Genomic DNA, 115,343 nt, shown 5'->3' on the forward strand with positions numbered 1-115,343 from the left:
AATGGTGTTCAATCCGGGGTCAAAATCAACAAACTAGCTAATTTTTTCCCGTTTTACTTGTTGTTTGGTTCGTATACAATTGCTTGTATTTGTTCTGAATTGTTCTCATTCAAAGCCATCAAACATGGCTTGTTTTATTAGAATTTTCAGGGTTTTACATACTGTTCAATCTTCAGTTTTCAAGGTGCTTCGTGTTGTTTCTCTCTTAACAGCAACTCATTTATCATATCACAGCGCTTCTGTCTTGTCAACACTTTTTTTATTTATTTGTTTTCACTGTTTTTTCGGCAGCTGGTATATAGTATCACATCAGCATTGCTATGTCAACTACTTTTTTTCACTGTCTAAAAGTAAAAATCAATCATTTGGAAACGAGCGGAGAAAGAGGGATTTGAACCCTCGCGCCGGTTGCCCGACCTACACCCTTAGCAGGGGCGCCTCTTCGGCCTCTTGAGTATTTCTCCGTAGTTCATAATTTCCATATGAATCGTCTTTCAATGAAAATCTTTTCCAGACGCATTGACAATTATACAAGATATATTTCGACTTGTCAACCTATTTTTTGATTTATTTCTTCCTGTATTTTGTCGTGTACCATTCCCGCTATTTGGACGGTTTTCATATTCTGATAATCCTCTGCACAAATCGGTTTTAAGAAGCATACCTGTACGATCTGTTTTCTGGAAGAGTTCTCATCAAAGGGCTTAAAACAGTCGATTAGTGCCACCGGTACAATGGGACATTTGGCATTTACAGCGCTTTTAAAGGTTCCTCCCTTAAAGTCCAGAAGTTTATTTCCCTCACGGCTGCGGGTTCCCTCTGGAAAGATTACAAAATTCTTTCCCATTTTTACCTTTTCCGCCATCTTAGTTATGATTTCCATGGAGGCCCTAATGTCCTGGCGGTCTATGGAAAAGCCATCCAGGGCTTTGATTACCTGTTTTACTAAAATGAGTTTTGCGGCTTCTTTTTTCACCACTATGCTAAAGGGGTTGGGACAGGCATCCATCAGAGCCAGTACATCAAACAATCCCTGATGGTTGGGAAACAGGATAAAGCCATTTTCAGAGGGCAGATTCTCAACTCCCTGAACTTCTACCTTAATGCGCCCTGTTCTGTTTACTGTTTTCACTATATGGCGGATGTAATCATAACGCTGTTCATCGGTATGGGTATCTTTCGGAAGTCCCATCCTGCATATGCGGTAAAACCATAGGGGAACACGAAAGAAGTTTCTTATTATCATATAAGAGATACGATTCATATATTTCCTTTAAACCTCCCTGTATCTTTCTATGGCTGTTTCATATAAATTGTTTCCTTTGCTGTCTATGACAACCACCACGGGAAAATCTTTTATTTCCAGACGCCTTATGGCCTCTGTTCCCAAATCTTCATAAGCAATTACTTCAGAGGCAAGGATGCATTTTGAAAGAAGAGCTCCTGCTCCTCCCACCGCCGCAAAGTAAACGGACTGGTTTCTTACCATGGCATCAATGACTTCTTTGCTCCTTTTTCCTTTTCCTATCATTCCCCTCATTCCCATATCCAGAAGAAGTGGAGTGTACCGATCCATACGGCTGGCTGTGGTTGGTCCTGCAGAACCGATGGGCCGTCCTTCCCTGGCTGGGGATGGCCCCATATAATAAATCATGTTTCCTTCTATATCAAAGGGAAGTGTTCCCTTTTGGTCCAGGGTTTCCTTCATTCTTTTATGAGCGGCATCCCGGGCAGTGTAAATAATCCCTGTCAGGTAAACATAATCTCCTGCATTCAGGCTTTTTGCATCTTCCCTGCTGATGGGTACGTTTATGTGATGATCCATGCTTTCCTCCATTCTTTGCTTCAAGCATTATATAACCCTGTGTGCATGTCTGTTTACATGACAGCAGATATTGACTGCCACTGGCAGCCCGGCTATGTGGGTCGGATAGGTTTCAATGTTTACGGCCAAAGCGGTAATCCTTCCTCCCAGGCCTCCTGGACCGATTCCAAGCTTGTTGATCTTTTCAAGCATCTCTGATTCCAGTTCCTTTACATAGGAAATGGAGGACCGTTTCTCAATATCCCTGGTCAAAGCCTGCTTGGCTAACTGAGCGCATTTTTCAAAGGTTCCGCCGATTCCCACTCCAACCACCATTGGAGGACATGCATTAGGTCCGGCCTCCTTTACGGCTGACAATATAGAATCCTTGATCCCTTCCAGTCCATCTGCAGGTTTTAACATAAAAATTCGGCTCATGTTTTCACTGCCAAACCCTTTGGGCGCAACTGTAATATCAATCTTATCTCCGCTCACAACTTCATAATGAATAACTGCAGGGGTATTATCCTTTGTATTCACCCGCTCCACCGGCTCCACCACTGATTTTCTTAAATACCCTTCTCCATATCCTTCTCTTACTCCCTGATTGACTGCATCCGTAAGATTTCCGCCTTCTATATGTACATCCTGTCCTATTTTTACAAAAATCACTGCCATCCCTGTATCCTGACAGATGGGGATCATATCCTCTCCGGCAATTTTTAAGTTTTCCTTTAACTGGCAAAGCACCTGTCTGCCAAGGGGCGAGATTTCTTCATCCACTGCCTTAAGAAATACCCGTTCCATATCACTTGACAGCACATGGTTGGCTTCTATGCACATTTCTTTTACATTCTTCGTTATTTCTTCAATTCTAACCGTTCTGATCATATATTCCTCCAGATAAGCAGATCCCTTTGTTTTATTTCATCATAAATGATTCTTATTGTGAAATCAAGTTCAAACATAAAATAAGGCAGGGATGCTTTATTTATCATTCCCTGCCTTACTAAAAGGAAGTTCCAATCACCTTAAGGTTCATGGAACGGCTGATTTTTTAAGTAAAGCGAACATTTGCGTTCTGCTTGCTTTCATTAAAAAATCAGGCCTTAGAATCAAGACGATTCCTTATTAATTTTTCCTGAATATCTTTTATGGTGATTTCTTCCATTCTTCTTCTGCATAGCTCATTTAAATCCCCGTAAATTTCATCCATGACCCCGGACATTCCGGAAGCGATCATACAGGGGGTATCTACATTTCCTGATTTCCAGGAAGAAGATACAAAGGTAACATCCAAAGCATCACAAATGCTTTTTAAACTTACTTCAGAGGAATCTTTTGCAAAATGATAGCCGCCCTCCAGCCCTTCCTTTGTTGTGATAATTCCGGCCTTTTTTAATTTTGCCATCACTTTTCTTACCCGGGCAGGATTGGTGCATACATTGGAAGCCAGTTCTTCACTGGAAATGGTGATCTTCCTTTGGTTTAAATAAACTACTCCATGAACCGCTACTGCAAACTCACTTGTCATACGAATCCCCTATTTCATTGGCATAATTTTCTTGGTGAAGTCAAATACAGTGTCGACTGAACTTAGAAAATCAGCCGTTCGATGAGCCGCCTGGCGGATCGAACTTCCTTGATCTGTAATTGATATGGTTTCAGTTTATATTTTATCAATTTGCAAGATCATTGTCAAGGGGACTTCCTTTACTTCATGGAATTCAGCGGTTTGATGATAATCCGATTTTTTCAGCCAGCTCTTTCAACTGCTCAATGGCCTGGTTTTCATCTTCCCCTTCGGCTGTTATTGTTACCCGTTCTTCCGGTTTGACTGCTAATCTCATAATAGCAAGAGGATTTTTTAAATCAGCTTTCATTTCCTCCTTTTTTAATGTTATAAGAGAAGTAAACCTCTTGGCTGCTGCTGCCATATCTCCTGCTGACCTGGCATGAATCCCCATTGCATCCTGAACCACAAATTCAAACTGCTTCACAAAACACCTCCTGTTAAGCCAGATCCTCACCGCCCGATGCAATTACTTTTTTCATCCATGCATAACTGTCCTTTTTGATCCTCTTCCCTGTTCCCTTTCCATAATCATCATAATCTACATAAATAAAACCATAGCGCTTGCTCATTTCACAGGAAGAACAGGAAACAATATCAATGGGCCCCCATGCATAATAGCCCCTTAGATCTACTCCGTCCCGGATGGCTTCCTTCATCTGCTCAATATGCGCCCGAAGGTAATCCACCCTGTAGGAATCATGGATTTCTCCATTTTCTACCTCATCGTAGTATCCTACTCCGTTTTCCGTTATATAAATGGGCTTTTGATATCTGTCATAAAATTCATTTAATAAGATCCTTAAGCCAATGGGATCAATGCTCCAGCCCCAGGGATTTGCCGGCAGCTCTTTATTCCGGTATGCCTCATTCCCTTTTTCATAGCTTTCCTTTGAGCATATCTGAGTATAATAATATGAAAATGAGAAAAAGTCCGCCGTATGTTTCAAATCCTCTTCATCACCCTCTTCAAATGTAAGCTTAATATTCCAGTCCTCAAAAAAACGGAAGGCATAACCGGGATAATATCCCCGAAGCAAGACATCAGCAAAAAAATACTCCATTTGATTATGTTTCAAGGCAGCCAAAACATCTTTTGGTTTACATGTTGCTGCATATTCCGGCCCGCCGCAGAGCATCATTCCGATCTGCATTTCAGGATATTTTTCATGAGCATATTTTGTGGCCCTTGCGCATGCCACCATCTCATGATGGACTGCCTGATATTTTGCAGAGCAAAGATCATCAACCGTATCTTCTGCAACACCAAGGTGATTAAATGACTCATGACCGATCAAATTAATCTGATTGACTATAATCCAGTACTTCACCTTACCTGCATACCGGTCAAATACTGTTTTGCAATACTCTACGAAGAAATCAATGGTTTCTCTGGAATACCAGCCTTTGTATGCAGTGGTTAAATGAAGAGGCATCTCATAATGGGAAATGGTGATCATCGGCTCCATGCCGTTTTTAATGATCTCATCAAACAATTTATCATAAAATTCAAGCCCCTTCTCATTTGGCTGCCCATCGTCTCCCTTTGGATAAATTCTGGCCCAGTTAATGGAAGTTCTGAATGTTTTAAGTCCCAGATCAGCCAGCATTTTTAAATCCTCTGGATAGGTATGATAAAAATCAATGCCTCTCCTTTTAGGGAAATTCTTATTACTGCTTACCAGGGCTTCCTCTATATATGCTCTGGTTATTTCTCCGTTGGAACGCTTTTCAATGGGCAGGTCCTTTTGGAACTCATTGATATCAGCCAGGCAGAGACCTTTGCCATCCAGGTCATACGCTCCCTCCAACTGATTTGCCGCCACAGCGCCTCCCCACATGAAATCTGATGGAAAGCCTTTTGGTACTTTTTTCATGGTATTCTCCTTTCCTTCCTGATATTACCGGTTTAATCCTGATTCTCCAGACGCTTCAAACGCTTTTCCCAATTTTCAAAGATTTTGATCATTTGCTTTGCAATGTTGATTTCACTGTATATAGTCATCAACGTATCCTGGGCATGGGCGAAAATCAAAGAATACTCTGCCTTTTCCCCCCTGGTTTCTCCCTGAATGGCATCTGTCTGGGTGCGATGGGCTTCTGTGATCTTTTTCTGCGCTTCCTTCATCTTTTCATTTGCCAAAATAAAGTCCTGATCGGCAATGGCTGTCAATGCTTCTTTGCACAGCAAACGTGCATCACCCGCATTCATAATAATGCTCATTGCAGATTCTAGTGTTTTTTCATCCATGTTTCCTCTTTCCCGCCTATCTTTCTAAAGCATAATGGTATGCCCGTAAGGCGATTGATCACCCTTCTTATTACTTTATTTCTTTTCCTCTGCTTTTTTCTCTGCCTCTGATTCCTGATTGTCGTATATACGGAAAAATGGATACCATATTACGGTTGAAAGCAATGCACAGGCAGCCATTAAAATAATACCTTTGATGCTCCCCGTTGTCAGCCATGTGGAAATGGGGAAAGGACAATACCACATATCAAAAACTCTGGTAGGAATCGGTGCAAACGGAATTACCTTTGTAAAAATCCAAACCACCATTGGAAGTATGATGCCCATCAGCCACATGGGGATCATCATAATCGGATTCCATGCGATACAGCCGAACACGACTGGTTCGTTAATGTTGAAAATAGCTGGTACAAGGCTGGCACGCCCTAATGCTCTTAATTTATTGCTTTTTGCAAATATGAGCATAATGACCAGCGGCAATGTACATCCGATTCCTCCGATCCATAAATAAGCAGAGTATACCGTAGGGTCAGTGACCAGGTTCAGCGTCTCGTAAGTAGCTGTTCCAGCCGCGGCCATACTAACATTAGCGGTAATCGCCATAAGCATTGCCGGCTTATAGACCGGAGTTAGTACCCAGCTTGAAATTCCCAGGGAATATAAAAAGCAAACAAGCAAAAGAGAAAGGGCAAAGCCCCAGGGAGTCTGCATCACATTGGAAATGGGCATAAATAATGCCAGCAGAATATTATAAATATCGATCCCAAGCAGATCTACCAAAACCCATAGAGAGCAGACCACGATACCAGTCGGAAGCATGGAATCAAACCAGGCCCTTACAAAGTCAGGTATCACGGAAGTCTCTTTAAAAAATGAGAACTTCCCGAAAATTCCCATAATAAAACCTGAGAAGACACCAGCGGTAATTGCTACAAACATTCCTCCGGCTCCTAAAGATGCATGCTGAAACCCTGCCTGACCATCCTTTATCACCTGAGGAGATATAATAATCAAAAATGCCACCACACCGGAAAGGGCTGCAATGATCCTTTGTTTACGCAGACGCTTTTTTTCCATTAAGTTAAATGGTATTAAAAATGCTACAAACAATGACAGCAGACCCATTGTCCAGCCAAAGGGAGTCCAGAAATTTGGCCACCACTTCCAGCCAAACACATCTCCCGGAACAGTTAAAAAGCAAAAGATAGATCCCAATAATATAAACGGGAGTACCTGCATAATAGAATCTTTTAAGGTGGTAACCCATACATTGCTATTAATTTTGTTCATTTTCGGTGCAAAACTGTGCTCTAACCAATGAATTAACTGTTTCATCCTTCTCCTCCTTATTCCCTTAACTCATTTCACTTAATAAATGATCCAATGCCATATCCCCATTTAATGTTGAATAGTATTCCGGCTTCATCAAGATGACCTTCACATCCTTTCCCCCAGTATATTCCTCAATCTCATCCAGAATATAGGCCAGGTGAGGTCCTACCATAAGGGCCTCAATGTCATCAATATAGTTTTCGATTTCACTTTCTCCTCTGGCCTTTATCGTGATATCCATATTCCTTGCGGCCGCTGCCTTTCTTATGTTAGCCGCCATAAACCCGGAGCTTGCACCGGATCCGCAAACCAGTAAAACACTTAACATAAATAAAATCCTCCTTTATCTGTATAATATGGTTTATGAAAAGCTTTCTTTTTAACTTCTCATAAAAGGTGATGAAAACGTGGTTTGGTTTTCACAATATATTTGATGCATTCATTATTACTTTTTTCCACTTAAAATTCCACCAGAGATTTGCACATGCAGCGTGCAAATCTCTGGTGGAAAAATCCTTTCCACATTCTTATAATGAATAGAAGGAGGGTTTTACTATGGGGCCAAAATTATTAAAATTAATACGTATCCTGCTGATGCACACAAATGAAATGACCGCTTCTGCATTAGCTGCCGAAATGGGGGTTTCGGAACGCAGTATAAAAAATTATATTTCAGAAATCAATGATAACCATCCTCAGATGATCCGTTCTTCCAGGAAAGGGTATTCCATTCATGCAGAGGCCGGAAGAAAAATACTCAATGAATCCGGCACCCACATCCCCCAGTCCTCCCAGGAAAGACTGGTTTATATTATCAATCTTTTGATCAAGCAGGAAACCGGCATTGACGCATACGATTTATGCGATACCATATTTATCAGCTACTCCACTTTAAAAAATGAACTGGGTGCTGTAAAAAAGAAACTGGGCCAGTTTGATTTAAAGCTTTTAAATCAAAAGGACAATTTGTCCATTGAAGGGCTGGAAAAAAACAAACGCCGTCTCTTAAGCTCTATTTTATACGATGAATCCAACATTAACTTTGTAAGCCTGAAAACCATACAGCATGTTTTTCCTGATATTGAAATTGAATATATTAAAAATACATTGCTGAATATTTTTGATAAATACCAATATTTTGTCAATGACTATTCTCTGATCAATATTGTTCTGCACATCACCATCGCCATTGACAGGATCAAAAATCACAATATCAATACCCAGGATGTTCAGGAACTGGCTCAGCTCCGGCATCATGAATATGAGTTGGCAAGTCAGGTGACAAAAGAATTGGAAAATCATTTTCATATCACCTACAGTGAAGCTGAAATTTATGAACTTGCCCTGCTGTTGATTTCAAGAGCTACTACCATCGATTACAAAAGCATAACCACTGCCAACTTAGAGGACTTTATCGGAAAGGAATGCTTTGACCTGGTGGAGGAAATGATCCAGTCAGTTAATGCTTATTATTATATTGATCTGTCAGAACCTGAATTTCTGATCCGGTTTGCCATTCATATAAGAAATTTACTTCAAAGATCAAAAAACCAGCAATTTTCAAAAAATCCTTTAACGGAAGAAATTAAAACTTCCTGCCCATTAATTTATGATGTCTCCGTATATTTATCCGGAATTATCAAAGACCGTACGGGGATCATCATAAATGACGATGAAATTGCTTACATCACCTTTCACCTGGGAAGCACTTTGGAAGCACAAAAAAGCCTTAATAAAAAAGTAACTGCTGTTTTATACTGCCCCAACTATTATGATTTAAATGTACGTCTGACGGATACCATTAATCAGCATTTTTCCTGTGAAATGCTCATAACCAACATTTTAACGGAGGACTCTGTTCTGGAACAGGTTCCTAAATGCGATTTTATTATGTCTACGGTTCCTCTCCACGGTTTTTATGCCGTGGACATCGTTCATATCGGAATGTTTTTTACGGATAAGGATATTTCCGTCATCAGAAATAAAATTACATCCGTAAGGATCAATAAAAGGAAAGCCACCTTTAAAAGTTATCTGGAAATGCTTATCATCCCGGATTTTTTTGAAAGAAGGAATGATTTAAAGACTGAAAAGGATACCATCGAATATCTAACGGGGAAAATGCGCCGGATGGGTTATGTAGACGAAACATTCCGGGAAGATATCTACATGAGGGAAAAGCTTTCTTCCACTGCTTTTCATGATTTTTCCATCCCCCATGCGATGAAAATGCATGCAGAAAAAACAGGACTGAATATATTGATTTCTGATTCTCCTGTCTCATGGAACGGGAAACCTGTTTCCCTGATCATCATGATGTGTTTTAACAAGAATGACCGCTACATTTTTAATGAAATCTTTGAGCCTCTCACCATGATGCTTACGGACAGGGAATTTATTAAAAAACTGATCCAGGTCAAAGACCATGAGACCTTCATTCAAATGCTGACGGATAACTTAGAAGTCACTTTCTAGTACAAAACTCCATAGCTGCTCATAAAAAAAGTTGTCCTGGCTTTTTAAGCTGGACAACTTTTTTATGGGCAATTTAAATTATTTTTCCTTAATCCGGACAATGGCATTCTTTATTACTTTATCATCCATTTCCAAAATAGTATAAAGATTTTTTTCATCCTCCAGTTCCAAAGGAAGCTGAGATGTTTTAGGAATAAAGCCAAGTATTTCGATCAGATATCCTGACAGGGTATCACAGGAGCTTTCTATCTCTTCATGAAGCACTTCGTCTAAATCATACAGGGAAATGCTTCCTGCCGCTTTATATACATTAGGTTCCATCTCTACCAGCTCAGGTTCTGAATCTTCATATTCATCGGGAATATCTCCCACAATTTCTTCTATCAAGTCCTCCATGGTGATCAGACCGGAAACTCCTCCGTATTCATCCACCAGGATGGCCATTTTGGTCTTATTCTTCTGCATATCCAGAAATAAATCATCTGTCTTTTTATTTTCCGGTATAAAATAAGGCTTCTGCATAATGGTGCGGATATCAATACCCGCCATGTCTTTTTTATTCAATTCAATGTTAAAGTCCTTCATGGACAAAATACCGATAATATTATCAATTTCTTCTTCATAAACCGGAATCCTGGAATGCCGGCTGTCCAATATCTCATTGAGGACCAGCTCCATGGGTCTTTTGATATTAACAGCCACCATATCCTGTCTGGGGGTCATGATCTCTCTGGCTCTCTTATCATCAAAGAGAAAAATAGAAGTAATCATATCCTCCTCGATCTTATTGAACACACCGCTTTCACGCCCCATCTGAAGCATGGAACGGATCTCTTCCTCAGAAACCTCTTCCTCCAGGTGATCTGCCTTCATGCCAAAAAGCTTTAGGATTCCATTGGTTGACATGGAAAGAAACCTTATAAACGGAGCCATGATTCTTGATACAATGTAAATAGGCCGTACAGCAAATAAACTGAACCATTCCGCCTTTTGCAATGCGATCCGTTTAGGCACCAGTTCTCCCAATACCAGGTTAAAATATGACAGAATAATGGTTACTGTCACTATGGAAAGGCTTCCGCTGTATGGGATTCCCAAATCCCGCATCTTTCCTCCAAGTATCTGTGAAATTCCGGTTGCCGCCGATGCACTGGAAAAAAAACCGGCAAAGGTTATGGCTACCTGGATGGTTGAAAGAAAACCGGTAGAATCCTCTGAAAGCTTTTGAATCAGGGCCGCTTTTTTATTTCCGCTCTCAGCCAGCATCCTGATCCTGTTTTTGTTGACTGATACAACAGCCATTTCCGCTCCTGCGAAGAACGCGTTCATTAAGGTTAAAGCAATTAATAATAAAATCTGTGCGGCTATCTGCGCCGCGCCTGGGTCACTGTCCAAGCTGGTATTCCTCCTTTTTTTAGGACATAATCGTCCATGCAGGACTTCCTGCTGAATTTCAATAAAGAAAAAGACTTTGACTACAGTAAAGTTAATATTGCTGCATTCAAAGTCTTTTACTGCTTTTTATTGATGGGTTATATTATAATATAAAAACTAAAATATTACCATACCCTTTGTGTTAAGATTTTTATTCCTCTTCAGGGGCTTCATCCTTTTCCTCTATTTCCTCTGGAAGCACTTCATCCTCAATGTCCAGTTCTTCCAAACCTTCTCCATCGGACTTGCTTCCGTCATCCCGTACCTTAGCAATGCTGGCAACGCTGATATCAGAATCCTGGTCAATGTTCATCAGCTTCACTCCGGAAGTGTTTCTTCCGATGACGGAAATGTCATTGACGGAAATGCGGATGATGATTCCTTCGGTCGTGATCAAAAGGAGGTCATGGTCATCCTGGACCAGCTTGGCTCCTATGATATCTCCGGTTTTTTCCGTGATCTTATAGCACAGAACACCCTTTCCACCTCTTCTCTGGGGCGTGAATTCCTCAGTAGGAGTACGCTTGCCCATGCCATTGGCTGATACGATCAGAAGTTTCGGTCCCTGGGTTTCCTTTTGCATGCCTACCACATGGTCATCCTCATTGAGCTTCATGCCGATAACACCCATGGATACACGGCCTGTGATACGGACATCCTTTTCATGGAACCGGATACACTGGCCTTTTTTAGTGATCAGGAAAATATCCTTTGTATCATCGGTTGCCTTAACCTCAATGAGTTCATCATTTTCCCGAAGGACAATGGCCTGAAGGCCATTTCTACGGACATTGGCATATTCCATCATAGGAGTTTTCTTTACCATTCCATTTTTGGTTGCCATAAATAAGAACTTATCATCATCGTATTCCTTCATGGGGATGATGGCCGTAATGCTCTCGCCGGGAAGCATCTGCAGAAGGTTTATAATGGCAGTTCCTCTGGATGTTCTGCTTCCTTCCGGGATCATATAGGTCTTTAACCGGTAAACACGGCCCGTATTAGTAAAGAACATCAGGTAATGATGGGTGGTTGTCATCATCAGGTCCTCGATGTAATCCTGGTCAATGGTCTGCATTCCCTTGATTCCCCTGCCGCCCCGGTTCTGGTTCTTGAAGTTGTCAATAGACATCCTCTTAATATATCCCAGCTTTGTCATGGCAACAATGGTACTTTCATCAGGGATCAAGTCTTCCATGGACATATCGTACTCGTCAAAGCCGATGGAAGTCCTTCTGTCATCTCCGTACTTTGAGGAAATAATGGATATTTCCTCTCTGATTACTGCTAAAAGCTTTTTCTCATCAGCAAGGATGGCCTTTAATTCCGCGATCCTGGCTTCCAGCTCCCTGTATTCGTTCTCAAGCTTCTCCCGCTCCAGACCGGTAAGAGCTCTAAGACGCATATCCACGATAGCCTGAGACTGTACATCGCTTAAGCCAAAGCGGCTCATAAGTTCTGCCTTAGCAGCCTGGACATTTTCAGAACCCCTGATGATCCGGATGACTTCGTCTATATTATCTAAGGCAATAAGCAATCCCTGTAAAATATGGGCTCTCTCTTCCGCCTTATTCAAATCGTAACGGATCCTTCTGGTCACAACTTCCTTCTGGTGATCCAGATAATAATTCAGCATCTGAAGAATATTTAAGACCTTAGGCTCCAGAACGCCGGAACTATTTTTAACAAGGGCGATCATGATTACCCCAAAGGTATCCTGAAGCTGGGTATGCTTGATCAACTGGTTAAGTATTACATTGGCATTGGCATCCCGGCGAAGTTCAATGCAGATCCTCATGCCGGAACGGTCGGACTCATCTCTTAAGTCAGTAATGCCGTCTACTTTCTTATCCTTCACAAGCTCCGCAATCTTTTCAATAAGGCGGGCCTTATTGACCATGTAAGGAAGCTCGGTCACAATGATCCGGCTTTTTCCGTTTGCCATGGCTTCAATATCGCTGACAGCCCTGACACGGATCTTACCTCTTCCTGTGCGGTATGCTTCTTCAATTCCCCGTTTTCCCAGGATGGTTGCTCCTGTGGGGAAATCCGGTCCTTTGATGATATCCAGGATCTCCTCCATGGTGGTTTCCCTGTTTTCTTCCACCTGGTTGTCAATAATATGAATGACTGCGTTAATGACCTCCCTTAAGTTGTGGGGAGGAATATTGGTAGCCATACCAACGGCAATTCCGGAGGTACCATTTATCAGAAGATTGGGATAACGGGATGGAAGGACATCCGGCTCTCTCTCCGTCTCATCAAAATTGGGGCTGAAATCAACGGTATCTTTGCTGATATCTGCAAGCATTTCCATGGAAATCTTACTTAAGCGGGCTTCTGTATATCGCATGGCAGCCGCCCCGTCTCCATCCACGGAACCGAAGTTTCCGTGACCATCCACCAGGGGATATCTGGTAGACCATTCCTGTGCCATATTCACCAGGGCCCCGTAAATGGAGCTGTCACCGTGAGGATGGTATTTACCCATGGTATCACCCACGATACGGGCACATTTACGGTGTGGCTTATCCGGACCGTTGTTGAGCTCAATCATGGAATACAGGACTCTACGCTGAACCGGCTTTAAACCGTCTCTTACATCAGGCAGAGCTCTGGAAACAATGACGCTCATGGCATACTCGATATACGATTTTTCCATGGTCTTTTTTAAGTCCACATCATGAACTTTATCAAAGATATTTGGTTCCATTTTATTTCCTCCAATTAAACATCAAGATTCTGTACGTATTTGGCGTTGGCTTCGATAAATTCACGTCTTGGCTCTACCTGGTCTCCCATCAAAGTGGTAAAGGTTAAATCCATCTCGGATGTGGTATCCTCATTCATGGTGACGCGCAAAAGAACTCTTCGTTCCGGATCCATGGTGGTTTCCCAAAGCTGTTCTGCATCCATCTCTCCCAAACCTTTATAGCGCTGGATCTTATTGTTATTGTCACGGCCGATTTCCTTCAGGATGGAGTTAAGCTCCTCATCGCTGTAGGCATACCATACTTTTTTACTCTTCTCCACCTTGTATAATGGAGGCTGTGCCAGATACACATAGCCCTCCTTGATAAGCTCCGGCATGAAGCGGTATAAAAAGGTGAGGAGCAGGGTACTGATGTGGGCTCCATCCACATCGGCATCAGTCATGATGATAATTTTATGATATCTTAATCTGCCTAAGTCAAAGTCCTCATGAATTCCTGTTCCAAATGCGGTGATCATGGCTTTGATCTCCGCATTGGCATAGATCTTGTCAAGCCTTGCCTTTTCCACATTCAGTATCTTTCCACGGAGAGGAAGGATGGCCTGGGTATTCCTGGAACGGGCCGTCTTTGCAGAGCCGCCGGCACTGTCTCCCTCTACGATATAGATCTCACAGTTTTCCGGGTTTTTGTCGGAACAGTCTGCAAGCTTTCCAGGAAGGGCCATCCCCTCAAGGGCGGTCTTTCTCCTGGTTAAATCCCTGGCCTTTCTGGCTGCAGCTCTTGCCCTCTGAGCCATAATGGATTTGTCGCAAATATTTTTTGAAATGCTTGGATTCTGCTCTAAATAATAGGTCAACTGTTCCCTTAATAAGCTGTCAACCGCTCCCCTGGCCTCGCTGTTTCCCAGCTTCTGCTTTGTCTGGCCCTCAAACTGAGGTTCCTCAATTTTGACGCTGATGATGGCGGTCATACCTTCTCTGATGTCCTCACCGGATAGGTTGGTTTCGCTCTCTCTTAACAGTTTGCTCTTTCTGGCATAATCATTTAAGGTGGTTGTCAGGGCATTCTTAAAGCCTGCCAGATGGGTCCCTCCCTCAGGAGTGTTGATGTTATTGACAAAGCTGTAGATATTTTCCGTATAGGAATCATTGTGCTGCATGGCAATCTCAACATAGACACCATCCTTTGTTCCTTCGCAGTAAAACACCTGTTCATAAAGAGGGGTCTTCCCCTTGTTCAGATAGGTAATGAACTCCCTGATTCCGCCTTCGTAATGGAATACGTGCTCATGCTTATCCTCCCGCTCATCCTTAAGGACAATCTTTAAGTTTTTGGTTAAAAATGCAGTTTCACGGAGACGGATCTTTAAGGTATCGTAATCAAAGATTGTTTCTTCAAAAATTTCCCCGTCAGGAAGGAATGTAACCGTTGTTCCATGCTCAGCCGGGTCGCATTCTCCAATAACCTTTAAGGGATACATGGTCTTTCCCTTTTCATAACGCTGTTTATAGATCTTTCCCTCCTGGCGGATCTCTACCTCAAGCCACTGGGAAAGGGCATTGACTACAGAAGCACCCACGCCGTGAAGTCCTCCGGAGACCTTATATCCTCCGCCGCCGAATTTTCCGCCTGCATGCAGGATGGTAAAAGCCACCTCTACCGCCGGAATCCCGGCTTTCTTCTGGATTCCTACGGGGATCCCCCGTCCGTCATCCACGACTGTTATGGAATTGTCAGGATGGACAACCACCTCTATGCTGTCGCAATATCCTGCCAGAGCCTCATCCACCGCATTGTCCACGATCTCGTAAACCAGATGATGAAGTCCTCTTGTGGAAGTACTGCCGATATACATACCAGGTCTTTTTCTTACTGCTTCAAGACCTTCTAATATCTGGATTTGATCTGCACCATATTCTTGACTCATATTTGCACGCTTCCTCCTGAATCGTTAATTTGCGTTATGGTTTGGCCATTGAGAAACATTTGTTTAATTTATGCTTGCTCACCAAGCACAAATTATGAATAACATAGCCAAACTATAACTAGTTTTCACTGCCTACTGTACCGCTTACCACCCGGAATATCTTATCAACGGGAAACCGGTTTCTTACAAACTCTTCCAGCCCCGTACAGGTGATCACGGTTTGTATATGATTGATTCCTGCAAGTAAATGATTTTGTCTGCTGTTATCCAGCTCCGATAATACATCATCAAGCAAAAGAATGGGATAATCATATACTGTTTTTTCTACCAATTCTATTTCTGCAAGCTTTAAGGATAATGCTGCTGTCCTCTGCTGTCCCTGGGAGCCGAACCGGCGAATGTCGATTCCGTTGATGACAAAGCTTAAATCATCCCGGTGGGGACCGGTAAGGGTTGTTTTCTGCTTCATATCCTGCTGCCTGCTTCGCCTTATGGCATCTTCAAACTCATCAGCCTCTACATTGGGCTCATAAAGGATACGTAAGTGTTCCTTTTCCCCGGAAAGCTTCCCGTGGATGGATCCAATGATTCCATCCAGTTGTTCTATAAATTCTTTCCGGTAACCTATCATTTCCTTCCCGTATTGGACAAGCTGCATATCCCATACGTCCAGGGTTTCTTCATAATCCGGCCGGAAAGCCATATCTTTCAACAGTTTATTGCGCTGCGTCACGATCCGGTTATACTGCACAAGGGAATGGACGTAAAGCCTGTTTAGTTGACATAATTCCAAATCAACGAACCGGCGCCTTTCGGCCGGTCCGTTTTTTATGAGATTTAAGTCTTCCGGAGAAAAAAATACAACGTTGACAATTCCAAACAATTCACTGGCCTTCTTTATGGGAACACCGTTTACTGCCACGCCTTTGGCCTTATTCTTCTTCAAATGCATGTCAATCCTGTATGGAATATCGTTCTTTCTGATGTTTAGCTTGATATGCGACTCATCCCTGTCAAACTGTATAATTTCCTTATCCTTGCTCCCTCTGTGGGATTTTGTCGTAGCACAGACATAGATTGCTTCTAAGACATTTGTTTTTCCCTGGGCATTGTCCCCATAAAGTATATTGGTTCCCTGACTAAAATCCATATGTAATTCATCATAGTTGCGGTAATTCTTAAGCTCTATCGACTCAATTATCATGGATGGTTTTATTTCCTCTTTCCTGCCCATGCTTTTTGGGCATTAAGGTATGCCCGTAGGGCGTTCCTCTTTCCTGCCCATGCTTTTTGGGCACAGCGCGCCCCGCTTTATCGGGTGTCAAGGGATTCCCCGCAGGGGGTTCCTCGATTTTAATGGCATCGCCTCCAAATGTGACTACATCTCCGGCTCTTAATTTCTTTCCTCTCTGGTACTCTACCTGACCGTTGACCTGCACAAGGCCATCCTCAATGACAAACTTGGCGTCAACCCCTGATCCCACCAAACCTGCAGCTTTTAAGGCTTGTCCCAGCTTGATATATTCATCCCTTAACTTGATCGTTTCCATAATTTCCTCTTTCCTGCCCATGCTTTTTGGGCACAGCGCGCCCCGCTTTATCGGGTGTTAAGGTATGCCCGTAGGGCGTTCCTCTATTTATTGGGAAAGTTTAAACTGATGCCGCATTAAAGTTGACAGGAAGGATTAAGTAAATATATTTTCCTTCTTCATCCCTGATAAAGCAAGGGGATTTGGGATTCAGCATGTAAAGAGTCACTTCTTCATCATCAATGATCCTTAAGGCATCGATCAAAAACTTTGGATTAAAGCCGATCATGATCTCGCTTCCTGTTTTATGGATGGGAACCTGGGCATTCATGGAACCAAAGCTGGAATTCATCTTGAGCTGCATCTCCTGATCTTCAATGTTCATGATCAGGGGCTTTTTATCGTTCTCCCTTACCAGGATGGTAGCCCGGTCAAGACAGTCCAAAAGCTGTCTTTTGTTGACTGATGTCTTTGTCTCATAATCGCTGGAAAGCATCTGGTCGATCCGGAAATATTCTCCTTCGATCAAACGGGAAACAACGATGGTATCGTCAAATTCAAACAAAATGTGGTTGGTGCTGAAGAAAATAAGCACTTCTTTTTCATTGTCTCCGCCCAGGATCTTGCTGACTTCGTTTAAAGTCTTGCCAGGAACAATGACTTTTATATCATGATACGTATCTTTTAATTCAATATTCCGGATGGAAATCCTGTGACCATCCAGGGAAACCACCTTTAACTGATTTCCTGTCACCTGAAAAAGCTCTCCGGTCATCATCTTATTGCTGTCATTGGGTGCAATGGAAAAAATGGTCTGGCGGATCACTTCTTTTAAAGAGAACTGGGATAAGCAGATATAATGATCCCGTTCAATATACGGAAGATAAGCAAATTCCTCTCCATCCCGTCCCTGAATATGGAATACGGAGTTTTCACAGGAAATGGTGGTGGTAAGCTTTTCATCGCTTTCAATGGTAAGCAGGGAATCTCCTGCAGAAGAGAGTTTTCTTACGATCTCGGAAAGCAGCTTTGCTTCCAGGGCAATCTTACCTCTTTCCAGGATGGTTCCTTCTACCTTTGTTTCAATTCCAAGTTCCATGTCATTGGCAGTCAGTTTGATCTCTGACCCGCTGGCATCGATAAAGATGCATTCCAGGATGGACATGGTGGTTTTGCTGGGAACAGCTTTCAGTACAATATTAATGCCGTTTAAGATCTCATCTTGTTTAAATGTCAGTTTCATAATTGTTGATAACTCCTTTGCTCTAGAAATTGCAATAAATAGATGGATGATATAGTTAAATTCCGTCGTATTAGTAGTAGGGGCTGTGGGTTTGTGTAAAAGCCCTGATAACCGTTATAAAGGCTGAAGTTTCCGTGTTCATAAGGGTGTGAATAACGTCCACACAAACGAAGGAAAACTTCCAGGTTATCCACAAGAAGATGAGAAGCAGTTTAAGGCCCTTAATTATCCACAGAATATTAACAGCTAATACACACCTTATTGTGGACTAATCTTCTTTTTCAGAATTTCAATGGTATTACTTAAAGATTCGCTTTTGCTCATGTTTGTGGTGATTTTTTCTATTCCATGAATGACGGTGGTGTGATCTCTTCCTCCCAGGTATTTTCCGATCATCTGCAAGGGAGTTCCAACCATTTCGCGGCAGAGATACATGACAATCTGACGTGGATAAACGATTTCCTTATTCCGTTTCTGAGAACAGATATCAAGAGGAGTAATGCCGTAATGATCTGCAACTACCTGTATGACAAGCTCTGGCGTAACTTCCCGTTTGTCGTTGGGAGAGATGATGTCCTTTAATGCTTCTTCTGCCAGTTCTACGGTGATCTCCTTATTGTCAAGGCGGGAGAGGGCAACGATTTTTGTCAAGGCGCCTTCCAGTTCCCGGATGTTGGATTTGATGTTGGTGGCTATGTACTTGATGACTTCATTGTCAATGTTATAGCCTTCCATTTCCTCTTTTTTCCGGAGGATGGCCATCCTGGTCTCATAATCAGGAGACTGTATGTCCACTGTTAAACCCCATTCGAACCGGGATCGGAGACGTTCCTCCAGCGTTTCGATTTCCTTTGGAGGTTTGTCCGAGGAAATGATGATCTGCTTTTTGGCTTCATATAATGCGTTGAAGGTGTGGAAGAATTCTTCCTGAGTACTTTCCTTACCAATGATGAACTGGATATCGTCGATCAGAAGAACGTCATTGGTACGGTACTTCTCACGGAATTCCGTAGGAGAGAAATTGTTTTTATTACGGATGGCATCAATCAGCTCATTGGTGAACTTTTCGCTGGTCACGTAGAGGACCTTTGCAGACGAATTGTTTTTTAATATGAAATGGCCGATGGAATGCATCAAGTGGGTTTTTCCAAGACCCACGCCTCCATATATAAACAGAGGGTTATAAATTTCACCGGGAGATTCCGCAACAGCCAGGGATGCGGCATGGGCCAGGTTGTTGTTGGCTCCTACCACAAAGGTATCAAAAATGTATTTCGGATTTAAATTCGCGGTTATGCTGGCCGTCTGGCTGACCGAATTCGCGGCATTGTTAATAAGAGTATTGCTTGCAGAAGCCTGAGCAGCCTCTTTTTGAATCTGATTTTCCACAACGAAATCAACGCTGCATTCAAAGCCAGTTACTTCTTCTATGGTAATTTTGAGAAGAAACCCGTATTTTTTGCGGATGTATCCTAAGAATTCCACATCCGGCACCATGACAATGACTTTTTCGCCATTCACGGAATGAACCTTCAGGGGAAGAAGCCAAGTTTTAAAAGACACGTCCGTAATTTCGTGCTCTTCTTTTAAATTCAATAAGATTTCATCCCATTTTTCCTTTAACTTTTCTAACATCGTAAGTCTCCTACATTTATAAAAATGCAAATATGCGCATTTACCCAATCTACAGTTCATTCTATACTATTTTGAAATAATTATCAATGATAATAGTAAAAAATTGTGGATAAGTGTGTGTAGAGGATGTGTATTGCATGTGAGTCATTGTTGATAATCATCCAGGAAGGGAGTTGTCCACAAAAAGTGGGGATTTTAAAAGTTTTGTTATTCACATTCCGGGAAATATGAATTTATATGGACTTTCAGGACAGGCTTGTGAATAAAAAGGCAATTATCAAGATAATATCCATAGAGTTATCCCCAAGTTATCCCCATAATGTTGATAAGTTTATGTAAATTAACAAAATGGGCGTGAATTTCCTGACATGGATTGACGGATAAAAGCTTTCTATAATATAATGCACATGTAACCAGATGCATTGTATCTTATAAAAGAACAGTAGCACAGGAGGTAAAACATGAATATTGAAAGCAAAACCCGTAGCCTGGCATTGGCAGCCGTATTTATTGCCATTATGGTAATCATGGCGTTTACGCCCTTTGGGTATATTCCCCTGGGATTTATGAACGCCACCATCATCCATATTCCAGTCATAATTGGAGCCATTATTCTTGGCCCAAAATATGGCGGATTTTTGGGAATGGTGTTTGGATTTACCAGTTTGTGGAAGAATACCAATATGCCCAATCCCACGTCCTTTGTTTTTTCACCCTTTATCAAAGTGGGAGAGTATGGAGGGAATTTAGGCAGTCTGGTCATCTGCATGGTGCCCAGGATCCTGATTGGGATCGTTGCCTATTATGTATTCCGGGCGGTTTTAAAAGCTTTAGGCGGGAAAAAAGGAAAGAGAACCATTGCCCTGGCAGCGGCAGGAGTGGCCGGATCATTAACCAATACCCTTTTGGTAATGAATCTGATTTACTTATTTTTTGGAAAAGAATACGGTCTGGCGGCAAGGGGAGTGACGAAAGGTGTTTATTCTATAATAATAGGAATTATATGCATCAACGGCATTCCGGAGGCCATTGTGGCGGGAATTCTTACGGTGGCGGTGACACAGGCCTTATTGAAAGTCATGAAAGGATAATGATGAAAGCAAACATCTTTTAATATTGAATTTGTGAACAGCGCGCCCTGCTTCACCGGGCGTCAACTGGGTATGCAGGCGTATTCCTTTGATTCATTAGCAGACAAAAAATATTTTTCCCTTGACTAACCACCTTTTGTTCTATATAATTGAAACGATGTTTAATTAAAATAGTCTCAATATGTTTCATCATATTGCCTATGATAAGCTATTGTAACAAGAGGAGGTGTCCGTAGATTATGAAGATGACGTTTCAGCCAAAGAAGAGACAGAGATCCAAAGTTCATGGTTTCAGAGCCAGAATGAGCACTCCAGGCGGAAGAAAAATTTTAGCCGCAAGAAGAGCAAAAGGAAGAGCAAAATTATCAGCTTAATGGACCAGGCCGCAAGTAATTGTGGCCTTTTCTTTTCTCAAATTCCAGGAAAAGAAGAAAATACCTTTCAGGTATACTTTTTTGTCCAGAAGACGTGGACAGGAGATAGGAAAAAGTTTCATGAAACATTTTAATTCGATTAAGAAAAGCAGGGATTTTAAGGAAGTTTACCAAAGTGGAAAGTCCCTTGCCAACAAACTTCTTGTGATGTATATCAGAAAAACGGACAGGCCGGAAACCAGAATCGGCATATCCGTCAGCAGGAAGGTAGGGAACAGCGTTGTAAGGCATCACATAACCAGATTAATCAGAGAAAGCTTCAGGCTTCATGAGGACATGGTAGAGACAGGATTAGACATCGTAGTCGTTGTAAGAGCAGCGGCAAAGGAAGAAGATTACAAAACAATCGAAAGTGCATATCTGCACTTGTGCGGACTTCATAACATTTTAAAAAAAGAATCGAAGTGATCTTATGGTAAAAAAAATCATGATTTGGTTGATCAGAGGATATCAGAAGTATCTTTCCCCTCTGAAAATAAGAACTCACTGCATTTACACGCCTACGTGCTCTCAATACGCCATTGAGGCACTTACAAAGTATGGTGTGTTGAAAGGTACATTTTTGGCTTGTAAAAGGATACTTCGGTGTAATCCTTTTGCAAAAGGCGGTTATGATCCAGTTCCGTAACAGATGAGGAGGTAGTTCATTGGAATTCTTAGTACTGACTAAGGTAGGAGGCATCTTGGGGCCGTTTGCAACCGTTCTGGGGGTTATTATGGATTGGCTGTTTAAGCTGACCAGCACGTTTGGCATTCAGAATATTGGTTTGTGTATTATTTTATTTACTCTTGTAACAAAGCTTCTTATGTTTCCGCTGACGTTAAAGCAGCAGAAATCATCAAAACTTATGAGCGTTATGCAGCCGGAAATTTCGGCAATTCAGGCAAAGTATAAAGGAAAAACTGACCAGGAATCCATGAGAAAGCAGAATGTGGAGGTTCAGGCAGTTTATGAGAAATACGGAACTTCCATGACAGGAGGCTGTGTGCAGCTTGTCATCCAGATGCCAATTCTTTTTGCCCTGTATCAGGTTATTTATCATATTCCGGCCTATGTACAGAGTGTTAAGCTGGTATTTGAAAATGTGGTGACTGCCATAAATTCTCTTGGGGTGGACCATGTGGGACTGCTGACACAGTTTGCCACAGATAATAAAATTAATGTATCAAGAATCGGAAGTCTTACAAGCAGCAATGGGGTGGTGGATTTCCTTTATCAGTTAAATCCCAGCCAGTGGGGTTCTTTGCAGGAACTATTCCCTACTATTAAGGATACCATTGCTGTTAATGCAGCCCAGATCTCCCATATGAATTCTTTTCTGGGGATCAATCTGGCCTCTACGCCATCCAGCGTTATATTTCCGTCAGGAGGAGGCTTCCATTTCAGCCTTGCCATTCTCATCCCAATTCTGGCCGGTCTCAGCCAGTGGTTCAGTACCAAGCTGATGACAGTAAACCAGCCTCAGAATACAAATGATGATAGCAATGCCATGGCTCAGTCCATGAAGAGCATGAATACGGTCATGCCTCTGATGTCTGTATTTTTCTGTTTTACTTTTGCATCAGGTATCGGTATTTACTGGATCGCTTCCAGCGTGTTCCAGATCATCCAGCAGGTTGCGGTTAACCGCTATTTAAACCAGATTGATATGGATGAGATGATTAAAAAGAATGTGGAAAAGGCCAATAAAAAGCGTGCCAGGAAAGGGCTTCCTCCTCAGCGTGTTTCTCAGAATGCCACAGCGAATTTGAAGAATCTTCAGACTTCCAATGAAAAGGTGGAGGCTGAGATAAATGCCAAGGCTGAAAAGACAAAGGAGCAGGTTAAGGCTTCCAATGATTATTATAACAGCGGAGCATCAAATCCTGGCAGCATTGCATCAAAGGCGAGGATGGTTAATAAGTACAACGAAAAGCACAATAATAAATAGGAGGGGTGACCTATGGATATGATTACAGTTTCAGCAAAAACCGTTAATGACGCGATTACAAAGGCATTAATCGAATTAGGGACAACCAGTGATAAGCTGGAGTATGAAATTGTTGATAAGGGCAGTAATGGTATTCTGGGATTTATCGGTTCAAAACCGGCTGTCATCCGTGCAAAGAAGAAAGAAACCATAGAAGATAAGGCTGTGACCTTTCTTTCCGATGTGTTCGGCGCTATGGCTTTAGGGGTCCGATTGGAGACTTCTTATAGTGAAAAGGAAAAAGAACTTTCCATTAACATGTCAGGGGATGACATGGGAATTTTAATAGGCAAGAGAGGACAGACCCTGGATTCCCTGCAGTACCTGGTCAGCCTTGTTATAAATAAGGAAAACGAAGATTATATCAGGATAAAGCTTGATACGGAAAATTACAGGGAGCGGAGAAAGGAAACTCTGGAAACCCTGGCAAAAAACATTGCTTACAAGGTGAAGAGGACAAGACATTCCGTTTCTCTGGAACCAATGAATCCTTATGAAAGAAGGATCATTCATTCCGCACTTCAGAATGACAAGTTTGTTGTTACAAGAAGTGAGGGAGAGGAACCATTCAGGCATGTTGTCATTTCCTTAAAGAAGGATTATTCCAAAAAAGATCGGAATCAGGATAAAGATAAATAGACAAATTACAATGAGGGGTTGGGGCTGTCGGAAGGCACCCTCACCCCTCTTCTTTCGAAAGCGGCGATTTAGGTTGAAATAAAAACGTCTTTTAACCTTGAATTTGTGAACAGCGCGCCCCGCTTCACCGGGCGTCAACTGGATATGTTTGCATATCCCCTTGATTCATTAGGAGACAAAATATGAAAATGAATACAATAGCGGCTATTGCCACTGCCATGTCCAGTTCCGGTATCGGAATCGTCAGGATCAGCGGCGAAGAGTCATTTCAAATTATAGATAGGATTTTTAAGGCAAAGGGAAAAGGAGAGAAAAAGCTTTCCATGGAGCCGTCTCATACCGTTCATTACGGCTATATTTGTGATGGGGATGAGGTCATTGATGAGGTTCTGGTTCTGGTCATGAGGGGGCCTCGAAGCTATACGGCAGAAGACACGGTTGAGATCGATTGCCACGGAGGAATTCTTGTGACCAAAAGGATTCTGGAGACGGTGTTAAAATACGGGGCCAGACCTGCGGAGCCTGGAGAATTTACCAAAAGGGCATTTTTAAACGGCAGGATGGATCTTTCCCAGGCAGAGGCTGTCATTGATGTCATCCATGCCAAAAACAATTATGCCTTAAAATCCTCTGTGAGCCAGTTGGAGGGAGCTGTTTCCAGGAAAATAAGTGATATGAGGGATAAAATTATTTACCATATTGCTTTTATTGAATCCGCCCTTGATGATCCGGAGCACATTTCCCTGGATGGGTACCAGGAGCTTCTTTTACAGACATTGAAGCCTTTAAAAGAGGAGCTGAACCTTCTTATTAAATCCTCTGATAATGGAAGAGTTCTTTCGGAAGGAATTGAAACCGTTATTTTAGGAAAGCCCAATGCAGGAAAATCTTCTCTTTTAAATGTTCTTGTGGGAGAGGAACGGGCGATTGTAACAGATATTGCAGGAACCACCAGAGATACCTTAAAGGAGCAGATCAGGCTGGAGGACTTAAGCCTTAATATCATTGATACGGCAGGGATCCGGGATACGGAAGATGTGGTTGAAAAGATCGGTGTTGAGAAAGCAAGAAACGCAGCTCAGGAAGCGGATCTCATCATCTATGTGGTGGATGGTTCCTGTTCTCTTGATGAAAATGATGAGGAGATTTTAAGGTTCATTGAAAACAGGAAGGCAGTGGTTCTTTTAAATAAGACGGATCTTACTCCTGTGGTGACTGAGGATATGGTAAAAATGAGGACAGGACATAAAGTGATTCCCATTTCCGCAAAGGAACGGCTGGGTATCGGAAACTTAGAGGATGAGATTAAGGCCATGTTTTATCATGGTGAGATTGATTTTAATGATCAGGTTTATATCACCAATGTAAGACATAAAAATGCTCTTCTGGAGACCCTTAAAAGCCTTTCTATGGTGGAACAAAGTGTGAGAGAGGGAATGCCTGAGGATTTTTATTCCATTGATTTAATGGATGCCTATGAGCAGTTAGGAACCATCCTGGGAGAATCGGTGGGGGATGATCTGGTTAATGAAATATTCAGTAAGTTCTGTATGGGTAAGTAAATAGATGAGATTGGAATTCTTTTTAAGAGCAGATTATTATGCTGGGAAGAGATAGGAAAAAAGGATAGATAATTATCTTTAAGGTATCTTTTCATGTTCATAAAAAGGTGAGAAATGAATAGGAAGCATCTTTTAATCATATTAAAATGGAAAAAGTACTGACAATAAATGTTCTGTATCAGGAGAACATGGGTGATAAACAGGAGAGGAGAACGAAATGCAGCATTTAGAAGAATCTTATGATGTTGTCATAGTGGGTGCAGGCCATGCCGGTTGTGAGGCTGCCCTGGCCTGTGCAAGGCTGGGGCTTGAAACCATTATGTTTACAGTCAGCGTGGACAGCATTGCGCTGATGCCATGTAACCCTAATATCGGCGGAAGCTCCAAGGGCCATCTGGTAAGGGAGTTGGATGCTTTAGGAGGGGAAATGGGGAAAAATATAGATAAAACCTTTATCCAGTCCAAAATGTTAAACCAATCCAAGGGACCGGCGGTTCATTCCTTAAGGGCCCAGGCGGATAAGCAGGAGTATTCCAGAGCTATGAGAATGACCCTGGAAGATACGGAGCATCTGACCATAAGGCAGGCAGAGGTTTCCGAAATCATGGCAGAGGATGGAACCCTTACAGGAGTCAAGACATTTTCCGGGGCTGTTTACCGCTGTAAGGCAGCCGTATTGGCTACGGGAACTTATTTAAGGGCAAGGTGTATCTATGGCGATGTAAGCGAGTATACAGGGCCTAACGGCCTTAAGGCGGCCAATCATCTGACGGATTCCCTAAAGGAACATGGAATCGAAATGCTGCGTTTTAAGACGGGTACACCTGCCAGGGTGGACAAGAGGAGCATTGATTTTTCCAGGATGGAAGAGCAGTTCGGTGATGAAAAGGTGGTTCCCTTTTCCTTTTCCACAGACAGGGAGGCTCTTGAAAAGGAGCAGATTTCCTGCTGGCTTACTTATACCAATGAAAAGACCCATGACATCATTCGGGAAAATATAGACCGTTCTCCCTTATATTCCGGAGCTATTGAAGGCACCGGGCCAAGATACTGTCCATCCATTGAGGACAAGGTGGTGAAATTTCCGGACAAGGACCGTCATCAGGTCTTTGTGGAGCCGGAAGGTCTTTATACCAATGAAATGTATTTAGGCGGCATGTCCAGCTCTTTGCCTGAGGATGTGCAGTATGCCATGTACCGGACAGTTGCCGGGCTGGAAAAGGTAAAAATCGTCAGAAATGCTTATGCCATTGAATATGACTGCATCAATTCCAGACAGCTTAAGTCAACTCTGGAAACCATGTCCATCAGCGGATTATTCTGCGGCGGCCAGTTTAATGGAAGCTCCGGATATGAGGAGGCGGCTGTTCAGGGCTTTATGGCCGGTGTAAATGCTGCCATGAAAATCCTGGGAAGAGATCAGGTGGTACTGGACCGTTCCCAGGCTTATATCGGCGTTCTCATTGATGATCTTGTCACAAAGGAGAACCATGAACCATACCGTATGATGACCTCAAGGGCGGAATACAGGCTTTTGCTGCGTCAGGACAATGCGGATATCCGTTTGATGAAAATCGGTCATGAAATTGGACTCATAAGCCAGGAGCAGTATGAATCGCTGCTTGAAAAGGAACGGATGATAGAGGAAGAAATCAGGCGTTTGGAAAATACCAATATGGGAGCATCCAGAGAGGTTCAGGAGTTTTTAGAGGAACATGGAAGCACTCCTTTAAAGACCGGAACCACCTTGGCGGAATTAGTGAGAAGACCGGAATTAGATTATATTATGTTAACTAAAATAGATAAAAACAGGCTATCACTCCCAGAGGATGTCATAGAACAGGTTAATATTAACATTAAATACGATGGATACATCCGCAGGCAGAAACAGCAGGTAACCCAGTACAAAAAGCTGGAAAATAAAAAGCTGGATGTTGAATTTGATTATTCCACGGTAAAGAGTCTTAGAAAAGAGGCCATCCAGAAGCTGAATCTGTACAAGCCCATGTCCATTGGACAGGCATCCAGAATATCCGGCGTATCACCGGCAGATATATCTGTTTTGCTTGTTTTTTTGGAGCAGCTTCGTTACCAGAAGAGTCTGGAAAAGAAAGAATGAGGAATTTTATATGACAGGAGCATTTGAAGAAAGTCTCCGGAAAGAATTGAATTTATTGTCTATAGAATTAGAAGATAACCAATTAAAACAATTTTACGATTATTTTCAATTATTAGTGGAATGGAATAAATTCGTAAATTTAACTGCAATTACTGAAATGGATGAAGTAATCACAAAGCATTTTGTTGACAGTCTTTCCCTGGTAAAGGCAGTAGAGGAGATTGGTACAAAGAAGTACAGGATTATTGATGTGGGAACAGGAGCAGGATTTCCAGGAATACCTTTAAAAATTGTATTTCCAGATTTAAAGATCACATTAATGGATTCCTTAAACAAAAGGATAAATTTTTTAAATGAAGTAATCAATGGTTTAGGGCTTGAGGGGATAGAAGCCATCCATGGGAGAGCAGAAGATTTAGGTAGAGATCCTCTTCACCGGGAACAGTATGATTTTTGTGTTTCCAGAGCAGTGGCTAACCTTAGTACTTTATCTGAGTACTGCATGCCTTTTGTAAAAACAGGAGGTTATTTTATTCCATATAAATCCGGTAAGATAGAGGAAGAATTAGGAGCAGCAAAACACGCGGTCTTTTTATTAGGAGGAAATGTGAAAGAGGTGAAAACCTTTTTGCTGCCGGGAACGGATGCGGAAAGATCCTTGGTTAAGATTGTCAAGACCAATGGCACTTCCAAAAAGTATCCCAGGAAAGCTGGTTTGCCGTCAAAAGAACCCTTAAAATAAAATGTTTCACGTGGAACATCCGTGAGCTGTTGGCTCAATCATAATACGGTGGATGTTTCACGTGAAACATTATTTTTGTCAATTTATTATCTTTTACATTGGTTAAACAAAGAACATTTGAATAACACGGTGCAGTTCAGAAGGATTTTCCAATTGAGGAAGGTATTTGGAGTTACTGATCAGGGAACTTTCAATTGCCGGATTGTATATCTGATATTCTCGAATCATTTCGCTGATGTTTTCTATCTCACATCCCCCTATGATATAAATGCTGTTATTGATTTTCTTTAAAGCATTTATAATGTTGCACTTGGTGTAATTGCATTTTACGCTGGCATATAAAGATTTGGGAGAATCTCCCAAATTAGCCGATTCGTAGTAGGCATCCACCAGAGAAGTTTTTACGGAATATGGATTATAGTAATAGTTGGTAGCAAATTCTTCCATGATTGCCTGTTTGCTGGTAGCAATATGATAGAGCAGTGTTCCCAATATAGGTAAGTCTAAAATAAACTTATAAACTTTTCCATGTTTATTAGGGATCTGGCTGCATGCCAGTAAGGTGTCGGGATTGATCAGCATGATCTGATCAAATAATTCCGGTGACTGATTGCAGGCCATAACAACAAGGGCCGACGAAGAGCCGGATGCAATGACATTGGTACGGTGTCCGATTTCTGATTTAATAAAGTCAGCGATCATCTGGACATAGAGATAGTTGGTGTAGGTCAGATCCGGTTTCTCAGACCGACCGCATCCCAAAAGATCCACAGTGTATACGGTATACTGTTCCTTTAAATGGCTTATCATTTGGTTCCATTCATATCCACTGGAACAAGTGGTCAAATCATGAATGAGTAAAAGCGGTTTTCCGGTTCCAGTTTTTGTATAGTGAATATTGCCGAAACGCCATTTATAACACAGGGATTTGGAATCCGATAATATGTTTTTGGAGGTGGCGGAATATTTAATGCATTTATTAATGACAGCAGTGGCGGCGGCTGTACTGGCTGATAAAATAAGCAAGGTCAATAATTTGTTCTTTGTTTTCATACTTTACCTCCTGAAATAGGTTGATCTTTTCTTATTATAATATATTAAATATAGACTTACAACGCCTAACATATTAATTTATTCTTAAAACTTGGCCTTTATATATAAGGAAAGCAAAGAGTTAATTAGAAGAATGTTTCACGTGAAACATTTTTTGTAATTAATAGATTTTTTTTACAGGAAACCATAGGAAAAAAAAATAAAGTATGCTATACTCTACTTTGAACTGCAATTTCCGGATGTGGTAACAGGAAAAGGTTGAAAGGAATGTCTTTCAACCTTGAATTTATGGATCAACTGAATATGCTTGCATATCCCTTTGATTCATTAGGAGGCAAAATTAAAAATGGGAAGAATCATTGCGATAGCAAACCAGAAAGGCGGAGTCGGTAAAACGACTACTGCGATCAATTTATCTGCCTGTCTTGCGGAATCAAGGCAGCGGGTATTGGCTGTGGATTTTGATCCACAGGGAAATGAAACCAGCGGACTGGGAATTGAAAAAGGTTCCATTGAACGAACCGTATATGATCTGCTGGTAGGAGAGTGTGAAATTGAAGAATGTTTGATCACCAATGTTCAGGAAAATCTGGATTTGCTTCCTTCTGACGTGGATTTAGCGGGAGCAGAGATTGAATTATTGGAAATTGAAAACAAGGAAACACTCCTCAAAACATATCTTGAAAAAATCAAGAAACACTATGATTTTATTATCATAGATTGTCCTCCGTCATTGAATCTATTGACAATTAATGCCTTAACAGCCGCAAACACCGTATTAGTGCCAATTCAATGTGAATATTATGCGTTAGAGGGATTAAGCCAGGTATTGAAGACTGTGAATCTGGTGAAAAAGAAGTTAAATCCGGCCCTGGAGATGGAAGGTGTGGTTTTTACTATGTATGATGCCAGGACAAACCTTTCCCTGGAGGTCGTAGAAAGTGTTAAAAACAATTTAAATCAGAATATTTATAAAACTATTATACCCAGAAATGTCAGACTGGCAGAGGCTCCCAGCCATGGAATGCCGATTAATTTATATGATTCCAGATCAGCAGGAGCGGAAAGCTACCGGTTACTGGCGGCAGAAGTAATAAGCAGAGGAGAAGATATATAATTATGGCAAAGAGAACGGGTTTAGGAAAAGGTCTTGGAGCAATTTTTGGAGATGAAGTAATGGAATCTGCGGCAGAGGAACAGGAAATGAAAAAACATCCAAAGCCGGAACAATCCATGGGAAAAATAGAAACAGGAGAAGAGGAGCAGGACCGAGGAAAAGGGATGTTTCTCAAATTATCTTCCATTGAACCGAACCATCATCAGCCGAGAATGGACTTTCGGGAGGAGTCCCTCATGGAATTGGCGGAATCCATGAAAGAATATGGTGTTTTACAGCCCCTTTTGGTACAGAAAAAAGGGGATTTTTATGAAATTATTGCCGGTGAACGAAGATGGAGAGCCGCAAAACTGGCGGGCTTGAAAGAAGTACCTGTGGTGATCCGGGAATATACGAAGCAGCAGTCAATGGAGATTGCATTGATTGAAAACGTGCAGAGAGAGGATTTAAATCCCATTGAAGAAGCCAAGGCGTATCAAAGGTTGATGCAGGAATTCGGATTAAAGCAGGAAGAAATCGCAGCAAGGGTGGCAAAAAACAGGGTGACCATCACCAACAGCATGCGTTTATTAAAGTTGGAAAAAAGAGTCCAGGATATGCTGATTGAAAACCAGATCACAGGAGGACATGCCAGGGCGCTTCTGGCTATTGATGACCCGGAATTACAGTTTCAGATGGCTGGAAGAATCGTTGCTGAAAGCCTTAGCGTCCGTGAGGTTGAAAAGCTTGTTAAATCCATGTCAAAGAAAAGGGAACCAAAGGAAATAAAGGAAGAGGATGAGAGCATTTTTTTGATCTTCCGGGAATTGGAAGACCGGATGAAAACTGCCATGGGGACAAAGGTAAGCATTAACCGGAAAGACAGAAATAAAGGAAGAGTAGAAATTGAGTACTATTCCGAGGCAGAATTGGAAAGAATAGTAGAATTGATAGAATCCATAAGATAACATCATGGAAGCGAGGACGAAAGAATGGACAACAGTATATTGAATCAGTTATCGGTTGATCCTGCTTTTTTAATTATTGGATTAGCCGCACTAACCATAATATTACTGATCGTCGTAATCATATGTCTGGTTCAGATGAGAAAGCTGTACCGCAGATACGACTATTTTATGAGGGGAAAAGATGCGGAAACCCTGGAAGAGATTATTATGGAGCAAATGGAGGATATTGCGGAATTAAAAGCGGAAGACCGGGCCAATAAGGACTCCCTTCGCAATACCAACAAAAATTACAGAAGCGCTTTCCAGAAATTCGGACTTATAAAATATAATGCGTTTAAAGGGATGGGCGGAAACTTAAGTTTTGCAATGGCAATCCTTGATTATACAAATTCCGGTTTTGTTTTAAATTCTGTGCACAGCCGGGAAGGATGCTATGTTTACATTAAGGAAGTGGAAAGAGGAGAAACAGATGTTTTGCTGGGAAGCGAGGAAAGGGATGCTTTGGAGCAGGCATTGGGATATCATTCATAAAAAACCAGGTGCAGCTTTTGCTGTACCTGGTTTTTTAGATTTATAGAAACATCATGTTTCTATGTTTTAATCTGTGAAAAGCAGATAAAATCTTTTGAATTTAGTTTACAATAATTCTACAAAGGCTTTTTGCCTTCTGGGTATGGAATCTGCTTCATTTCCATATGGCATTCCTCTGTAAGGGCCGCTCCGATGGCAGTACCGTATTCCGCCTGATCCGGTATGATGAAATGGACGTGAAACATGGTTTCAAGAGACTGAAAAATTTCTTTGCACTGGGGAAATTTCGCAAGGTTTCCTGTCATGACAAAGTTGGTGATATTGCTGTTCAGGGAAGATAAGATAGCGGATTTTCCAATGACCTGAAGCACCATATTGATGATTCCCACGGCAATGTCTTCATCAGACACAAGACTGCGCACTTTACCGAAGTTAGAGGCTGTGGCGGAAAGAGGAAGGCCGGGAAGGGGAGTTTTTGAGATATCCTGTATCTGTAAATCAATGTTTCTTAAGTTCCCCCGGCTTGCCAGCTCCATGATCTGAGAGATATCCTGGGTCTTTAGCAGAAGGCTTGAAAGGCCCAGGATGGTCCCTCCGCCGATGCCTATTCCTCCGGTGTGAAGAATTTCATCTCCGTGTACCTGAACCAGAGAGGTTCCTGTTCCCATGCTCACAACGATCAGGTCATTCAGTCCCGTAAAGTATTGTCCTCCAAGACCATTGCAGATAAATTCGTCTACCTTATAAGTGGGGATTCCATATAAAGGCTGTTCTACGTAAGCACTGCCAACCCCAGTGATCATGATCTTTTCAATTTCATTCAACTGCATGCCGTTTTCATAAATGAATTTTCCAAGAGCCCCAAAGAGAGAGGCAATGGGGTTATCTGCTTTAACAAAAGTAGGAATTTTTAATTTATTATCCTGAAATCCTACAATTTTCGTGGTACTGCCTCCAAGATCAATTCCAATGGTAATTTTCATTATTCTCAAATCCCCTTATCCTTATATATAAAAACAATCTCATCTTGCCCTTAAAAGCGGCATTTGAGGTAACATAATCATATTTCAGCGTCAGATGATCTTATGATTCTAAGGCTTACTATATCATATATGATTAGTATTGCCAAGTTTTTAAATCCGTTCAAAGGCTCTGTGCAGGCCGTAAAATATAAAAATTTGTCAAAAATACGTTTTTTCTTTAAGAATAAAGCTTAAAGGAGATGCTCAGAATATATTTTATATGAAAAAAGCAGGAGCATGAGAAGAATTTTTGTATCGATTTTAAAAATATGAGATTTGAATAAAAAATAACCGGAACCTTGTATATTTTTGTGAGATATAATATTGACAAAAAAATAACGATATCATATAATGAAATCACAACAGATCGTTAAAAATATATCGATATAAAAATATCTATTTAAACCATTTAACTTTTTTAAAATTGGAGGAAATTCATGATGGCAAAGAAAGAAGAACAGGTAAAGGTTCCCCAGATCATTGATAGCGTAGAAGCCCTGATCGCCAAAATGGAAGCTATGAGAGAGGCTCAGAGAATATTTGCTACCTTCACCCAGGAACAGGTAGATAAGATCTTTTATGAAGCAGCAAGTGCTGCAAATAAGTTGAGAATTCCTCTGGCAAAAATGGCTGTACAGGAAACCGGCATGGGCGTTGTGGAAGATAAGGTTATTAAGAACAACTATGCTGCAGAATATATTTATAATACATTTAAGGACACCAGGACTTGCGGTGTGATTGAGGAAGATAAGGCATATGGCATTAAGAAGATTGCAGAGCCTATCGGTCTGGTTGCGGCGGTTATCCCTACCACAAACCCGACTTCAACGGCTATTTTCAAAACACTTATCAGCTTAAAGACAAGAAATGCCATTATGATTTCCCCACATCCCCGTGCAAAGAATTCTACCATTGCGGCTGCGAAGGTGGTTCTGGATGCTGCTGTCAAGGCAGGCGCACCGGAAGGGATCATCGGCTGGATCGACGTTCCTTCCCTGGAGCTGACCAATGAGGTCATGAGAAGTGCGGATATTATTCTGGCAACCGGCGGCCCAGGAATGGTGAAGGCAGCTTATTCTTCAGGAAAGCCGGCCCTTGGCGTTGGTGCGGGAAATACTCCTGTCATCATTGATGATACGGCAGATATTAAGATGGCAGTCAGCTCTATCATTCATTCCAAGACCTTTGACAATGGTATGATCTGCGCTTCCGAACAGTCTGTAACTGTTCTTGAAACTATTTATGATGCAGTTAAAAAAGAATTTGCAGCCAGAGGATGTTATTTCTTAAAGGGCGATGAATTAGATAAGGTTCGTAAAACCATTATCATCAACGGCGCGTTAAACGCCAAGATCGTAGGACAGAAGGCTTCAACTATAGCAAAGCTTGCAGGAATTCAAGTTCCGGAAGATGCAAAGATCCTGATCGGTGAGGTGGAGAACGTTCATATTGAAGAAGAATTTGCACATGAAAAGCTGTCTCCGGTTCTGGCTATGTATAAGGCCAAAACCTTTGATGAGGCCATTGAGAAGGCAGAACAGTTGGTTGCTGACGGTGGTTACGGACATACCTCTTCTCTCTATGTAAATGTAAATGAAAAGGAAAAGATGGAAAAGCACGCAGCGGCTATGAAGACCTGCCGTATTCTGGTAAATACCCCATCTTCCCACGGCGGCATCGGTGATATTTACAACTTTAAGCTTCAGCCATCCCTGACCTTAGGCTGCGGTTCCTGGGGCGGAAACTCTGTTTCTGAAAACGTGGGAGTAAAGCATTTACTGAATATTAAGACCGTTGCTGAGAGGAGAGAGAACATGCTGTGGTTCAGAAATCCGGATAAGGTTTACTTTAAAAAAGGCTGTATGCCCGTGGCACTTAGCGAATTAAAGGATGTTTATAATAAAAAGAGAGCATTCGTAGTAACAGACTCCTTCCTTTACATGAACGGTTATACAAAACCGATTACAGATAAATTAGATGAAATGGGCATCGTTTATACGGTATTTTCCGATGTTCAGCCAGACCCCACCCTGGCCAATGCCCAGGCAGGTGCGGCAGCTATGAAGGCATTCCAGCCGGATACCATTATTGCCTTAGGCGGGGGTTCTGCCATGGACGCAGCCAAGATCATGTGGGTTATGTATGAGCATCCTGAAGTGGATTTTAAGGATATGGCCATGCGCTTTATGGATATCCGTAAGAGAGTCTACACATTCCCTAAAATGGGTGAAAAGGCTTACTTTGTGGCCATCCCCACATCTTCCGGTACCGGTTCAGAGGTAACCTCATTTGCGGTTATTACTGACCAGGAAACAGGCGTAAAATATCCTCTTGCAGACTATGAATTAATGCCGGATATGGCTATTGTCGATGCAGACAATATGATGAGCCAGCCAAGGGGCCTTACAAGCGCTTCCGGTATCGACGTTATGACTCATGCGTTGGAGGCTTATGCTTCTGTGATGGCTTCCGATTATACCGATGGTCTTGCACTTAAGGCCATGAAAAATGTATTTGAGTACCTGCCTACGGCATACAATGACGGAACTAACGTAAAGGCAAGATGTAAGATGGCAGATGCTTCCTGCATGGCTGGTATGGCATTTAACAACGCATTTTTAGGGGTATGCCATTCCATGGCTCATAAATTAGGCGCTTATCATCACCTTCCCCACGGTGTGGCAAATGCCCTGCTGATCACCTTGGTCATGGACTTCAATGCTTGTGAAGTACCGACTAAAATGGGAACCTTCCCACAGTATGAGTATCCTCATACCCTTGCAAGATATGCAGAGTGCGCACGTTTCTGCGGCCTGGAAGGTAAGGATGATGGGGAACTGCTTAAGAAATTCATCGTTAAGATCGAGGAATTAAAGAAGGCAGTGGGCATCAAGACGACTATTAAGGAATATGGCATTGATGAGAAGTGCTTCCTGGATACTCTGGATGAAATGGTTGAAAATGCATTTGATGACCAGTGTACAGGTGCTAATCCAAGATATCCTCTTATGAGCGAGATCAAGGAAATGTATTTAAAGGCTTACTATGGTAAATAAGTTTAAATAGGTGGCAAAAGGCCGTACCCGAATTGCGGGGCGGCCTTTTGTTGTATTCAGGATTATATCTTGACAAACCTTATGGTACCATGTAAAATCACATGAAAGCATGTACTTGCATGGAGGTGATAAAAATGGATAATACAAGTCAAAAGATTATAGATGCTACTATGAGTCTGATCAGGGATAAAGGATTTGTAGCTACTACCACAAAGGACATTGCAAAATTGGCCGGTGTGAATGAATGCACTCTTTTCAGAAAATTCAAGAGTAAAAAGGATATTGCATTAAAGGGTTTGGAACAAGAGAAATGGAGGGGGAATGTTTCTCCAGAGATTTTTCAAGATGTTGTCTGGGAATTGCAGCCGGATTTAGAAATGTTTATGAATGCTTATATGGAAAAAATCACGCCGGATTTTGTGAAGCTATCCATTGGATTGCGTGCGCCTCAGATTTATGAAGAGGTGGCTCCGGGAATTATGAAGATTCCCCAGGCGTTTGTTTCTTCATTGACCGAATATTTTAGAAATATGGAGAAAAAGGGGAAGCTTCCTCATTTGGATTTTGAATGCTTAGCGGTGACCATATTTTCCGCTACATTTGGATATACATTTCTGAATGCTTCTTTTGAAGATAAATTATCAAAAATAGATAAAAATAATTTTATTAAAAAGAGTGTGGAAATGTTTATCAATGGAATCTCTCAATTATAGAAAAATTGGCAAAGTTTATTTTAAGCTGAGCCTGAAAATAAAAATTATGCGTTCATACGCATACAGAGGAGGTCTATTTTATGCTGATATCTGGTGCTGAATTATTTGTAAAGGCTTTAAAGTCAGAGCAGGTTGATACCCTGTTCGCCTATCCGGGTGGGCAGGCAATAGATTTATTTGATGCCCTGTATGGGATCGATGGTATTGACGTAATTCTGCCGCGCCATGAACAGGGATTGGTCCATGCAGCAGACGGATATGCCCGCTCTACAGGAAAAGCAGGGGTCTGTCTTGTAACAAGTGGGCCGGGCGCCACGAACCTTGTTACGGGAATTGCTACGGCAAATTATGACAGTGTTCCTTTGGTATGCTTTACAGGACAAGTGCCGACAAATCTGATAGGGAATGATGCATTTCAAGAAGTTGATATTGTTGGCATTACCAGAAGCATTTGCAAATATGCTGTGACCGTACGAAAAAGGGAAGATCTGGGGATTGTTATTAAAAAAGCCTTTTATATTGCTAAAACAGGGAAGCCGGGGGTTGTTCTGGTCGATCTTCCCAAGGATATTCAAAGGGAATTAGGAAGTGATCTGTATCCTGAAACGGTGGAGATCCGGGGATATAAACCAAATACTTCGGTTCATATGGGGCAGATTAAAAAGGCAGTGGAGCTGTTAAACCAGGCGAAGAAGCCGATTTTTCTCATTGGCGGAGGGGTGAACATCGCACATGCCGGTAAGGAGATGACAAGACTTGCTGAACTGACAGGAATACCTGTCGTTACGACCATTATGGGAAAAGGAGCCATTCCAACCTCCCATGAATTGTATGTAGGGAATATTGGAATACATGGAAGCTTTGCAGCCAATTCCGCCATAAGTGAATGTGATATCTTATTCTCCATTGGTACAAGATTTAATGACCGTATTACAGGAAAAATAGGAGAATTTTCCAACCATTCAACTATTATCCATATTGATATTGATTCTGCTTCTATTTCAAGAAATATCGGAGTTGATATCCCCATTGTGGCTGACGCTAAAAATGCAATTTCTATCTTGCTTGAAAAGGCCGGTCCTTTGCACATTGAGGACTGGATCAGCCAGATTGGCATTTGGAAAAAACATTTTCCCATTAAAATGGAACCATCCGGTATGACGCCGGAAATGATCATCCAGGCTATTAATCAGACCTTTGACCAAGCGGTGATTGCCACTGATGTAGGGCAAAATCAGCTATGGGCCACTCAGTTTCTTGACCTTAACGAACATAGGCAAATGCTCACCTCCGGAGGATTAGGCACCATGGGCTATGGTTTCCCGGCAGCAATTGGAGCGAAATTAGGAAACCCCCAAAAGGATGTAATTGTTATTTCTGGTGATGGCGGTATGCAGATGAATATTCAGGAAATGGCAACCGCAGTTGTATATGAACTGCCTGTTATAATTTGTGTTTTCAACAATGGTTATTTGGGTAATGTCAGACAATGGCAGGAGATGTTTTATAATAAACGGTATTCCTTAACCTGCCTGCGTTATCGAAGGCACTGTTCCACTTCATGTAATGCTCCAGATGGAAAATGTCCGGAGTATACCCCGGATTTCGTAAAGCTTGCGGAAAGCTATGGGGCAAAGGGGATCCGTGTTACAAAGGCTGATGAGATCAAAACAGCTTTTCAAGAAGCCAGGAAAAATCAGAAAACGCCTACCCTTATTGAATTTATTATTGAACGGGAAACCAATGTTATGCCTATTGTACCGCCGGGGAATCCGCTTAGTGATATGATTTTAGAAAGTGAGGAAAATGAAGTATGAAAAAGAGGTGGATCAGTCTGTTTGTAGAGAATGATATAGGGGTTCTGGCTCGTATATCCGGATTATTTTCAGGAAAATCCTATAACCTTAATAGCCTTACGGTCGGCATAACGGAAGATGAAACCATTTCCCGTATGACAATTAGTCTAACCAGTGATGATATGACATTTGAACAGGTAAAAAAGCAGCTTAACCGCAGTGTGGAAGTTATCAAAGTAATAGATTTTACCGATGTTCCCATTCATTTAAAAGAGCTTATGTTCATTAAAGTCAATAACTGCACCAGTCAGGACATGACAGAGATTTTCAGGATTGCACGGGTTTTTGATATAAAGGTCATTGATTATAATCCTGGGACTGCTTTGATTGAAAGCGTTCAGACAGAAGAAAGGAATAACGATCTGGCAGTTCTTTTAAAGAATTGCTTTATAAACAGAGTTGAAATTGTAAGGGGAGGCAGTGTTGGAATTGAAGCAATAAATATATCTGAGAGATAGACTGATATCATTGAAGAAAGACACCGGAACACGGTAGCTGGTCGCTGCCGTGTTCCGGTGTCTTTTTTCGTTAAAATGTTCCTTTTTATGTCACCTTCCCATGTTTAAAAAGAAGGATCATCTCATGGGTCAGACTTAAATTAGTGAAGTCGTCAGGGATATCCTCCGGAGCCATCCATTCTGCTGTGGATAACTCTGTTTCATCCAGACAGACTTGTGGAGAGCCATCCAGTTCGGCCCAGTATCCAACTAAAATGGAATCGCTGAACCCCCATGGCTGGTTTTTGTAATATCGTATGTTTTTAACCCGGAGTCCTACTTCCTCCAGGACCTCCCGGTTTACCGTCTCTTCCAGGGTTTCGCCGAATTCCGTATAGCCTGCAACCAGGGCGTACCGGGTGTATTCCCTTCCTGCATATTTGGTCAGCAGAAGCTTTCCATTGTGAATGACGGCTACGATGACAGCGGGGGAAATCTTAGGGTAAACGGTGTTTCCGCAGGAAGAGCAGACCATGGACCGTTCTTTTTTGCTTTTCATCATGGGGGAGCCACAGCAGCCGCAGAAACGGCTGGAACTGTAGAACCGGTGAAGCTGCATGGCGGAAACAGCGGCAAAGGACACCCACATGGGCTTTAGATCCCTTATGACACCGGTTTGATAAAAGGTCAGGGAGTCAGTTTCTTCCAGAGATATCCTGGCTTCATCTACAAGAAAGAAATCCATGTGGTCAATGGAAAACAGGTAGTCGGAGCTGGACATGGCTTCCTCACCCAGACTTTTTAAGTCTTCAAATTGAGGGATTTTTCTGGAATTATTTTTATCCAGAAGGAGACGGCCATCCTGGAAGTAAAGAAAATAACTGTCTGTTTTTGGTGTTTTTATTTCAAATTCGTTATGGAACACGTGGGGAAAAATATCCTGAATCATATGTGAAAAACCTTCTTCTTGATTATTTGCTATTAAGGCATATGAAGTTATTTTAAGTTCCAAAGCCTTTCCTGTCAAGCCATAAGGAAATGGTTGAAAATAAAAAGGCCGGCGCTTATGGAAGCGCCGGCCTTGATTGTCTGTCATTGCCGTAAAACGGCCTTTCGTACAGGAATTCCGATGATTACAGCAATTACCGTAAGGATGATGTCCTTGGGAATGAATGCCACTATGGAATAGGAGAATACGCCCAGGACCGACATATCCCCGGATAATGCCGCCCATTGAAGTCCTCCGATGGTTTCATCCACCAGGGTTCCGAGAATGGGGAGCAGGAATATAAGGACCGTGTTTAAGTACTTATTGCCGGTTTTCGGCCTGATGCCGCAGAGGAGGACCATAATGAGCCAGCCCCATATGTAACCGCCTGTAAGCCCCAGTAAGAATTGGATGCCTCCCCGGAAGTTTGAAAAGACCGGCAGACCTACGGCTCCTAAGAGGATGTAAATAAGAGTTGCTAAAAATCCAAGCCTCCATCCCAATACAGTTCCTATAAGAGCCACTCCGAAGATCTGGATGGTAATGGGAATTCCGGTGGGCATGGGAATGGATATTTGGGAAATCACCGCAAGGACAGCCGCAAACATTCCGGCCAAAACCAGGTCCTTTGTTGAAATCCGGCGTTTGGCAGCGGATGAGGTCTTTGCTTGAAAGGATTTTGCTATATTCATGAAATCATACTCCCTTATCGTAAGATTAATTCTACTGGAATGATAACATATGCAAAAATGATTGTCAACCAATAATTGATATTAGGTTAACAATCGGAAAATGGTTTCAAAACAAAATAGATAAAAACAGGGAAAAATAACCAATCTGTAACCATCGGTATATATACTGAATAAAAGGAAAATACAGCCTTTTTGCTTATTAATAGATTTTAACCTGAAGATGGAACAAATAAAGGAGGATAAAAGTATGAAAGGTGCAGTGAAGAAAGTGCATCGCTTAAAGAGGGCTATTGCCTGGTTATTGACGGCTGCGATTGTTGCGGGAAACATATCACAGATGTCTGTGATTACCAGCCATGCTTCGGAATTGGCAACGGATTCCCAAGCCAGTAAAACATTTACAGAGGTAAAAGTACAGGTTACACAAGCCGAGATAGAAAAGGTACTCTGTACCCAGGATTTTGATGATATTCCGGAACTAGATGAAGATATGATCCCCTATAAAGGAAATAAAAGAGAAGCCTTAACAGATAAGATTTATGAGTTGATGGAAGGAAGGACACTGATTAAGCAGGAAAAAGTAAGAAATGGGATGTATTTGGTTCTTGCTGATAATGATTCGGGCTCAGAGGATGACCTGTTCAGCCGCATCCACCTGATTGGAATAAATGGCTACAGTGATAGAGAATATTATTTCTGTCTACAGATCAAAGGGGATAGTATGCTTGTGAAGTCTGCGGTTGAGACCCAATACCAAATAGTAGGGGAAGATGAGGAAGAAGCCGTTGTTGAAATTCAGACCACAGCTCAGGATCCGGCAACTCCTGGTAATGCAAAAGCTGACCCACAGAATGATGAAAATGATACTGCTAAAGTGATTGAGGATGAAATAAAAAAGGAGACAGTTGGGGACGAAGTAGAAGAGGAAACGGTTGAGGAACCTGAGGAAATACAGACGGAACAGGAAGTTGAAGGGGAGGAACTGAAAGAAGTATCCATTTCAGCCAATAAAGTTGCAGTTGTAGGGAGTGCTGTTGAAAAAACGGATACTAAAGATGATTCTGAGCTTTCAGCTGAAGAAGAGAGAGAAGAAGATGTTAATTTAGAGGCTGCATCCTATAATGAGGAAAAGGCATTAGAAATTAAGGAAGATGTCAGTGATATCGGAGAATCAGTAAGTTCTGATAGTATGGAGGATACAAAGGAGAATGAGGAATTTACGGAAGAGAGTAAAGAAGCAGCTTCCGATCAAAGTAAAAGCGGCAGTGAAGGTAATTCTAATTCTGCTGATTTGCTTAATCTTTCTAAAGAAGAAAAAGAGGAAGCTTTATTTGAAGTCCGTACAGTAAAAGAAGAAACAGAGATTACGCCTGACAATATAAGTTTATTGATGGGAAAGACAAATGAACTGGAAGAAGGAAAGAAGAAAGTCAATTCCATCCAAAGATTACTACTTAATGTGGAAGAAGAGGATCTTAATAGCTATTATCAAATGTCGGTGGAAAGAAGCGGAATTACAGAACTGTCTGCGGATGTAAGCCTTAATAGCGATATATTCAGCCAGGCGAAAGAATTTTGGGGAGAAGGAACAGAAAATCCTAGAAGGATTGCAAATGTAAAGCTGAAAAGTGATCATACAGGGGATACAAAGGCGGGAGAGCCGTTTCATTTGACAGTTTCTTATGGATTATATGCCCGGCCTATTTATACATTCGGGGCAGGTTCTGTAAATTTTTATGATGAGATAGAGAATGCCTCTATCTCCATTACAGTTCCTTCCAAATTAATGATTAAAAGTGCAGGAAACCCGAAAGATAATGAGAATGGTACCCATACCTATGTTTTAAACATCGGGACAATGAAGTCTACGGGATCAAAAGAATTAAACGCTTTTTTTGCAGGAAATGGTGAAATTGCCCTTGGAAAAGAATATAGCGTGGATGCTTCTTCCGCTGTTTCGTTTACAGGAACCATTACAATTAAAGATCCTACTGGGCAAACGGATCGGGTTGAGCAATATAGGCTTACAGATGTGGGCATGGAGCAGGAAGAGGAGGAAGAAGATCCCCAGAATGATATACTTTCCTGGATCATGATTTCTCCGGACAGGTGGACCGTAACAAAGACCGTATTAAATAGTGACGGACAGGTCGAAGATATTGAAATTCCTGGTGAAGGTAAGAAAAAGGCTGTAAAGTTTGGATATGAGCTGGCTGTTGGGTTAAAAGTAAATGGCTCCATTCAATCGGAAGATAAATATTATTTTGAAATGGGGCGTGGGGCATTTGAAGAAGAAAGCTTTCTATTGAAGGACAGCGCTAAGTTTTTTAAAGTTCAGGAGAACAAATCGGTTACTCCACTTATGATGACCATAACTTCGGATAAAGGAGAAACTAAGGCAGCTTATAACACTTCCGAGATCACAACTGGTGTCTATAATAAAAAAGGATTTCATGGTTCCTCAACGGAATTGTATGAGGTTGATGATAATGCACCCAGCTATACAACTTACAAGGTAATGGTTTATTATCCATATGAAGAGTTTGAATTAAATTATTGGGATTCCCGTGTAAACGATGGAAAGACGTTTTCTGTTGAGAATCAGGCAGATATTTCCTATAAGTTTCATGGAAACGAAAAATGGGAAAATGCGGTATCCGAACCAGTAATCGGAAAGTATCAGTATGCAAAGGGCTTTCAGAGAATTACTATAAAAAAGAATCTGATTATACCTGTATTCGGAAGTGATAATTTTGATACTATTCCGTACAATAAGGAAAACGCAGTCCCTTATCCAGGTTTTTCTTCATTTTCTATTGAGAAAATGCAGAAAAATGGAGATTATGAGGAATATCCTATTGACAGAGTCATGACAGGAGGAAATGGACAGTTTATTCCTGTAGGACAGCTGGTGATAAATCCTCTTGAAGATAAAACTGATGGAGAAAAGGGTGTTCAGGGGGAAGACGGATCTATTAGTTTTTATGTAGAGGATGGGCAGTATCGGATCAGAGAAACCGTTGGCCCGGCCAATACTTTGATTGTGGAATCTTCTAAAACGGTTGATGTTCGGGGAAAAGACGGGACAGTTATATTTGACAATAAGGTAGTGAATAAAGGCGGTATCCAGTTTCTAAAGACGGGAGAAGTCTTTGAGAATAATGCTGTTTCAACGGAATTGATTCCTTTAAAGGATGCGGAGTTTGGGATTTATGAAAGTGCGGTTAGTACAGAGCCGATTATAAAGGCAAAATCTGATGAGAACGGCATCGTTAAGTTTTATCCCCTGGATGCCGGAAATTATGTAGTGAAGGAGCTGTCTGTTGCCGGAAATGAGTATCTGGCAAATACAGAAATTAATTACAATGTCACAGTTACCGATAATAAAATCTCAGGCTTATCCAATGTGGCGGACAATACGATTGTAAATAAGGCTAACCGTGCAGCTTTAAAGGTAACCAAATATTTAAAAGATTTCACGGTGCAGGAGGGAAACCAATATAAGAAGCTGAATGGTGATTACGGTGATTTTTCTAGAAACTTTGAGATACAAAGAAAGAATTCAGCCGAAGAGTGGGAGTCGGTTCCTGGATATGTTCTTATAGGGCTGGAATCATCCGGAAACGATGCCGGTACGTTTACTGTAACCCTTCCTGTTTATGAGAAGACGGAATCAGAAGTTTTGAATCCAATCACATATCGGGTCAAGGAAGAGATTCCGTCTAAATATACGGCAGAGACGATTTTCCAAGAGCAGACATATATAGAGGGTGCTACTGGAAGATCCGTTGTTTCCACTGCTTTTACCCTGGAGGAGGAATTAACAAGCCGGTCTGCCAGGAATGTTTCCATTAAAAATATTCCTAGGGGAGCATTGGAACTTATTAAGAAAAACGTGGAGTATAAAAGCCAGTTGGATGGAAGCCAGAAATTAGAGTTGTCTCTGGCGGCAGGAAGGAAATTTTATTTATTTAAGAAGATAGGCAATTCCTTTGAAATGATACCAAACAGTAATAATTTCTTTACAACAGATTCGGATGGAAAGGTATTGGTTCAAAATCTGGATGTTCAGGATGGCTCAGGAAATGAGATCAGTTACTATTGGTACGAAGCGGATCAGGCGGAAATGGAAAAGCTTTTTGGGTTTGATAAGGAGTACGCCCCGAACTCCACAGCAGCTGTACTTAAACAAGAAGAGGGAACCATTAATATTGGGGACGATATAATAATAAATGCGCAGCTAATTGGCCCATTCCAGGTACAGCAGCAGTCTAAGGTTTCTGGGTTTGCCTATAACGTTGTTCAGAAGGTTCCATATTGGGTTGTTAAAAGGGATGCTGTAAGTGGAGTGAAGCTCTTATGGGATAATAGTCAAAATGAGGATGAGAGGTTTCAATTCAAAATTTATGATATGAGTGATCAGGAGATTACAGTTGCTTATAATGATGGAAATCCTGCCTATCTTGAAATTGGGAAAAAGTATAAGATCCGTGAAAGTTATCATCCCAATAGCTACTCTGATTACAAGGGAGAGTTACTTCAAAAGGATGATAAGGGATATTATTATTATCAGATTATTAATTTAAGCGACTTTAAGGAAATCAATCTGGATTCAACTACAATCTCTTCTGATAAAAATGAGAGCTATTCCATTGAATTTAAGAATGAACCAAAGAAACTGTTTAAAATAGAAAAGTTTTTAAAGGACAGTTTTGAAGATCAGGGAAATACTTCGGAGGAAATAAAATTCGGCCTTTATACAGCAGAGGAGAGTGATGGTAAAAAAATATTTAGGTCTGCAACTCCTACAGAGTTTGAAGCTGGAAAGTCTTACTGGGTGGATCCTGGAACTTATTATATAAAAGAAATTCAAATTCCAAAGGGTTATATAGATCCGGCTTTTTATCTCAACGAAGGGGTAGGAAGTATTTTAGAAACTCCCTATTATAGGAACAAAGATGGTGTTTACTATGGTCCCATTAAAATATTAGAGACTGAAACTGAGACTGTAGCGGCCTATGTTGAGAATGTTAAAAATACAGGATATGCGGAAGCCTATAAATACGACACTACTAAAATGAATCCATCCAATCCGGATGCTGGAAGGATCGGTTTGGGAACCAGGATTGGTCTCTACAAAGAGAAAAATAATGAACTGCCTGCTGAAGGGAGAACTGCGGATAGTAATTTAGCCGAGGTAGATACTCTTGTTATTAATAATTCAGATGGCATTGCCCATTTCCAAAAAGGATATCCGGTCTACGACGAAAATGGCAATAAAATCACTTATGTTATAAGAGAGATAACACCTCCGGAAGGATATGATCTGGATCCGATACGCTATGAGCTGCAGTTGGAGCCAGGAAAAACTATTAACAAGGATGGAAATCAGAAGTCTATTGCATTTTATGATAATCCACTACAGATACTTACGGTTTATAAGTACTGGCACAGTATATGGGAATCTAAATTCCATGAGATGTATAATGAGCTTTCAGGAATAAAGCTTGCCCTTTATGTTCAGGAACCAGATGGCGATGATATGACTTATGTTCAGACCATGGAAACACAGGAGGATGGAAGCGCTGTATTCAAGGGGAAGGCTGGAAAAGGGCTTGACCGTACAAAGAATTATTATGTAATTGAAGTATATGGTGATCCTGTCTATGAATTGCCTTCTGGTAAGATTCCGCTTCTGAATAAGGGAGAGCTGATTGAACCCGAGAAATTAAATGTTAAGGATATAAACCAATATAATCATGTTTTATTTAAAGCATTGCCTGAGACAGACGAAAGTAAGAGCCGGATCGGAAAACTGTATAATGAGGAATCCTGGGTACAATTTAATCTGCATAAATATGCTGAAAAGGAGATTGCTTCCCAAAAAGATGAGAACTATACGGAAGAGATTATAATCGATGGAAAGCTTTATTATGCGAAAGAGCTGGATCAAAGGGAAAATGTCAATGGAGCCAGATTCGAGCTTTATGGGCAGGATATTGCAGGTACTACTTTAGATCCGGCCAATATGGGTGAATTAATTGGAACCTATGAGACGGGAACCAGGCTGAATAATGCCGGAGATCAAATGGCCGGAGAATTTATGACTACCATCTTAAAGCCCGGCAGAGTTTACTGGTTAAAAGAAGTCAATGCCGGACCTGGCTATACAATGGGAGATGATGCAAAGATTTTCGCCTTTGTTCCCAAAGGCCAGGACTATGATAAGCTGGATAATGTGGAAATTATTCCTTATGGGAAAAATGAAGTGACTTCTGCAGAAGCTTATAATTATAAGAACGGTCCCGGAGTAGGGCAGGAAGATATCTGGCTGGCATATGTTAAACTGAATAAATGGCTGAAAACAAAAGATGGAAGTTCAGAGTTAAAGCCTCTTGGGGGAGTTACCTTTGAACTTAGGATTGCAGGGAAACAGTATGCAGTGCTGGAAACAGGGCTGGACAATGATTTTAAGGATTCAAATCAAGTGCCAACAGGGCAGGCCATGTCAGGACTTTTAAATTATGATAAGTTGAAGGAAGACCTTATAGCCCGTAAGGATGCAGGAAATATAACCCAGGAGCAGTTTAATTCATTTGTAAATGAAGCGGAACATACTATTAAAGTTGAACTGGTGGAAGTAAAGGCGCCGGAGCGGGTGGAGCTTTTAAAAGAAAGTTATTCTTTAACCGTAGAATTTAATAGAAGCGGCAAGGTGAATGCGCGGTATTTCTATGCAAATGGTACTGGTATACAGTTAATTAACAATCTGGTGACAGGTTATCCGGTTACCGTGCGTACCTGGGGCTATCAACCAAATGATGATATGTTTGGGACAGGAAAACCCCGGATTAACGATCAGTTACTGGAAACTAAATCTGATCTGGGAGCAAAATTCTTAAGCGGTGTGACTTTGACTCTTTACAAATACAATGCCGTGACGGATAAATATGAAAAGTATCAATATGAGAATGGTAAGACCGATATCAGCACGAATTCCGGTGAGTATATTTTTAAAGAAGGACTTCCAAAAGGAAAATACCAATTGGTTCAAAATAGTTTAGGAAGTAACTCCACGTATTATAACATGTACCCAAATGGATCATATTTCAGATCCTTTACGGTGGAGCAAACCCAAAACGTAGTAAATCTGTATAATCCAGAGTTGCCTTCTTTAAAAGTTACGAAGCAAACGCTGCAGAATGACGATGTTGACCTTACCGGCGTGAGTTTTGAACTGGCTGGAAAAACAAAGCTGACAAAGAAGATTGAAAATGGAAGTAAATATGCATTTTTTGGAAATATCCAGCCTGACACTTATACTCTTAAGGAACTCACAGGCAATAATCAGGTGTCTTCTAGTTATTTAAGTATTTTTAATCCTACGAATCTGATCATAGGATACGAAAGAAAGAATGCTGGCGGTGTGTACTTAGAGAAATTGAAAAACAGTATTCCAATCAGTAACGAAGGGAAATATTTATCCGTAATTACAATAAGGGATCCCAGGAAGTCATCTTTAACTCTAATAAAGCAGGAGGCAGAAACAAATGAATTACTGGCAGGGGCGAGGTTTAAATATCAGCGTGCAGATTTCAGAAGTGAGGATTTTAATACAGTAGAAGGCATTACCACGTTTAAATATACGGATGGTCCGGTCAAGGATGCCATACTTCTGGCACAACTGGAAACAATGGCTTGGGGGATCATGAGCAGTGAATCCAGTTCTACATCCGTAACTGGTGAGGTGACATTTGGAAATCTTGATCCGGGATGGTACAAAGTCATGGAAACAACAGCACCAAAAGGATATGAAGTCAGCGAGACAGTCCATTATGTAGCGGTTACGGCAGATACAACAGGTTCCTATATCTCCGTAACCAAAGATGAGCCATTTAAAGACAAAAAGCATGTGGAGACTCTGTCCATAACGAAGAATCTTGACTTTGGAACTGCCGACCATCAATTACCGTCATCTGCTCCAAAATCTATAAGTTTTAGCCTCTATATTGGTACTGCTGGTGAAAACAATGTGTTTATAGGCACTGATACAGGAAAAAGAGCAACCATATACCAATCCGGTTTTGAGAGCCAGGAATCTGCAAAAACCAGCATTTCAGACATCCGCCAGCTAACGGATTCTGAGATAAACCAGGGTTTGGCCTATTATTTAAAAGAAACTGTAGATGATAATAATAAGGCCCTATGGCAGGTTTCCGGTGCAATCCAGAATGGGAATGACCTCCCCATCACCTCAGATGGTTATATTCGTCTTTCTGGTTTTAATTCTCAGGAATCGATCGCAGTCAGTATTACAAATAAATATTTAAAAGCGGATGTGACCATTAAAAAGGTTGACCGGAATCAAACGGATATGTTGCTTAACGGAGCGGAATTTAAGATTTATGACAGCAATGGGACTGGTGCAAATGGTGAACCAACCGGAAATGTACTTGGATCCTCTATTGAAGCGGAAACAGGTATCTATCAGATAAAGGGGATTCCTCTGACCAGTCTGGAAGGAAATCGATATTACATTTTTGAAACAAAGGCACCTTCCTATTATGTTCGTAAAACAGAACCTGTGGAGATAAACCTGCTTCCGGGAGAGAACATGATACCTGAGATGAATCCTAACCTTGTGATCACAAATGAAAGCGGTGTGGATGTGAGCCTGATCAAATATGCAGATTTAAAAGATAAGATTAAGGATACCGCGAAGGGCATACAGGAAAGCGATGTAGTATTTAATCTGTATTCCACCACAGCATTGGATGATGGCAACGCAGTCTGGAAGCTGGAAAAGGAAAATTGTACACCAGAACAGACGGCATCAGGACGACTGGAGTGGAAAGGCCTGTCTGTTGCTGGCGGAAAAACTTATGCGGTCTATGAGAACCCGATCATGAGCGGTAAATATGAAAATTACACGCTTCATTCCGTTTATGGGGATCATTCTCTGCCAGGGGCTGTAAGGGTTGTAAGCGCTTTGACTGAAGATAGCGGAGGAAAGCTCAGAACACTTCATGTGCTGGAAGGAATGGGTGCAGGATCAGTTTATACCTTCAGGGCATATGATAAACCGGCACAGAAAGTTATTATCCGCAAAGTAGATTTTGATAAGGTCTCAGGAGTCAAACCCACAGCTGTGTTTGAAGTGCGGGCAGAGGATGGAACCATTGTAAAAAGCAATATAAGAACCATAGCAGTTCATGGAATGCCGTATACCGAGGCAGTTATTCAACTGGAAGAAGGCACATATCGGCTGGCGGAAACGGAGGCAGAGAAGGATTATTCCCTGATGCCAGATGATGTTCGAGTCATCAGCAATGAGCTCATAAAGATTCCTGAAGATGGAAATCAAAACACCTACTATTTTACCAATATGAAGGTCAACAACAACCTGGGAGTTACAAAGAATCTAAAGATTCCGGACCAGAAGCTGAATAGTCTGTGGTGGAACGATAACCAGACTGTAACTTATCAGATTACACCAGACGTAAAGAATGATTCTGCCTTGACCGAATTTAAGGTTTGGGATGAAGGGCTCGTAATGGTTGACAGCCAGGGGAGGGAGTTGAATGCGGCAGGAGCCGAAGGAAACTGGTATACCAATGGAAAATATACATTTAGCATGGTTAAAATTCCTGTACCTGTGGAAGGAAGCTATCTGAAGGATAAGGATGGTGTGGAAATAAAATCCGAAGATATTGGAAGGATCACTGCAAAAGTCACCTTTGAATATTTTGGAGGAGAAAAAGAGATAATTTCTGGAGTGGTAAAACAGAATCTTGGCACTGACGGCCTTTGGACGGTGAAGCCCTCTAAGGCAGGCAAGGTAAAAGCTTTTTCAGTTGATTATTATGACACGGTTGTGCAGGAGAGAACCGGTCAAAAATACAGCCTTGGCCAGGATTTTGTTCCAGGCACCATTGAAGTTGAAGCTGTGATTAATCAGCAGAAAGTTACGGATGAAGATCAGCAGCCAGAGGCGGTTTCAATCGTACGAAACATTGCAAAAACTCAAATGACATATATTTCTTATGATGAAAAAGGAATCAGCAGTGTTCAAAGCCGTGATGCACAGTCTAGTACAGAGGTTTCAGTACTGGAACCGGATCTTCCAACCGTAGTGATCGGGTTGTCTGTTAAAAACCAAACACATCCGGATGCTGAAGAAGGCCGCATTGAGATTGGAGATGTTCTGCAGTATACCATGACATTGGAGAATGTCAGCAATGAAAACATTAAGAGTCCAATGATGAGCCCTCAATTTCTGAACAAATTACCCAAGGGGGCGGTGCCGGATTTAAGTACGGTTAAAGTAACAACTAAGGATAAGGTGCTGAACTATAACACGGATGAAATAGTAACTGCGGTTGACAGCGAAGGCTACACCTACCTTTATGTCCCTCTTAAAGGAGAGTTCAAAAAGGGAGATTTCGTGACCATTACCTTTGAAACAAAGGTTACCAGTGCCGTTATCAACAACGGCAGCGAAGTAAGAGATGCCATGTATGTGACCAGCACATCTCAAAGAGCGGCATTTACCAATAATTATGGAGGTGCAACTTTTAAGGTGTGGAACCGGGAGCAGGGAATCGACGGTTGGCCGGGAACCGTTACCGGAACGGGTGTGGAAGAGGTTGCGAAAGGGATGGGATTAAAAGAAAATAATGGCTATGCCACCACATTTGTTAAAAATACTTTCAGCACGGACAGTGCGGTAACGCTTTTGAAGGAAGGCCGGGGAGATATGGATGTTCAGTCAGGAACCGGTTTTGTATCAGGGCTTGATAGTGCAAAAGTAACCAGAGACGGTTCAATAAAATATCATCTGATCACAAAAAATACTGCAGATAAAACTGTAGTTACAAGGCTTCGCGTCCTGGATATGCTTCCCAAACTCATAGACAAGGAAAATTATGATGGACAGAAGAGAGGCAGTGAATGGCAGTTTGACTTTATTCCGGGAACTATTAAGCTTTATATTGCCTCTGGAGATGAACAGACCGGAACCCAGGTAGGTGGTTTTAAAACGTATTATCTGTCCGAAAATGAAACACTAAGAAAAACTGTTCTATCAAATTATGCTGACCCGGAGACAGCCAAATGGGTTACTGATCCTCAGAAGGTGGACGGAAGAATTTCAGCCATTATGGTGGATACGGAAGGAAGTGTGATCTTAAAACCGGGTGACAGGCTGATTGTGGAATATGATGCATCTGTTCAGGAAATAAAGGAAGAAAAGGATTTGGAAAAGGTCGCCTATAAGTATTCGGTAAATGATTTTTCCATTCAGTATTATTACAAGGATGATCCGAAGGATTCCGTAGAAAAAATGAACGATTATCCAATGACCAGTAATCTGGTTCAGGCAGTTCTTGTTCCGGGCCGTGTGGGCGTTGGTGGGCGCATTTGGATTGATGCTAATGGAAATGGCATTCAGGATGACAGTGAGTTTGATACGGAGACAGATTTACAGAAGCTTATTGATGTAGATTATTTTAATGTGGCCTTAAGAAGTACTGGAGAGGAAGAAAGTTATACTCCGGCTAAAAAAGGTAAGATTCCGGAAAATCCACTGGAACAGGTATCTGCGAAACCAGAAGGAATATTAAACAAAACCGGTGAATATTTATTCTCCGGACTTCTGGCGGCACAGCCCAATGATGAAAGCAGGCTTTATACTCCGGTCGGTGACGGCAAAGAGCATAATTCAATTCGTAATATTCTGAACGGCAATCAGCTAAAAGGGGCGGAACCTGAACTCCACAAGCTTCTGATCTCTACCCAGGGGGAGGAAAGTGCTGACATTATTCCGGGAATGATCCTGGAGAAGTCTCCCACTACCATGAAGGGCAACACAACCTTAGTCTCAAATTCAGAAGGAGGAAAATCCAGGAGGCCGGGAGAGCTTGACCGGTATCCCGATGAGGCAAAAGACAATAATTATATTGGTTCAGGAAGGGAATATCAGTCAGAAACGTTTTTCCTATGGGCGGATAATACTTCTTGGGATAGGACCAAGGACTTTGGTGTGATTCCATACAGGAACGTCACTGTTAAAAAAACAGGAATGGCGGGAGAAGTCATAAAGGGTGCAAGGTTTACCATATATGGTCCTTTTGCTCCATCGGAAGAGATTGTAAAGGATCCTGAAAAATTCATCTATCCTGGGGAAAATCAGGATAATCGGACAGATGAAAACGGTTATCTGAATGAGATACCAAAGCTTTTATATTACATGAATTACCTGATCGTGGAGGAAGAGCCGGCACCGAATTATGTGCTTTCTGGTGCATCGGCAAATTTAGACAAATATCAGGAAGAAGAATCTGCCTGGGTTTTGAATGCCGGAACTATAATGGTGGAAATTAAGAATCAGTACGAAGCAGGAACACTGATTTTTGATAAGATTGATGAGAGTACCGGAAGAAGTTTGGTTGGTGCGGTTTTCAGTATAACCAAGGCGACCGACCAGGGCAGCGAATTTGAAAATACTGCAAATTCGTCCGGCACCTTTGCAAAGGAAATTGCGGGAAGGAGTGGAGAGGAAAAGGAAGTCATGGGTATTACGGATGTTCGCCATGATAAAGGAGTCCTATATTTTACAACGACCGGAAAGCAAATCAGAATTGATGGAATACCAAATGGAAAATATATACTGAAAGAAGAAAAAGCACCGGATTCTTATAATAGCCTGATTGATCAGAACGCCTATAGCTTTACCGTAAAAGGAAATAATGAAGTAGTCTTATCGGGGACAGATGGTAACAGTATAGTCAATTCCCGGGGAGCATTTGAACTTAGCTGGATCAAGAAAGACACTTTTGAACAAAGGCTTGAAAATATGGAATTTACTGTTGAAGGCCCGGGAGAATATGACAGAATTCTGGGATTCAAGCGGTTCAAACCAAATGAAAATGCAGGGATTAAGACTATTAAAACCGATGAGACGGGAAGGATTGCGCTGAATGTTACGTTTGGGGATTATAGGATAACAGAGAAGCCCGCACTTGGATATAAGCCCATTGATGCCTTTTATATCAGGGTAGATGAAAATGGAGCTGTTAGTCTTGTTCCGGACCAAGGAGAGCTTTCTTATGTGAAATTTGGGTCAGATGAAGCTGATTTCATCGTTATTAATACACCTGATACCGGGGTTCTTGAAATGGAAAAGGTGGATGGTGAAGAAGCAGGCAAAAAACTGACAGGTGCTGAATTTAAGCTCATAGGGCAATCAGAGGTGCCTGGAGCATGGGACGCATATGTCAATGATCCATCGAAAATAATGGGAAGAGGAATAGAATTTCTCTCAGATACGGATGGAAGCTCAAGCTCAATTAATTTCCGAATTACCGGTACAGATGGAATTTTAGGATTTCAAAATAACGGAACTGGTTTGATATCAAATTTACCGTTCGGAAAATACCGTCTGACAGAAACCAAGGCACCGAATGGGTATCTCCTTGGAACCACCCCATGGACAGCAGAATTTACCATCAATGACGCCAATAAGGAAATCCGGTATACCACGCCAGGGCTGTTTGAAAAAACCAATGGAGCCATAGCCAATATGCCGTCTAAGATCATTGTGGTGAAAACCAATGCGGTCTATGCGGATGTAAAGTTAAAAGGCGCTGAGTTCATCCTGAAAGCTTCTGACGGAAGATATGTGAAGCTGGAAAACGCCTCCTTTGCCGGGTATACGGACGACAGGGCAGCAGCAGGAGCCTTTGTGACCGACAATGACGGACAGTTTGTAATAAAGAGGCTGCCAAAGGACACCTACACATTCCTTGAGACAAAAGCGCCTGCCGGGTATTATATCAACAATAATATCCCTCCTGTGACCCTGGATGGAGTCAACAGCTTTACCATCACCATTCAGGATGAGAGGATCAGAGGCGGCGGAGGCTCATCAGGAGGAGGACCTTCCGGAAGGGATAACCCAGGCGGTCCAGGTGCTGCGGTGACAATCCTGCCGGATCAAGTGCCTCTTGCCAGCCTGCCTGGCGACGGATCCGTGGATCTGTTAAATATTGATGACGGAAACGTACCTCTTGCCAAGCTGCCTAAGACAGGCGACCGGCAAAACGCCGCCGGTAAGGTAATGGTGGCCTTATCCGGCTTCATGATGGCTCTTTATGCGGCACTTAGCAAAAAGAAAAAAGAAAATTAAGAAAATAAAGGAAATCTGTTTATTGACTTTATTAAATGAACTTGTTATAATTTTTTAGAAGTTATGACAAGGCAAAGGGGCCGGAACTCACAAAAGTTCTGGCCCCTTTTTGCCCTTTTTAAGGAACTTAGTCATATATGGGAAGAATGTATAAACCAATCCAAGGAGGAAAAAATTATGTCATATGTGGATGAAGTCTATGACAGAGTCGTAAGCCAGAACCCAGGGGAAGCCGAATTTCATCAGGCCGTAGAAGAGGTCCTTGATTCCTTAAGGCTTGTCATTGATGCCAATGAGGAGAAATACCGCAAGATGGGCCTTTTAGAGCGCCTTGTGGAGCCGGAGAGAGTCATTTCCTTCCGCGTGCCGTGGGTGGATGATAAGGGGCAGGTACAGGTGAACAAGGGATTCCGTGTCCAGTTTAACAGCGCCATCGGACCGTACAAGGGAGGCCTGCGCCTTCATCCTTCCGTTAACCAGGGGATTTTAAAATTCCTGGGCTTTGAGCAGGTATTCAAAAATTCCCTGACCGGTCTTCCTATTGGAGGCGGTAAGGGAGGTTCCAACTTTGATCCTAAGGGAAAATCAGATAGAGAAGTTATGGCCTTCTGCCAGAGCTTTATGACCGAGCTGTCCAGATACATCGGGGCTGATCAGGACGTTCCTGCCGGTGATATCGGTGTGGGAGCAAGGGAAATCGGATTTTTATATGGCCAGTATAAGAGGCTGACAGGCTTATACGAGGGAGTTCTTACAGGTAAGGGCTTAACCTATGGAGGTTCCCTGGCACGTACCCAGGCTACCGGATATGGCCTTGTATATATCCTTGATGAGATGTTAAAGCATAACGGCAAGGAGCTGGCCGGCAAGAATGTGGTCATCTCCGGTTCCGGAAACGTAGCCATCTATGCTACGGAAAAGGTAGAGCAGTTAGGCGGCAAGGTTATCGCTTTAAGCGATTCCAACGGTTATATTTATGACAAGGACGGAATTGATCTTAACCTGGTTAAGGAAATCAAGGAAGTACGCCGCGGACGTATCAAGGAATATGCAGATGCTATTCCAACGGCCGTTTATACCGAAGGAAATGGAATCTGGAGCATCCCATGTGACATTGCCCTTCCATGTGCAACACAGAATGAATTAAACCTGGATGATGCAAAAGTGCTGAAATCAAACGGATGCTTTGCAGTTGCCGAAGGCGCCAACATGCCGTCTACCAGAGAAGCAACGGATTTCTTCTTGGAAAGCGGAATGCTCTTTATGCCGGGTAAGGCAGCCAATGCAGGCGGAGTTGCAACTTCTGCCCTGGAGATGAGCCAGAACAGCCAGAGGCTTTCCTGGACCTTTGATGAGGTGGATAAAAGGCTTCACAGCATCATGGTGGATATTTACGCAAAGACGGCTTCCGCAGCAGAGCGTTACGGCGCAAAGGGAAATTATGTGGCTGGCGCAAACATCGCCGGCTTTGAAAAAGTCGTTGATGCCATGACGGCACAGGGAATCGTATAAGAAAATCAGGGGTCCGTTCCTTTTAAAAAAGGAACCGGCCCCAATTTTTAAATTTAGAAAATTATGCTGGCATTCTCATCATTTATAGTATATAATAATCGGTAAGGCTTGAGGCGGAGTGTTCTTCGCCTTATTGTTTTCCTGAAAAATATACTAGAAAAACAGAAAGCAGGTGATGATCCTATGCATAAATTCTTGAGAACCATTGGTTTCAGCCTTTATCAAAAAGACAGGGAGATAGAAAAGTTATTGGATAAGCTCTGTGAAGATTTGTCCGGCATGAAACGGATTCAGATTGATGAGGAATCCAACCTTTGCGAGCTTCGCAGGGAAGTGGCTCCGGGTATGGGGATTGCTATCTTTGGAGAGATGGACCGGGAAGGGAATTTTCAAAGAAGCTATTATTATCCGTATTTGAAAAGCAATGATGTGACATCTGAAGTATCCTGTTCCGTTCAGCGTCATACGGAGCGAGAGACTTACGCCGGCCTTATGGATGAATTTAAGGTGGGGATTTCCCTCATATTTTATATAGATAATTCCTTTGAATGCAGGGAACGGATCATTGATCATCACCCTATGGATACCAAAGATGTCTGTCTTACGGGCCTTGCGGTAAGCGGAAAAATTCTTCTTCCCATTCAAAAAACAGAAACCCAGAGGGAAAAGGCCAGAGTGGAGGCAAAAGACCGTAATACGCTTTTAGAGGCGGCAAAGAACGGTGATGAAGATGCCATGGAAACCCTTACCATTGAAGACATTGATTTATATTCCCAGGCTTCCAGAAGGGTGATGAAGGAGGATCTGTATTCCATCATTGATTCCTGCTTTATGCCCTGCGGCGTGGAATGCGACCAGTACTCCATTATCGGAGAGATCATAAAGATAGAGGAGAAGAAAAACCAGATCACCCAGGAAGAGGTTTATGATTTCACATTGGAGTGCAGTGACCTTACTTTCCATGTCGTAATCGCCAAAAAGGATCTGACGGGAACTCCGGAGGTCGGGCGCAGGTTTAAGGGGCAGATTTGGATGCAGGGAATCGTAAATTTTACAGAGCAGGTGGAATAAATATAAAATTATCTTGACGAAATGTGGGATTGTGAATATAATAGTAGACGGACCGTAAAGGAACGGAGAAGAGAAAAACCATTCTGCCCATGTCTTTACAGTTTCACATAGGAGTTTCCGTAGCTCAGCAGGATAGAGCGTCCGCCTCCTAAGCGGAAGGCCAGCGGTTCAAATCCGCTCGGGAACATCATAAAAGACATATCTTCCACCAAGTGGGAGGTATGTCTTTCTTTTGCGAAAAATCATGTTATTATTGATTCTATTTGTGCCCGGCGGGCTGTCAATTATGGCGGCCCACCGGGCACAAAGAATTGTCAGACATACTTTTTTCGCTGCTGTTACTGCTGCGCCAGCGCATGCATGAGTTCGGCTGTAGCTGGATAAAGCCTGTCATATATATCCTGGTATACCGTGTAGGTTTCATGTTTTTTCGAGTCAGGCCGATAGGTTTTGCCGGGCTTGATAAACTTGGTCAGAGCCGCGAAATCCTCAAATCCGGGATACTTTACGGCAGTGGCTGCCATCATGGCATCCCCAAAGCTGGCGCCAATGGTCACAAGCGGCGTGTTAATCTCCTTGCCAGTCACATCTGCCACAATCTGCATCCATAATGGATTTTGCACGCCGCCTCCAACTGCGAATATCTGGTCGATTATTACGTTGTGGTGGGCTTCCATAAGGTTTAGCTGCTGGTTGACGGAGAATGCCACGGATTCAAGGGCGCTGCGGTACATGTGGGCTCGGGTGTGGGCCAGGGTCAGTCCCAGCAGGCAGCCTCTGGCCAGGGGATCATTGATGGGAGTACGCTCACCGGCGAAATAGGGCAGTGTGATCAGCCCGTCACTTCCCGGTGCAATTTGATCAACACCCGCCATCATGGTCTGATAGGCATCCGGACCGCCAGCCCCCTCGATTGCCAGGGCATCCGGGAATAGGGTGTCACGGTACCATTTGGTCAGGGAACCGGCTGCGTTGGTCCCTGCGGAAATGTCACAAAGGCCCGGAACGATAAATTCTTCCCGCCACAGGCGGTCGTCGTCCACCAGTTCCTTTGTTCCCAGAATCATGTAGATGGAAGAACCGAACTGAATCATCATCTTGCCGGGAGCCACCACGCCGATGCTGATGGCCTCCGCACCGGAATCATCGGTTCCCGTAATGACCGGAGTGCCCTCCTTCAGGCCGGTTTCTGCTGCCGCCCAGGCAGTCACGCTGCCTGCGATCTCGTTAGCCTCTTTGATCTCTGCCAGTTGGTCGGGGCGGCAGATAGGAGCGCACAGTCCTGGGTTGGGCGTTCCGTCCCGGTCGTACAGGGGATTGAAGCTGGACAGTCCCAGGAACCGGTCTACTACATAATTTCCTGTCAGCCTGGCGGTGATGAAGGTGGAAGCTGTGATGAATTTGTGTGTTTTTTCATAGACCAGGGGCTCATTGTTCTTGATCCAGAGAATCTTGGGCATCACATCCGAGGAACAGAGAAGCCGTCCGTACCATTTCTTGATCTGTTCCTCACCGTAAAGCTCTGTCAGTTGTGCCATCTCCCTGGTGGCCCTGGAGTCGATGCCATAGAGGATAGCTTTTCGCAGCGGGCGGCACTGTTCGTCCACAGGCAGGCAGTCCGCACCCAGTGCGCTGGCTCCCACAGCCAGAATGTCCCCAGGGTCTGCCTGGGTGTCTGCGATCAACTGCCGGCTGATGGTACAAAAGTCCCCCCACCAATCCTTATCTGCATCGTGCTCATAATGGCCGGGCCTGGGATTGGTCATGGCGTGTTCTGTAGTGCTGGTGGCGATAATGTTACAGTCCTGGTCGATCAGTACGCCTTTGCTGGAGTTGGTTCCAGTGTCAATACCCATAAAATATTTTTTGCCGCTCATGTTTACCTCCATAAGAAATTAATTCATTTTCTTTTAATTCTTAGATTTCTTCAGATCGTACGATGGACAATTTTTCCGTCTACCAGTGTCAGGCATACTTTGATACCTCGCACCTGGTCCATGGGAGTCTCAAACACATTCCCGTCCAGCACTGTGATATCTGCCAGATTGCCGGCTTTAAGGGTGCCCAGTTGGGATTCGCAGCCCAGATTGTACTGGCCTCCGTAGGTCCAGGCCTTTAATAACTCGGCTGTGGTCAGAGTGTTCTCCTCGTTGAAGGGAACACCTCCTTCGGGGAACAGGGCACCTACCGTGTGGTAGATGGACTCAGGAATATCGTCGTAGAGCAGCGGCAGATCCGTGCCACAGGAGATCGTCACACCGCTGTCAGCCATTTTCCGGCGATTCCAGTAGTTTTTGCCGCGTTCCAGGCCGATCTTCTCCTGAATCATTGCCAGCTTGCCGTCCCGGTCTGCGATGGACATGATCTGGGGATAGACCTCCGCCACTACGCCGAGAACCCCCATGCGCTCCAGATCAGTAGGATCCGAGCACTCCAGGTCTGTGATCGCATGACGGTTTTTTACCTTGCCATCTGGTCCCCTTTGGCACTGGTCAAAGATATCCATGGTCCTGCAGATGGCTCTATCGCCCTGCGCATGGAGAGAAAAACGGAAGTTCTCCCTGTCGGCTGCCAGGGTATCCCTTCTTAAGCCTTCCCAGTCAATATCCTTGGCACAGCAGGTATCCGAGCAGAGATAGGTAGACTTCATTTCGCCTTCCATCTGGCTGATAGATCCATCGGTCATCTGGTTATAGCCTGAGAAATGTACGAAATTGCCGGGGAAGGAATCCCGCATCTTTTTTCCGTATTCCAGATTCATGGGAAAGCCTACGGGCTGGCTCATGAAATGCACTCTGGCGGTCAGGGCGTTCTCCTGTTCTAATTTCTTCAGTTCTTCTGTAAAACCGTAGAAATCGTCAAAGCCCATTTCCTTGACAGAAGTAATTCCCCTTGAATTCAGCATGGACAGATATTTCCTGAATTCCGGTACGGAAAATTCCTTTTGTCCCAGAATATACTTCAGAAGGCGCCAATAGCTTTCTGACCAGCAGGTATCCGGGGTGAAACGGTACTCCCTGTGGGCGGCGCTGTTCATATAGCAGCTTTCCCCTCCCTCCATAAAGAGGATGGCGGGCACATCCCCGAATTCCTGGTCCAGTCGGTCATAGCTCAGCTCCGTAAAGCCGGGGCGTACCCCTCTTGCAAGCACTGTTGCGCCGGGGGCCAGGGTTTTCTGGTAAGCCTTAGCCTCTGCTACCGTCTGGTCCGCGTTTTGGCATGCGCTTAAATCAGCACCTGTGATGGTCAGCAGATATCCGTTGAAGAAGCAGTGCACGTCCGTAAAGCCCGGACAGATTAGCCGGTCTCCCAAATCCAGCACATGGGTGTCCGGTCCGGCGTACTCAGCCCCGTCAGAGGGACCTGCAGCCAGGATGCGGTTGCCTGATATGGCGACGAAGCCTGCTTCCGGGGCGGAAGCAAGGCCTGAGAAGACTGCGTTGGAGCGTAATAGAATGTCAGCTTTCTGCAAAATACAACCTCCTTTGATAAAGATAGTGATTTTAATAAGTTATCAATAATTTCATACCAAATCTGGAGCCATCATAACACAGCAGAAATTTAGATTCAATCGAAAAAAGAGTTTTGCAATAATATTTGTAATAAAAGTAAAAAAATATGCATAAAAATATACAAATTACACAATTTATAAAATTAAGTGGGTGAAAAAGTCGGAATGATGTTGACATTGACTCTCTCGTTTGATATTGTAAAAGTGGTATTGAAATATTGTAAACATATATATTGAATTGGGAGGAAATAACACATATGCTTTGGACTGAAGAAATGTTTCACACGAAAAAACCAATTATTGCCATGCTGCATCTGGATGCCCTTCCGGGAGATCCCAGGTATTCTCCGGATAATGATATGAAGATAACTGTGGCACACGCCAGAGCGGATCTTAGAGCACTGCAGGAAGGCGGTGTGGACGGGATTCTGTTCTCCAACGAATTCAGCCTTCCATATGAGCGGAATATGAGCTTCGTCACGCCTGCCAGCATGGCGCGGATCATCGGAGAACTGATGAGTGAGATTAGAGTGCCATTTGGAGTGGACTGCATCTCAGACGGTCTGGCCACTCTGGAGCTGGCTGCTGCCGTAGGCGCCGATTTTGTGCGGGGAACCTTCTGTGGCGTCTATGTGGGAGACGGCGGACTGTACAATAATGACTTTTCAAAGCTTCTGAGGCGCAGGGTGGCCCTGCCCCTTGAAAAACTTAAGATGCTCTATTTCATCAACCCCGAATCTGACAGGAATCTGGATACCAGACCGCTGAAGGATATTGCCAAGTCCACGATTTTCAAGGCCCATCCGGACGGGTTATGCATCTCCGCCTCGGCCGCCGGGCAGGATGTGGACGATGAGCTGGTGGCACAGGTGAAGGCAGCAGCTCCGGAGGTGGTGGTTCTGTGTAATACAGGGTGCCGCAGGGACACAATAGAGCAGAAACTGGCTACAGCGGATGCTGCGGTGGTGGGGACTACATTTAAGGAAAACGGGGATTTCTTCGCACGCGTGGACGCAGCACGCGTGAAAGAATTCATGGAAGTGGCAAAAGCATACCGGGAAAGCCTATGAACAGAAAACTGATTGCAATGGATTTGGACGGAATGGCCGGAAGGCATGTGCGTGAAGACTAATTAAAAAGATTGGGTTGGAGGCGAGAAGCCATCGCCCGCTGGGCTGTATACAACAGAAGCCGGCGAGTGATGGCTTTTTTTGGTTTGAAAATATCTTGCATATATCTGATGGAAAGATTTGATCTTAAGAGTGATTGGCTTAAAATCAGATTAATATGGATAATATGCACTATAATATAGATAGAATTATGTGAAAAATAATAAATTGACACAAATATTTTGATCTGATATACTTCAAGTGGTATAAAAAACTTAAAACATATATATTTAACTTAAGAGGAGTGGAAAAATGAAGGTTGCTGCTATTGGAGACAACTGCATTGACGTGTATGAACGGATTGGAAAGAAATACCCCACCGGCAATGTAGTGGATACAGGAGTCAATATTCAAAAGCTGGGAATTTCCGTATCCATTATCAGTACCACCGGTTCCGATGAAAACGGAAAATGGATGGTGGAGACACTGTCCAGAGAAGGGCTGGATCTGAGCCACTTCAAAGTGGGAGACGGGCCGACTGCCATCACTTACATGGATATGGACGGGCTGGACCGGGTGCACGGTGAGTATGTGGAGGGGGTGCTGGAACATATTATCTTTGACGATGAGGATGTCCGTTTTGCTGCCGCCCATGACCTGGTGCATACTGCTCTGTGGGGAAAGGCGGAGGATGTCCTGCCAAAGATCCGTCAGCTTTCAGGCGCACAGATCAGCTTTGACTATGCAGACAGGCTGGACCACGAACTGGTTGAGAAAACCCTGCCATATGTGGACTACGGTTTTTATTCCTACCACAAGGAGCGGGATGCATTTATTGAATCCTACTTAAAGGATAAGGTGAACAGAGGCATGAAGGTTGCAGTGGCCACCTTTGGTAATAAGGGGAGCCTGGCCTATGACGGCAACCAGTTTTATGAGGGAGGCATTTATCCTGCCCGGGTGGTGAATACGGTGGGAGCAGGGGACAGCTTTATCTCTGGATTCCTCTATGAAGTTCTGAATGGGTCGGACGTTGAAACATGCCTGGACACAGGTGCGAAGATAGCTGCCAAAGTGGTCAGCATCTTCAATCCCTGGGAGGAATGAGATGATGAGAAAACAGGTTCTCTGTTATGGTGATTCCAATACCTGGGGCTACATGCCCGGGATTGGAGCCAGATATGAGGAGAATGTCCGGTATCCGGGAGTTATAGCCGAATCCCTGGGAGAGGAATACCGGATTGTGGAGGAGGGGTTAAATGGACGGACGACTGTGTTTTCTGACCGGATGGAGCCAGAGCGCTGCGGAATCGAACACCTGCTTCCGTTTCTGCTGTCCCACCTGCCCCTTGATTATCTGGTAATTATGCTGGGAACAAATGATACGAAAAGCCATTTCCATGTCAATGCCAGAGAAATCGGATACGGTATGGAAGAGCTCCTGATCAGGGCCAGGCACATTCTGGATATCAGGGGATTTAAAGCTGAAATCATACTGGTGGCCCCGGTTCCCATTCATCCCGAGGCTGATCCCATGTTTGACCGGGAATCCTGGAAGAAGAGCGGGGAGCTGGCACTGATTTACCGGGATCTGGCCCATACATACGGCTGCCTGTACCTGGACGGGGGATCAATCACCAGGGATGTGGGGGAGGATGGAATCCATCTGAGTGTCCAAGGCCACCGGGTATTGGGAGAAGCAATTGCAGCGATCATAAAAGAACACGAACAAAGCCAGCTTACTAAGCTTGTAAAGGACCTGACTGAGTAAGTCGGCATGTATCGCACATAAGCGGTCAGCTTAGGACCGCTGCGTGCTCATAACAAAGGGGGTAATTAATTATGAAACTTGGAATGTTTACTTCTGGCTACCAACGCAATCCGCTGGAACACTGCTTTCAGGACGCAAAGCGTTTTGGTTATGATTTCATCGAGCTGTGGGGCGGCAGGCCTCACGCCTTTGCGCCGGATTTAAAGGCAGGGGAGATTGAAGACGTAAAGCGCCTGATGGATAAATATCAGATGCCGGTTCTGGGATTTACACCAGAGCACAACGCCTATCCTTATAATTTTATGATTGGAAGCCAGCTGCAGAGGAAAGACGCAGTGGATTACTTAAAGCTGTGTCTGGATATGGCAAAGGAGTTGGGCTCTGATTATATGCTGGTGTCCCCGGCCCATGCCGGATACCTGGCAACCTATGAGGAGATCTGGTCCCGCATGGTGGACACATTGAGAGAGCTGACCGGCCACGCTGAGAAGGTTGGCGTAAAGCTGGTGGTGGAGACACTGACGCCCTATGAGAGCAATGCGTTTAAGAGCGCCAATGACCTGATTGAGCTGTTTAAGCGCATTGATTCTCCCTATCTTGTTGGCATGTGCGACGTGGTGCCGCCTTTTGTCCAGCATGAAAGCATCATGGCTTACATTGACAAGCTGGGTGAAAAAATGTATCACATGCACATTATTGACGGGGATCAGGGAACAGACAGCCACATTGTTCCCGGCGAAGGTTCCATACCGCTTCCGGAGCTCTTTAAGGAGCTGAAGGATGCCGGATATGAGAAGACAGCCACATTGGAGCTGGTGACAGGATATATCAACGAACCCAGGCTGTATGCCAGGAGAGCCATTGATAACGTCCGCGCCTATATGAGGGAAGCTGGTTTCTAACAGACAAACTGGAAGGAAGACTAATCATGTTTATTGACATTCATGTACATCCGGCGTTTTATGAGCCTATCAATGAGGACGCCAAGGTGGAGGAGTTAAGGCATGACGCCCTGGACATCCACTTAAACGGAACGGCGCCTTTGCAGCACATATTCAACCAGATGCACTGCGCGGGGCTGGACCGCCTGTGCTTGCTGCCGGAGGACTATTCCACAGAGTACGGCAGGCCGCTGGTGACAAATGAGGAGATCAAAAGGCTGGTGGATCTGGCGCCGGACCGCTTTATTGGTTTTGCAGGTGTGGATCCCCTGGCCGAGGGCGCTGCGGATAAGCTGGAGCACGCGTTTGGCGATCTGAAACTCAGAGGATTGAAGCTTCATCCATCCAGGCAGCATTTTTATCCGTCGGATAAGCGGCTGAATCCGATTTACGACATCTGCGAGAAGTATCGCAGGCCTATAATCTTTCACAGCGGAATGTCCTGGGAGCCCAATGCTCTGGCAAAATACTCCAGACCCATTGAGTTCGAGGAGCTGGCAGCCACCAGGCCAGGCCTGAAGATCTGCCTGGCCCACTTCGGCTGGCCCTGGGTGCAGGAGGCAGCCATGCTGATGCTGAAATACCCTAATGTTTATGCAGATACGGGGATTTTGTATTTTGACAATGCTTTGGAATTTTACAAGAGGGTGTTTAACCATGACATCCCCGCCACATGGATTGACCGCAGTCTGCGGCACCAGGTAATGTTCGGAAGCAACAATCCGCGTTTTGAACAGATCCGCATGGCGGACGCCATTTCGCGTCTGGGCTTCAGAGAGAGTACCCTGGAACTGATCAAAGGCGGCAATGCCATTGAATTTCTGGGCGGATTAGAAGATACTTTCACCGGCAATGTTTCCGGGGAAAGGTAAGGAGGGATACCAGTGGTAAGCACAAGTTCAATTACAATCCTGACAACGGAATACAACCAGATGATACGGATTACCGGTGAAATCGAAAAAGCCGTGAAGGAAAGCGGAATTCAAAACGGGATTGCCAACGTAATCAGCAGGCACACAACTACCGGAATTACGGTGAATGAGTCCCTGGAATGCCTGGAAAGTGATATATCGGAGTTTCTGGCCAGGATGGCCCCTGAGGACTGGCCATACGCCCACGCCAGAATGCTCCGTGACTACGGTTCTACGGCCGGCAATCCCACAGGTCACTTAAAATCACTTCTCACAGGAAACCACTGCCATCTGCTGGTAAGCGGTGGCTGCATCCAAAAGGGAGGGGCTCAGGAGGTTTACTTTTGTGAATTTGACGGACCGGCCCAGAGAACAATACTCATCCAGGTGATGGGGGAGTAGCGGTTTCAATCAACAGATGCACGTCCCCGGGGACGTGAAGTCATATATGGGTAAGGGGAACCTATCTAACAAAAATATAAATTAAAGGAGAAAGAGTATGTCAAACGTTAAAACACCGGAACAAAGTGACAACGAATTAAAACGGAAGCTTGGTCTTGGCGCCGTAATCGCTCTCGGAGTCGGCACGACAGTAGGATCCGGAATCTTCTCATCACTGGGTGAGGTGGCGGGAGCAGCGGGAAGCAGTCTGTTTTTGGTACTGTCTTTCCTGATCGGCGGAATGCTGCAGATCCCGGCCAACTTCTGCTATGCGGAGCTGGCCAGCGCATTCCCTGAGGACGGCGGACAGTATGTTTACTTTAAGGAAGCGGGCTCACGTCCTCTGGCATTCCTATGCGGATGGATCAGCTTCTGGGCCACCGACCCACCGTCCATCTCCATCATGGCCCTGGCCATTGCCAATTACCTGGCGTTCTTCATTCCGGTGCACGGTTTGATCCTCCGTCTGGTGGCAGTTGGTTTCGTGCTGATTTTCATGTTTCTGCATCTGCGCTCTGTAGAAGGTGGCGGTAAATTCCAGACCATAATCACTGCTTTGAAGGTCATTCCCTTTGTGCTGATCATCGGCATCGGTATCTTCTTCATTAAAGGAGACTTATTCCTGTCCTCCGTGCCACTGGCAGGTGTGACTGCAACCGGTTTTACTGCTCTTCTGGCCGGTATCTCCGCCACCACATGGTCCTTTGACGGCATGGCAGCTGCCTGCTATATGTCCGGAGAGATCAAAGAACCCAAGAAAAACCTGCCCAGAGGACTGATCCTCACTGCATTTATCGTACTTGCCCTGTATGTTGGCCTGACCCTGACCGCTTCCGGCCTGCTGTCTGTTAATGAGCTGGCTGCCTCCGAGGCTCCTATCGCACTGCTGGCATCCAAGATCCCGGTTATCGGCGGATATGCGGGAACCATCGTGGCAGTGATGGCAGTGATCGTGGTAATCGGATCTCTGTCCAGTTGTATCATGTTCCAGCCGCGTATTGAGTATGCTATGGCGAAGGATGGCCTGTTCTTCAAAGCGTTTGGCAAGGTTCATCCCAAGTATGAGACTCCTTACTTCTCCATACTGGTTCAGTGTGCAGTTGCAATTGTTCTGATTTTCGCCACCTCACTTTCCGACCTGCTTGGTTACTTCACTCTGGTAGCTCTGTTAAAGAACTTCCTTACCTTTGGCACTATTATCGTGCTGAGAAACAAGGCACATTACAAACCTGCATACAGGATGCCTGCAAGGCCTCTGATGGTGGGTGTGGCTATGCTGATCACAGGAACCCTGATCTGGTCAACCTTTATCTGGGCGCCTATGGCAGGTATCACCTGTGCACTGATCGCCGTGGCTACAGGACTTCCTGTATATTACTTCTGGGAGAGCCGGAATAAGAAGGCAGCGGCCGGGAAATAGCAGTTTTCTCCAATTGGAGAGATTGACACTTTGGGGCAGATGTTCTACTATTGAAGATAGTGAAACAATATTTGTATTTTAATTATGAAAATAAAAGGAATGTCTGCCATGAGTTTAGATCGCCAGAAGCCTCGGGACGAGGCAATGGAAAAAATTGAAAATTATATTATTAAAAATCATTTAAAACCGGATGAGAAGCTTCCTTCCGAGCGGAGCATGTGCGAGATGTGGAATTTTAACCGGTCCACCCTCAGAAGCGCAATCAAGCAGCTGATTCTGGAAGGAAAAATCTATAACAAGAATGGTTCTGGAACCTATGTGGCCAGGGAAAAACTGGTCCGCAACCTTCAGGATGTCTACGGGTTTTACCAGACAGCGCAGATTGCGGGGCGGGAGGTCGATACAAAGGTACTCCTAGTAGATTTCTGTGAGACTCCCAAGAATATTGGGCGCAAAATGAAACTGCTGCTGGGGCATAAGCTGATACGGCTTGTGCGTCTGCGCTATCTGGACGGGATGCCGGTGTTGATTTCCACCATCTATCTGGATGCCCAGCGCTTTGCCGGGCTGGAAAAGATCGATTTAGACAAGGTTTCTCTCTACGATGTGCTGAAAGAACAGTATGGTGTGGAGGTTTCCGGCGGTATGGAGAAGCTGAGCATCGCTTACTGTGATGAGGAGGAAGCTGGTTATCTGGAGATTGAAGAAGGTGCTCCTGTGATTTATCAGTCAGGTGTGACGATGGATCAGCAGGACGTGGTGTTTGAATATTTTAAGGAGATCACCCGGTCAGAATACGTTTGCTTCGCAAGCGAGCTTACGAGAAGATGAGTTCCTTTTTGGCAAATGAAGGAATAAATTACGAAACTGGCTGCAGTTTGCTATAACTGTATGGCTGTCTATGACAGTACCGGGAACGCTTACCCAGGCGGTAGCGCGTCTTGTAAGATACCGGGGAACTTCGGGAGACCGTGAAGGAGCTTAAGGAAAAAGGTTCTGAGCTGGTAATATTGCACATAAGCGGCAAAAGGACAACCGCTAAGTGCTCATAACAAGGAGGAAAAAAGTTGGCCAAAACAGCAGAGGTGACTTACAATTTACCGATTTATCTTCAGCTTCGAGAAGTGGTACGTTCTAAAATCGAGGAGGGGGAGTATGCTCCCGGTACGGCCATCCCTTCGGAAAATGTTCTGGCAGGCACCTACGGAATTAACCGTCTGACCGTCCGCAGCGCCATTGACGCGCTGGTGAATGAGGGTCTGTTAAAGCGTGTCCAGGGCAAGGGCGTGTATGTTGTGGCCCAGATCGAGAGGGACTTAGAAGTGTTGGGCGGATTTACCCAGACCATGGATGAAAAGCATGTGCAGAATAAGCGCAAGATCCTGCTGAAAGGCCAGCGGAAGGCCGGAGAGAAGTACGCGGCAGTCTTTGGAATCGATGAGGAAGATATGCTGTATTATATCAAGCGTCTGGACTATGCGGATGAAGACCCCATTGCCATTCAGGAAATCTATGTTCCCTATAATCTGGTACCCAAGATGGAAGGGATCGACCAGACCGTGTTCAGCATGTTTGAAATCTATAAATTCTATGGGATTAACCCGGTGAGGGCATGGCAGACCCTGGACCTGGTTCAGCTAACCCAATCCGATGCCAGGCTGATTAATATCAACAAAGACCAGACGGTATTCCTGTTCTCCTGTACCACCTATGACGAGGATGACCGTGTGATAGAATATTCGAAATCTTATACTCGTGGAGACAAGTGCAACTTCAAGGTGCATTTTCACAAGTAGAAGGAAGGGGCAATTATGTTAAAGTTTATTGAACAGAAGCAGATTGACAATGTAAACGGCGTTCTGGCCCTGCGGCCGGAGATAGAGAAAGTTGTGGACGAAATCCAACAGAGAGGTTTTGATGGAATTTATTTCATGGGAATCGGCGGAACCTGGGCTTCCGGCATGCAGGCGGAGATCTATATGAGGGGCAGAAGTTCCATTCCGGTATATGTGGAGAACGGGGCGGAGTTTATCACCACCGGCAACAAGCGTTTCACCAAAGATTCCATTGTGATTTTCTCATCAGTGACGGGAAGCACCGAGGAGATGGTGAAGGCCATTGAGAAGGTACGGGAAGCCGGCGCCAAGGTGTTTGGTTTCATCGACAAGCCAGATGCTCCCATGGTGAAGCTATGCGACTGGTGCATTTCCTACCCCATGAATGAGCAGTTGAAATTCTATATGGTGGCCAACCGTCTGATGTTCAACAACGGGGAGTTCCCTGAGTATGACCAGTACAACGCAGAGATGGAGGCTCATCTGGCCCGGGCTCTGGTGGAGGTTGAGAAGGAAGCAGACCAGTGGGCGGCCGGATTCGCCAGGGATAAATATGTGTATTTCAAGGCCCGGCCGGATATGCCCCACTACTTTGTGGGCGGCGGTAACCAGTGGGGAGCCACGTACTCCTATGCGATGTGCTACTGGGAGGAGCAACTGTGGATCCGCACCAAATCCATCACCAGCGCTGAATTCTTCCATGGCATGCTGGAGGTTGTGGACGCGGAGACTCCTGTCACTCTGTTCATGGGAGAGGACGAGCAGCGTCCTCTGGCAGAGCGGGTGAAAGGCTTCCTGCCCAAGGTCTGCAAAAACTACACTGTCATTGATACCAAGGATTATGAACTGAAGGGAATCAGCCGGGAATTCAGAGGTTCTGTTTCACATCTTGTAATGCATGCGGTGAACAACCGTGTGGATGCCCATATGGAGGAGGAATTCCGTCATCCTATGGTGATCCGCCGTTACTACCGCCAGTTTGACTATTGATGAGGGGAGGCAGGCTAAAATGTCGAAGATTACTATGGATCAAATCGGGGTAATGAGCGTCCAGTACGTCCATTATTCCCTGGAATATTATCTGGACTCCATGAAAGAATGCGGTCTGAAGCACGTGGATCTCTGGGGAGGAATTCCTCACTACTGCAGGCTGGACTATCCCTTTGCGGAAGACGCCGGAGCCAAACTGGACTCCATCCGGAAAATGATGGATGAGCGGGGGCTGGATGTGGCGGTTTACACCCCGGAGACCTTATCTTATCCCTACAGCTTTTCAGATCCCCAGGAGGCGGTGAGAAAGCGCACAGTGGATTATTTCCGTATGGCCATGGATGATGCTCTGGTGATGGGCACCAATAAGGTTTTTCTAAATTCCGGCTGCGGTCTCCTGGATCTGCCAAGGGAGGAGTCCTTTGCCAGGCTGGTGGACACTTACAAAAAGATAGCGGCAATTGCGGAGAAAAAGGGGATTGAGCTGGTGCTGGAACAGCTCCAGCCATATGAGAGCAATCTGGTGCTGAATCTGACGGATGTCAAGCGTGTCCTGGACGAGGTCAATTCTCCGGCGCTCTGCGTATGTGTGGATGTGGTAGCCATGGCTGTGGCAGGGGAGGAGCTGAAGGACTACTTTGAGGTTCTGGGCACTGACAAGATCAAGCTGATCCATTTTGCCGATACGTGCCATTATATTCTGGGGGATGGGGAGCTTCCCTTAAAGGAATATCTGCAGACGCTGGAAGCGTATAACTATACTGGAGTCGTAGATCTGGAAATCAACGACTCCATTTACTGGGATGATCCTCATGGATCCATTGTAAAATCGGTGGAATGGTTGAAGAAAAATCTGAATTAGAACATATGTATGAAAAGTAAATGGTACCCTGATAGTAAGATACAGAAAAAGAGTCTGTACTTAACTATCAGGGTATTTTTTGCATAAATATCCTTGGACCTTACAGAAGCGGCTCTTGCAGCGGAAAGGTACGAATGACAAGTCATCACAAAGAGGGCAGCCGTACTAGGTACCACTCTCAAGGGGATAGCTCTTAAGTAATATTTTGAACCTTTTATAAATTAAAAGCTTTTCTGAATTCTCTTGACCCAATCCCGTGAACCTCCTGAAAGGCAGAGATAATTTAGATGCATTTTTATAGCCGCAGAGCTCCGAAATATCCCGGATACCTAGATGGTCTGCAGATAAAAGCTGCATGGCCCGTTTCATTTTTTCTCTGCGGATATATTCATAAAGGGGAAGAAGATAAATGTTTTTAAAGCTGAGACGTAATTTGCTCTCGCTCATCCCTGCTATTTTTGTCAATTCTTCCATTGGCGGAACCTGGAGAATATTTTCGTCAATTTTCAGTTTTACTGAGCTGATATCCAGGATGTGACACTTTCCAGTTTGCAGGATAATATTTCCATGGTGCTGCAGGATACATTCCTTTTTAATGGAACCGTGTATGAGAATATTATATACGGATGGAAGGATGCTTCAAGGGAAGATGTCCTTGGGGCGGCAAAAGCAGCCAATGCCCACGATTTCATTGAAAAAAAAGAAAATGGATATGATACGTTTACCGGAGAAAGGGGCGTTTTGCTGTCCGGGGGACAGAGACAGAGAATTGCCATTGCCCGTGGGATTTTAAGAAATTCTCCGATCCTGATCTTAGACGAAGCCACCTCTGCTCATATCACCCTGATGATTGCCCACAGGCTTTCTACCACCCGTGAGGCTGATTTGATCGTAGTGCTGGATGGGACTGGCATTGCAGAAATGGGAACCGCAGCAGGAGTTTCATAAAAGCTGCTTCCCATCCCCGGCCTCAATAAATTTAGCCGGAGAACAGCCGATATACTTCTTAAACACCTTAATAAAATACTTATATTCAGAAAACCCCACCATTTCTGCGATTTCATAAATTTTATACTGATCTGATTTCAGAAGTTCCACAGCCTTTTGCATCCGGTAGCGGTTTAAAAAGTCGTTGAAGGTGTAGCCGGTCTCGCTTTTGAATTTCGTATTTAAGTAGGTACAGGAAAGGTTATATTCTTCGCTTAAATCGGTTAAGGAAAGGCGGGAAGAGTAATGCGCTTTTATGAACTTTACCATGGCGTTCACATGTTTGTTTTTGAAGGTGACGGTTTCTGAAATATCTGTTTCTAAAATGCCCAGCTTTTTCTTCTCCATATGGATTTGCCGGATATATCCCTTCAACCGTGTATTTGCTTCCAGCTTTTCGGTTATCTTGTGGATTGCATCATAAAGTTCTGTAAACTCCACAGGTTTTAACAGATATTCTGTGACCCCAAGGCGAATCGCTTTTTTGGCAAATTCAAATTCACTGTAACCTGACAGGATAATGGATTCATAGCTGTATTCTTTAATGCTTTCTTCTAACATCTGCAGACCATTCATAATGGGCATGTTAATATCTACAATGACGATGTCGGGCTCATTGTCTTTGATCTTTTGAATGCCATCGACTCCGTCTATGGCTTCGCCTACCACCACGCAGTTGAGCTCCTGCCAATTTACCATGAACATCAGACCTTTTCTGATGATATCTTCGTCTTCTACAAGTAAAACCTTATACATAATAATCCTCCATATCTGCCGGCATGGTAACGGTGACCCGTGTGCCGGAACCTGGCTGGCTTTCAATTGTCAGGCCATATCCGGGACCATATAACAGCCGGACAACACGATGGGAATTATAGAGACCGATATGCTCCTTATATTCATCCTCCGACTCCAGTCCGGCCCGGAGACTGGCAAGGCGTTCTCCATCAATGCCGCTTCCGTCATCCTCCACACACAGCTCCAGCAGATCCTCATGGACGTGTCCGGTGATCGTAATGGAGATGGAGTGGGTGTTTTTCATGCCGTGAACCAGGGAATTCTCCACAACTGGCTGAAGCAGCAGCTTCGGAATCCGGTATTCCAGCACTTCCTCCGGAATGTCAATATGATATTTCAAACGCCGGTTATAGCGCATTTTTTGTAACAGGAGATAGTCGTTAATATATTCAATATCCGTTCTGAGTGAGACAATGGTGCTGCCATAATGGATGCTGTAGCGCATGAGGCTGGCGAAAGACTGAACCATGTCAGAAGCTTTTGCTGCATCGATCATAATTTCATACCGGAGGGTCTCCATAACATTGAAAATAAAATGAGGGTTAAATTGTTCTTCTAATTGTTTGATTTCCATGATCCGCTTTCGTTCGGACAGTTCATTGTTATAAGTCAACAGTTCTTCCCGCTGTATTACCATGTGACGGTATGCATCATCCAGCTTCTGGAATTCATCGAATACTTTAGAGCGGAGCTGATAGTCCATATTGCCCTTTCCCATTTGTTCGATGGATCTCTGGAGTTCATTGATGGCCAGCAGGTTTTTCTGGGTAATGTGTTCGGTTACAGGCAGCGAAATGATCACCAGAAGGATTCCTACGGTAAGCATGAATATAAAGCCGTAAAACAGCAGGCCTTTCTGATATTCAATGGAAACCAGTGAATATAAGATCAGAGTACTGCCAGGAAGTGAACTTTTTTGAATGTGATATTGTTTTCCATTGACTTTTACCACATTTCCTTCCTGCCAGTCCATCCGATATTTTCCCGATGGGTATTTGTCCATGGGGTCGGTCTGCTGACGGCTGATAGAAAAGATGAGGTTATCATACCGGTCCGTGATGATTACATCATCCAGAGGATATTTGCGGATGATCTCATAAAGATAGGAATCCAGCAGGTCAAAAAACAGATAACCGATAGGGCTGCCCTCCTTTACTACGGCTTTGCCAAGAATTAAATCTCCGGCCTGCCCATGGGCATAGTTTAACCGGCTTGGCAGTGAGAAAATCTTATCAGGCTGTTCCTGCATCTGACTGGTCATGCGGCGAAAGATATCACTGTCAAGGAAAATCTCCTGATTGCCGGCAAACAGATTGCTGCTGACAATGCGTCCGCTCTGGTCTAAGAGTATGAAGGATGACCGGATTGTCTGGGCATTGGTAAAGTCATAAAGAAGCCGGTTATTTGCGGTTATGATGGCAGAGTCTGTGCTGTTCAGTGCGGTCAGCAGATCCCGACTTTGGGAAAGCTGGGTCAGTCCCTGCTGGTAGAGCAGGAATTGTTGATCCAGGATAGCGGATAACTGATTGTGATTTCTTTTATTGAGGCCGGAGATGATCCACTGTACATTGATCAATAGAAATAAAAGCACCAGTACAAATAACAGTGAGATGATGGAAAGTGCATATTTGATAAAGGATTTTTTTATGTAGTTTTTGTACTGGTTACTTTTCATGGGGTGGGGCCTCCAAATTGTATGGAATGTATGGTTGATGGTTGGGGGGACAGTTATTATATTATGAAAGCGACGGGGTAAAGGGGGATTTGGTGAATGGAATACGATAGTGGGCGCTTGGGTCTATTATACCATAAGTCCGCAGTGCAGCTCATAAAACCTGCGGTTTTATGAGCTAACGGGCATTCGCCCTATGAAATAAGTCATGAAAGGATTTTCTTATGTGCAAGCACAACGAAAATCTTTTCATGACTTATTTCGCACTGCTCATTGCTTTCGCTAAATGCTGATATCGCTGTTGCCTGTTATTTTGAAGAATAAAAGCAGGGATATGATACTGGTCAGGGTTAAGATGGTAGAGTAAGCGGCTGCATTGCCAAAGTTGCTTCTAATGACCTCAGCGTAAATGGCTACAGTCAGCGTCTGGGTTTTGCTGGTATAGAGGATGATAGAAGAACTCAGCTCGCTGATTAAGGTGATCCAGCTCATAATGGCACCGGATAATACACCGGACATCATCATAGGTACTGTAATTTTTGCAAATGATTTCGTCTCTGAACATCCCAGACTGATGGCAGCTTCCTCCACACTGGGGCTGATCTGTCCGATGATGGCAGTACTGGAACGGATGGTGTAGGGCATGCGGCGGATGGACAGTGAGATAACAATAATGAGGGCGGTACCACTGAGGAGAAAGGGTTTTGTGTTAAATGCATATAAAAATGAGATACCCAGTACAGAGCCTGGTATGATGTATGGGAACATGGTGACCGTATCAAGGATATTCGTCAAAAATGATTTTTTCCGTACAGTCAGGTACGAGATTAAAACGCCCAGCACCACAACAATAGCGATGGCACACAGCCCGAATAAATAGGTGTTGAAAATGGCGCTGTTGTTATTCTTCGAAAACAGTGTGTTTCGGTAGTTATCAAGAGAGAATCCGCCGGTGTATACGCTTCCGCCTCCGGTAGCCAGGAAGGAGGTGAAAATAACCGTAAACTGGGGAAGGATGGCGATTAAGACAATCAGGTATACAAACAGGTGGGATAATACATTTTTAAGACCAGTGCAATTTTCTGCTTCCATAGGCTTCAATGCGGTCATGGAATAGGTATAGCGGTTTCCAAGGTAGCGCTGGAAGAAGAACAAAAGCAGGGTGATGCCGATGATAATTACACAGAGTGCAGCAGCAAAATGGTCATCCGTACTGACCTCGCCCATAAACTGGCTGTACATCAAAACCGGAAATGTCTTATAGCCTTCACCAATGAGCATAGGGGTACCAAAGTCGGAGAACACTCTCATAAATACCAACAGGGAGCTGGCAAGCATGGTGGGCATGACCAGTGGCAGGATCACCTGGAGAACTCTCTGCACGGTACTGCAACCCAGGCTTTCAGCGGCTTCATTTAAGGAGTTATCCAGGTTTTTTAGAGCGCCTGAGATATACATATAAACCAGTGGAAAGGATTGCAAAGAGAAGACCAGAACAATACCTGCAAATCCATAAATTCCGTTTAACTTCACATGAAACAGATTGTTTAGGATCCTGGTAATAAAGCCGTTGCGCCCCAGTAACTGGATCCAGGCATAAGCTCCGATAAATGGCGGAGAAAGATAGGACATGACGATCAGGATATTTAAATACTTACTTCCTTTGATTCGTACACTTCGCAAAACATATGCCATAACCAGACCCAGAAGAGCCGCCAGCAGGGTGGAAACGATGGTGACTTTAAAACTGTTTACCAGAGTGCTCCAGTAATATTTTCTTGCAAAAAATTTACCGAAATATCCAAGACTGAAGGAACCATCCTGGGAGAGCACGCTCTTATATAATATCAGAATTAAGGGGTAGACAACGAAAATGAGAAAAAGGCCAAGGATCCCCAGTGCCATAGCTACCCAGATATTGAACTTCTTTTCTCCAGCATATCTCATACCTGATCCCTCCTGACCACAAGATTTCTATTTCCGTCTTCTGTATAAATGTTGATTTTTTGAGGCTGCACAGCAAGACGAATCTGAGAACCATCCGGAATGATATCCCAGATATCGGAATTCTGAATGACTTCGATTTCCTGACCGTCAGCCAGGACGACAAAATAATGGGTGGTAATGCCAAGAAAAACACTGCTTTTTACTGTCGCAGGGATGCCGGTGCCGTCTGCCTGGTTGATAATGAATTCTTCGGGGCGGATGGATACCTTGATATTCTGTCCGTCTTTCACTTCCTGGCTTAACTGATCCATGGGCACGGTATAATCCTGAATCTCAATGGAAGTCTGCCCGTTTTTAACCGATGTTTCACCGGAGAGGATATTGGATAAGCCGATAAAGGTGGATACAAATAAGTTTGCGGGACGCTGATAGATGTTCTTAGGCGTATCGATTTGTTGGATGACACCGCCGTTCATGACAGCGATCCGGTCTGATACGGCAAGAGCCTCCTCCTGGTCATGAGTTACATAAACCGTGGTGATGCCGATCTGCTGCTGAATGCGCTTAATGGCATTTCTCATTTCCACACGAAGCTTTGCATCCAGGTTTGACAGCGGCTCATCCATCAGGAGAACTTCAGGATGGATGACGATTGCCCGTGCTAAGGCGACACGCTGCTGCTGGCCGCCTGACAGCTTGGCGGGCATACGATTTTTTAAATGGTCTATTTTTACGATTTTTAAGATTTCATCCACCTGGGCCTCAATTTGTGATGCAGGTATTTTTCTGTTTTTCAGTCCAAAAGCTACATTATCTCTGACTGTCATATGAGGGAAAATGGCATAGTTCTGGAAGACCATGCCCATGTTTCGTTTGTTGGTGGGGATGTTGTTTATTACTTTCTGGTCTACCTTGAATTCACCGCCCTCGATGCTGTTAAAGCCGATGATCATTCGAAGCAGGGTTGTCTTGCCGCAGCCGGATGGTCCCAGCAGGGTGAAAAACTCTCCGGGCTTAATATCCAGTGATAATCCATTGATAATGGTATCTTTTCCAAATCGTTTTACTGCATTTTCTATACTGATTGCTACTCCCATAGTTGGTTTCTCCTAACATACTCCATATTTTTTGGTACAAAAAAACTGCCCCTGACTGAGTCCCAGGCAGTCTTTTTGTTTTGATCGATGCAGTTTATTAATCCATGGATGTTTCCAGGTGCTCACTGAACAGATTGGTGATTTCTAATTTGTGTTCTGCTACCCATCCCTCATCGTAATTATCAAATAATTTAATCTCGCTTTGAGGTTTCATATAATCAGCCAGAGTGGCATCTTTTCTCAGAGGCCGTACGGTAAGTGTGGAACCGACTGCATTCTGGATCTTCTCAGACAGCATGTAATCTACAAATTTCTTTGCATTTTCCGGATGCTTGCAGTCTTTTAAAATCTGTACGGACTCACCGGGGAAGATGGCTCCTTCTACCGGGAATACAACTTCTACTGCGGCACCTTCCTTGACATAGTTGGCAGCAGGATCTTCCCAGGTTAAGCCAACCACATACTCGCCCTCAGCCACGCCTTTATATACCTGGCTGGAGCTGTTGCTCATCTTACCGTCTAAGTTGGCGATGAACTTGTCTACATAAGCCCATGCTTCGTCTGAAAGGGGATCGCCGTCTTTGCCCATACCGTAAAGCATAGCCAGCAAGGACTGGAATGCGGAACTGGAGTTTACTGGATCGCCAAATGCGATTTTTCCCTTTAATTCCGGATTTAATAAATCCTCGAATCCCTGGATCTTCATATCGCCTTTTAAGTCTTTATTTACGATCATAACCGTAGGATCTGCAAATGCAGGGGTAAAGTAACCGGTGGTGTTTTTGAATGCATCAATCATGTTGCCGTCTTCGGATGATACATATTCCATGAATAAGTCTTTTGAGGCGGATAACATGGTCTGGTCAGCTACCCAGAAGATATCGCCAAGAGGATTGGCCTTTTCTGACTGAGCTCTCTTTAAAAGCTCTCCGGTGCCGGCTACTACCACCTCAACTTTAATGCCTGTGTCCTTTTCAAATTCCGGAATCACGGCATTGTTTAAAGATTCGCCGCGGGCGGTATAGACTACCAAAACCGGTTCCTCCTCTTCTGGTGTCTGAGCAGCGGCTTCGGTTTTTTCGTTGTCAGCCGGTGCTTTGGTATCTGCCTCTTTCCCGGAGCTGCAGGCGGTGGCTGTCAGTGCCATAGCTAATATGACTGCTGATAATAGTGCTGTTTTCTTCATGTGATTCTCTCCTCCCTATGGGTGTTACACTGATTAATCTGATAGTTTTATTTTAGCTGTGGAGGTCGGGAATGTAAATCCGACAATATCACACAAAGGTGTAAAATACATAACATATAATGGCTGAACCTTCTATTTCCGATACCGGCAGTGCGGAAAAAATCACAAGTGGAACTTACAATGGACTATTTGGCTATGCTTGTGAACCGAATGGAAAAGAGGGTCTGTCCTTCGCCGCTTTTTACCAGAAGATCCGCCTTATGACGGTCCGCAATCTGTTTTGCAATGGCAAGCCCCAGTCCGGTGCCAGATCGGTTATCAGGACCTGGCGTTTTGTAAAAACGGTCAAATAAATGAGGCAGTTCTCCGGAAGGGATGTCTTTACCCTGGTTGATCACTGCAACCAGATAATCTCCTCTATGCTGGCTAAGTACCAGCTGCACTTTTCCGGGGGGTATGGAAAATTTCACCGCATTATCCAGGAGGATCAGGAGAAGCTGACGGATCCGCCCGTAGTCCCCTTTTGCAAGACATTCTTTTTCGGGACAGCTTACGAACAAATCCAATCCCTTTTCCTGGGTGGAACGACGGATTGCCCGTGCGGTGTCCCGAACTACATCACAAAGGTTCACTTCGTTCATTTCCAGACGGAACTGTGCATCCTGCAGCCTGGACAAATCCAGCAGATCATTGACCAGCCGCTCCAGATGTCGGCTTTCATCCAGCATTTGCCGGTAATAGTCCCATATTTCCTCTGATTTGTTTACCGTGCCGTCCAGAAGAACTTCCAGGGAACCACGCAGAACTGCTACCGGTGTACGCAGCTCATGGGATACATTTGCGACGAAATCCTGCTTAAGCTGGTCCAGGGCGGCCCGCTCCTTCTCTGTCTGTGCAAGACGGTCTGATAAAAAGTCAATGGTATGGGCCAGCTGGCCAATTTCATCGGTCTGCGCTACGCCGGTTTCGGCAGCATAATCGCCATTAGCCAGACGTAATGCGGCTGTTTTCATGCGGCGCAGGGGGGCGGTAAAGCGATAAGACAGCCAGAATGCTGCAACGCCGGAAAACAATAATGCTACAACAGCTCCGGCCGCCAGGGCTGACAAGCCCTGAAGCACGGCCTCATTCACACCGCTTGCCGGAGAATGGAGCAATACTGCACCAGTAATTCCCAATGATGTACGGATGGGTGCTCCTACAGTCAGACTGGCGCCATCCAGCAGACCTGAGAATTCCTCCCCGTAGGTAACTTCCCCCTGAAAAACCCGCCTAACAATTTCCTCCGCATGTTTAGGAAGCTGTGCATAGGAAGCAGACCGGCCATGTACTGGCGTCAGAAAGTACAGGTTTTCATCCACAATCCAGACCTCTGCCATAGTTAGTTGGTTCAGAAAACGCAGATAGGCTCCGTAGCCTCCCGTGCCGCCATGTTCCATTCCTCCCAAGCCTTCTGTCTCAAAGGAAGCCAGAGTATCAGCAATAGAAAGAGCTTTTTCTTCCATGGCGGAGCGGTTAATAGCTATTGCGTGTTTTCGGAACATAGAAACAAACACGGCTCCCAGCATGGCAGTAAATAGTAACAGTACTGCCGCAAAGCAGGCAGTCAATTTCCAGACGATTCTGTTCTTCATAGGAAAACCTCAAATTTGTATCCTACGTTACGGATAGTACGGATATCCCAGGAGGAATGGTCAGTGTCTTCCAGCTTTGCGCGGAGACGCTTTATATGGGAGTCCACCGTGCGGGGGTCACCGTAATAATCATAGCCCCACAGCAGATCCAGCAGCATTTCACGAGTGTAAGCTCTGTTTTTTCCGCTGGCAAGTGTCCATAGTATATCTGTTTCCCGTTTTGTCAGCAGTACGGGATTTTTGCTAACGGTCACGCTGTAATCTTCCAGGTTAATGGTCAGGTTCGCAATGCTGAGAATTTTTGATGTCTCTCCGTCGCTTTTTTCAATCCTGCGCAGCACAGCGCGAACCCGGGCCATGACTTCACCCGGAGAAAATGGTTTAACGATGTAGTCATCTGCGCCAATGTCAAGCCCCATAATTTTCTCAAAATCCTCACCCCGTGCAGTCACCATAATGACCGGGACATCAGATTCTTTGCGAATTTCCCGGCAAACCTGAAAACCGTCCAGTATCGGCATCATTACGTCCAAAAGGATGATGTTGGGCTTACTGAGGTGGAATACCTCAAGAGCTTGCTGTCCGTCTCGGGCCAGCACGGTATCGTAACCCTCACGCTGAGCCGTGATTTTTAAAATATTAAGTAATTGGGGATTATCATCTGCAATCAGTATAACTGCCATACCTTACACCTCCTGTCTATTTATTAAAAGAATAGCATCCAAATAAGGCAGCTTGATGGCACAAGAAAAATAAATGTCTGAAAAACAGCATAGTTCTGCCATGGAAATGACATATAGTAACGGTAATATATGCGTACCGTAAGGTAAAAAAAGAAAATTGAAAGGAGTTTTTTATTATGAAAAGAATGAAAAATATGATTGCTGGATGTGCCGCTGTGTTAGTGCTGGCTGCTGCGCCGGTTACTGCATTTGCCGGAGCCGTCTATGAAACACCTGCGGAAGCTGCTGCAGGTATTACGGGAAAAACCCTGGATGAAGTGATCGCCCTGCGCGGTTCCGGTAAGAGCTACGGCACAATTGCTGATGAAGCTGGTAAGCTGGATGAGTTCCGGCAGGCAGCACTGGATATCCGTAAGGAGGCATTGGAGTTAAAAATAGAAGATGGCACACTGACCCAGGAACAAGCAGATGCCATGCTTACGGAGATGGCCCAGAGGCAGGCCCAATGCGACGGCACCGGCTCAGGAAGGGCAGGTGCCGGCTTGGGAGCAGGCAGAGGTTGTGGTTATGGAAGCGGGGCAGGAAAGCAAAACGGCTCCTGTCTGTACCGGTAAGGGGCAATAGGAAGGGATATCCTTTCATTCACCGCAATAATGCTCTTTAATGGCCCCAATCAGTGCGGTTACCCGCTGGTCATAAATCCTGTATTCCACGTTCATACCCAATTTTTCAGATGACAAAATACCCGCTGTCTTCAATTGATTTAAATGCTGTGAGAGTGCGGAAGATGTAATGTTGGGGGTGAATTTGTGTATTTCCCCCACCGTAAGAGGGCCTTTGATCAGTGCACACAGTATCAGCAGGCGATGTTCATTGGCCAGTATTTTAAGCAGCTCCGCTATCTTTTTTGCTTGTTCCTCCACAGTCGGTACACTCCTTTCCAAGTTTAAGCCGGCAGATTTCCTGAGTCATGGTCCCCATGGGACAGTAGACACACCAGGAACGGGGACGGAACAGAATCATGGTGGCGAGACCCAGGATGGTTGAGGTCAGCATTACGCCGAAAAAGCCGAAGGCAAACTGTGCCATCCACGGAACTGCCATAGAAACATCTGCCCACTGCCAAGGAAGCTTAAATACCCATAAAAGGGTTATTGCTTCCCGCAGCGGTGCACCGGCAAAGACCTTATAGGTGTTAAAAAGCATCAGGCCGAACATGGTCATGAAAAAGGCAAGAAACCCGTACCGGAACCATCGGCTGCGCAGAAATTTGGGGGGCGGTGCATTGCGGGAGAGCTTCAGTTTGTTTCCCAGTAAGCCAAGCAATTGCCCCCTACCGCAAAAACGGTTGCAATATACCTTGTTTCCGCCGATAATAGCGGCCAGCAGAGGAATGGTAAAAAATATCATGCCCAGCCAGGCAAAGAGAATATTACACAGACCCAGGGTTAAATAAAGCAGTTCCCCGATCCAGAGAAAATCATACCATTTCTTTTTCATACGGCTGCCCTCCGTTCCTCAATTGTAATAACTGCGGCAGGGCATATTCTGGCGCATTTGCCGCAGCCGATACACATATCCTGGTCAATTCGTGCGGTGATGCCTGAAGCAATGGTAATGGCGTTCTTTGGACAGGTTGTAACACAGCACCCACAGGCCACACATTCCTTGCCGATGCGGGCGATCTTTTTTGCTTTGTTCATGAATACCTCCGTAAATAAGTATTTAAGTTATTACTAATATACTTTATTCCTTGGCCCTTGTCAAGATGACAATTTTAAAAAATTATGGCGGGTATCCCAATTTGCTTTGGCTCATAGGGATACCCGCCTCTCATAAGTTTTTTACTCCGGCTGCCAGGGGAGCCGGGAAGTTACCTTGTCCCCTTGCACAGTGTCCACTGAATTCCATCCAGAGCCCAGAACAATGCTGCTCCTATCACCGACATGACAACAATGCCGCCGTACATCTGAATGTAATTAATCCTGGACCATGCATCCAAAATGTAGTATCCCATTCCCCAACGGGTTCCATAAGCTTCTACAATCAAGAGAATGGCTAAGGAGGTTCCTGTCCCGATGCGGATGCTGGTGAACAGCTCCGGCAGTACCGCCGGCAGGGTGATATCCTTTAAGATACTTCTTTTATGGGCGCCGGCACTTTTTGCCACATTATAAATACCCTGATCGATATGCTCTGCCGCATCCCGGACCGCGACAATGATCTGGAATACTGTGGTCAGGACAATAATGAGAATTTTAGAACCATTGCCAAGCCCTAAAAGCAGCATACAGACCGGAAGCAGTGCTGTTTTGGGAACCGGGTAGGAAAAGTATACCAGAGGATGAAGAATGCGGTTTGCAACGGCAGAGGAGGCCATTAAAATTCCCACAGGAATGCCCATGAGAAGGGCAATGGACAAGCCTGCGGCCACACGGCCTAAGCTGGCTCCTATATGAAGCCAAAGCCTGACCGTTGCCACCTGGCTGAATTTACCGTAGACCGTAAAAGGTCCCGGAAGCACCGGAGTAAACAGAAAGGCGGCGAGAAGGAACCAGAGCAGATTTACAAGCAGAAACCCTTTTAAAAAGACCCACATTTTTTTCCTCATATCTCATCCGCCTTTATAATATTCTCCGTGATCTGCTGTTCCAGCGACCGATAGGCGGCTTCTGAGGGAGGTCTTACTCCCTGCCATGGGTTTTCCATAAAAAGATTGAACCTGCCGCCCCGTTTCATAACTGCGATCCTGTGGGCAAGGTAAAGGGCATCTTCCACCCGATGGGTAACAATGACTGTGGTGGGCCTTTTTTCGTTCCAGATCCGTAGAAAAAGCTCCCTTGCCCCCAGGGCCGCCCCAATATCCAGGGCAGCGAATGGCTCGTCCATCAAAAGCAGTTCCGGATTCATAAGAAACGCCCTTGCGAGAGCCACACGCTGTGCCTGTCCGCCGCTTAATGTGCCTGGATAACGGTCTAAAAGCCCATCAATCCCCAGTTCTTTACACAGGCTGGTAAGCTGTACTTCCATGTTGCTTGTATTACCCCGGATTTTCGCCGTAAACAGGCAATTTTCCTTTACTGTCTTCCAGGGCAGCAGACCGTAGTTCTGCGGGATCAGCCCGATAGAACATGTTTTGGGGCCAAGCCCGGTTCCGTCCAGAGTGACGGAACCTGTATAGGGTAGAATGCCTGCCAGGGCGTGAACCATGGTGGATTTTCCACAGCCGGAGGGACCTGCCACAGCCAGAACCGTTCCGGTCTCCAACTGCCAGGACATCTGGTCAATGACCCTATGTGTTCCGCCTTTCCCATATGTGACAGAAATATCATTCACTTTCAGCATCTGGCTCCCTCCGTTCTTCTTAGGTTTCTATTTTAACTCGCCCATTAGCTGATCAGGCTTTAAGTCCGGGCTGCATAATCCCTTCTTTGCTGCCCATTCCACAGCCGCCTGAAGGTCAGCATTCTTTGGCAGTTCATTTTTCCGGTATACAGGCAGCTTAATATTTCCTGCCAGCTCCTCAGGATAGCCTGCCGCCTTGATGACCGTGGCTTCATACTCGTCCAGGGGCGTACTGTTAAGATAATCAACCGCTTCATCGTATGCCTGATACATTTTTTTTATTGTATCGGACTTTTCGTCAATGGAGTTCTTTGTAAATGCAGATACAGCAGGATACAGCCCAACCGTGTTGGCACTTCCCAGGACTACTGCTCCATCCTTTATGGCAAGGGTGGAAAATGGTTCTGGCAAAAGGATCAGATCCACTTTGCCGTTTCGCAGCATTTCAAGCCTGTCAGGGATCCGCGGAACCACCTGCTTATCCAGATACGTATCATCCAATCCGGCATTATTTAAAATATAATCCAGGGAATATTCAATCAGTGTATTTTCTGAAATTGCAATGCTTTTTCCAGCTCCATCTTTCAGGGAAGTGATCCCTGTGTCCTTTCCGGCCAGGAGCACATAATCCCCATCCGTACAGCCGGTGGCCTTTACGTCCAGTCCGGCATTCTGATACATGCACAGACCGATGAAATCGGTAAATACCCCATCCAGTTCCCCTGCCTGAAGGGCCGCATCCCGGTCTTTTGCAGAAGAAAATACCTGCATGTCCAACTGAAATCCGTACTTTTTATCAAGCCCCTGTTCCGTAATGATAGTAAGGGGTACAATATCGGAAGAATACATGACTCCCAAATGAACGGTGGTATCCACCGGGGTCTTTGCCTTGCCGGTGCATCCGCCTAAAAGGGCGGCCGCTGCGCCGCACAGCAGCAGAGGGAGGATATTTCTGCCTTTCCAAAGGCGATGTTTTATTTTGTTTTCTCCTGAGTTTTCCATATGTTTTCCTATAATCCTTTTGAGGTTCTATTTTTTATTTTATTTCTATTCTATACTTCTTCTTTCCACCTGGCATACCGGTGGTTTTCCACTCCCAGGCAGTCCAATACCCGGCCGGCCATGAAATCTGCCATGTCATCAAGACATTTTGGTTTCTGGTAAAAGGCTGGCATGGCGGGAACGATAAAAGCGCCGCACTCTGTTAAATTCAGCATATTTTTCAGATGGATCCGGGACAGGGGTGTTTCCCTGGGCATCAGTACCAGAGGGCGGCGCTGCTTCAGCGCCACATCGGCAGCCCGTGTAATCAGATCCGGTGTAATGCCTGCCGAAATGTGAGCCAGTTTTGACATGGAGCAAGGGGCGATGATCATACCGTCCGTCAGATGGGAACCGCTGGCAGCCGCGGAAAACAGATCCCTGTTATCTTCCAGGATAAGCTGATCCGGGAATCGTTTCTTAAAGCATGCGATCCACTCACCTGCTTCCTGTCCGGTTTCGTAGGCAACTACCTTTTCCCCTGTTCCTGTCAGGATGAGCCGTACCCTGGCTCCGGCCTCAAGCAGGGCTTCTGTTGTCCGAAGACCGTAAATGCTGCCGCTTGCGCCCGTAATTCCAACTACATATTGTTTCATTGTCCGCCTCTTTTCATTGCATTAAAAGTATACATCCAAAGTCCCGAAGACCAGAAGCACGATGCTGGTGATCTGGCTGATGCTGTATGACGCAATATTAACATTTTCCAGGTGATCCGGTGATACCAGCCGGTGCTGGATCACCATCAGGACCGCGATGATTCCCAGACCTGATCCGTAAAGCACACCGAACTGGGGATATAGAAGCACTCCGGCAATGCAAAGGCAAAGCAGTGCAGCCCCATGAAACAGTGTGCTGATCAGCAATCCGCCTTTCACGCCAAATCGCACCGGAATGGAGTGAAGGCCGTTTGCCTTATCAAATTCATAATCCTGAGAGCCGTAGATAATATCAAATCCTCCAGTCCAGAGGCAGTTGGCAGCACCAAAGAAAAGCGGTATCAGGGAAAACTTCCCCGTTACCGCCAGCCATGCTCCTACGGGAGCGCAGGCACATGTAATGCCCAGAACCAGATGGCACATCCAGGTAAATCGTTTTGTGTAGGAGTAAATTGTCATCAGGAACAGGGCCAGGGGAGAAAGGAGGAGACATAACAGGTTTAAACGGGAGGCGCTGAACACCATAACCAGAAAGCAGACAGCCACCAAAGCCAGGGTTTCCTTTTTTCCGATCTGCCCCTTGGGAATCTGGCGGCCGGCTGTCCTGGGGTTTTTTGCATCGATCCTGGCATCCACTACCCGGTTTAAGGCATTGGCTCCTGTTCTGGCGCTTAAAAAGGCAAGGGCAGCCCAGAATACCACCTTTGGATCCGGCCGGCCTGCGGAAACTGCAAGAAGTGCTACTGCGGCAAAGGCCAGGGAAAAGATGGTGTGGCTGAACATGACCAGCTTCCCGTATTCATTCAGTTTATTTACTATTTTTACAATGATCGATCCCATAAGTGCTCCATTTCTCTGATACCTTTTTTCTGATCTCATCTGTCATGACGATATCTTCCGGCCAGGGACGGGTAAGACCTTCCTCCAGCCTCTTTCTTGTGGCGTCAAAAGCAGCTCTGCGGCCTTCAGTAAACATGTCTCTGGTGACGTCAATGTTGTTGAACACCCGCCACATGACTGTGGAATGATCCGAGGGATCCACATCCTCGTCCACAACTAAAATAAGGGAAGCCTTTTTTTCCTCCAGTAAAGCAAGTGCTTTTTGCCTGCCGTCCCAGGCCTGTTCCTTGGGGATGGGCAGGACCAAAAGGGATCCTTGGGTGAAGGCTTCTTTTCCCTTGCTGGTGGCGTCTATGCCAAGCCGTCCGCCATACAAGGGATAATCAGAAGAGTGATCCAGGGCATCCAAAGGCCCTTTGCTAACCACAAAATCCTCCCCGGGATGGGCATAGCGTAAGACCTCCCGCCAGACAGCAGCCGTATCACTGGGATCAATGGTTTCATCAACCGCCACGATCATCTTGGCGGTTCTCATCTGTCCCATGCCCCAGATTGCGTTCATAACGGTTCTGGCGGCTCCCGGATAGGAAGGCTTTACAGATACTACTGCGCAGTTATGGAAGACCCCCTCAAAGGGAAGATGGATATCCCGCAATTCTGGAATTGCCATTTTTAAAATGGGAAGAAATATCCGTTCCGTGGCTTTTGCCATATAACAGTCTTCCATGGGAGGCTTTCCAACTACTGTGGCAGGGTAAACCGGATGTTTTTTGCGGGTAATGGTTGTGACATGAAATTTCGGATACCAGTCTGCCAGGGAATAATATCCCGTATGATCTCCGAAAGGCCCTTCCCAGACCAGATCTTCCTGGGGATCCACATAGCCTTCCAGCACAAATTCCGCATCCTCCGGCACGTAAAGGTCGTTGGTAATGCATTTTACCATTTTTACCGGCCGTTTCCTGAGAAATCCGGCAAGCATCATCTCATCCAGCTTTGGGGGAAGGGGGGCTGTGGAAGCATAGGTGATAGCCGGGTCACCTCCAAGGGCAACGGATACGGGCATTGGACAGCCCTTTTTCCGGTATGCTTCGTAAATACCGGCTCCGTCCTTGTGTTTCTGCCAGTGCATGGCTGTGGTCTTGGAATCCAGCACCTGCATCCGGTACATGCCGATGTTCTGAAGCTTTGTATCAGGATACTTTGTAAAGACAAGGGGAAGTGTAAAGAATCGTCCTCCATCAAGAGGCCAGCACTGGAGAACCGGCAGTTGCCCCAGATCCGGTTCTCTCTCAATCACCTGCTGGCAGCTTGGCCGCCTTACATGAAATCCGCTCCGGAAAGGAAAACAGCATAACAGGCGCAGCAGCTTGGGGGCAAAGGAAATCAGCTTTGAAATCGACGTATAGTTTCCAAAATCCAGATAGGCTTCTATGTCTTTTGCGATATCGTCCAGGCGGTCCGCTGAAAGAGAAAGGGCCATTCTGCTGTCTGTGCCAAAGGCATTCATCAGCACCGGATAGGGAGAGCCTTCCACATGTTCAAACAAAAGCGCTTTGCCTGCGGGATTTTCCGCCTTGCAGACCCTGTCTGTAATCTCCGTTATTTCCAGGAGAGGGGATACTTTTTCCGTTATCCGGATCAGCTCCCCTCTCGCTTCCAATTTATGAATAAAATCCTGCAGTCCTCTATATGACATATATCCTCCTTTCCTTTAAACTGCCCACGGTCTTTGGGCATCCAGGTATACCCGCAGGGTGTTTCCTTTAAACTGCCCACGGTCTTTGTGAAATCAACGGTCATGATTGCGGTACGCCTCGTAGCCGCTGCTGGTCCGGATGCTTTCATCAGGCATGACCCACATTGCTTCTACACCCTCCATGCTTTCAACCATTGCCAGCCCCTTTTCATAGGGCAGGTTAAATATGGCAGTAGAAAGGGCATCTGCCCAGCCGGAATCTCTGCACACAATAGAGACTGCCCGGAAGTATGCTGCAGGCATCAGTGTGTCTGCGTCAATGATATGATGGTATTTCACCCCATCCACTATATAGTATCTTTCATAATCACCACTGCTCACAAGAGAAAGCCCGTCCAGATTCAATGTATCGATGGCAGTTTTTTCGCTGTCAGTGTCCGGGTTCTGGATATCCAGTTTCCAGGGAGTCCCGTCTGCCCGCTTCCCGATGGCGCGGATATTGCCTCCCACACTGAGAAGGATATGATCGATCCCTTTTGCTTCCAGGAACTCTGCAACCTGCTCCGTGGCGTAGCCTTTTGCAATGGCGCCCACGTCCAGCCTCATATCAGGATCCTCCAGATATACGGTGGAAGCTTCTTCGTCTATGATGACCTTTGAAAAATCCGTATGTAGAGCTGCTTCTTTCAGCTCATCCATAGAGGGAACTTTAGCGGTTTCCGGGTTTTCTATGCCCATTGTACGGTAGTCGTGCCAGATGGAAAGGACACTTCCCATGGCTACATTCACCTTGCCGTCAGTTTTTTCATAGGCTTCTTTGGCCAGGCTCAGCATTTGGATGATTTTTGGATCTACCTTCACAGGGCCTTTGCCGGCATTATCATTGATAGTCTTAATATTGGGGATTCCTTCATAATCGTGATAGATGTCATACAGCTTGTGGTATGTTTCCAGCTCATCATGTACATCCGTAGCAATTTTAGTAAAGTCCTCTTTATTTTTTGCATATCCCACGATCTGGGTGACGGTATCGAAGAGATTCAAAAATTCAGCGTGGAATCTTTGATCCTTTTTCGCTCCTATGGCGGCGGTATTAACCGCCGCCATAGTAAGCGCTGCCAGAGTCCCGGCAATTATAAAGAATTTTACTGCTTTTTTATTTTGCATTTGCTTCTGCCTTGGAAATGCCGGCCTGGAAATCACCAATACCAACGGTTACGCTGGCTTTTAAGTCGGCATCAGTAGGTGCCCCTTCTGTTTCATCAATTGCAAGTCCGGTGATCTCACTGGCTGTTTTGCCAACTGCATAAGCTGCAAAACTTGCTGCCTGCTCATTCCACTCTTTTCCGATTGCGGAAGCTTTTTTCATGCCATAGGCATCACCTAACTGATCCTTGGTCTTGAAATCAGCAGACGCTAAGTCGCTGGTGACCTTACCGGCAGCGTTGAAGTTTACATTGACCTGGGAAGCGTCAAGAACACAGCTTGTGATCTTTCCGTCTGCGCCAAAGCTGGCAATGGTGTAGGTAGAATAAGCCTGTGCTACACCGTCAGCATCTGCGGCTGCATCTTTAGACTTGCTGATACCGGTTACGATGCCATAGCCCAGTTTGTCGCCTGTCTGAGCGCCTGCACTCTTGGCATTTGCCACAGCCTGATCAACAACAGTGATAAAGTCTCCGATATGAACGGTAATGGTAGCCTTTAAGTCTGCATCATCTGCAACACCTTCGGAAGAAACTGCGATTCCCTTTACTTCATCGGCTGTTTTTCCGATTACATACTGGGCAAAGCCTGCAGCCTGCTCGTTCCACTCCTTGCTGATAGCGGAAGCTTTTTTCATACCGTATTTCTCTCCCAGTTCATTTTTGGATTCTACAACGGTACCAAGATCTGTAAGCAGTTTTCCTTCCTTGGAGAAATTCACCTTGGTCTGAACGGAATCGATCTTACAATCTACGATCTTGCCGCTTTCGTCTACCAGTACGGCAGCGAACATGGTATCTACTTCTGCAAGACCGTCTTTTTCCCCGGCATCCGTAGATTTACCGATGGAAGAAAGCACTGCATAACCGGTAGACAGGGCGCCGCCTGCTGCTTCAGCCTTTGCAGCTTCTGTGGTGGTCTCTGCCTGTGTGGTAGGTGCGGCAGTTGTTGCTGCCTCTGTCGGTGCAGCAGTTGTTGCCTTCTGTAAATTGGAAGAACAGCCTGCCAGGATGGATGCTACCGCCATAAGACCACAGCCTAAAGCTAATACTCGTTTTTTCATAAAAATTACTCCTCCTTATGTTGCTTTATATTGTATTATTTTTTAATACCATAATAAGATTTATCCACCACGGTCATGATCCGGGCCTTTTTTGCTTCGGTTAATCCCAGATTCCCGATGGTGCTTGTTGCTTTTGTATAGTATCTGCCGGCTACGGCCTTTGTATAAGCGGTTCCACCGGCTTCTAAAACTTTGGAATAAAGCTCCCTGGCGGAAACAAGGCCGTTTTTCACCTGCCCTGAAAAGCTCTCGTCCTGGTTCATAGCATGGATGAGAGGAAGGGTAACGACTCCTTCTTCATAATCGGAGCGGACATTTTTCTTGGCTTCCGTCTCCTCCATCTCATAATCGATGCAATCATCCATGAGTTGGAAGATCATGCCCACATCGTTTCCTGCCTTCCGGTACATGCGAAGCTTTTTCTCATCCTTTGTGGACAGCATGGCGCCGCCATGAAAGGAGGCTTCAAAAAGTGCTGCTGTCTTTCCTTTGATAATGCTTAAATACCGGTAAACCGATAAGTCCAGGTTTCCGTTGTTAATTTCCTGACGAAGTTCGCCCATACAGATCCTGCACAGGTAATTGGGCATATCCAAAGCCTTGAATTCGTTTCTTTGAGGGATGGAAGCCGCCAGCTTAAGGGCCAGAGACAACAGGTAATCACCGCAAATGACCGCCGCTTTTTTTCCAAATCTCTTTTGAAGTGTTTCGATTCCCCGCCTTGTATCAGCGTCATCGATCACGTCATCATGAACCAGAGTGGCCAGATGCAGCAGTTCTACCGCAGATGCCAGATTGACGGCTTCATCCGGGACTTTATCTTCTTCATCCATGGAACAGGCCATAAGCCCGTAAGCACGGATGAATTTGCCTGTGGATTTTGCCAGATGGGCCGTATAATTCCTGATGACAGGAGGGGCCGAAGACAAATGCTTTTCCACAGCCAATGCCATCAGATTAAAAGCCTCTTCAAAATCATACCGCAGCCCGCCGGAATCCTCCAACAATTCTCTATTAGTCATTGTATAAATACCACTTCCTTATAAAGGGAAGTTTTCTCCATTTTTTCTTAAGCCATGGCATGACATAATAGTCAAGGCCAAGGGTTCTGCCACCGCCGATTAAGACTGCAATGCCGGCGAAAATCATCCAGAACGTGTTTAAGTAAAGACCGGTGGTGCAGACAAACATAAACTGAAGCACCAGAGATGCTCCTGAGGAAAGGAAGTTAAATAAGCCGGCCATCAAAGCAAGACCGATCAGGATCTCCGCGATCACAATACCCCGCTGCATGAAAAGCTGCAGTCCGCCGTTAGGCAGGATGACATTGTTTACAAACCAGTTCATAGGAGCAAAATCCAGTTTAAAGGCATAATCAGACAGAGTGGCATGGGATAAGCCTACGGAGCTGACAAGGGTTGCGTCGATCAATCCTAAAATATGATAGGAGAAAACAGGAACACCCGCGGATACTGCATCTGTCACAGCTCCGGTGGCACTGGAAACCGCATCTGCTGCAGCCGAAGTTGCGCTGGCAACCCCATCTGCCGAAGGAGCAGCTCCTCCGATGCCTGAGATCCCGTAAGGAGCTAGAATGTTGTTGAAGAACTGATTGGCTCCGCCAAAGAATCCGCTGAGCATGGGCTGGCCCATCCAGCCTTCCACGATCTTCATAACACCTTCAAACACCCATACAGCGCCCAGCCATACCCGAAGGGGCGCCAGCAAAAAGCTTGGAGTCCTGTTGGAGAAATGACCTCCTAAGAAGCTTCTGCAGTTGCGCATGGTAAAGAATTCATGGCATACATAGCTCCAGACCTTATTCCAGCCCAAAACCTGGATAAAATAAACTACATTGATAAAATGCTTGGAAAGCATGGCAAAGAAGGAACACAGATTGAACATGTGGTTGGGAAGTCCTACCCGTGCAACTCCATAGCGGCCGCCTACAGAGACCATGACGCCGTGGAAGGACGGTTTATACTCCTCCATGGCTCCTGTGCCCGTAATGGCGCATATCATGTTGTGGGCGGCGGTATGAGCGCTCTGTTCACAGTTTTCCACCATCTGGGGAACAGGCTCTTTCTCGCCCTGGGGAACATACATCATGTTATCGCCTACCACATATACCTCTTCATGGTCCTTGGCCCGAAGGAAAGAATCTACCTGAATCCTTCCACGTCCAATGGATTCTAAGGTCTTTGCTGCTTCCCCTGTGATGTCTGCGCTTTCAATACCGGCTGTCCAGATCACTGTTCCAGCCGGATAACGGTTTTTCCTGCCGTTCTGATTCAGCTCGATGTAATCCTCGCCAATGGCGGTTACACCGGTTTCCATCATTACCTTTACACCCATCTTTTCCAGGCGCCGTTCTACCTTGCCGGACAATTTCTCCGGAAGGATGGGTACTGTACGATTTAAAATATCCACGTCATGCATGGAAACAAGAGATGGATCTATTTCATACTCTTCACACAGGAAGGGCACATATTCTGCCAGTTCTCCAGCCATTTCCACACCGGTGAAACCGGCTCCCACCACGTAAAAGGCCAAAAGACGGCGTTTTTTCGCCTCATCCGGCTCACAGGCTGCTTTGCGGAACACCTCATGGATCCGTTCCTTTAATAACATAGCATCTTCATAGGACCAAAGCTTATAAGAATATTCTTCTGCGCCTTCCACACCGAAAAAGGTGGGTTTGGACCCGGCGGCCAGAACCAGATAGTCGTAATCATATTCGCCCTGGCTTCCCGTCAGCTTTTTCTCCTCAATGGAAATCTGACTGATGGTGTCTGTGATGATTTCCACATTCCTGCCGGCAAATACTTTCTTCAGGCTGATGCGGATACTGTCTTCCTCTACTCTTCCAGCGGCCACCTCATGGAGCTCAGTGAGCATGGTATGGAACGGATGCCTGTCGATGATGGAGATGCTTACCTCATGATCCATCTTCATCTTGCGGAATTTCTTTTCCAATTTTTTGGCAGTTAAAATACCGGCATAGCCGGCACCCAGTACTACTATTTTCTTCAAGTCTTCCCCTCCTTGTATGATAGCGGCTCACAAATTGCCACTTTGATATTATTATAACATATTAGTAATATTTTTACCAGAATTTTATCTGAAAACGATAATATTTCCCATTTATTGAAATGTTTTCCTTTGGTGCTCCCGGCCGTTTCCGGTTATTCCTGGTGTTGGGTAAAAATAAACCGTTCATACATCTATTTCCAGTTTTATTATTTAATAAACAGGACAGCCATGTTATAATAAAGATTCAGGAAATTTAAGAGAAATATGAGGTGACGGATTTGAAACATTTAAAGAAATTGACAGTCATGCAAAAAAGAGAGCTGATCCTCATTGCCGCCATTCTGGCGATATCAGGGCTGCTCTCTGCAGTATTTTATGCCGGAAACAGAAAAGCAGCGGAGCTGGTGGTGGTCACCGTAGACGGCAAGACTGTGGCAACCCTGGATCTTCATAAAGACACAGACATGATCATTGACGGGCATGGCGGTACGGATCACTTAGTCATCAAGGACGGCTACGCCAGCATTACGGAAGCTACCTGTCCTGATAAGGTATGTGTCCGCACAGGAAGGATCCATAAGAGCGGGGAACTGATTGTGTGCCTGCCCAACCGGGTGGTAGTGACAATCGAAGGCGGAGAATAAGGAGGCCGGCGGAGGGCTGGAACCCTTTTTCGGATCTTTGAATATACTGCCTGTTTATGGAGTATAATACCCAATATCGGAATAAAATGTACCGTTATTTGAAAAATATTTACATTTTTTTAGGGCTATGATATTCTGTGGTCAGGAAAGGGGTTGATAGAACGGTGGTTCAGGATACGGTTCGCATAAGTGAAATTGAATTAAAAGGATTTAAGAATACCCAATACGGACGGATTGCAATGCCTTCTGCCGGTAATAAGAATTTTTTCTCAAAAACAGCGGATATTCTGGGCATTTACGGTCAGAATGGCTCGGGAAAAACAGCGGTGATCGAGGCAATGGAGTTTGTCCAGGCTTTGCTCACAGGGCGGCCTCTGTCCCGGGAAGCGGTCCACTATATTTCCAAAGAGGCGGATGCCTGTACAATTATTGTCCGGTTTATTATCCAGTCAGACAGCAAAAAAGCCATGGCAGAGTACTCTGTTCAATTAAAGAGAGTTTCCAACAGCGAATTTGAGATCACACAGGAAGTCCTCTCCGGGGCTGCCTGGAACGGAGAGAAATTTGAAAGCAAAAAGACCTTGATCGATTATAAGCTGCATTCCGAAGGGGTAATATTCACTCCTAAATACCGGTTGGAAGATTTAATACGGGAGAATGAAGAAAATAAAGTCAATTTAAGCGTTGCAAAAAAAATCGCCAGGAAAGATCTTGTTTCTTTTATCTTCGGCCCGGAAGGCAGAGGGGTGTTTTTATCTGCAGCTAAGGGGGCGTCTCAGGACTATGCCTATCTCATTGAATCCCTTTATCAATACGCAGGCATGAACCTGTTTGTGATTTCCAATGCCCACGCCGGAGCCATCAGCATGAATTTCATGATCCCTTTTGCCTTCCGCCTGGACCTTGGGGAGAGGATCGCAAAGGGAGACTTACTCATCAGGCTTGACGAGCCGTCAGTGATCAGCAAAGAACATTTTAAGATGGCACAGCAGATCATCCGGGAAATGAATGTGGTTCTTGACACCATAATTCCCGGCCTTTCCATCGGAATTTATGACCTTGGAGAGCAGCTTTTTGAACGGGGAGAGACAGGACACAGGGTGGAACTGATTTCAAAGCGGGAAGAGATCATAATTCCTCTGAAGTATGAGTCGGAAGGGATCATTAAGATCATTTCTGTTTTAAATGCCCTTATGTGCGTTTATAACAACGCCTCCATGTGTTTGATTATCGATGAGCTGGATGCAGGCGTTTTTGAATATCTTTTAGGGGAACTGCTTTCTGTGTTTGAAAAAGGGGCAAAGGGACAGTTGATTTTCACATCACATAATCTGCGCGCACTGGAAATGATCAATAAAAACAGCATTGTTTTTTCCACCGCAAATCCCTCCAACCGGTATACCCGTTTGCAGAATATAAAAAGCAATCATAACTTGCGGGATATGTATCTGCGGAGCATCACTTTAGGCGGGCAAAAGGAAACTGTTTATGAGGAGACCGACAGCGTTGAGATTGGCCGCGCGTTCCGCCGTGCCGGAAAGGCGGTGGAGGATGGGGGCCAAAACTAAGAAGGTGATCCTGTTTATCGTGGAAGGACCTACGGACGAGGAGACATTAAGTCCGGTTCTTAAAAAAGTGTTCCAAAAGGAAGATGTCCGCTTCCATGTGGTTCACGGTGATATGACAAGCAACTGGTCGGTATCAGGGTCCAATGCCGTTAAAACCGTTTATGAGCATATGGAGGTGGAAAGAAAGCGGTATGGCTTTGAGAAAAGAGACATTATGAAGGTGATTCATCTTGTTGACATTGACGGGGCCTTTATTCCGGCGGACCGGGTCCTTGGAAACAGGGGAGGAACCCTCCGGTATTTTGACGACAGGATTGAGGCTTCAGACCCTGACAGGATCATTGACCGGAACAAAAGAAAGTCCCAGGTGCTCCAGCGGCTTTGTACGGCTGATGCAGTTGGTAAAATCCCCTATTCCATTTATTATTTTTCCCGGAATCTGGAGCATGTGCTTCATAATAATAATGAGGATCTGACGGATGATGAAAAGATAAGCTGCGCAGATGCTTTTGCAGACAGGTATGGAGTGGATCAGAAGGGGTTTCAGGCATTTATTTCATCCGGGGATTTTGCAGTGCCCGGGGAATTCCATGAAACATGGAGCTTTATCATGAAGGGCCTGAATTCATTGCACAGGCATTGTAACTTTCACCTTCTTTTTCAAGATAAGGAACTGGAAGATGCGGCTGGCAGCAAGAGATAACAGGAGGAAAGTGATGAGCGATTATGAAAAGGCTTTGGGGGTTATGGATTCTGCAACTTTGGTTTAAATTATAAAAGTTGGAATCATGGCAGGGAAAAGGGAATAGCTTAGATTAAACATATTGTGCAGAGTGAGATCATGGGCTACTATATAACCGTTGAAAAAAATGTAAACATATACGTGGAAGATTTAAATCCGGACTGCAAAAAAACAATTTTATTTCTTCACGGCTGGCCGGGGAGCCATAAGCTATTCGAATATCAGTTTGATGTCCTTCCTAAAATGGGCTTTCGCTGCATCGGCATGGATATAAGGGGCTTTGGGAATTCCGATAAGCCGTTTTGCGGGTATGATTATGACCGGCTGGCCGATGATGTGAAAGCGGTCATTGATGTGCTGAACCTAAAGGACATTACCCTGGCAGGCCACTCCACAGGAGGAGCCATTGCCATAAGGTATATGGCAAGACACAGGGGCTATGGGGTATCAAGGCTTGCTTTGTTTGCGGCGGCGGCGCCAAGTCTTATAAAACGCCCTAATTTCCCTTATGGAATTGACAAGGAGGCAGTGGTTAAGATCATTAACGGGACCTACGCCGACCGTCCAGGTATGTTAAATGATTTTGGCAATATATTTTTCTTCCAGCATATTACAGAGCCCTTCTCCCAGTGGTTCTTCCAATTGGGCTTACAGGCGGCAGGCTGGGCAACGGCAGCCGTTGCAAATACCTGGATCCAGGAGGTGTTATTCTCGGATCTGGATTCCATCCAGGTTCCAACCCTGATCATCCACGGGATCCATGACCAGGTGGTGCCTTACTCTCTGGGAGAAATACAGCATCAAAGCATCAGAAATTCCAGGCTGGTACCCTTTGAATTCAGCGGCCATGGGGCGTTTTATGACCAAAAGGACGAATTCAATAAGGTTTTAGCTGAATTTGCCGGCGGAGCGTGTTAGGATCTTAGAAAAAGAGCTGCCCAGGACAGATAAACGGTCATCTGTCCTGGGCAGCTCTTGATCATTTTCAGGACAAATATATCTGCCTGATTTTCCCGGGTTTCTTAATATTTTTGACAGGCAGGTTCTGTTTTGGCGTCATATTCGTACCTTTGGATTTTTTTTATACTTTCTCTTTCCGGTTTCTGTTCTGTTTCCAACTGGAATTTGCTTACCTCTTCCCGCAGGGTATTGGCCTGGGCGCTCATTTCCTCGCTGGAAGCTGAGTTCTCTTCAGCAGTGGCTGCGTTTGCCTGTATGACTGCGGATACCTGCTCCAATCCTATGCGGATCTGTTCAATGGAAGAAGCCTGCTCAGAAGCCGATACGTTGATTTTATTGACGATATCGTTGATAAAGCCGGTGGTTTTATCAATATCTTCCAGGATCTTGGCGGTTTTCTGGGTGATCTGGGTGCCTTCCTGTACCGCATGAACGGAATTCTGTATGAGCTCCGCCGTCTGCTTTGCGGCTTCTGCGGATTTGGCTGCAAGGTTGCGGACCTCATCGGCTACCACGGAAAAGCCTTTTCCTGCGGTTCCTGCCCGGGCGGCCTCAATGGCGGCATTGAGGGAAAGGATATTGGTCTGGAATGCAATGTCCTCAATGACTTTTGTAATATTGGTGATCTGATCGGAAAAGACGACGATATTGTCCATTGCCTTTGTGAGCTGCTTCATATGGGAGCCGCCGTTTTTCACGTTATCACTGGTCTGGGTTACATATTCTGTAGCTTTTGTAACATTTTTTGAATTTTCTTCTGCCTGTTCCGTGATGCTTGTAATGGAGGCAGACAGCTCTTCTACGGAAGCGGCCTGCTCCGTGGAACCGGCGGCAAGCTGCTGGGCGCCTGAGGACACCTGCTCTGTCCCTGTATTTACCTGCCCTGCGGCAACGTCAATCATGATGAGAGTATGGTTTAAGGAGGAAACTGTCTTAATAATTGCCTTTTTAATGGCTTCAAAGTCTCCGATATAATCCAGATCCATGGAAAAACGCATATCTCCCTGTGCCAGAAGATTCAGCTTTTCCGTAATGTCCCGGATATAGGAGGTCAGGGCGGCATTTGTATGTCTGACGCTTTCCGCCATATTTCCCAGCTCATCCCGGCTTTCATATGTAATCTGGGCCTGTAAGTTTCCCTTTGCCATTTCCCTGTAAACAAGCTCGATTTCTTTTACAGGATCCAGAATGGATTTCCTGATGATTGCCGTAATAAAAAGGGAAAATAACAGGGAAATCAGCAGGGAAAGGGAAAGGGTGAACCAGGCTGATTTTGTGAAGTTTTGTGCTTCCTGTTTTTGGGCATTGGCAAACTGAAGCTGGATACCGGAAAAGTTTGACAGGATCTCTCCGGCCTGGTCCACGGCGGGGGAATAACTGTTTTTATAGGATTCATAGGCTTTGACGCTGCTTCCATTGGAGGAGGCGTTAAGCAGCCCTGAAATCTCTTCTCTGGCGGTTCTGGCCTTTGACAACAAATCATTCAGTTGGGCAATATCGTTATCCCTTGCGTTGGAAGACTGGTTTTTTGCAAATGCATCCAATGCGCCGGAAACACTTTCTTCCTGTTCCTGTGCCTTTGCCAGGTTATCCTGTACGGCCTGATGATCATCGTCAAGGACTGCCTGCAAAAGATATTTCTGTGCTGAGGCAAGACCGGACCTCATGGTCCATGTGCTGTTGGTATTTGGTACGGTATAGCGGTAATAGCGTTCAACCTGGAATCCGAGATTTTTTGTGTTTAACGCAGATAGGGCGGTGGATGCCATGACGATCAGCAGCATTACACCAAAACCTAAAATCAGCTTTTTGCTGATAGACAGGTTTTTAATCAGAGAGCCTTTTTCTCTGAGAACGTCTTCAGCGTCAGTATTCTGTTTTTTCATTTTATCGTTCCTTTCCTGATTTTCGGCCTGTGGTGGCTGCAGGCTGGAAAATGCTTCGTGTGCTAACATGTATATCGGAATTGTAGTGGCAATCAATAAGAATTTTAGAGTTATTTTTTTAACTATACAGACTACTTGGAATGTTTTCTCTTCTGGAAGGTTTATTTAAGGCTGTACTTCTTTATATGGCTCAGACGGATCCCATTGGAGTACACAACTTTCAACCCGTATTATTCTTCCCATTCTTCCACAAAAGCCCCAAGTTTTTCTGACAGTTTTGGGAAGCAGAACCGGGCTGTTAAAGAATACATAAAAAGAAATAAATTTGGCAAACTTCATTGTTTGGGGAATTTTGACAAATTCAAGAATGGAATCTATACATTTTGCCCAAAATACGAGAGAAAACAAATAAGCCATTGACATTTTCGTGCAAATGGAATATTTTAAAATTACATACTTATTTCGGAGACCGAAAAAAGAAGGAGGATGCTGTATAAACATGAAAAAAAGCGGTTTGCAGGACATGAAAAGGGAAAATCTGCGGTTGATCATGAGTGTGATACTGGAAAAGGAATCGGTTTCCCGCATTGAACTATCTGAGATCATCGGGCTTTCACCCAGCACGGTATCCTCTCTGACTTCAGAATTGATGGAAAAGGGCTGGATCGAAGAAAGCGGTATTGCCGCTTCCACGGGGGGCAGAAAGAGGACGGAACTGTCAATCAATAAAACCAAAGGGTATATTGCCGTTCTGGAAATCGGCTGGAGAAGGGCCATGCTTCATTTTATGGATCTTTCCCTGGAAAAAAGCGACAGTGTTCTCCTGTCGGATTATTATATCACAGGCAATGAGCTGCTGGAAAAAGTCATTCAGTATTTAAAGGAAGACGCGGGAAATCTCTGCAATGGCCAACTGGCCGGAATCGGCCTGCTTTTTCAGGAGGATATGAATCCCAGTGATTTTAATGTTATGTATTCCACATCCTTGTCTTCCGACACCATACCTTTTTGTGAAGCGGTCAAGACCCAGTTTAAGGTGCCTGTCATAGAGGAATATTCCCAGGTTTATTCCTTCCGGCAGATACTGGAACGAGAAGAGAGCGCCAACAGCGCTCATATTGAAATCGGAAAAAAGGTATTTGTATCCATAACTTCCAATGGGACGCTTCTGGATATGACCTCAGGGAAAAAGGCGGATATGACTCCGTTTATAGAAACAGAGGATAAGAAAATAACAGGTGACAGACTGACAGAAGGGATTGTCAATATACTGCAGATGATCTGCATGCTGTTTCCCATTGAAAATGTATACTTATCAGGCAGGCTGACAGAAGGGGATGACCTTGCAAAGCGCATAAGCGGTCAGTTGAAGAAAAAACGTTTATTAAAACACGCTGTTGAAGTCAGGGCCATAAAGCCCGTGATTAACCATATGGAAACAGATCTAGGCAAACGAGTGCTGAAAAAAGTGATTTATGAAATGTAGCTGCCGGACGGCCGCCGGTTAGCTGCCACCTGGAAAGGAGAAAGTCAATGGAATTTAAGGCAATGGTAAATGAAAACAAATTCACTCTGGTTGTAAGCCTCCCGGAAAACAATTTAGAGCTGGCCAGGGCTGCGCTGGAGGGAGGAGCGCAGGCAATCAAGGTCCATGCAAATGTATGGCACCGGGCCAGCGGTCATACCTTCGGGACATATGAAGAGAACCGCGGGTTTTTAAAAGAGCTGATAAAGCTTTGCGGGGAGGTGCCTGTGGGACTGGTTCCGGGAGGGGAAGAAGCATTTATTACCAATGAGGAAAGGCTGGAAGCGGAAGAAATGGGGCTTGGTTTTTTCTCTTCTTACATACAGCATCTGCCCTGTTATATGATGGAAAGTAAGGTACTGACCAAAATGGCTGCCATTGACTGCACTTATAATCAAAATACGCTGGATGGGGTGGGTTTATCCGGCATTGATATATTGGAATGCAGCATCCAGCCGGGAGAGCTTTACGGAACTCCGTTAAATTACGGTGATATTCTCCGTTATACGGATATATCTGCCAAGGCAGGGATGCCAACGCTGATTCCCACCCAGAAAAAGATCCGCCCGGAGGAAGTCAGACACCTTTATGAAGCCGGCTGCAAAGCCGTCATGATCGGAGCGGTGGTTATGGGAAAAGATCCCACAGCGGACCAGGTAAAAGCCGTAACCGGACAATTTAAAAATGCAGTGGATAAATTATAAACATTATTTTGGGGAATATGGAGGAGAAACATATGTTACAGGGAACATTAATCATCATTGCTTTTCTTATTATTGCAGCATTCATGATGGCAAAAAAACTGCCGACCCTGCTGGCTCTGCCGCTTTTGGCCATTGTCATCTGTGTGATTGCAGGAGTTCCTGCCGTGGGAGTCAATGGGGAAGGGGCTCAGATCGGCTGGCTTTCCACTGTTTTGGAGGCCGGCACGGTACGAATGGGATCAGCCATTATGGCCGTTATTTTCGGCGCATGGCTGGGCCAGTTGATGAACAAGACAGGGGTGACTGAGAACATCATTAAAAAGAGTGCGGAGCTGGGAGGCGACAGACCTCTTGTTGTGACGCTGATCATGGTAACGGCGGTGGCGCTTTTGTTTACCACCTTAAGCGGCCTGGGTTCTGTCATCATGGTGGGAACCATTGTGCTGCCTATTCTGATTTCCGTGGGTGTCCCGGCAGTCAGCGCAGCAAGCATATTTTTGATGGCATTTGCCGTAGGCCTCAGCTTTAACATTGCCAACTGGACCTCCTTTTCCAGCATATTCGGTCTGGACATCGCCCAGATAAAAGGATTTGAGATCTATATGCTGGTACTTACCCTGGCAGCCACCATTGTTTTGATCTTTGTTGAGTTTAAGAAAAACGGAGTCAAGTTTGCTTTTTCTGCACCTGTCTCTGATCAGGCTCCCACCAGGCAGCTCAGAGGCATGTCAGGAGGGCTTGCTATGATCACGCCTCTTATCCCCATTGTTCTGGTGGCTTTCTTTAAAGTGCCGGTAGTTCCTTCTTTTCTGGCCGGTATCTTGTGGATCCTGGTATTTACCTCCAGGAGCTTTTCAAAGGCCATGAACCTTCTGGTAAAAACCTGCTATGACGGAATTACGGATGCAGCGCCTGCAATCATTTTAATGATAGGCATCGGTATCTTATATCTTGCGGTGACTCATGCCATGGTAAAGGAAGTGCTGAATCCGTTTCTGATTGCAGTAGTTCCCTCATCAAAAATCGGATACATCATCTTTTTCAGTGTTCTGGCCCCTTTGTCTTTATACAGAGGTCCCATGAACTTATTCGGGCTGGGTTCCGGAATCGCTGCCTTAGTCATTGGCCTTGGAACGTTGAATCCCCAGGCGGTCATGGGTGCGTTTCTGTCAGCGGAAAGGATACAGGGCTGCGGAGATCCCACCAATACCCAGAACGTCTGGACCGCAAATTTCGCCGAGGTGGATGTGAACACCATAACAAAAAAATTGCTTCCATACCTTTGGGTTGTTTCGGTGATGGGCGTTATCATTTCAGCATTTATATACTTCTAAGCATTCAGACAGGAGATCCTATTTTATGAAAGTACGTATCGGAATTGATGTCGGCGGCACATTTACGGATGCAGTTGCCATTGATAATGAAACTTTTGAGTTAGTCGGCGTTGTAAAAACGCCGACTACCCACAATTCTGCCAGGGGCGTGGCGGAAGGAATTGTACAGGCGCTGCAGAAAATCATGGAAGACTGCAGCATCAGCCCGGAGGATGTGGTTTTTATTGCTCACGGCACCACCCAGGCGACCAATGCCCTGCTGGAAGGGGACGTGGCTTCAGTAGGCGTTGTGACCCTTGGAAGCGGCTTGCAGGGAGTAAAGAGCAAATCAGATACAAACATCGGAAACATTGAGCTGGCAGCCGGAAAATTTCTGGTGAGCCAGAACGTTTATGCGGATACTTCAGAAGCGGAAAAACTGGAAAGCAACATGGAAAACGCCATTCATTCCTTATTGGATCGGGGGGCTTCAAGCATTGTTGCGGCAGAAGCCTTCAGCGTGGATGATCCGGCCAATGAAAACATGGCTCTGGAAATGTGCAGGAAGATGGAGGTTCCGGGAACCGCTACCAATGAGATCTCCAAGCTGTACGGCTTAAAGATAAGGACCAGGACCGCTGTGGTGAATGCCAGCATTATGCCTAAGATGCTGGAAGCTGCCACCATGACGGAAAAAAGCATTAAGGACGCAGGGATCAAAAGTCCGCTTATGGTAATGCGCTGCGACGGCGGGGTCATGACCGTGGATGAGGTGAGAAACCGGCCCATTATGACAATACTTTCAGGGCCGGCAGCCGGTGTAGCCGGAGCTCTTATGTATGAAAAGCTGACGGATGGCCTGTTTTTTGAAGTCGGCGGTACATCAACGGATATATCCTGCGTAAAGGATGGCAAGGTCATGATCCAGTACGCCGAGGTGGGAGGACATAAAACCTATTTAAACAGTCTGGATGTGAGGACCGTGGGAATCGGAGGAGGCAGCATGGTCCAGATAAAGGATGGAAAGGCGGTGGATATGGGGCCCAGAAGTGCTCATATCGCGGGGCTGGATTATGAAGTCTATACGGATTCCTCCCTGATCCAAAATCCAAGACTTGAGACCGTAAAGCCAGTGCCTTCCGATCCCGATTACGGGGTAATTGTATGTGACAACGGAGTGCGGGTCACCTTAACCATGGCCGGGGCGGCCAACATTGCCGGCTATGTGAGGCCGGAGGATTACGCCTATGGGAATGCAGAGGCGGCCAGGAAGGCCTGGAAGCCCCTGGCCGAGAACATGGGCTGTACCGTGGAGGAAGCCGCAAAAAAGGTAATGGCCTTTGCGGCGGCAAAAAATGCAAAAGTGGCGGAGCAGTTGATGAAGGATTATAAAATGCGGCCGGAGCAGACGGTTTTTGTAGGCGGCGGCGGAGGGGCGGCCAGTGTGGTACCTCATTTGGCGGAAACCCTGAAGCATAAATGCCGGATCGCAGGCAATGCGGCGGTCATTTCCACCATTGGCGTGGCTCTGGCCATGGTCCGGGATATGGTGGAACGAACGGTGTCAAATCCCACCCAGGAAGATATTTTAAGCATCCGCAGGGAAGCGGAGCAGAAAGCAATACAAAGCGGTGCCGCGCCGGGAACCATTGAGATTCATGTGGACGTTGATACCCAGAAAAATCTTGTAAGGGCAATTGCTGTTGGGGCCACGGAAATGAGAAGCAAAACCCTGGGCAGTGCAAAGCTGTCCGTGGAAGAGCTTTTAAAGCTGTCTGCTGAAAATCTGTCAGTGGCTCCGGAGGAACTGTCTGTAACGGCTGAGAACGGCCGCATGTATGCGGTGCAGTACAAAAAGGTGGAAAGAAAATTACTGGGGTTGTTGAAAACCACCACCACTCCCCTGCGCCTGATCGATGAAGAGGGGGTCATCCGCCTGCAGAAAAACAATGCCCTGGCTGCTGAGACAAAGATAAAGGAATGGGAGGCAAAGGCTGACTGGTTTTTGGAAGAACTAACCGTGTTTAATGACGGCGGCGCCAATCTGCCCAATATTTATCTGGTATCAGGAAAACGTATCATTGATCTGTCCGGCCTTCAGAACAGGGAGCAGATCTGCGGCCTGGGAAATGCAGAGCTTACGGGCTTTGACAAAGAGGAAAAGATTCTGATTGTGGCAACGAAAAGGGCAGATTCATAAAACCGGATAGGCGGTGAAAGACCTTGAATAAAATTTCCATGCCTTTTCCCGGGAGGGAACTGGCAAACGAAGAGCTGAGCCGTGACAACTGCTACGGCAAGGTTCCTGAATGTGACAGACCGGTCATCGCAGACAAAGCCTGGCTGAAAGGAATAAGGGCGGCAGAGCTGGTTTTTAAGCGTTACCGGGGAGAAAAGAATTTTATGAAAATTATTGAAGAAAGCGGCCTCACCTGTGAAAAGATAGATACAGACTATGTCATGGGAAATCAAAGATACTTCGGTGATTATTTAACCGGACAGAAGCTGATCCACCTCTATATGAAATCCATTTTCCTCTGGACGGAGGAAAATAAAATGGAGACTGATGAAGCAGTAAATCTGATATTAAGCCATGAATACTATCATTTTCTGGAATGGAGCGAGCTGGGACTGACCAGTAAGGATTATCAGGTGCCAATGGTGAAGATTGGGGGGCTGAAAATCGGACGGACAGGGATCAGGGCCTTGTCGGAAATCGGAGCTCACGGATTCGCCTGCCGCTATTACCAACTGGCAAACACTCCCCGGGAGTACCCTCATGCCCTGAAAACCGGGAAAGAAGGAGAAAATACCCTTGGGGGTATATCTTTATGCCAAAAAACCGGGCAGGAAAGAAGAAAGGAGGAGGTATATGAAACGGGATTTGAATTATGATGTGGTTATCATCGGCGGCGGTCCGGCAGGGACAGCGGCAGCCATCGCCAGCGCCAGAAACGGGGCCAGAACGCTTCTTGTGGAGCAGTACGGATGTCTGGGTGGAATGCTGACCATGGCAGGCACCGGTCCCCAGATGACCTTTCATGCAGGCAGCACACAGGTTGTGCAGGGAATTGCAGAGGAGATCGTGGAACGAATGGTGAAAGAAGGCTTTTCCCCGGGGCATATGGAGGATTTTGTGGGGTATGCCAGTTCCATAACTCCTTTTGATGGGGAAGGAATGAAGCTGGTTTTAGAGACCATGGTCCGTGAATCGGGAGCTGATCTTTTGTATCACACGGTTTACACTGGATGTGAGCGGGAGGGCCGGAAAATCACCAACGTACATCTCTATGGGAAACAGGGGTTTTTTGACGTGACCGGATCGGTCTTTATTGATGCTTCGGCAGACGGAGATCTTGCGACCCATGGGGGAATCGGAAGCGTCTACGGAAGGGAAGAGGACCATCTTGCCCAGCCCATGACCATGAACATCAAGGTGCGGAACGTGGATAGGGAAAGAGTCATTGAATATGTAAAAAGGCATTCAGATGACATGCTCTCAACCATTCCCTTTGACCGTCTGGAGCTGATCCCAAGAAGCGGCGTGCAGGGAGCGTATTCCATTGTGAGAAAGGCCAGGGAAGCAGGGGAATTTCCCATTGACAGGGATATGGTGCTGTGCTTTGAAACCAATAATCTGGGAGAATATATCCTTAACATGTCCCGTATCGTGAAAAGAAGTGCGGTGGATTCCTTTGATCTGACAGAGGCGGAAATAGAAGGCAGAAGACAGGCTCATATTATTGTGAATTTCATGAAAAAATACATACCTGGATTTGAAGATGCAGTGATTGTTTCCACAGGGCCTCATATCGGCGTCAGGGAAAGCCGCAAGATCAACGGCGCTTATAAGCTGACGGCCTCCGACCTGCTTCAAAATAAAATGTTTGAGGACGCAATCGCCATGGGCGGCTATCCCATTGATATCCATTCGCCTGATGGGGGGACCATGGAGCATCATTATTTAAAAGAGGGAAGCTGGTATTCCATTCCCTACCGCTGCTTATACACCAATGAGCTGGATAACTTATTGGTGACCGGGCGCTGCATGAGTGCAACTCACGAAGCCTGTGCAGCCGTCCGCGTAACTCCCATACTTATGGCCATCAGCCAAGGGGCCGGCACTGCGGCAGCTCTTGCGGCAGAACAGGGGACCAGCGTGGCTGCCATTGACGTGGACCAGCTTAGGGAAACATTAAAGGCTGGCGGGGCGTTTCTTGAACCCTATTGCTGAAGCCTCCAGGCAACAAAGAGTCACTGAACAACCAGAAGTCTGGCAGTTGCCTGTTGTTTTTCCTGCTCATGAATCAAAAATAAAAAATAACTCTAAAAGCGCAAAAAAGGAGCTGAGCACCGTCTGATTTGTATCAGTTGGTGCTCCAGCTCCTTTTTAAGCTTATTTTGTGGAGGAATTGTAATTTGTGATGGCTGCATTCACTTTTTCAGCCAGGAAATTTACCGCCTGTTCCGGAGTGTAAGTACCGTCATAGGTCTTTTCCATTGCTTCGTTAAAGAGTTTTCTGGACTCTGTGGCTACTCCGGATAATACGCCTGCGGTGTATCCGCTTACAGGAGTATCCTTTAACTGGTTGATGGCTGTGGTAAAGTTGGGGTTCTGGGCAATGAAATCCTTCATGGCTGGAGTCTCATAAGCCTTGGGGTTAACTGCGAAGTAACCGGTGGACATGCTCCATGTGGCCTGGGATTCCGGTGTGGTGGTGAATTCGATGAATTTCCAGGCAGCGTTCTTTCTCGCCTCATCCTTATTATCCATCATCCATAAGGATGCGCCTCCGATGATCACGCCGCCGTCGGCAGCATTTGCATCAATCTTTGGAAGGTATCCGGTACCGATCTCAAAGTCACTGCTGGCCGTAGCGTTTTTAAGGATTGCCGTGGATTCAATGATCATAGCGGTCTGTCCGGAGAAGAATGCGGTCTGGGTGTCTGCGGTGGTGCTTCCGTAGTTTGCCGCAAATCCGGAATCCATCAGCTTTTTCCAGGTATCAAAGATCTTAAGTCCTGCTCCGTTGCTTAAGAAATCCACTTCCGTGGCAGGGGCTTTCCGCCCGTTCTCATTGTTTGCATAATATTTTCCCTGTCCAGCGATCTGCTGTTCAAAGAACCAGCCGTAAATGGCCTGGGCATAGCCCACGGGAGCGGCTTTGCTTTCCACGATTTTCCTGGAGAATTCCAAAACCTCGTCAAATGTCTTGGGCGGGGTGTTAGGGTCTAAACCGGCTGCCTTGAAAACGTCCTTGTTGTAGTACAGCATTGGAGTGGAAACGTTAAACGGCATGGACATTTGTTTTCCGTCTACCGTGTAGTAGCTGGTAATGATGTCCATAACGGTGGAAGGATCAAAGTTTGTGGTGGAAAACATATCCTGTACCGGTACGGCATAACCGCTGTCAGTCATGAACTTTGTTCCGATGTCATACATCTGGCATACGTCCGGCATGTTGCCGCTTTGCATGGCCGCTTTCAGTTTGGTGATCAGGTCGTCATAGGCCCCCTGGTATTCACTTTTTACTTCAATCTCATTCTGGGATTCGTTAAAAGCCTTAACAAGTGCTTCGGTGGCCTCTCCGTTTACCCCTCCCATGGCATGCCAGAGGGTGATGACCGTTTTTCCGCCCTCAGCGGCCGCTTTTGTGTCAGCCGCGGCTTTTGTGGTAGCGGCTTCTGTAGAGCCTGCCGCTGTGGTTCCCCCGGAAGTGGAAGCACCTCCTCCACATGCAGCAAGAGTCATGGACATAACTGCGGCCATTATCGCCGCCATCCATCTTTTTCTTCTTTTCATAGATATCCTCCTTTTAATTATATAGTTTTTATCTATACACAGTCCCTTTAGGGCCTGTATAAAATACTTATCCTTTTACGGAGCCTGAAGTGAGGCCGGAAATCAACTGCTTCTGTCCCAGAACGAATGCCAGGATCGAGGGAATGAGAATGATCATGGAACCGGCCATGACCGGACGGAAGTCCGTGGATTCCGCACCCTGAAGCATACCCAGGCCGATCTGAACGGTTCTCATGTTCACCGAATCCGTTACAAGAAGGGGCCATAAATAGTGATTCCAGCTTTGAAGGAATATGTAGATGCCCAGTGCGCCCATGGGGGGCTTTACAAGAGGAAGGGCAATGAGGCAGAAGAAACGGAAGTTGCCGCATCCGTCAATATCCGCCGCCTCTTTTATCTCAATGGGAAGCTGCAGGAACGCCTGCCTCATGTTAAATACCGCAAAAGCGGAAGCCGCATTTGGAAGGATCAGGGCAGTATAGGTGTTTTTAAGCCCCAGATCACAGATGATTAAGTAGTTTGCGATGATGATGGCCTGGCTTGGGATCATCATGGTTGCAAGCATCAGCAAAAACAGGGTGTTCCGGCCTCGGAATTTCATCATGGAAAAGGCATAGGCCGCCAAGGCTCCGGTGACGATCTGTCCAAAGGTGACGGTACAGGACACGATCAGGGAATTTTTAATAAAGGTAAAAAACGGGGCCAACTGCAGGGCTTTTATGTAATTGTCCGGAATCAACTGTTTTGGCCAGAAGCCCCCGGAAAACACCTCCTTCATGGTCATCATGCTGACGTTAAAGCAATAGACCACAGGTGAGATGATGATGAGTGCAAAAAGGATGTTTAAAGCATAAAGCAAATATTTTACCAGTTTGTTTTTCATCAGTAGGTCACCTTCTTTTCCAGTTTAAATTGAAGCAAAGTCAGAACCATCAGGATTATAAACAAGACAATGGATTCCGCGCAGGCCATGCCGAAGCGGCTGTTTATAAACGCCTCCTGATAGATTTGGTACACAATGACGTTGGTGCTTCCGGAAGGCCCTCCCTGAGTCATCATCTTAACCTGGGCATAAGCCTGAAGGGCATTGATGACATTGATGATCAAAAGGAAAAACAAGGTAGGTGATATGCATGGGATGGTAATGTGCCTGTGCTTGGCATAAAATCCGGCTCCTTCAATGGCCGCGCATTCATACAGATCCAGGGGAACGCTTTGTAAGGCAGCGGTAAGGAATATAAAGTTTAATCCGATGTTCATCCATACGGTCACAAGGGTGACAGCACCCAGGGCGTACTTAGGATCTGTCAGCCATCCGATGTGGGTTCCCAGGACCTTGTTGATAATTCCCAGGCTGCTGTGGAATATGAACATGAAAACAACGGAAGCCGCTGCGGCGGAAATGGCCATGGGAAGGGCATAAATGGTCCGGAACAGATTTTTTCCCTTAATGTCTTCATTGCTTATGATTGCCAGGACAAACCCTATAACAATGGAGCAGAACACGGTCATGACTGCGTATTGAAAGGACACCATAAGACTGTTTTGAAAGGCCTGGGAGGTGAAGATGGAAAAATAGTTCCCAAGGCCCACAAGGGAGGAAACCGCCCCAAGGGGAGTCGTCATGGCAAAACTGAGCCAAATGGTCTTAAAGAATGGCCAAAAGAGAAATGCCGTGAAGAAAAACATGGCGGGCAATAAATACAGATAAGGCTCGATCACCCGAAAAAACCGCTTCTTTTTCATGAAAAACTTATCCTCCTTTTCCTAAAAAGAAAAAGAGAACCAGTATTACATTCCACCTTAGAGATAATGGCGGAAATGTAACGTCTGCTTTCTCTTTTTCTCTAGCAAATGTTTCATTGACGTTAGTTTATCATATTAATGGTTATAATGCAATATATTTTTGCGATAATCCTCCGTTAATTTGGTGAATTTTTGTTATATTATTAACAAGTGTGAAAATATATGAATTAATTTTTATAAAAAATGGGTTGAAAAATAAATTAAAATATACTTAATTAACAATAATGTCCCGGCGGGCCTGTCCTTTTCCACGTGAAAATGGACATCCCTCCATTGGTCCGGCAGCCTGATTTCAGGAATATCAGGGAAAGTTCAGGGAAACAAGAATGGTTATTCACAAACGCCTGGGGATGGGGTATAATAGGCCTATTCACTGCAATATGAAATTAATGGAAGAAAGACGGGGATCGTTTATGAATGGTAAAAAAATCTTATCACTGGTGCTGGCTGTGACAATGGCAGCAGGACTTAATAGTATGACAACTATGGCTGCAACCAGAAAGAAGATCACAACGGTAAACTTAACCGTGACAGCGGATGTGGTTCCGGGAGGATCTATTTTTGACCAGCAGGCAGAGGTGACGGTAAAAACCGGCAAGATGGATGTGGGAGAGTATGAATTTACCAACAGCGGCTTCCAGTGGTATGAGCAGGATGTGCCCAGGCTGGAAGTGAAGCTGTATGCTCAGGAAGGGTATTATTTTGCCGCTCTGGAATCAGGCTTTACCATCAATGGAGGGACTTATGTAAAGCAGGTAAAGGAAGATTTCAGCCAGACCCTGACTTTGACCATCGACCTTCCCAGGGTGGGGGAGTCTGCCCAGGATATAACAAGTGCGGAATGGGGTTCTAAAACCATGGCTGTATGGAGTCCTGCCGCCGGAGCGGGAAGCTATGAAGTGAAGGTATACCGTGACGGAAAGCACACAGGAGGAGTAAAGACCGCCGCAGGAACCAGTCTGGATCTTTCAGAGTCCTTGTCAAAGGTGGGAAGCTACACTTTTAAGGTGCGCCCGGTCAGTAAGCAGAATTCCGAAAATAAAGGTGACTGGGTGGAGTCTTCGGTCAACTACGTGGATGCAGCGGCGGCGGAGCAAAACCGTACCGCCTCCGGAAACAAAGGCGGCTGGAAGCAGGATGGATCTGGCTGGTGGTATGGAAACAGCGATGGCAGCTATCCTGCAGGCATCTGGCAGAATATCAATGGACAGTGGTATTTCTTCAATGAAAAAGGCTATATGGCCACCGGATGGGTCCAGTGGGATGGGAAGCAGTATTACTGCGATATTGCAGGCGGACAAATGCTTGCCGACACCACAACCCCTGATGGGTTTAAGGTGGGAGCTGACGGAGCGAAGCTTCCTTAAGGTTTAAAAAGTAATTGGCGGGCTGCTTTTTGCGGTCCGCCTTTTTAACGCCAAGGGAGCTGCTCCCTTGTAAAAAAGCTTGTAGGATTAAGGATTCTATCATATAATAACAGGGCGGAGGCAGATAGGAATGACAGAAATAATGACAGGAAAATTTTATAAGCGGGTACTGGCGGCAGCGGCAGTCCTTCTTACCCTGTGCCTGGCAGGCTGCGGTCTGGCGGCTTCAAACCCGTCCTCACTTCCTCAGGAAAAAGAGAGAAATGAGGCGGGCACGGATTTAAAAGTACATTTTATTGACGTGGGCCAGGGGGACAGTACCTTAATAGAGAAAGACGGACATTTCATGCTGATAGACGCAGGAGAAAGGGACCAGGGAGAGATTGTGGCTTCCTACCTGGAAAAACAGGGAGTGAAGACGCTGGATTACGTGATCGGAACCCATCCCCATTCAGACCATATTGGCGGTCTGGAGACGGTTATCCGGAAATTCCATGTCCAGAAGGTCTTTTTGCCGGAAAAGGAACATACGACGAAAGTTTATGAAGGCTTGTTGGATGCCATAGGAGATAAAAATTTGAAAATTACCATTCCAAAGCCAGGTGACAGCTATTCCCTGGGGGATGCGTCTTTTCAGATCATTGCCCCTGTCAGGGACTATGGAAATAACTTGAATAACTGGTCCGTGGGTATCCGGCTGGTCTATGGGAAAAACAGCTTTGTGTTATGCGGAGATGCGGAAAAGGAAGCGGAAGAGGATATGGCGGCAGGCGGCTTTCCTTTAAAGGCCGATGTGCTGAAGCTTTCCCACCATGGAAGTTCCACCTCGTCGTCTCCTGACTTTATGGACCGGGTGGATCCGGAGTATGGGGTGATCTCCTGCGGGAAAAATAATGATTATGGGCATCCTCACAAGGAGGTCCTGAATATGCTAAAGAAACGGGGCATTAAGGCTTTGCGGACAGACCAGCTTGGAACCATTGTGGCCGTAAGCGACGGAACAAAGGTCACCTTCCAAGGGATCGGGGAAGAAGCAGAAAAGGACAGGACGCAAGGTACGGCAGCCGCCCAGGATTATGTAATAAATACCAACACCAAAAAGTTTCACCGGCCGGAATGCAAGTCGGCGTCTTCCATAAAGGAAGGGAACCGGAAAACCTATCAGGGTTCCAGAGAGGAACTGATCCGGCAGGGGTATGAGCCGTGCCAAAGCTGCAGCCCTTAGGCTGGCAGCGAAAGGAAGGGGAAAGGTTATGAAGTATACCATAGACAGAATCGGGGAAACGATTGTTATCTGTGAGGATGAAAATGGAGACATGGTAAAGGTTCAGGCCCTAGAGCTGCCGGAAGGAGTAAGGGAGGGGGATATCCTTACAAAGGCGGACGGGACGTGGACCCTTGAGAGGGAAGAGACGGAGAGGCGCAGGCAGAGGATCCGTGACAAGCTGAAAGGTCTGACAGAATAAAGGATCAAAGGAATTGACCCATGGAGAGCAAAATATGAAGAATTATATTGTACTGGATCTGGAATGGAACCAGAGTGCCGGAGGGAAGGATGAGACGGTAGAACACCTTCCCTTTGAAATCATAGAGGTCGGAGCTGTAAAGCTCAATGAAGCTTTGGAAGAAGTGGGAGAATTTAAGAGGCTGATACGGCCACGGATTTATCCGGAGCTTCATGAAAAGATAGTGGAAGTGACCCACATGGACGAAAAGGCTCTGATGGAAGAGGGATGGAACTTTGAGGAAGCTGTAGAGGAGTTTCTTACGTGGTGCGGGGAGGAAGCCGTGTTCTGCACCTGGGGGTCCATGGATTTGACGGAGCTTCAGCGGAACATGGCTTTTTATGGGATCTTAAACCCCTTTCCAAAGCCCCTTCTCTATTATGACGTACAGAAGCTTTACAGCCTGCTTTATGGGGACGGCAAGGATAGGCAGTCCCTTGACATTGCTGTTTTAGAGCAGCGGGTCATCGGAGACCGGCCCTTTCACCGGGCCCTTGACGATGCCCATTACACCGGCCGCATTATGCATCAGATGGATTTTGAAAAGGTCCGGGAATACTGGTCAACAGATTATTACCGCCTGCCGGAAAAAAAGGAGGAAGAGGTATATCTGATCTTCCCAGAGTATTCCAAATATATTTCAAGGCCCTTTGAGACAAAGCAGGATGCCATCGGGGACAAAACCGTCACCGATTTGATCTGCTGCAAATGCAACCGGATGCTGAGAAAGAAAATTCGATGGTTTTCCGTGAACCAGAAGTTCTACACGGCCCTTGGCTGCTGTCCGGAACATGGGCATGTAAAAGGCAAGATCCGTATGAGGCGCTGTGATGACGGCCGTGTCTATGTGGTGAAGACCATGAAGCTGGTGGGAGAGGAAGATATCCGGGAGATTTATGAGAAAAAGGAAGAGACCAGAAAAAAACGGGTAGAAAAGACCAAGATCCGAAAGAAGAATAAAAAGAAGGGGGATCCCCCCCTTTCCTAAGCTTCGCTTTCCTTCATTCGGTATCCAACTCCGATTTCCGTGAAAATATATTTTGGCTCTGCCGGATTATTTTCTATCTTTCTGCGGATATGGGCCATATTGACCCGAAGGATCTGATTGTTGTTATCCGCGTAAGGTCCCCAGATGTGGCTTATGATGTAGTCGTAGGTCAGGACCTTGCCGGAATTTTCCGCAAGAAG

At 45.0% G+C, this 115,343-nt stretch carries 94 protein-coding genes, 2 tRNA genes and 1 pseudogene (1 of these 97 running past the window's edge); 48 read left to right on the plus strand and 49 right to left on the minus strand.

What is annotated here, in order from left to right; translation table 11 throughout:
• Positions 1-376: 376 nt before the first annotated feature.
• The 10 genes from ACYVD3_RS04835 to ACYVD3_RS04880 form a co-directional block, all read right to left on the minus strand.
• A tRNA-Ser gene (locus tag ACYVD3_RS04835) sits at positions 377-464 on the minus strand.
• Positions 465-550: 86 nt separating this feature from the next.
• Positions 551-1,264, minus strand: coding sequence for a lysophospholipid acyltransferase family protein (locus ACYVD3_RS04840; protein ID WP_460641381.1), 714 nt, complete (start codon positions 1,262-1,264; stop codon positions 551-553).
• Positions 1,265-1,273: 9 nt separating this feature from the next.
• Positions 1,274-1,825 carry a Fe-S-containing hydro-lyase gene (locus tag ACYVD3_RS04845; RefSeq protein WP_460641382.1) on the minus strand — a complete coding sequence of 184 codons (552 nt, stop codon included), beginning with the start codon at positions 1,823-1,825 and terminating at the stop codon, positions 1,274-1,276.
• A 27-nt stretch (positions 1,826-1,852) separates the two neighbouring features.
• The gene (locus ACYVD3_RS04850; protein WP_460641383.1) at positions 1,853-2,695 is read right to left on the minus strand and encodes a fumarate hydratase; all 843 of its coding nucleotides are present in this window, start codon (positions 2,693-2,695) and stop codon (positions 1,853-1,855) included.
• A 211-nt stretch (positions 2,696-2,906) separates the two neighbouring features.
• Complete coding sequence (locus tag ACYVD3_RS04855) at positions 2,907-3,338, minus strand: RrF2 family transcriptional regulator (RefSeq protein ID WP_460641384.1); 432 nt, start codon at positions 3,336-3,338, stop codon at positions 2,907-2,909.
• 193 nt (positions 3,339-3,531) lie between these two features.
• Entirely contained in the window at positions 3,532-3,804 is a 273-nt protein-coding gene (locus tag ACYVD3_RS04860) for an HPr family phosphocarrier protein (RefSeq protein ID WP_460641385.1), read from the minus strand.
• Between the two features lie 13 nt (positions 3,805-3,817).
• Positions 3,818-5,254 carry a glycoside hydrolase family 1 protein gene (locus ACYVD3_RS04865; protein ID WP_460641386.1) on the minus strand — a complete coding sequence of 479 codons (1,437 nt, stop codon included), beginning with the start codon at positions 5,252-5,254 and terminating at the stop codon, positions 3,818-3,820.
• A 32-nt stretch (positions 5,255-5,286) separates the two neighbouring features.
• Positions 5,287-5,628 carry a PTS lactose/cellobiose transporter subunit IIA gene (locus ACYVD3_RS04870; RefSeq protein ID WP_460641387.1) on the minus strand — a complete coding sequence of 114 codons (342 nt, stop codon included), beginning with the start codon at positions 5,626-5,628 and terminating at the stop codon, positions 5,287-5,289.
• A gap of 75 nt (positions 5,629-5,703) precedes the next feature.
• On the minus strand, positions 5,704-6,963 hold the full coding sequence (locus ACYVD3_RS04875) for a PTS sugar transporter subunit IIC (protein WP_460641388.1): 1,260 nt from the start codon (positions 6,961-6,963) through the stop codon (positions 5,704-5,706).
• A gap of 19 nt (positions 6,964-6,982) precedes the next feature.
• Positions 6,983-7,288, minus strand: coding sequence for a PTS sugar transporter subunit IIB (locus tag ACYVD3_RS04880; RefSeq protein ID WP_460641389.1), 306 nt, complete (start codon positions 7,286-7,288; stop codon positions 6,983-6,985).
• A 227-nt stretch (positions 7,289-7,515) separates the two neighbouring features.
• Here ACYVD3_RS04880 and ACYVD3_RS04885 point away from each other — a divergent pair, with 227 nt between their 5' ends.
• The gene (locus ACYVD3_RS04885; RefSeq protein ID WP_460641390.1) at positions 7,516-9,435 is read left to right on the plus strand and encodes a BglG family transcription antiterminator; all 1,920 of its coding nucleotides are present in this window, start codon (positions 7,516-7,518) and stop codon (positions 9,433-9,435) included.
• A 78-nt stretch (positions 9,436-9,513) separates the two neighbouring features.
• Here ACYVD3_RS04885 and ACYVD3_RS04890 read toward each other — a convergent pair whose 3' ends face one another.
• The 7 genes and pseudogenes from ACYVD3_RS04890 to dnaA all read right to left on the minus strand — a co-directional run bounded on the left by ACYVD3_RS04890 (position 9,514) and on the right by dnaA (position 19,917).
• Complete coding sequence (locus tag ACYVD3_RS04890) at positions 9,514-10,830, minus strand: hemolysin family protein (RefSeq protein WP_460641391.1); 1,317 nt, start codon at positions 10,828-10,830, stop codon at positions 9,514-9,516.
• 190 nt (positions 10,831-11,020) lie between these two features.
• The gene (gene gyrA / locus ACYVD3_RS04895) at positions 11,021-13,582 is read right to left on the minus strand and encodes a DNA gyrase subunit A (RefSeq protein ID WP_460641392.1); all 2,562 of its coding nucleotides are present in this window, start codon (positions 13,580-13,582) and stop codon (positions 11,021-11,023) included.
• A gap of 14 nt (positions 13,583-13,596) precedes the next feature.
• Positions 13,597-15,510 carry a DNA topoisomerase (ATP-hydrolyzing) subunit B gene (gyrB, locus tag ACYVD3_RS04900; protein ID WP_460641393.1) on the minus strand — a complete coding sequence of 638 codons (1,914 nt, stop codon included), beginning with the start codon at positions 15,508-15,510 and terminating at the stop codon, positions 13,597-13,599.
• Between the two features lie 118 nt (positions 15,511-15,628).
• Positions 15,629-16,714 (minus strand): DNA replication/repair protein RecF, encoded by a 1,086-nt coding sequence (gene recF, locus ACYVD3_RS04905; protein WP_460641394.1) that lies wholly within the window; start codon positions 16,712-16,714, stop codon positions 15,629-15,631.
• Between the two features lie 139 nt (positions 16,715-16,853).
• Positions 16,854-17,060: pseudogene (locus ACYVD3_RS04910) on the minus strand (RNA-binding S4 domain-containing protein); the annotation flags it as partial.
• A 100-nt stretch (positions 17,061-17,160) separates the two neighbouring features.
• Entirely contained in the window at positions 17,161-18,282 is a 1,122-nt protein-coding gene (gene dnaN, locus ACYVD3_RS04915) for a DNA polymerase III subunit beta (protein ID WP_460641395.1), read from the minus strand.
• Between the two features lie 258 nt (positions 18,283-18,540).
• Complete coding sequence (gene dnaA, locus ACYVD3_RS04920; RefSeq protein WP_460641396.1) at positions 18,541-19,917, minus strand: chromosomal replication initiator protein DnaA; 1,377 nt, start codon at positions 19,915-19,917, stop codon at positions 18,541-18,543.
• Between the two features lie 461 nt (positions 19,918-20,378).
• On the opposite strand from dnaA, the gene ACYVD3_RS04925 reads away from it, so the two are divergent.
• The 9 genes from ACYVD3_RS04925 to rsmG all read left to right on the plus strand — a co-directional run bounded on the left by ACYVD3_RS04925 (position 20,379) and on the right by rsmG (position 28,474).
• Complete coding sequence (locus tag ACYVD3_RS04925) at positions 20,379-21,008, plus strand: ECF transporter S component (protein ID WP_460641397.1); 630 nt, start codon at positions 20,379-20,381, stop codon at positions 21,006-21,008.
• A gap of 239 nt (positions 21,009-21,247) precedes the next feature.
• Complete coding sequence (gene rpmH, locus ACYVD3_RS04930; RefSeq protein WP_460641398.1) at positions 21,248-21,382, plus strand: 50S ribosomal protein L34; 135 nt, start codon at positions 21,248-21,250, stop codon at positions 21,380-21,382.
• 120 nt (positions 21,383-21,502) lie between these two features.
• Positions 21,503-21,850 carry a ribonuclease P protein component gene (gene rnpA / locus ACYVD3_RS04935; protein ID WP_460641399.1) on the plus strand — a complete coding sequence of 116 codons (348 nt, stop codon included), beginning with the start codon at positions 21,503-21,505 and terminating at the stop codon, positions 21,848-21,850.
• Positions 21,851-21,854: 4 nt separating this feature from the next.
• Positions 21,855-22,070, plus strand: a complete 216-nt coding sequence (gene yidD, locus ACYVD3_RS04940; protein WP_460641400.1) for a membrane protein insertion efficiency factor YidD — start codon at positions 21,855-21,857, stop codon at positions 22,068-22,070.
• Positions 22,071-22,089: 19 nt separating this feature from the next.
• Positions 22,090-23,373, plus strand: a complete 1,284-nt coding sequence (locus ACYVD3_RS04945) for a YidC/Oxa1 family membrane protein insertase (RefSeq protein WP_460641401.1) — start codon at positions 22,090-22,092, stop codon at positions 23,371-23,373.
• Between the two features lie 12 nt (positions 23,374-23,385).
• Positions 23,386-24,051 (plus strand): RNA-binding cell elongation regulator Jag/EloR, encoded by a 666-nt coding sequence (gene jag, locus ACYVD3_RS04950; RefSeq protein ID WP_460641402.1) that lies wholly within the window; start codon positions 23,386-23,388, stop codon positions 24,049-24,051.
• 182 nt (positions 24,052-24,233) lie between these two features.
• Entirely contained in the window at positions 24,234-25,613 is a 1,380-nt protein-coding gene (gene mnmE, locus ACYVD3_RS04955; protein WP_460641403.1) for a tRNA uridine-5-carboxymethylaminomethyl(34) synthesis GTPase MnmE, read from the plus strand.
• A gap of 217 nt (positions 25,614-25,830) precedes the next feature.
• The gene (gene mnmG, locus ACYVD3_RS04960; RefSeq protein WP_460641404.1) at positions 25,831-27,732 is read left to right on the plus strand and encodes a tRNA uridine-5-carboxymethylaminomethyl(34) synthesis enzyme MnmG; all 1,902 of its coding nucleotides are present in this window, start codon (positions 25,831-25,833) and stop codon (positions 27,730-27,732) included.
• Positions 27,733-27,742: 10 nt separating this feature from the next.
• Complete coding sequence (gene rsmG, locus ACYVD3_RS04965; RefSeq protein WP_460641405.1) at positions 27,743-28,474, plus strand: 16S rRNA (guanine(527)-N(7))-methyltransferase RsmG; 732 nt, start codon at positions 27,743-27,745, stop codon at positions 28,472-28,474.
• Between the two features lie 102 nt (positions 28,475-28,576).
• Here rsmG and ACYVD3_RS04970 read toward each other — a convergent pair whose 3' ends face one another.
• The gene (locus ACYVD3_RS04970; protein WP_460641406.1) at positions 28,577-29,527 is read right to left on the minus strand and encodes an alpha/beta fold hydrolase; all 951 of its coding nucleotides are present in this window, start codon (positions 29,525-29,527) and stop codon (positions 28,577-28,579) included.
• 346 nt (positions 29,528-29,873) lie between these two features.
• Here ACYVD3_RS04970 and ACYVD3_RS04975 point away from each other — a divergent pair, with 346 nt between their 5' ends.
• The 3 genes from ACYVD3_RS04975 to ACYVD3_RS04985 are packed head-to-tail and all read left to right on the plus strand — an operon-like array spanning position 29,874 to position 32,122.
• A complete protein-coding gene (locus tag ACYVD3_RS04975; RefSeq protein ID WP_460641407.1) occupies positions 29,874-30,644 on the plus strand; it encodes a ParA family protein in 771 nt (256 codons plus the stop codon).
• A 2-nt stretch (positions 30,645-30,646) separates the two neighbouring features.
• On the plus strand, positions 30,647-31,591 hold the full coding sequence (locus ACYVD3_RS04980) for a ParB/RepB/Spo0J family partition protein (RefSeq protein WP_460641408.1): 945 nt from the start codon (positions 30,647-30,649) through the stop codon (positions 31,589-31,591).
• Between the two features lie 24 nt (positions 31,592-31,615).
• Positions 31,616-32,122 (plus strand): DUF4446 family protein, encoded by a 507-nt coding sequence (locus tag ACYVD3_RS04985; protein ID WP_460641409.1) that lies wholly within the window; start codon positions 31,616-31,618, stop codon positions 32,120-32,122.
• 116 nt (positions 32,123-32,238) lie between these two features.
• On the opposite strand, the gene coaW is transcribed toward ACYVD3_RS04985, so the two are convergent.
• Entirely contained in the window at positions 32,239-33,105 is an 867-nt protein-coding gene (gene coaW / locus ACYVD3_RS04990; protein WP_460641410.1) for a type II pantothenate kinase, read from the minus strand.
• A 479-nt stretch (positions 33,106-33,584) separates the two neighbouring features.
• On the opposite strand from coaW, the gene adhE reads away from it, so the two are divergent.
• The 4 genes from adhE (at position 33,585) to ilvN (ending at position 39,227) form a co-directional block, all read left to right on the plus strand.
• Positions 33,585-36,200, plus strand: a complete 2,616-nt coding sequence (gene adhE, locus ACYVD3_RS04995; RefSeq protein WP_460641547.1) for a bifunctional acetaldehyde-CoA/alcohol dehydrogenase — start codon at positions 33,585-33,587, stop codon at positions 36,198-36,200.
• A 134-nt stretch (positions 36,201-36,334) separates the two neighbouring features.
• Complete coding sequence (locus ACYVD3_RS05000) at positions 36,335-36,913, plus strand: TetR/AcrR family transcriptional regulator (protein WP_460641411.1); 579 nt, start codon at positions 36,335-36,337, stop codon at positions 36,911-36,913.
• 80 nt (positions 36,914-36,993) lie between these two features.
• Positions 36,994-38,730, plus strand: a complete 1,737-nt coding sequence (ilvB, locus tag ACYVD3_RS05005; protein WP_460641412.1) for a biosynthetic-type acetolactate synthase large subunit — start codon at positions 36,994-36,996, stop codon at positions 38,728-38,730.
• Entirely contained in the window at positions 38,727-39,227 is a 501-nt protein-coding gene (gene ilvN, locus ACYVD3_RS05010) for an acetolactate synthase small subunit (protein WP_460641413.1), read from the plus strand. The genes ilvB and ilvN overlap by 4 nt, the downstream gene beginning before the upstream one ends.
• Positions 39,228-39,312: 85 nt before the next feature.
• Here ilvN and nudC read toward each other — a convergent pair whose 3' ends face one another.
• Positions 39,313-40,155, minus strand: coding sequence for an NAD(+) diphosphatase (gene nudC, locus ACYVD3_RS05015; protein WP_460641414.1), 843 nt, complete (start codon positions 40,153-40,155; stop codon positions 39,313-39,315).
• 143 nt (positions 40,156-40,298) lie between these two features.
• Positions 40,299-40,886: a biotin transporter BioY gene (locus ACYVD3_RS05020; protein ID WP_460641415.1), complete on the minus strand. Its 588-nt coding sequence runs from the start codon at positions 40,884-40,886 to the stop codon at positions 40,299-40,301.
• 247 nt (positions 40,887-41,133) lie between these two features.
• Here ACYVD3_RS05020 and ACYVD3_RS05025 point away from each other — a divergent pair, with 247 nt between their 5' ends.
• The 4 genes from ACYVD3_RS05025 to ACYVD3_RS05040 all read left to right on the plus strand — a co-directional run bounded on the left by ACYVD3_RS05025 (position 41,134) and on the right by ACYVD3_RS05040 (position 57,841).
• Positions 41,134-55,071, plus strand: a complete 13,938-nt coding sequence (locus tag ACYVD3_RS05025) for a doubled motif LPXTG anchor domain-containing protein (RefSeq protein ID WP_460641416.1) — start codon at positions 41,134-41,136, stop codon at positions 55,069-55,071.
• Positions 55,072-55,248: 177 nt separating this feature from the next.
• A complete protein-coding gene (gene gdhA, locus ACYVD3_RS05030; protein ID WP_460641417.1) occupies positions 55,249-56,583 on the plus strand; it encodes an NADP-specific glutamate dehydrogenase in 1,335 nt (444 codons plus the stop codon).
• Positions 56,584-56,766: 183 nt separating this feature from the next.
• Entirely contained in the window at positions 56,767-57,654 is an 888-nt protein-coding gene (locus ACYVD3_RS05035) for a DUF3881 family protein (protein ID WP_460641418.1), read from the plus strand.
• Between the two features lie 113 nt (positions 57,655-57,767).
• A tRNA-Arg gene (locus tag ACYVD3_RS05040) sits at positions 57,768-57,841 on the plus strand.
• Between the two features lie 151 nt (positions 57,842-57,992).
• Here ACYVD3_RS05040 and ACYVD3_RS05045 read toward each other — a convergent pair.
• Positions 57,993-59,531, minus strand: a complete 1,539-nt coding sequence (locus ACYVD3_RS05045; protein ID WP_460641419.1) for an FGGY-family carbohydrate kinase — start codon at positions 59,529-59,531, stop codon at positions 57,993-57,995.
• Between the two features lie 50 nt (positions 59,532-59,581).
• A complete protein-coding gene (locus ACYVD3_RS05050; RefSeq protein WP_460641420.1) occupies positions 59,582-61,126 on the minus strand; it encodes an amidohydrolase in 1,545 nt (514 codons plus the stop codon).
• A 296-nt stretch (positions 61,127-61,422) separates the two neighbouring features.
• Here ACYVD3_RS05050 and ACYVD3_RS05055 point away from each other — a divergent pair, with 296 nt between their 5' ends.
• The 11 genes from ACYVD3_RS05055 to ACYVD3_RS05105 all read left to right on the plus strand — a co-directional run bounded on the left by ACYVD3_RS05055 (position 61,423) and on the right by ACYVD3_RS05105 (position 71,445).
• The gene (locus ACYVD3_RS05055) at positions 61,423-62,235 is read left to right on the plus strand and encodes a BtpA/SgcQ family protein (RefSeq protein WP_460641421.1); all 813 of its coding nucleotides are present in this window, start codon (positions 61,423-61,425) and stop codon (positions 62,233-62,235) included.
• Between the two features lie 351 nt (positions 62,236-62,586).
• Positions 62,587-63,381 carry a fructoselysine 6-kinase gene (gene frlD, locus ACYVD3_RS05060; RefSeq protein ID WP_460641422.1) on the plus strand — a complete coding sequence of 265 codons (795 nt, stop codon included), beginning with the start codon at positions 62,587-62,589 and terminating at the stop codon, positions 63,379-63,381.
• Between the two features lies 1 nt (position 63,382).
• Positions 63,383-64,045 (plus strand): GDSL-type esterase/lipase family protein, encoded by a 663-nt coding sequence (locus ACYVD3_RS05065; protein ID WP_460641423.1) that lies wholly within the window; start codon positions 63,383-63,385, stop codon positions 64,043-64,045.
• A 71-nt stretch (positions 64,046-64,116) separates the two neighbouring features.
• Positions 64,117-64,947, plus strand: a complete 831-nt coding sequence (frlC, locus tag ACYVD3_RS05070) for a fructoselysine 3-epimerase (protein ID WP_460641424.1) — start codon at positions 64,117-64,119, stop codon at positions 64,945-64,947.
• Positions 64,948-64,973: 26 nt separating this feature from the next.
• Positions 64,974-65,858, plus strand: a complete 885-nt coding sequence (locus ACYVD3_RS05075) for an amidohydrolase family protein (protein ID WP_460641425.1) — start codon at positions 64,974-64,976, stop codon at positions 65,856-65,858.
• A gap of 12 nt (positions 65,859-65,870) precedes the next feature.
• Positions 65,871-66,299 carry a secondary thiamine-phosphate synthase enzyme YjbQ gene (locus ACYVD3_RS05080; RefSeq protein WP_460641426.1) on the plus strand — a complete coding sequence of 143 codons (429 nt, stop codon included), beginning with the start codon at positions 65,871-65,873 and terminating at the stop codon, positions 66,297-66,299.
• A 97-nt stretch (positions 66,300-66,396) separates the two neighbouring features.
• The gene (locus ACYVD3_RS05085) at positions 66,397-67,758 is read left to right on the plus strand and encodes an amino acid permease (protein WP_460641427.1); all 1,362 of its coding nucleotides are present in this window, start codon (positions 66,397-66,399) and stop codon (positions 67,756-67,758) included.
• Between the two features lie 108 nt (positions 67,759-67,866).
• Positions 67,867-68,589, plus strand: a complete 723-nt coding sequence (locus ACYVD3_RS05090) for a GntR family transcriptional regulator (protein WP_460641428.1) — start codon at positions 67,867-67,869, stop codon at positions 68,587-68,589.
• Between the two features lie 236 nt (positions 68,590-68,825).
• Positions 68,826-69,554: a GntR family transcriptional regulator gene (locus tag ACYVD3_RS05095; RefSeq protein ID WP_460641429.1), complete on the plus strand. Its 729-nt coding sequence runs from the start codon at positions 68,826-68,828 to the stop codon at positions 69,552-69,554.
• Between the two features lie 15 nt (positions 69,555-69,569).
• Positions 69,570-70,583 (plus strand): SIS domain-containing protein, encoded by a 1,014-nt coding sequence (locus tag ACYVD3_RS05100; protein WP_460641430.1) that lies wholly within the window; start codon positions 69,570-69,572, stop codon positions 70,581-70,583.
• Between the two features lie 19 nt (positions 70,584-70,602).
• Positions 70,603-71,445 (plus strand): sugar phosphate isomerase/epimerase family protein, encoded by an 843-nt coding sequence (locus ACYVD3_RS05105; RefSeq protein WP_460641431.1) that lies wholly within the window; start codon positions 70,603-70,605, stop codon positions 71,443-71,445.
• A gap of 165 nt (positions 71,446-71,610) precedes the next feature.
• Here the strand turns inward: ACYVD3_RS05105 and ACYVD3_RS05110 are convergent, their stop codons facing one another.
• A complete protein-coding gene (locus tag ACYVD3_RS05110) occupies positions 71,611-71,910 on the minus strand; it encodes a helix-turn-helix domain-containing protein (protein ID WP_460641432.1) in 300 nt (99 codons plus the stop codon).
• 69 nt (positions 71,911-71,979) lie between these two features.
• Between ACYVD3_RS05110 and ACYVD3_RS05115 the strand changes: the two genes are divergently transcribed.
• Entirely contained in the window at positions 71,980-72,393 is a 414-nt protein-coding gene (locus tag ACYVD3_RS05115; protein WP_460641433.1) for an ATP-binding cassette domain-containing protein, read from the plus strand.
• Here ACYVD3_RS05115 and ACYVD3_RS05120 read toward each other — a convergent pair.
• The 7 genes from ACYVD3_RS05120 to ACYVD3_RS05150 form a co-directional block, all read right to left on the minus strand.
• Positions 72,388-73,188, minus strand: coding sequence for a response regulator transcription factor (locus ACYVD3_RS05120; RefSeq protein ID WP_460641434.1), 801 nt, complete (start codon positions 73,186-73,188; stop codon positions 72,388-72,390). The two genes, ACYVD3_RS05115 and ACYVD3_RS05120, sit on opposite strands and share 6 nt — an antisense overlap.
• Complete coding sequence (locus ACYVD3_RS05125) at positions 73,181-74,905, minus strand: sensor histidine kinase (RefSeq protein ID WP_460641435.1); 1,725 nt, start codon at positions 74,903-74,905, stop codon at positions 73,181-73,183. The genes ACYVD3_RS05120 and ACYVD3_RS05125 overlap by 8 nt, the downstream gene beginning before the upstream one ends.
• Positions 74,906-75,184: 279 nt before the next feature.
• A complete protein-coding gene (locus ACYVD3_RS05130) occupies positions 75,185-76,849 on the minus strand; it encodes an ABC transporter permease (protein ID WP_460641436.1) in 1,665 nt (554 codons plus the stop codon).
• Positions 76,846-77,946, minus strand: a complete 1,101-nt coding sequence (locus ACYVD3_RS05135) for an ABC transporter ATP-binding protein (protein WP_460641437.1) — start codon at positions 77,944-77,946, stop codon at positions 76,846-76,848. The genes ACYVD3_RS05130 and ACYVD3_RS05135 overlap by 4 nt, the downstream gene beginning before the upstream one ends.
• Positions 77,947-78,043: 97 nt before the next feature.
• Complete coding sequence (locus ACYVD3_RS05140; protein ID WP_460641438.1) at positions 78,044-79,132, minus strand: extracellular solute-binding protein; 1,089 nt, start codon at positions 79,130-79,132, stop codon at positions 78,044-78,046.
• A gap of 185 nt (positions 79,133-79,317) precedes the next feature.
• Positions 79,318-80,766 carry a sensor histidine kinase gene (locus tag ACYVD3_RS05145; protein ID WP_460641439.1) on the minus strand — a complete coding sequence of 483 codons (1,449 nt, stop codon included), beginning with the start codon at positions 80,764-80,766 and terminating at the stop codon, positions 79,318-79,320.
• Positions 80,763-81,449, minus strand: coding sequence for a response regulator (locus ACYVD3_RS05150; protein WP_460641440.1), 687 nt, complete (start codon positions 81,447-81,449; stop codon positions 80,763-80,765). Before ACYVD3_RS05150 ends, ACYVD3_RS05145 begins: the two co-directional genes overlap by 4 nt.
• Before the next feature lie 176 nt (positions 81,450-81,625).
• On the opposite strand from ACYVD3_RS05150, the gene ACYVD3_RS05155 reads away from it, so the two are divergent.
• On the plus strand, positions 81,626-82,063 hold the full coding sequence (locus tag ACYVD3_RS05155; protein ID WP_460641441.1) for a hypothetical protein: 438 nt from the start codon (positions 81,626-81,628) through the stop codon (positions 82,061-82,063).
• A 24-nt stretch (positions 82,064-82,087) separates the two neighbouring features.
• Here the strand turns inward: ACYVD3_RS05155 and ACYVD3_RS05160 are convergent, their stop codons facing one another.
• The 13 genes from ACYVD3_RS05160 to ACYVD3_RS05220 form a co-directional block, all read right to left on the minus strand.
• Positions 82,088-82,372 (minus strand): ArsR/SmtB family transcription factor, encoded by a 285-nt coding sequence (locus ACYVD3_RS05160; RefSeq protein ID WP_460641442.1) that lies wholly within the window; start codon positions 82,370-82,372, stop codon positions 82,088-82,090.
• Complete coding sequence (locus ACYVD3_RS05165) at positions 82,335-82,949, minus strand: 4Fe-4S binding protein (protein ID WP_460641443.1); 615 nt, start codon at positions 82,947-82,949, stop codon at positions 82,335-82,337. Before ACYVD3_RS05165 ends, ACYVD3_RS05160 begins: the two co-directional genes overlap by 38 nt.
• Positions 82,946-83,152: a 4Fe-4S dicluster domain-containing protein gene (locus ACYVD3_RS05170; protein WP_460641444.1), complete on the minus strand. Its 207-nt coding sequence runs from the start codon at positions 83,150-83,152 to the stop codon at positions 82,946-82,948. Before ACYVD3_RS05170 ends, ACYVD3_RS05165 begins: the two co-directional genes overlap by 4 nt.
• Positions 83,153-83,322: 170 nt before the next feature.
• Complete coding sequence (locus ACYVD3_RS05175; RefSeq protein ID WP_460641445.1) at positions 83,323-84,060, minus strand: ABC transporter permease; 738 nt, start codon at positions 84,058-84,060, stop codon at positions 83,323-83,325.
• A complete protein-coding gene (locus tag ACYVD3_RS05180; protein WP_460641446.1) occupies positions 84,057-84,794 on the minus strand; it encodes an ATP-binding cassette domain-containing protein in 738 nt (245 codons plus the stop codon). The genes ACYVD3_RS05175 and ACYVD3_RS05180 overlap by 4 nt, the downstream gene beginning before the upstream one ends.
• 27 nt (positions 84,795-84,821) lie before the next feature.
• Positions 84,822-85,796: an ABC transporter substrate-binding protein gene (locus tag ACYVD3_RS05185; RefSeq protein ID WP_460641447.1), complete on the minus strand. Its 975-nt coding sequence runs from the start codon at positions 85,794-85,796 to the stop codon at positions 84,822-84,824.
• Between the two features lie 50 nt (positions 85,797-85,846).
• Positions 85,847-86,431 carry a UbiX family flavin prenyltransferase gene (locus tag ACYVD3_RS05190; RefSeq protein ID WP_460641448.1) on the minus strand — a complete coding sequence of 195 codons (585 nt, stop codon included), beginning with the start codon at positions 86,429-86,431 and terminating at the stop codon, positions 85,847-85,849.
• A 21-nt stretch (positions 86,432-86,452) separates the two neighbouring features.
• On the minus strand, positions 86,453-87,331 hold the full coding sequence (locus ACYVD3_RS05195; RefSeq protein WP_460641449.1) for a 4-hydroxybenzoate octaprenyltransferase: 879 nt from the start codon (positions 87,329-87,331) through the stop codon (positions 86,453-86,455).
• A complete protein-coding gene (locus tag ACYVD3_RS05200; protein WP_460641450.1) occupies positions 87,300-89,030 on the minus strand; it encodes a menaquinone biosynthesis decarboxylase in 1,731 nt (576 codons plus the stop codon). Before ACYVD3_RS05200 ends, ACYVD3_RS05195 begins: the two co-directional genes overlap by 32 nt.
• 93 nt (positions 89,031-89,123) lie before the next feature.
• On the minus strand, positions 89,124-90,197 hold the full coding sequence (locus ACYVD3_RS05205) for an FAD:protein FMN transferase (protein WP_460641451.1): 1,074 nt from the start codon (positions 90,195-90,197) through the stop codon (positions 89,124-89,126).
• Entirely contained in the window at positions 90,187-91,299 is a 1,113-nt protein-coding gene (locus ACYVD3_RS05210) for a hypothetical protein (RefSeq protein WP_460641452.1), read from the minus strand. Before ACYVD3_RS05210 ends, ACYVD3_RS05205 begins: the two co-directional genes overlap by 11 nt.
• A gap of 35 nt (positions 91,300-91,334) precedes the next feature.
• Complete coding sequence (locus tag ACYVD3_RS05215; protein ID WP_460641453.1) at positions 91,335-92,321, minus strand: polyprenyl synthetase family protein; 987 nt, start codon at positions 92,319-92,321, stop codon at positions 91,335-91,337.
• Positions 92,314-94,332, minus strand: coding sequence for an NAD(P)/FAD-dependent oxidoreductase (locus ACYVD3_RS05220; RefSeq protein ID WP_460641454.1), 2,019 nt, complete (start codon positions 94,330-94,332; stop codon positions 92,314-92,316). The genes ACYVD3_RS05215 and ACYVD3_RS05220 overlap by 8 nt, the downstream gene beginning before the upstream one ends.
• 269 nt (positions 94,333-94,601) lie before the next feature.
• On the opposite strand from ACYVD3_RS05220, the gene ACYVD3_RS05225 reads away from it, so the two are divergent.
• The 4 genes from ACYVD3_RS05225 to ACYVD3_RS05240 all read left to right on the plus strand — a co-directional run bounded on the left by ACYVD3_RS05225 (position 94,602) and on the right by ACYVD3_RS05240 (position 98,204).
• A complete protein-coding gene (locus tag ACYVD3_RS05225) occupies positions 94,602-94,976 on the plus strand; it encodes a NusG domain II-containing protein (protein ID WP_460641455.1) in 375 nt (124 codons plus the stop codon).
• A gap of 164 nt (positions 94,977-95,140) precedes the next feature.
• Positions 95,141-96,544, plus strand: coding sequence for an AAA family ATPase (locus tag ACYVD3_RS05230; protein ID WP_460641456.1), 1,404 nt, complete (start codon positions 95,141-95,143; stop codon positions 96,542-96,544).
• On the plus strand, positions 96,528-97,247 hold the full coding sequence (locus ACYVD3_RS05235; RefSeq protein ID WP_460641457.1) for a hypothetical protein: 720 nt from the start codon (positions 96,528-96,530) through the stop codon (positions 97,245-97,247). The genes ACYVD3_RS05230 and ACYVD3_RS05235 overlap by 17 nt, the downstream gene beginning before the upstream one ends.
• 138 nt (positions 97,248-97,385) lie before the next feature.
• Complete coding sequence (locus tag ACYVD3_RS05240; protein ID WP_460641458.1) at positions 97,386-98,204, plus strand: alpha/beta fold hydrolase; 819 nt, start codon at positions 97,386-97,388, stop codon at positions 98,202-98,204.
• 104 nt (positions 98,205-98,308) lie between these two features.
• Here ACYVD3_RS05240 and ACYVD3_RS05245 read toward each other — a convergent pair whose 3' ends face one another.
• Entirely contained in the window at positions 98,309-100,132 is a 1,824-nt protein-coding gene (locus ACYVD3_RS05245; RefSeq protein WP_460641459.1) for a methyl-accepting chemotaxis protein, read from the minus strand.
• Positions 100,133-100,631: 499 nt separating this feature from the next.
• Between ACYVD3_RS05245 and ACYVD3_RS05250 the strand changes: the two genes are divergently transcribed.
• Genes ACYVD3_RS05250 through ACYVD3_RS05275 form a run of 6 tightly spaced genes read left to right on the plus strand, consistent with a single transcriptional unit; the run spans position 100,632 to position 107,908 of the window.
• Positions 100,632-101,618, plus strand: a complete 987-nt coding sequence (locus ACYVD3_RS05250) for a winged helix-turn-helix transcriptional regulator (RefSeq protein ID WP_460641460.1) — start codon at positions 100,632-100,634, stop codon at positions 101,616-101,618.
• A 47-nt stretch (positions 101,619-101,665) separates the two neighbouring features.
• Complete coding sequence (locus tag ACYVD3_RS05255) at positions 101,666-102,361, plus strand: hypothetical protein (protein ID WP_460641461.1); 696 nt, start codon at positions 101,666-101,668, stop codon at positions 102,359-102,361.
• A gap of 32 nt (positions 102,362-102,393) precedes the next feature.
• On the plus strand, positions 102,394-103,695 hold the full coding sequence (locus ACYVD3_RS05260) for a C4-dicarboxylate ABC transporter (protein ID WP_460641462.1): 1,302 nt from the start codon (positions 102,394-102,396) through the stop codon (positions 103,693-103,695).
• Between the two features lie 25 nt (positions 103,696-103,720).
• Complete coding sequence (locus ACYVD3_RS05265; protein WP_460641463.1) at positions 103,721-105,874, plus strand: hydantoinase/oxoprolinase family protein; 2,154 nt, start codon at positions 103,721-103,723, stop codon at positions 105,872-105,874.
• A gap of 23 nt (positions 105,875-105,897) precedes the next feature.
• Positions 105,898-106,569, plus strand: coding sequence for a hypothetical protein (locus tag ACYVD3_RS05270; RefSeq protein WP_460641464.1), 672 nt, complete (start codon positions 105,898-105,900; stop codon positions 106,567-106,569).
• Positions 106,547-107,908 carry an FAD-dependent oxidoreductase gene (locus tag ACYVD3_RS05275; RefSeq protein ID WP_460641465.1) on the plus strand — a complete coding sequence of 454 codons (1,362 nt, stop codon included), beginning with the start codon at positions 106,547-106,549 and terminating at the stop codon, positions 107,906-107,908. The genes ACYVD3_RS05270 and ACYVD3_RS05275 overlap by 23 nt, the downstream gene beginning before the upstream one ends.
• A 162-nt stretch (positions 107,909-108,070) precedes the next feature.
• Here ACYVD3_RS05275 and ACYVD3_RS05280 read toward each other — a convergent pair whose 3' ends face one another.
• The 3 genes from ACYVD3_RS05280 to ACYVD3_RS05290 form a co-directional block, all read right to left on the minus strand.
• Complete coding sequence (locus ACYVD3_RS05280) at positions 108,071-109,477, minus strand: ABC transporter substrate-binding protein (RefSeq protein WP_460641466.1); 1,407 nt, start codon at positions 109,475-109,477, stop codon at positions 108,071-108,073.
• Positions 109,478-109,544: 67 nt separating this feature from the next.
• Positions 109,545-110,360 carry a carbohydrate ABC transporter permease gene (locus ACYVD3_RS05285; protein ID WP_460641467.1) on the minus strand — a complete coding sequence of 272 codons (816 nt, stop codon included), beginning with the start codon at positions 110,358-110,360 and terminating at the stop codon, positions 109,545-109,547.
• Positions 110,360-111,223: a carbohydrate ABC transporter permease gene (locus ACYVD3_RS05290; protein WP_460641468.1), complete on the minus strand. Its 864-nt coding sequence runs from the start codon at positions 111,221-111,223 to the stop codon at positions 110,360-110,362. The genes ACYVD3_RS05285 and ACYVD3_RS05290 overlap by 1 nt, the downstream gene beginning before the upstream one ends.
• 473 nt (positions 111,224-111,696) lie before the next feature.
• On the opposite strand from ACYVD3_RS05290, the gene ACYVD3_RS05295 reads away from it, so the two are divergent.
• From ACYVD3_RS05295 to ACYVD3_RS05310, 4 genes are all read left to right on the plus strand, one after another.
• Positions 111,697-112,650, plus strand: a complete 954-nt coding sequence (locus tag ACYVD3_RS05295; protein ID WP_460641469.1) for a cell wall-binding protein — start codon at positions 111,697-111,699, stop codon at positions 112,648-112,650.
• Positions 112,651-112,792: 142 nt separating this feature from the next.
• The gene (locus ACYVD3_RS05300) at positions 112,793-113,875 is read left to right on the plus strand and encodes a ComEC/Rec2 family competence protein (RefSeq protein ID WP_460641548.1); all 1,083 of its coding nucleotides are present in this window, start codon (positions 112,793-112,795) and stop codon (positions 113,873-113,875) included.
• Positions 113,876-113,903: 28 nt separating this feature from the next.
• A complete protein-coding gene (locus ACYVD3_RS05305; protein ID WP_460641470.1) occupies positions 113,904-114,116 on the plus strand; it encodes a DUF3006 domain-containing protein in 213 nt (70 codons plus the stop codon).
• Positions 114,117-114,150: 34 nt separating this feature from the next.
• Positions 114,151-115,143, plus strand: a complete 993-nt coding sequence (locus ACYVD3_RS05310) for a 3'-5' exonuclease (RefSeq protein WP_460641471.1) — start codon at positions 114,151-114,153, stop codon at positions 115,141-115,143.
• On the opposite strand, the gene ACYVD3_RS05315 is transcribed toward ACYVD3_RS05310, so the two are convergent.
• Positions 115,140-115,343: the 3' end of a response regulator gene (locus ACYVD3_RS05315; RefSeq protein ID WP_460641472.1), read on the minus strand. The gene runs 507 nt beyond the window's last position; only the last 204 of its 711 coding nucleotides appear in the window; the start codon falls outside the window, past its right edge — the gene reads right to left on this strand; the stop codon is at positions 115,140-115,142. The genes ACYVD3_RS05310 and ACYVD3_RS05315 overlap by 4 nt on opposite strands.

Source organism: Lacrimispora brassicae (assembly GCF_054772055.1).

Bases quoted from the DNA above. Each gene is read 5' to 3' on its own strand.
- ACYVD3_RS04980 (WP_460641408.1), top strand. From the start codon at position 30,647: ATGGCAAAGAGAACGGGTTTAGGAAAAGGTCTTGGAGCAATTTTTGGA.
- ACYVD3_RS05215 (WP_460641453.1), bottom strand. From the start codon at position 92,321: ATGACTAATAGAGAATTGTTGGAGGATTCCGGCGGGCTGCGGTATGAT.
- nudC (WP_460641414.1), bottom strand. From the start codon at position 40,155: ATGATTCAGGATATTTTTCCCCACGTGTTCCATAACGAATTTGAAATA.
- ACYVD3_RS04855 (WP_460641384.1), bottom strand. From the start codon at position 3,338: ATGACAAGTGAGTTTGCAGTAGCGGTTCATGGAGTAGTTTATTTAAAC.
- yidD (WP_460641400.1), top strand. From the start codon at position 21,855: ATGGTAAAAAAAATCATGATTTGGTTGATCAGAGGATATCAGAAGTAT.
- ACYVD3_RS04885 (WP_460641390.1), top strand. From the start codon at position 7,516: ATGGGGCCAAAATTATTAAAATTAATACGTATCCTGCTGATGCACACA.
- ACYVD3_RS05045 (WP_460641419.1), bottom strand. From the start codon at position 59,531: ATGAGCGGCAAAAAATATTTTATGGGTATTGACACTGGAACCAACTCC.
- rpmH (WP_460641398.1), top strand. From the start codon at position 21,248: ATGAAGATGACGTTTCAGCCAAAGAAGAGACAGAGATCCAAAGTTCAT.
- adhE (WP_460641547.1), top strand. From the start codon at position 33,585: ATGGCAAAGAAAGAAGAACAGGTAAAGGTTCCCCAGATCATTGATAGC.
- ACYVD3_RS05180 (WP_460641446.1), bottom strand. From the start codon at position 84,794: ATGCTGAAAGTGAATGATATTTCTGTCACATATGGGAAAGGCGGAACA.
- gyrB (WP_460641393.1), bottom strand. From the start codon at position 15,510: ATGAGTCAAGAATATGGTGCAGATCAAATCCAGATATTAGAAGGTCTT.
- ACYVD3_RS05155 (WP_460641441.1), top strand. From the start codon at position 81,626: ATGAAAAGAATGAAAAATATGATTGCTGGATGTGCCGCTGTGTTAGTG.
- ACYVD3_RS05295 (WP_460641469.1), top strand. From the start codon at position 111,697: ATGAATGGTAAAAAAATCTTATCACTGGTGCTGGCTGTGACAATGGCA.
- ACYVD3_RS04850 (WP_460641383.1), bottom strand. From the start codon at position 2,695: ATGATCAGAACGGTTAGAATTGAAGAAATAACGAAGAATGTAAAAGAA.
- ACYVD3_RS05260 (WP_460641462.1), top strand. From the start codon at position 102,394: ATGTTACAGGGAACATTAATCATCATTGCTTTTCTTATTATTGCAGCA.
- mnmE (WP_460641403.1), top strand. From the start codon at position 24,234: ATGAAAATGAATACAATAGCGGCTATTGCCACTGCCATGTCCAGTTCC.
- ACYVD3_RS05210 (WP_460641452.1), bottom strand. From the start codon at position 91,299: ATGAAAAAACGAGTATTAGCTTTAGGCTGTGGTCTTATGGCGGTAGCA.
- ACYVD3_RS04845 (WP_460641382.1), bottom strand. From the start codon at position 1,825: ATGGATCATCACATAAACGTACCCATCAGCAGGGAAGATGCAAAAAGC.
- ACYVD3_RS05300 (WP_460641548.1), top strand. From the start codon at position 112,793: ATGACAGGAAAATTTTATAAGCGGGTACTGGCGGCAGCGGCAGTCCTT.
- ilvN (WP_460641413.1), top strand. From the start codon at position 38,727: ATGAAAAAGAGGTGGATCAGTCTGTTTGTAGAGAATGATATAGGGGTT.
- ACYVD3_RS04875 (WP_460641388.1), bottom strand. From the start codon at position 6,963: ATGAAACAGTTAATTCATTGGTTAGAGCACAGTTTTGCACCGAAAATG.
- ACYVD3_RS05205 (WP_460641451.1), bottom strand. From the start codon at position 90,197: ATGCAAAATAAAAAAGCAGTAAAATTCTTTATAATTGCCGGGACTCTG.
- ACYVD3_RS05150 (WP_460641440.1), bottom strand. From the start codon at position 81,449: ATGGCAGTTATACTGATTGCAGATGATAATCCCCAATTACTTAATATT.
- ACYVD3_RS04880 (WP_460641389.1), bottom strand. From the start codon at position 7,288: ATGTTAAGTGTTTTACTGGTTTGCGGATCCGGTGCAAGCTCCGGGTTT.
- ACYVD3_RS05275 (WP_460641465.1), top strand. From the start codon at position 106,547: ATGAAACGGGATTTGAATTATGATGTGGTTATCATCGGCGGCGGTCCG.
- ACYVD3_RS05140 (WP_460641438.1), bottom strand. From the start codon at position 79,132: ATGAAGAAAACAGCACTATTATCAGCAGTCATATTAGCTATGGCACTG.
- gyrA (WP_460641392.1), bottom strand. From the start codon at position 13,582: ATGGAACCAAATATCTTTGATAAAGTTCATGATGTGGACTTAAAAAAG.
- recF (WP_460641394.1), bottom strand. From the start codon at position 16,714: ATGATAATTGAGTCGATAGAGCTTAAGAATTACCGCAACTATGATGAA.
- ACYVD3_RS04970 (WP_460641406.1), bottom strand. From the start codon at position 29,527: ATGAAAACAAAGAACAAATTATTGACCTTGCTTATTTTATCAGCCAGT.
- ACYVD3_RS05100 (WP_460641430.1), top strand. From the start codon at position 69,570: ATGTTAAAGTTTATTGAACAGAAGCAGATTGACAATGTAAACGGCGTT.
- ACYVD3_RS05020 (WP_460641415.1), bottom strand. From the start codon at position 40,886: ATGAATATAGCAAAATCCTTTCAAGCAAAGACCTCATCCGCTGCCAAA.
- ACYVD3_RS05305 (WP_460641470.1), top strand. From the start codon at position 113,904: ATGAAGTATACCATAGACAGAATCGGGGAAACGATTGTTATCTGTGAG.
- ACYVD3_RS05255 (WP_460641461.1), top strand. From the start codon at position 101,666: ATGGAATTTAAGGCAATGGTAAATGAAAACAAATTCACTCTGGTTGTA.
- ACYVD3_RS04985 (WP_460641409.1), top strand. From the start codon at position 31,616: ATGGACAACAGTATATTGAATCAGTTATCGGTTGATCCTGCTTTTTTA.
- frlC (WP_460641424.1), top strand. From the start codon at position 64,117: ATGAAACTTGGAATGTTTACTTCTGGCTACCAACGCAATCCGCTGGAA.
- frlD (WP_460641422.1), top strand. From the start codon at position 62,587: ATGAAGGTTGCTGCTATTGGAGACAACTGCATTGACGTGTATGAACGG.
- ACYVD3_RS05265 (WP_460641463.1), top strand. From the start codon at position 103,721: ATGAAAGTACGTATCGGAATTGATGTCGGCGGCACATTTACGGATGCA.
- ACYVD3_RS05165 (WP_460641443.1), bottom strand. From the start codon at position 82,949: ATGAAAAAGAAATGGTATGATTTTCTCTGGATCGGGGAACTGCTTTAT.
- ACYVD3_RS05120 (WP_460641434.1), bottom strand. From the start codon at position 73,188: ATGTATAAGGTTTTACTTGTAGAAGACGAAGATATCATCAGAAAAGGT.
- ACYVD3_RS05090 (WP_460641428.1), top strand. From the start codon at position 67,867: ATGAGTTTAGATCGCCAGAAGCCTCGGGACGAGGCAATGGAAAAAATT.
- ACYVD3_RS05185 (WP_460641447.1), bottom strand. From the start codon at position 85,796: ATGGAAAACTCAGGAGAAAACAAAATAAAACATCGCCTTTGGAAAGGC.
- ACYVD3_RS05280 (WP_460641466.1), bottom strand. From the start codon at position 109,477: ATGAAAAGAAGAAAAAGATGGATGGCGGCGATAATGGCCGCAGTTATG.
- ACYVD3_RS05195 (WP_460641449.1), bottom strand. From the start codon at position 87,331: ATGGGATCGATCATTGTAAAAATAGTAAATAAACTGAATGAATACGGG.
- dnaN (WP_460641395.1), bottom strand. From the start codon at position 18,282: ATGAAACTGACATTTAAACAAGATGAGATCTTAAACGGCATTAATATT.
- ACYVD3_RS05245 (WP_460641459.1), bottom strand. From the start codon at position 100,132: ATGAAAAAACAGAATACTGACGCTGAAGACGTTCTCAGAGAAAAAGGC.
- ACYVD3_RS05285 (WP_460641467.1), bottom strand. From the start codon at position 110,360: ATGAAAAACAAACTGGTAAAATATTTGCTTTATGCTTTAAACATCCTT.
- ACYVD3_RS05125 (WP_460641435.1), bottom strand. From the start codon at position 74,905: ATGAAAAGTAACCAGTACAAAAACTACATAAAAAAATCCTTTATCAAA.
- jag (WP_460641402.1), top strand. From the start codon at position 23,386: ATGGATATGATTACAGTTTCAGCAAAAACCGTTAATGACGCGATTACA.
- ACYVD3_RS05000 (WP_460641411.1), top strand. From the start codon at position 36,335: ATGGATAATACAAGTCAAAAGATTATAGATGCTACTATGAGTCTGATC.
- ACYVD3_RS05200 (WP_460641450.1), bottom strand. From the start codon at position 89,030: ATGTCATATAGAGGACTGCAGGATTTTATTCATAAATTGGAAGCGAGA.
- ACYVD3_RS05065 (WP_460641423.1), top strand. From the start codon at position 63,383: ATGATGAGAAAACAGGTTCTCTGTTATGGTGATTCCAATACCTGGGGC.
- ACYVD3_RS05075 (WP_460641425.1), top strand. From the start codon at position 64,974: ATGTTTATTGACATTCATGTACATCCGGCGTTTTATGAGCCTATCAAT.
- ACYVD3_RS04925 (WP_460641397.1), top strand. From the start codon at position 20,379: ATGAATATTGAAAGCAAAACCCGTAGCCTGGCATTGGCAGCCGTATTT.
- ACYVD3_RS05145 (WP_460641439.1), bottom strand. From the start codon at position 80,766: ATGAAGAACAGAATCGTCTGGAAATTGACTGCCTGCTTTGCGGCAGTA.
- ACYVD3_RS04865 (WP_460641386.1), bottom strand. From the start codon at position 5,254: ATGAAAAAAGTACCAAAAGGCTTTCCATCAGATTTCATGTGGGGAGGC.
- rnpA (WP_460641399.1), top strand. From the start codon at position 21,503: ATGAAACATTTTAATTCGATTAAGAAAAGCAGGGATTTTAAGGAAGTT.
- ACYVD3_RS04870 (WP_460641387.1), bottom strand. From the start codon at position 5,628: ATGGATGAAAAAACACTAGAATCTGCAATGAGCATTATTATGAATGCG.
- ACYVD3_RS05310 (WP_460641471.1), top strand. From the start codon at position 114,151: ATGAAGAATTATATTGTACTGGATCTGGAATGGAACCAGAGTGCCGGA.
- ACYVD3_RS05235 (WP_460641457.1), top strand. From the start codon at position 96,528: ATGGGGGCCAAAACTAAGAAGGTGATCCTGTTTATCGTGGAAGGACCT.
- gdhA (WP_460641417.1), top strand. From the start codon at position 55,249: ATGTCATATGTGGATGAAGTCTATGACAGAGTCGTAAGCCAGAACCCA.
- ACYVD3_RS05085 (WP_460641427.1), top strand. From the start codon at position 66,397: ATGTCAAACGTTAAAACACCGGAACAAAGTGACAACGAATTAAAACGG.
- ACYVD3_RS04975 (WP_460641407.1), top strand. From the start codon at position 29,874: ATGGGAAGAATCATTGCGATAGCAAACCAGAAAGGCGGAGTCGGTAAA.
- dnaA (WP_460641396.1), bottom strand. From the start codon at position 19,917: ATGTTAGAAAAGTTAAAGGAAAAATGGGATGAAATCTTATTGAATTTA.
- ACYVD3_RS05170 (WP_460641444.1), bottom strand. From the start codon at position 83,152: ATGAACAAAGCAAAAAAGATCGCCCGCATCGGCAAGGAATGTGTGGCC.
- rsmG (WP_460641405.1), top strand. From the start codon at position 27,743: ATGACAGGAGCATTTGAAGAAAGTCTCCGGAAAGAATTGAATTTATTG.
- ACYVD3_RS05290 (WP_460641468.1), bottom strand. From the start codon at position 111,223: ATGAAAAAGAAGCGGTTTTTTCGGGTGATCGAGCCTTATCTGTATTTA.
- ACYVD3_RS05025 (WP_460641416.1), top strand. From the start codon at position 41,134: ATGAAAGGTGCAGTGAAGAAAGTGCATCGCTTAAAGAGGGCTATTGCC.
- ACYVD3_RS05035 (WP_460641418.1), top strand. From the start codon at position 56,767: ATGCATAAATTCTTGAGAACCATTGGTTTCAGCCTTTATCAAAAAGAC.
- ilvB (WP_460641412.1), top strand. From the start codon at position 36,994: ATGCTGATATCTGGTGCTGAATTATTTGTAAAGGCTTTAAAGTCAGAG.
- ACYVD3_RS05250 (WP_460641460.1), top strand. From the start codon at position 100,632: ATGAAAAAAAGCGGTTTGCAGGACATGAAAAGGGAAAATCTGCGGTTG.
- ACYVD3_RS05105 (WP_460641431.1), top strand. From the start codon at position 70,603: ATGTCGAAGATTACTATGGATCAAATCGGGGTAATGAGCGTCCAGTAC.
- mnmG (WP_460641404.1), top strand. From the start codon at position 25,831: ATGCAGCATTTAGAAGAATCTTATGATGTTGTCATAGTGGGTGCAGGC.
- ACYVD3_RS05240 (WP_460641458.1), top strand. From the start codon at position 97,386: ATGGGCTACTATATAACCGTTGAAAAAAATGTAAACATATACGTGGAA.
- ACYVD3_RS04840 (WP_460641381.1), bottom strand. From the start codon at position 1,264: ATGAATCGTATCTCTTATATGATAATAAGAAACTTCTTTCGTGTTCCC.
- ACYVD3_RS05130 (WP_460641436.1), bottom strand. From the start codon at position 76,849: ATGAGATATGCTGGAGAAAAGAAGTTCAATATCTGGGTAGCTATGGCA.
- ACYVD3_RS05135 (WP_460641437.1), bottom strand. From the start codon at position 77,946: ATGGGAGTAGCAATCAGTATAGAAAATGCAGTAAAACGATTTGGAAAA.
- ACYVD3_RS05055 (WP_460641421.1), top strand. From the start codon at position 61,423: ATGCTTTGGACTGAAGAAATGTTTCACACGAAAAAACCAATTATTGCC.
- ACYVD3_RS05175 (WP_460641445.1), bottom strand. From the start codon at position 84,060: ATGAGGAAAAAAATGTGGGTCTTTTTAAAAGGGTTTCTGCTTGTAAAT.
- coaW (WP_460641410.1), bottom strand. From the start codon at position 33,105: ATGAAAATTACCATTGGAATTGATCTTGGAGGCAGTACCACGAAAATT.
- ACYVD3_RS05190 (WP_460641448.1), bottom strand. From the start codon at position 86,431: ATGAAACAATATGTAGTTGGAATTACGGGCGCAAGCGGCAGCATTTAC.